The sequence below is a fragment of the Alicyclobacillus sp. SO9 genome (genome assembly GCF_016406125.1).
GTDB lineage: Bacteria > Bacillota > Bacilli > Alicyclobacillales > Alicyclobacillaceae > SO9.
In genome coordinates, this window is sequence record NZ_CP066339.1 from 1,095,757 (window position 1) to 1,211,099 (window position 115,343).

General features: G+C 48.3%; 103 protein-coding genes, 1 pseudogene and 2 riboswitches (2 of these 106 only partly in view). Of the genes and pseudogenes, 68 read left to right on the top strand and 36 right to left on the bottom strand.

Going from position 1 to position 115,343, the window contains the following annotated elements:
• On the top strand, nucleotides 1–304 hold the 3' portion of the coding sequence (locus GI364_RS04885) for an SCO family protein (protein ID WP_198852574.1). The gene continues 899 nt to the left of window position 1, outside the view; only the last 304 of its 1,203 coding nucleotides appear in the window; its start codon lies beyond the left edge, outside the window; the stop codon is at nucleotides 302–304.
• Here the strand turns inward: GI364_RS04885 and GI364_RS04890 are convergent.
• Entirely contained in the window at nucleotides 301–1,143 is an 843-nt protein-coding gene (locus tag GI364_RS04890) for an HAD family hydrolase (protein WP_198852575.1), read from the bottom strand. The genes GI364_RS04885 and GI364_RS04890 overlap by 4 nt on opposite strands.
• A 678-nt stretch (nucleotides 1,144–1,821) precedes the next feature.
• On the opposite strand from GI364_RS04890, the gene GI364_RS04895 reads away from it, so the two are divergent.
• The 4 genes from GI364_RS04895 (at nucleotide 1,822) to GI364_RS04910 (ending at nucleotide 3,733) form a co-directional block, all read left to right on the top strand.
• Nucleotides 1,822–2,688, top strand: coding sequence for a Cof-type HAD-IIB family hydrolase (locus tag GI364_RS04895; RefSeq protein WP_198852576.1), 867 nt, complete (start codon nucleotides 1,822–1,824; stop codon nucleotides 2,686–2,688).
• A 174-nt stretch (nucleotides 2,689–2,862) separates the two neighbouring features.
• A complete protein-coding gene (locus tag GI364_RS04900) occupies nucleotides 2,863–3,030 on the top strand; it encodes a DMT family transporter (RefSeq protein ID WP_198852577.1) in 168 nt (55 codons plus the stop codon).
• Entirely contained in the window at nucleotides 3,005–3,130 is a 126-nt protein-coding gene (locus GI364_RS25325; RefSeq protein ID WP_370541849.1) for a DMT family transporter, read from the top strand. Before GI364_RS04900 ends, GI364_RS25325 begins: the two co-directional genes overlap by 26 nt.
• Before the next feature lie 93 nt (nucleotides 3,131–3,223).
• Nucleotides 3,224–3,733 (top strand): NUDIX hydrolase, encoded by a 510-nt coding sequence (locus tag GI364_RS04910; protein WP_198852579.1) that lies wholly within the window; start codon nucleotides 3,224–3,226, stop codon nucleotides 3,731–3,733.
• A gap of 136 nt (nucleotides 3,734–3,869) precedes the next feature.
• Here GI364_RS04910 and GI364_RS04915 read toward each other — a convergent pair whose 3' ends face one another.
• From GI364_RS04915 to GI364_RS04940, 6 genes are all read right to left on the bottom strand, one after another.
• Entirely contained in the window at nucleotides 3,870–4,556 is a 687-nt protein-coding gene (locus GI364_RS04915; protein ID WP_198852580.1) for a 3'-5' exonuclease, read from the bottom strand.
• 6 nt (nucleotides 4,557–4,562) lie between these two features.
• Nucleotides 4,563–5,657 carry a DUF294 nucleotidyltransferase-like domain-containing protein gene (locus GI364_RS04920; RefSeq protein ID WP_198852581.1) on the bottom strand — a complete coding sequence of 365 codons (1,095 nt, stop codon included), beginning with the start codon at nucleotides 5,655–5,657 and terminating at the stop codon, nucleotides 4,563–4,565.
• 138 nt (nucleotides 5,658–5,795) lie between these two features.
• Nucleotides 5,796–7,067, bottom strand: a complete 1,272-nt coding sequence (locus tag GI364_RS04925) for an ammonium transporter (protein ID WP_198853854.1) — start codon at nucleotides 7,065–7,067, stop codon at nucleotides 5,796–5,798.
• 386 nt (nucleotides 7,068–7,453) lie between these two features.
• Nucleotides 7,454–8,788: a nucleobase:cation symporter-2 family protein gene (locus GI364_RS04930; protein WP_198852582.1), complete on the bottom strand. Its 1,335-nt coding sequence runs from the start codon at nucleotides 8,786–8,788 to the stop codon at nucleotides 7,454–7,456.
• A 6-nt stretch (nucleotides 8,789–8,794) separates the two neighbouring features.
• Nucleotides 8,795–9,403: a xanthine phosphoribosyltransferase gene (locus tag GI364_RS04935; protein WP_198852583.1), complete on the bottom strand. Its 609-nt coding sequence runs from the start codon at nucleotides 9,401–9,403 to the stop codon at nucleotides 8,795–8,797.
• 272 nt (nucleotides 9,404–9,675) lie between these two features.
• Nucleotides 9,676–9,777, bottom strand: a riboswitch (purine riboswitch).
• Between the two features lie 207 nt (nucleotides 9,778–9,984).
• Nucleotides 9,985–10,284, bottom strand: coding sequence for a hypothetical protein (locus GI364_RS04940; RefSeq protein ID WP_198852584.1), 300 nt, complete (start codon nucleotides 10,282–10,284; stop codon nucleotides 9,985–9,987).
• 973 nt (nucleotides 10,285–11,257) lie between these two features.
• Between GI364_RS04940 and GI364_RS04945 the strand changes: the two genes are divergently transcribed.
• The 5 genes from GI364_RS04945 (at nucleotide 11,258) to GI364_RS04965 (ending at nucleotide 14,539) form a co-directional block, all read left to right on the top strand.
• Nucleotides 11,258–11,446: a hypothetical protein gene (locus tag GI364_RS04945; protein WP_198852585.1), complete on the top strand. Its 189-nt coding sequence runs from the start codon at nucleotides 11,258–11,260 to the stop codon at nucleotides 11,444–11,446.
• 95 nt (nucleotides 11,447–11,541) lie between these two features.
• Entirely contained in the window at nucleotides 11,542–12,087 is a 546-nt protein-coding gene (locus GI364_RS04950; protein ID WP_198852586.1) for a GNAT family N-acetyltransferase, read from the top strand.
• A gap of 117 nt (nucleotides 12,088–12,204) precedes the next feature.
• On the top strand, nucleotides 12,205–12,855 hold the full coding sequence (locus GI364_RS04955) for a TetR/AcrR family transcriptional regulator (protein WP_198852587.1): 651 nt from the start codon (nucleotides 12,205–12,207) through the stop codon (nucleotides 12,853–12,855).
• Nucleotides 12,852–13,739, top strand: coding sequence for an ABC transporter ATP-binding protein (locus tag GI364_RS04960; RefSeq protein WP_198852588.1), 888 nt, complete (start codon nucleotides 12,852–12,854; stop codon nucleotides 13,737–13,739). Before GI364_RS04955 ends, GI364_RS04960 begins: the two co-directional genes overlap by 4 nt.
• The gene (locus GI364_RS04965) at nucleotides 13,736–14,539 is read left to right on the top strand and encodes an ABC transporter permease subunit (protein ID WP_198852589.1); all 804 of its coding nucleotides are present in this window, start codon (nucleotides 13,736–13,738) and stop codon (nucleotides 14,537–14,539) included. Before GI364_RS04960 ends, GI364_RS04965 begins: the two co-directional genes overlap by 4 nt.
• Before the next feature lie 70 nt (nucleotides 14,540–14,609).
• Here the strand turns inward: GI364_RS04965 and GI364_RS04970 are convergent, their stop codons facing one another.
• From GI364_RS04970 to GI364_RS04980, 3 genes are all read right to left on the bottom strand, one after another.
• A complete protein-coding gene (locus tag GI364_RS04970) occupies nucleotides 14,610–14,816 on the bottom strand; it encodes a YwbE family protein (RefSeq protein WP_198852590.1) in 207 nt (68 codons plus the stop codon).
• Between the two features lie 41 nt (nucleotides 14,817–14,857).
• Nucleotides 14,858–16,456, bottom strand: a complete 1,599-nt coding sequence (locus tag GI364_RS04975; protein ID WP_198852591.1) for an ABC-F family ATPase — start codon at nucleotides 16,454–16,456, stop codon at nucleotides 14,858–14,860.
• Nucleotides 16,457–16,719: 263 nt separating this feature from the next.
• Nucleotides 16,720–17,355 (bottom strand): peroxiredoxin, encoded by a 636-nt coding sequence (locus tag GI364_RS04980; RefSeq protein WP_198852592.1) that lies wholly within the window; start codon nucleotides 17,353–17,355, stop codon nucleotides 16,720–16,722.
• Between the two features lie 172 nt (nucleotides 17,356–17,527).
• Here GI364_RS04980 and GI364_RS04985 point away from each other — a divergent pair, with 172 nt between their 5' ends.
• Both GI364_RS04985 and GI364_RS04990 read left to right on the top strand, forming a co-directional pair.
• Nucleotides 17,528–17,932, top strand: a complete 405-nt coding sequence (locus tag GI364_RS04985; protein ID WP_198852593.1) for an acyl-CoA thioesterase — start codon at nucleotides 17,528–17,530, stop codon at nucleotides 17,930–17,932.
• A 2-nt stretch (nucleotides 17,933–17,934) separates the two neighbouring features.
• Entirely contained in the window at nucleotides 17,935–18,693 is a 759-nt protein-coding gene (locus tag GI364_RS04990; protein ID WP_198852594.1) for an SDR family NAD(P)-dependent oxidoreductase, read from the top strand.
• A gap of 81 nt (nucleotides 18,694–18,774) precedes the next feature.
• On the opposite strand, the gene aroF is transcribed toward GI364_RS04990, so the two are convergent.
• The 4 genes from aroF to aroA all read right to left on the bottom strand — a co-directional run bounded on the left by aroF (nucleotide 18,775) and on the right by aroA (nucleotide 24,030).
• Nucleotides 18,775–19,806 carry a 3-deoxy-7-phosphoheptulonate synthase gene (gene aroF, locus GI364_RS04995; protein WP_198852595.1) on the bottom strand — a complete coding sequence of 344 codons (1,032 nt, stop codon included), beginning with the start codon at nucleotides 19,804–19,806 and terminating at the stop codon, nucleotides 18,775–18,777.
• Complete coding sequence (locus GI364_RS05000) at nucleotides 19,806–21,035, bottom strand: acyl-CoA dehydrogenase family protein (RefSeq protein WP_233096017.1); 1,230 nt, start codon at nucleotides 21,033–21,035, stop codon at nucleotides 19,806–19,808. Before GI364_RS05000 ends, aroF begins: the two co-directional genes overlap by 1 nt.
• A gap of 81 nt (nucleotides 21,036–21,116) precedes the next feature.
• Nucleotides 21,117–22,715 (bottom strand): AMP-binding protein, encoded by a 1,599-nt coding sequence (locus GI364_RS05005; protein ID WP_233096018.1) that lies wholly within the window; start codon nucleotides 22,713–22,715, stop codon nucleotides 21,117–21,119.
• On the bottom strand, nucleotides 22,702–24,030 hold the full coding sequence (aroA, locus tag GI364_RS05010; RefSeq protein WP_198852596.1) for a 3-phosphoshikimate 1-carboxyvinyltransferase: 1,329 nt from the start codon (nucleotides 24,028–24,030) through the stop codon (nucleotides 22,702–22,704). The genes GI364_RS05005 and aroA overlap by 14 nt, the downstream gene beginning before the upstream one ends.
• Before the next feature lie 290 nt (nucleotides 24,031–24,320).
• On the opposite strand from aroA, the gene GI364_RS05015 reads away from it, so the two are divergent.
• From GI364_RS05015 to GI364_RS05025, 3 genes are all read left to right on the top strand, one after another.
• Nucleotides 24,321–26,345, top strand: coding sequence for an FAD-dependent oxidoreductase (locus GI364_RS05015; protein ID WP_198852597.1), 2,025 nt, complete (start codon nucleotides 24,321–24,323; stop codon nucleotides 26,343–26,345).
• Between the two features lie 62 nt (nucleotides 26,346–26,407).
• Nucleotides 26,408–27,190: an SDR family oxidoreductase gene (locus tag GI364_RS05020; RefSeq protein WP_198852598.1), complete on the top strand. Its 783-nt coding sequence runs from the start codon at nucleotides 26,408–26,410 to the stop codon at nucleotides 27,188–27,190.
• Between the two features lie 34 nt (nucleotides 27,191–27,224).
• Entirely contained in the window at nucleotides 27,225–28,493 is a 1,269-nt protein-coding gene (locus tag GI364_RS05025; RefSeq protein ID WP_198852599.1) for a multidrug effflux MFS transporter, read from the top strand.
• A gap of 21 nt (nucleotides 28,494–28,514) precedes the next feature.
• Here GI364_RS05025 and GI364_RS05030 read toward each other — a convergent pair whose 3' ends face one another.
• Nucleotides 28,515–29,189, bottom strand: coding sequence for a membrane protein YczE (locus GI364_RS05030; RefSeq protein ID WP_198852600.1), 675 nt, complete (start codon nucleotides 29,187–29,189; stop codon nucleotides 28,515–28,517).
• Between the two features lie 123 nt (nucleotides 29,190–29,312).
• Here GI364_RS05030 and GI364_RS05035 point away from each other — a divergent pair, with 123 nt between their 5' ends.
• Complete coding sequence (locus tag GI364_RS05035) at nucleotides 29,313–30,758, top strand: aminotransferase-like domain-containing protein (protein ID WP_198852601.1); 1,446 nt, start codon at nucleotides 29,313–29,315, stop codon at nucleotides 30,756–30,758.
• Here the strand turns inward: GI364_RS05035 and GI364_RS05040 are convergent.
• Complete coding sequence (locus GI364_RS05040) at nucleotides 30,755–31,045, bottom strand: hypothetical protein (RefSeq protein ID WP_198852602.1); 291 nt, start codon at nucleotides 31,043–31,045, stop codon at nucleotides 30,755–30,757. The genes GI364_RS05035 and GI364_RS05040 overlap by 4 nt on opposite strands.
• Before the next feature lie 368 nt (nucleotides 31,046–31,413).
• Here GI364_RS05040 and GI364_RS05045 point away from each other — a divergent pair, with 368 nt between their 5' ends.
• Nucleotides 31,414–31,947 (top strand): RNA polymerase sigma factor, encoded by a 534-nt coding sequence (locus GI364_RS05045; RefSeq protein ID WP_198852603.1) that lies wholly within the window; start codon nucleotides 31,414–31,416, stop codon nucleotides 31,945–31,947.
• A complete protein-coding gene (locus GI364_RS05050; protein WP_198852604.1) occupies nucleotides 31,937–32,737 on the top strand; it encodes a hypothetical protein in 801 nt (266 codons plus the stop codon). The genes GI364_RS05045 and GI364_RS05050 overlap by 11 nt, the downstream gene beginning before the upstream one ends.
• Nucleotides 32,738–33,200: 463 nt before the next feature.
• Here the strand turns inward: GI364_RS05050 and GI364_RS05055 are convergent, their stop codons facing one another.
• From GI364_RS05055 to GI364_RS05065, 3 genes are all read right to left on the bottom strand, one after another.
• Nucleotides 33,201–34,487 carry an IS110 family RNA-guided transposase gene (locus tag GI364_RS05055; protein ID WP_198853857.1) on the bottom strand — a complete coding sequence of 429 codons (1,287 nt, stop codon included), beginning with the start codon at nucleotides 34,485–34,487 and terminating at the stop codon, nucleotides 33,201–33,203.
• Nucleotides 34,488–34,708: 221 nt separating this feature from the next.
• The gene (locus GI364_RS05060) at nucleotides 34,709–35,671 is read right to left on the bottom strand and encodes an LppP/LprE family lipoprotein (RefSeq protein ID WP_198852605.1); all 963 of its coding nucleotides are present in this window, start codon (nucleotides 35,669–35,671) and stop codon (nucleotides 34,709–34,711) included.
• 118 nt (nucleotides 35,672–35,789) lie between these two features.
• On the bottom strand, nucleotides 35,790–36,416 hold the full coding sequence (locus GI364_RS05065) for a sulfocyanin-like copper-binding protein (RefSeq protein ID WP_198852606.1): 627 nt from the start codon (nucleotides 36,414–36,416) through the stop codon (nucleotides 35,790–35,792).
• 200 nt (nucleotides 36,417–36,616) lie between these two features.
• Here GI364_RS05065 and GI364_RS25080 point away from each other — a divergent pair, with 200 nt between their 5' ends.
• Nucleotides 36,617–36,742: a hypothetical protein gene (locus GI364_RS25080; protein ID WP_255524595.1), complete on the top strand. Its 126-nt coding sequence runs from the start codon at nucleotides 36,617–36,619 to the stop codon at nucleotides 36,740–36,742.
• Nucleotides 36,743–36,985: 243 nt separating this feature from the next.
• Nucleotides 36,986–38,530 carry an asparagine synthase B gene (gene asnB / locus GI364_RS05070; protein ID WP_198852607.1) on the top strand — a complete coding sequence of 515 codons (1,545 nt, stop codon included), beginning with the start codon at nucleotides 36,986–36,988 and terminating at the stop codon, nucleotides 38,528–38,530.
• Nucleotides 38,531–38,650: 120 nt separating this feature from the next.
• Here the strand turns inward: asnB and GI364_RS05075 are convergent, their stop codons facing one another.
• Together GI364_RS05075 and GI364_RS05080 are read right to left on the bottom strand one after the other, a co-directional pair.
• The gene (locus GI364_RS05075) at nucleotides 38,651–39,838 is read right to left on the bottom strand and encodes a trans-sulfuration enzyme family protein (RefSeq protein ID WP_198852608.1); all 1,188 of its coding nucleotides are present in this window, start codon (nucleotides 39,836–39,838) and stop codon (nucleotides 38,651–38,653) included.
• Between the two features lie 43 nt (nucleotides 39,839–39,881).
• Nucleotides 39,882–41,525, bottom strand: a complete 1,644-nt coding sequence (locus tag GI364_RS05080) for a methyl-accepting chemotaxis protein (RefSeq protein WP_198852609.1) — start codon at nucleotides 41,523–41,525, stop codon at nucleotides 39,882–39,884.
• 283 nt (nucleotides 41,526–41,808) lie between these two features.
• Here GI364_RS05080 and GI364_RS05085 point away from each other — a divergent pair, with 283 nt between their 5' ends.
• From GI364_RS05085 to GI364_RS05105, 5 genes are all read left to right on the top strand, one after another.
• The gene (locus GI364_RS05085; RefSeq protein ID WP_198852610.1) at nucleotides 41,809–42,222 is read left to right on the top strand and encodes a GntR family transcriptional regulator; all 414 of its coding nucleotides are present in this window, start codon (nucleotides 41,809–41,811) and stop codon (nucleotides 42,220–42,222) included.
• Between the two features lie 13 nt (nucleotides 42,223–42,235).
• A complete protein-coding gene (locus GI364_RS05090) occupies nucleotides 42,236–43,147 on the top strand; it encodes an ABC transporter ATP-binding protein (protein WP_198852611.1) in 912 nt (303 codons plus the stop codon).
• A complete protein-coding gene (locus tag GI364_RS05095; protein WP_198852612.1) occupies nucleotides 43,125–44,288 on the top strand; it encodes a hypothetical protein in 1,164 nt (387 codons plus the stop codon). The genes GI364_RS05090 and GI364_RS05095 overlap by 23 nt, the downstream gene beginning before the upstream one ends.
• A gap of 113 nt (nucleotides 44,289–44,401) precedes the next feature.
• Nucleotides 44,402–45,244, top strand: coding sequence for a hypothetical protein (locus GI364_RS05100; RefSeq protein ID WP_198852613.1), 843 nt, complete (start codon nucleotides 44,402–44,404; stop codon nucleotides 45,242–45,244).
• A 258-nt stretch (nucleotides 45,245–45,502) separates the two neighbouring features.
• Nucleotides 45,503–47,548, top strand: a complete 2,046-nt coding sequence (locus GI364_RS05105; protein ID WP_198852614.1) for a PAS domain-containing protein — start codon at nucleotides 45,503–45,505, stop codon at nucleotides 47,546–47,548.
• Between the two features lie 334 nt (nucleotides 47,549–47,882).
• On the opposite strand, the gene GI364_RS05110 is transcribed toward GI364_RS05105, so the two are convergent.
• Nucleotides 47,883–48,182 carry a hypothetical protein gene (locus GI364_RS05110; RefSeq protein ID WP_198852615.1) on the bottom strand — a complete coding sequence of 100 codons (300 nt, stop codon included), beginning with the start codon at nucleotides 48,180–48,182 and terminating at the stop codon, nucleotides 47,883–47,885.
• A gap of 347 nt (nucleotides 48,183–48,529) precedes the next feature.
• Between GI364_RS05110 and GI364_RS05115 the strand changes: the two genes are divergently transcribed.
• From GI364_RS05115 to GI364_RS05130, 4 genes are all read left to right on the top strand, one after another.
• Nucleotides 48,530–50,764, top strand: coding sequence for a nitric-oxide reductase large subunit (locus GI364_RS05115; RefSeq protein ID WP_198852616.1), 2,235 nt, complete (start codon nucleotides 48,530–48,532; stop codon nucleotides 50,762–50,764).
• A gap of 170 nt (nucleotides 50,765–50,934) precedes the next feature.
• The gene (locus GI364_RS05120; protein ID WP_198852617.1) at nucleotides 50,935–51,585 is read left to right on the top strand and encodes a response regulator; all 651 of its coding nucleotides are present in this window, start codon (nucleotides 50,935–50,937) and stop codon (nucleotides 51,583–51,585) included.
• Nucleotides 51,586–51,747: 162 nt separating this feature from the next.
• Entirely contained in the window at nucleotides 51,748–52,704 is a 957-nt protein-coding gene (locus GI364_RS05125; RefSeq protein ID WP_198852618.1) for a peptidase MA family metallohydrolase, read from the top strand.
• A gap of 281 nt (nucleotides 52,705–52,985) precedes the next feature.
• Nucleotides 52,986–54,155 (top strand): MFS transporter, encoded by a 1,170-nt coding sequence (locus GI364_RS05130; protein WP_198852619.1) that lies wholly within the window; start codon nucleotides 52,986–52,988, stop codon nucleotides 54,153–54,155.
• Nucleotides 54,156–54,231: 76 nt separating this feature from the next.
• Here the strand turns inward: GI364_RS05130 and GI364_RS05135 are convergent, their stop codons facing one another.
• Together GI364_RS05135 and GI364_RS25085 are read right to left on the bottom strand one after the other, a co-directional pair.
• Nucleotides 54,232–54,861 (bottom strand): hypothetical protein, encoded by a 630-nt coding sequence (locus tag GI364_RS05135; RefSeq protein ID WP_198852620.1) that lies wholly within the window; start codon nucleotides 54,859–54,861, stop codon nucleotides 54,232–54,234.
• A gap of 376 nt (nucleotides 54,862–55,237) precedes the next feature.
• Nucleotides 55,238–55,369: a hypothetical protein gene (locus tag GI364_RS25085; RefSeq protein ID WP_255524596.1), complete on the bottom strand. Its 132-nt coding sequence runs from the start codon at nucleotides 55,367–55,369 to the stop codon at nucleotides 55,238–55,240.
• 30 nt (nucleotides 55,370–55,399) lie between these two features.
• Between GI364_RS25085 and GI364_RS05140 the strand changes: the two genes are divergently transcribed.
• The 5 genes from GI364_RS05140 to fni all read left to right on the top strand — a co-directional run bounded on the left by GI364_RS05140 (nucleotide 55,400) and on the right by fni (nucleotide 61,782).
• Nucleotides 55,400–56,842 carry a helix-turn-helix transcriptional regulator gene (locus GI364_RS05140; RefSeq protein WP_198852621.1) on the top strand — a complete coding sequence of 481 codons (1,443 nt, stop codon included), beginning with the start codon at nucleotides 55,400–55,402 and terminating at the stop codon, nucleotides 56,840–56,842.
• 94 nt (nucleotides 56,843–56,936) lie between these two features.
• A complete protein-coding gene (locus GI364_RS05145; RefSeq protein WP_233096019.1) occupies nucleotides 56,937–58,109 on the top strand; it encodes a S53 family peptidase in 1,173 nt (390 codons plus the stop codon).
• 84 nt (nucleotides 58,110–58,193) lie between these two features.
• Nucleotides 58,194–60,446, top strand: coding sequence for a protease pro-enzyme activation domain-containing protein (locus GI364_RS05150; RefSeq protein ID WP_198852622.1), 2,253 nt, complete (start codon nucleotides 58,194–58,196; stop codon nucleotides 60,444–60,446).
• A gap of 98 nt (nucleotides 60,447–60,544) precedes the next feature.
• A complete protein-coding gene (locus GI364_RS25090) occupies nucleotides 60,545–60,667 on the top strand; it encodes a hypothetical protein (RefSeq protein WP_255524597.1) in 123 nt (40 codons plus the stop codon).
• Between the two features lie 86 nt (nucleotides 60,668–60,753).
• Nucleotides 60,754–61,782 (top strand): type 2 isopentenyl-diphosphate Delta-isomerase, encoded by a 1,029-nt coding sequence (fni, locus tag GI364_RS05155; protein ID WP_198852623.1) that lies wholly within the window; start codon nucleotides 60,754–60,756, stop codon nucleotides 61,780–61,782.
• A gap of 17 nt (nucleotides 61,783–61,799) precedes the next feature.
• Here the strand turns inward: fni and GI364_RS05160 are convergent, their stop codons facing one another.
• The gene (locus GI364_RS05160; protein ID WP_198852624.1) at nucleotides 61,800–63,281 is read right to left on the bottom strand and encodes an MFS transporter; all 1,482 of its coding nucleotides are present in this window, start codon (nucleotides 63,279–63,281) and stop codon (nucleotides 61,800–61,802) included.
• A gap of 170 nt (nucleotides 63,282–63,451) precedes the next feature.
• Between GI364_RS05160 and GI364_RS05165 the strand changes: the two genes are divergently transcribed.
• From GI364_RS05165 to GI364_RS05175, 3 genes are all read left to right on the top strand, one after another.
• Nucleotides 63,452–64,267: a LysM peptidoglycan-binding domain-containing protein gene (locus tag GI364_RS05165; protein ID WP_198852625.1), complete on the top strand. Its 816-nt coding sequence runs from the start codon at nucleotides 63,452–63,454 to the stop codon at nucleotides 64,265–64,267.
• Between the two features lie 261 nt (nucleotides 64,268–64,528).
• Nucleotides 64,529–64,822 (top strand): rhodanese-like domain-containing protein, encoded by a 294-nt coding sequence (locus tag GI364_RS05170; RefSeq protein ID WP_198852626.1) that lies wholly within the window; start codon nucleotides 64,529–64,531, stop codon nucleotides 64,820–64,822.
• A gap of 113 nt (nucleotides 64,823–64,935) precedes the next feature.
• Nucleotides 64,936–65,562 carry an FAD-dependent oxidoreductase gene (locus GI364_RS05175; protein WP_255524677.1) on the top strand — a complete coding sequence of 209 codons (627 nt, stop codon included), beginning with the start codon at nucleotides 64,936–64,938 and terminating at the stop codon, nucleotides 65,560–65,562.
• 242 nt (nucleotides 65,563–65,804) lie between these two features.
• Here GI364_RS05175 and GI364_RS05180 read toward each other — a convergent pair whose 3' ends face one another.
• On the bottom strand, nucleotides 65,805–66,941 hold the full coding sequence (locus GI364_RS05180; RefSeq protein WP_198852628.1) for an MBL fold metallo-hydrolase: 1,137 nt from the start codon (nucleotides 66,939–66,941) through the stop codon (nucleotides 65,805–65,807).
• 143 nt (nucleotides 66,942–67,084) lie between these two features.
• Between GI364_RS05180 and GI364_RS05185 the strand changes: the two are divergent.
• A pseudogene (locus GI364_RS05185) lies at nucleotides 67,085–67,279 on the top strand (glutaredoxin family protein); the annotation flags it as partial.
• A 71-nt stretch (nucleotides 67,280–67,350) separates the two neighbouring features.
• Nucleotides 67,351–68,598, top strand: coding sequence for an MFS transporter (locus tag GI364_RS05190; RefSeq protein WP_198852629.1), 1,248 nt, complete (start codon nucleotides 67,351–67,353; stop codon nucleotides 68,596–68,598).
• A 33-nt stretch (nucleotides 68,599–68,631) separates the two neighbouring features.
• Here the strand turns inward: GI364_RS05190 and GI364_RS05195 are convergent, their stop codons facing one another.
• Nucleotides 68,632–69,435 carry a cytochrome c oxidase assembly protein gene (locus tag GI364_RS05195; RefSeq protein ID WP_198852630.1) on the bottom strand — a complete coding sequence of 268 codons (804 nt, stop codon included), beginning with the start codon at nucleotides 69,433–69,435 and terminating at the stop codon, nucleotides 68,632–68,634.
• A gap of 299 nt (nucleotides 69,436–69,734) precedes the next feature.
• On the opposite strand from GI364_RS05195, the gene aspD reads away from it, so the two are divergent.
• The 4 genes from aspD (at nucleotide 69,735) to GI364_RS05215 (ending at nucleotide 73,412) form a co-directional block, all read left to right on the top strand.
• Nucleotides 69,735–71,381: an aspartate 4-decarboxylase gene (aspD, locus tag GI364_RS05200; protein ID WP_198852631.1), complete on the top strand. Its 1,647-nt coding sequence runs from the start codon at nucleotides 69,735–69,737 to the stop codon at nucleotides 71,379–71,381.
• Nucleotides 71,382–71,580: 199 nt separating this feature from the next.
• Nucleotides 71,581–71,666, top strand: a riboswitch (cyclic di-GMP riboswitch).
• A gap of 108 nt (nucleotides 71,667–71,774) precedes the next feature.
• On the top strand, nucleotides 71,775–72,548 hold the full coding sequence (locus GI364_RS05205; protein WP_198852632.1) for a hypothetical protein: 774 nt from the start codon (nucleotides 71,775–71,777) through the stop codon (nucleotides 72,546–72,548).
• Entirely contained in the window at nucleotides 72,545–73,006 is a 462-nt protein-coding gene (locus GI364_RS05210) for a hypothetical protein (RefSeq protein WP_198852633.1), read from the top strand. Before GI364_RS05205 ends, GI364_RS05210 begins: the two co-directional genes overlap by 4 nt.
• Complete coding sequence (locus GI364_RS05215; RefSeq protein ID WP_198852634.1) at nucleotides 72,999–73,412, top strand: hypothetical protein; 414 nt, start codon at nucleotides 72,999–73,001, stop codon at nucleotides 73,410–73,412. The genes GI364_RS05210 and GI364_RS05215 overlap by 8 nt, the downstream gene beginning before the upstream one ends.
• A 57-nt stretch (nucleotides 73,413–73,469) precedes the next feature.
• Here GI364_RS05215 and GI364_RS05220 read toward each other — a convergent pair whose 3' ends face one another.
• Entirely contained in the window at nucleotides 73,470–74,441 is a 972-nt protein-coding gene (locus GI364_RS05220; protein ID WP_198852635.1) for an FAD:protein FMN transferase, read from the bottom strand.
• A 251-nt stretch (nucleotides 74,442–74,692) separates the two neighbouring features.
• Between GI364_RS05220 and GI364_RS05225 the strand changes: the two genes are divergently transcribed.
• Complete coding sequence (locus tag GI364_RS05225) at nucleotides 74,693–75,619, top strand: oxidoreductase (RefSeq protein ID WP_198852636.1); 927 nt, start codon at nucleotides 74,693–74,695, stop codon at nucleotides 75,617–75,619.
• A 146-nt stretch (nucleotides 75,620–75,765) separates the two neighbouring features.
• Here GI364_RS05225 and GI364_RS05230 read toward each other — a convergent pair whose 3' ends face one another.
• The gene (locus GI364_RS05230; RefSeq protein ID WP_198852637.1) at nucleotides 75,766–77,586 is read right to left on the bottom strand and encodes an ABC-F family ATP-binding cassette domain-containing protein; all 1,821 of its coding nucleotides are present in this window, start codon (nucleotides 77,584–77,586) and stop codon (nucleotides 75,766–75,768) included.
• A gap of 469 nt (nucleotides 77,587–78,055) precedes the next feature.
• Nucleotides 78,056–78,346: an antibiotic biosynthesis monooxygenase family protein gene (locus tag GI364_RS05235; RefSeq protein ID WP_198852638.1), complete on the bottom strand. Its 291-nt coding sequence runs from the start codon at nucleotides 78,344–78,346 to the stop codon at nucleotides 78,056–78,058.
• A 235-nt stretch (nucleotides 78,347–78,581) separates the two neighbouring features.
• On the opposite strand from GI364_RS05235, the gene GI364_RS05240 reads away from it, so the two are divergent.
• The 5 genes from GI364_RS05240 (at nucleotide 78,582) to GI364_RS05260 (ending at nucleotide 83,791) form a co-directional block, all read left to right on the top strand.
• Nucleotides 78,582–79,103, top strand: coding sequence for a PadR family transcriptional regulator (locus tag GI364_RS05240; RefSeq protein ID WP_198852639.1), 522 nt, complete (start codon nucleotides 78,582–78,584; stop codon nucleotides 79,101–79,103).
• Nucleotides 79,104–79,265: 162 nt separating this feature from the next.
• Nucleotides 79,266–80,885 (top strand): long-chain fatty acid--CoA ligase, encoded by a 1,620-nt coding sequence (locus GI364_RS05245; RefSeq protein ID WP_198853860.1) that lies wholly within the window; start codon nucleotides 79,266–79,268, stop codon nucleotides 80,883–80,885.
• A gap of 264 nt (nucleotides 80,886–81,149) precedes the next feature.
• The gene (locus tag GI364_RS05250; RefSeq protein WP_198852640.1) at nucleotides 81,150–81,761 is read left to right on the top strand and encodes a YiiX/YebB-like N1pC/P60 family cysteine hydrolase; all 612 of its coding nucleotides are present in this window, start codon (nucleotides 81,150–81,152) and stop codon (nucleotides 81,759–81,761) included.
• Between the two features lie 83 nt (nucleotides 81,762–81,844).
• Entirely contained in the window at nucleotides 81,845–82,258 is a 414-nt protein-coding gene (locus tag GI364_RS05255; protein ID WP_198852641.1) for a hypothetical protein, read from the top strand.
• A gap of 258 nt (nucleotides 82,259–82,516) precedes the next feature.
• Entirely contained in the window at nucleotides 82,517–83,791 is a 1,275-nt protein-coding gene (locus GI364_RS05260; RefSeq protein WP_233096020.1) for a Glu/Leu/Phe/Val family dehydrogenase, read from the top strand.
• Between the two features lie 10 nt (nucleotides 83,792–83,801).
• Here GI364_RS05260 and GI364_RS05265 read toward each other — a convergent pair whose 3' ends face one another.
• Nucleotides 83,802–84,137 carry a hypothetical protein gene (locus GI364_RS05265; protein WP_198852642.1) on the bottom strand — a complete coding sequence of 112 codons (336 nt, stop codon included), beginning with the start codon at nucleotides 84,135–84,137 and terminating at the stop codon, nucleotides 83,802–83,804.
• A gap of 169 nt (nucleotides 84,138–84,306) precedes the next feature.
• Between GI364_RS05265 and GI364_RS05270 the strand changes: the two genes are divergently transcribed.
• The 5 genes from GI364_RS05270 (at nucleotide 84,307) to GI364_RS05290 (ending at nucleotide 90,598) form a co-directional block, all read left to right on the top strand.
• Nucleotides 84,307–85,293 (top strand): rod shape-determining protein, encoded by a 987-nt coding sequence (locus GI364_RS05270; protein ID WP_198852643.1) that lies wholly within the window; start codon nucleotides 84,307–84,309, stop codon nucleotides 85,291–85,293.
• Between the two features lie 466 nt (nucleotides 85,294–85,759).
• Entirely contained in the window at nucleotides 85,760–87,007 is a 1,248-nt protein-coding gene (locus tag GI364_RS05275) for an IS4 family transposase (RefSeq protein ID WP_198852246.1), read from the top strand.
• Between the two features lie 532 nt (nucleotides 87,008–87,539).
• Complete coding sequence (locus tag GI364_RS05280; RefSeq protein WP_198852644.1) at nucleotides 87,540–88,274, top strand: glycerophosphodiester phosphodiesterase; 735 nt, start codon at nucleotides 87,540–87,542, stop codon at nucleotides 88,272–88,274.
• 204 nt (nucleotides 88,275–88,478) lie between these two features.
• Complete coding sequence (mscL, locus tag GI364_RS05285) at nucleotides 88,479–88,934, top strand: large conductance mechanosensitive channel protein MscL (RefSeq protein WP_198852645.1); 456 nt, start codon at nucleotides 88,479–88,481, stop codon at nucleotides 88,932–88,934.
• A gap of 83 nt (nucleotides 88,935–89,017) precedes the next feature.
• Nucleotides 89,018–90,598 (top strand): FMN-binding glutamate synthase family protein, encoded by a 1,581-nt coding sequence (locus GI364_RS05290; RefSeq protein ID WP_198852646.1) that lies wholly within the window; start codon nucleotides 89,018–89,020, stop codon nucleotides 90,596–90,598.
• Nucleotides 90,599–90,638: 40 nt separating this feature from the next.
• Here GI364_RS05290 and GI364_RS05295 read toward each other — a convergent pair whose 3' ends face one another.
• Nucleotides 90,639–91,442, bottom strand: coding sequence for a glycerophosphodiester phosphodiesterase (locus tag GI364_RS05295; RefSeq protein WP_198852647.1), 804 nt, complete (start codon nucleotides 91,440–91,442; stop codon nucleotides 90,639–90,641).
• 615 nt (nucleotides 91,443–92,057) lie between these two features.
• Here GI364_RS05295 and GI364_RS05300 point away from each other — a divergent pair.
• The 3 genes from GI364_RS05300 to GI364_RS05310 all read left to right on the top strand — a co-directional run bounded on the left by GI364_RS05300 (nucleotide 92,058) and on the right by GI364_RS05310 (nucleotide 95,702).
• The gene (locus tag GI364_RS05300) at nucleotides 92,058–92,612 is read left to right on the top strand and encodes a DUF5317 domain-containing protein (RefSeq protein WP_198852648.1); all 555 of its coding nucleotides are present in this window, start codon (nucleotides 92,058–92,060) and stop codon (nucleotides 92,610–92,612) included.
• A 1-nt stretch (nucleotide 92,613) separates the two neighbouring features.
• Complete coding sequence (locus tag GI364_RS05305; protein ID WP_198852649.1) at nucleotides 92,614–94,422, top strand: diguanylate cyclase; 1,809 nt, start codon at nucleotides 92,614–92,616, stop codon at nucleotides 94,420–94,422.
• Nucleotides 94,423–94,715: 293 nt separating this feature from the next.
• Nucleotides 94,716–95,702, top strand: a complete 987-nt coding sequence (locus GI364_RS05310) for an aldo/keto reductase (RefSeq protein ID WP_198852650.1) — start codon at nucleotides 94,716–94,718, stop codon at nucleotides 95,700–95,702.
• Between the two features lie 326 nt (nucleotides 95,703–96,028).
• On the opposite strand, the gene GI364_RS05315 is transcribed toward GI364_RS05310, so the two are convergent.
• Nucleotides 96,029–97,423, bottom strand: coding sequence for an MFS transporter (locus tag GI364_RS05315; protein ID WP_233096021.1), 1,395 nt, complete (start codon nucleotides 97,421–97,423; stop codon nucleotides 96,029–96,031).
• 238 nt (nucleotides 97,424–97,661) lie between these two features.
• On the opposite strand from GI364_RS05315, the gene GI364_RS05320 reads away from it, so the two are divergent.
• Nucleotides 97,662–98,960, top strand: coding sequence for an MFS transporter (locus GI364_RS05320; protein WP_198852651.1), 1,299 nt, complete (start codon nucleotides 97,662–97,664; stop codon nucleotides 98,958–98,960).
• Between the two features lie 68 nt (nucleotides 98,961–99,028).
• Here the strand turns inward: GI364_RS05320 and GI364_RS05325 are convergent, their stop codons facing one another.
• Together GI364_RS05325 and GI364_RS05330 are read right to left on the bottom strand one after the other, a co-directional pair.
• Entirely contained in the window at nucleotides 99,029–99,295 is a 267-nt protein-coding gene (locus tag GI364_RS05325) for an SHOCT domain-containing protein (protein ID WP_198852652.1), read from the bottom strand.
• A gap of 90 nt (nucleotides 99,296–99,385) precedes the next feature.
• Nucleotides 99,386–100,141, bottom strand: a complete 756-nt coding sequence (locus GI364_RS05330) for an alpha/beta hydrolase (protein ID WP_198852653.1) — start codon at nucleotides 100,139–100,141, stop codon at nucleotides 99,386–99,388.
• 326 nt (nucleotides 100,142–100,467) lie between these two features.
• Between GI364_RS05330 and GI364_RS05335 the strand changes: the two genes are divergently transcribed.
• From GI364_RS05335 to GI364_RS05380, 10 genes are all read left to right on the top strand, one after another.
• On the top strand, nucleotides 100,468–103,515 hold the full coding sequence (locus GI364_RS05335; protein WP_198852654.1) for a substrate-binding domain-containing protein: 3,048 nt from the start codon (nucleotides 100,468–100,470) through the stop codon (nucleotides 103,513–103,515).
• 121 nt (nucleotides 103,516–103,636) lie between these two features.
• Entirely contained in the window at nucleotides 103,637–104,905 is a 1,269-nt protein-coding gene (locus tag GI364_RS05340; protein ID WP_198852655.1) for an ABC transporter substrate-binding protein, read from the top strand.
• A gap of 68 nt (nucleotides 104,906–104,973) precedes the next feature.
• Nucleotides 104,974–105,900 (top strand): carbohydrate ABC transporter permease, encoded by a 927-nt coding sequence (locus GI364_RS05345; protein ID WP_198852656.1) that lies wholly within the window; start codon nucleotides 104,974–104,976, stop codon nucleotides 105,898–105,900.
• Nucleotides 105,901–105,906: 6 nt separating this feature from the next.
• Nucleotides 105,907–106,731: a carbohydrate ABC transporter permease gene (locus GI364_RS05350; RefSeq protein ID WP_198852657.1), complete on the top strand. Its 825-nt coding sequence runs from the start codon at nucleotides 105,907–105,909 to the stop codon at nucleotides 106,729–106,731.
• A 115-nt stretch (nucleotides 106,732–106,846) separates the two neighbouring features.
• Complete coding sequence (locus GI364_RS05355) at nucleotides 106,847–108,943, top strand: amylo-alpha-1,6-glucosidase (RefSeq protein WP_198852658.1); 2,097 nt, start codon at nucleotides 106,847–106,849, stop codon at nucleotides 108,941–108,943.
• A gap of 273 nt (nucleotides 108,944–109,216) precedes the next feature.
• On the top strand, nucleotides 109,217–110,305 hold the full coding sequence (locus tag GI364_RS05360) for an XRE family transcriptional regulator (RefSeq protein ID WP_198852659.1): 1,089 nt from the start codon (nucleotides 109,217–109,219) through the stop codon (nucleotides 110,303–110,305).
• A gap of 43 nt (nucleotides 110,306–110,348) precedes the next feature.
• Complete coding sequence (locus tag GI364_RS05365; protein WP_198852660.1) at nucleotides 110,349–111,431, top strand: extracellular solute-binding protein; 1,083 nt, start codon at nucleotides 110,349–110,351, stop codon at nucleotides 111,429–111,431.
• 2 nt (nucleotides 111,432–111,433) lie between these two features.
• A complete protein-coding gene (locus GI364_RS05370; protein ID WP_233096145.1) occupies nucleotides 111,434–112,204 on the top strand; it encodes an ABC transporter permease subunit in 771 nt (256 codons plus the stop codon).
• Complete coding sequence (locus GI364_RS05375; protein WP_198852662.1) at nucleotides 112,197–113,258, top strand: ABC transporter ATP-binding protein; 1,062 nt, start codon at nucleotides 112,197–112,199, stop codon at nucleotides 113,256–113,258. The genes GI364_RS05370 and GI364_RS05375 overlap by 8 nt, the downstream gene beginning before the upstream one ends.
• 227 nt (nucleotides 113,259–113,485) lie before the next feature.
• Complete coding sequence (locus GI364_RS05380) at nucleotides 113,486–114,718, top strand: C40 family peptidase (protein ID WP_198852663.1); 1,233 nt, start codon at nucleotides 113,486–113,488, stop codon at nucleotides 114,716–114,718.
• Nucleotides 114,719–114,738: 20 nt separating this feature from the next.
• On the opposite strand, the gene GI364_RS05385 is transcribed toward GI364_RS05380, so the two are convergent.
• Nucleotides 114,739–115,343: the final stretch of a phospholipase D-like domain-containing protein gene (locus tag GI364_RS05385; RefSeq protein ID WP_198852664.1), read on the bottom strand. Its footprint extends 1,093 nt past the window's final position; the window shows 605 of its 1,698 coding nt (coding positions 1,094–1,698); its start codon lies off the right edge, out of view; it ends in the stop codon at nucleotides 114,739–114,741.

Below are 115,343 nucleotides of genomic sequence, written 5' to 3' on the forward strand. Positions count from 1 at the left end.
AAAACTGACTGAATTGAACAAGTATGCAAGCCTGCCAGGAAGTCCGCAGGTTGTAGCGGTGGATGTAGCAACCCTGGAACCAAGTTTGAAGCCAGTCAAAAAACTTGTTTCGGAGATACCAAATTTGCATATCAAAGTAGCTGTTGATAAAACAGGAAGAGTGGCAGACAGCTACGGTTCACAGGATTTGACCTGGTTTTCTCTGACAAATGCTTCCGGTCAGATTGTTTGGCATCACGATGAGTGGTTGAAGATGAGCAAACTACAACAGGACGTGTCGAAAGTCCTGCACAAGACAAGTTAATGCGCAATCACTGTATGGAGTACTGTTGCGATTTGATTGGGATGGGACAGTTGGACGGTTACTCCAGGGCGATCGACTGCTAGATACCTATCGATACAGATGGTTTTCATGCCGAGCCTAACTGCAGGGGCAATTTCGTTGCGGTAGTGGTCGCCGATACTTACCATGTGCTCATACGGCACTTGGTAGTAATGGTGCAGTTGTTGAAAATTAGAGGTCGCATTGACTTGTTTTTTGGCATTAAAAATCTTTTGTTCGAATGCGAACGACAAACCAAGTTTATTGAGAATAGCCATGCTGTCGGGTTCAGGACTGTTTGTAATCAGCACCAAATGAACACCTTTGCGCAACAAGTGTTTGATTGCGTCAGCTAAACCGGGCATAGGGGTCATGACAAAATCACAAGATTGCATGTGCCGTCTCGTAGCTAAAAAAGCACTTTGAATCGCCCTTTGTGACAATCCAAAATGACGCGCTACAACGCCGTAAATACCCCAAGGGTCGTCAGCAAAATGAATCCCATGAGCCTCGTGGGGCCCATTCGACAGTGCCTCGCCTGTCCACGTAAAGTAGCTTCCGTCTTTTACGATGCTTTTGCTTTCTGCGTGGTAGCCGTCGCCAAAGTAGAGGAAGTGTTTACCAGACAAGACATTCCTGGCAGTTGCGAGAAACTCCGGTCGGGCATGAGCTGGCAGTAAATGTGCGAGTTCACGCTCAAACACAGCAAAGTGTGAGGTCTCTTCATAGACGGTTCCGTCTAAATCAAAAATAAAAACTTTACACCGCTTGAGGGAGTTAAGCGCATCTTTTGAAACGAATGGGTTGTTCAGGGAAGTCACCCCTTTTGGCATAATATACTAGAATTATTACTTATCGCATTCTTTAGAATTGAAAAACCTAGCCTAATGGTAATCAGCCCTAATGGTAATCAGCACACTCGAGGCCGACAAGTTAAGATTTTGTAAATAGTTTTGATCTTTTGTATATATCATCATTTTTAACATACTATGCATCTACATGAAGTTGCTGTGCGCGTCAGTGCTTTCGGTGTTAGTTTGCTGAAGCATCTGCTGAATTTTACAAAATCTTAAGATACTCACAACCGTTTATTTACATCCGAAGCATATCCTGAAGTTAGTTGCAAATACACCATGAGATCCTGCTTCAACTCTATTCTTTGTTTGAGGGAGTGGTCATTCTGGTACGGTGTCCCGCTTGCATGCAGGTGTTAGAGGCTCTGACGTCAGTACACTGCCAACGAACTCACGGCATTCCGAAACCGGAGTTGATTCGAAGGTATGGAAGGCCGGATGTCGTGCACTTTGGAGATTTTGCACAACCTGCGAAAGATAAGGCCGTGAATTTGCACGACTACACAGATAGTCAGCTATTCGACAGGCGCTTTCGGTCCTCGACACGCAAGTTCCGATCCGATCGCTATTCCAGATAAACAGAAGCTCGGTCAATACAGCGACAGAGAAAGCTATTTTGAGGTTTGGGAAAAGGAAGGTGTTACCGTGTCCACTCTTTCTCGTCCGGTTCTGTCTCCTGTGCCTGGCGATGTGTTGTACTGCGATGTTGACGGCACCCTTGTATCTGATGATAACCGCTTGTCCAGTATCACATCCGCAGAAATTCACAGGTTTGTTGAGGCGGGATTTGGATTTTCACTCGCAACAGGGCGATCCTACAAAAGCGTTGAAAGATTCCTTCAAGAGCTCCCCATCACTGCTCCACTTGTCTTGTGCAACGGCGCCTATATATACGATCCCGTTTCACACAGCCACGTTTCCACCCCCATCGAATCTCAGTTTGTCAATGCCATTGTACCTGTCTTGTTAGGAATACCGGGTGTTTGGGTCTATATGGATACCTCAGACAGGCATATGTGGGTTTCTCACAGAGAATCTCTAACTGAACCGTTTGTCACAGATGAAAACCTGCATCCACGTGTTTTCTCCAACATTTATGACTTGTCAAATCGCTCTCAGGTATTAAAAATTGGGGTAAAAATTACTTGCGATTCGGAATCAACGAAAAGACAGCTCCAGCGTGTAATCGGTATTATCACTGCTCACTTTGCACGGGAACTCCACGTGTGTTTTTCAAGTGACAATTACGTGGAACTGATGGCCGCGGGTGTGTCAAAGTGGTTTGGCATACAGGTTAGCCAGAGCATGAAGGTTCGTCGAGACAATCGTATTTTCACAATTGGCGACCACTTCAACGACATTGAAATGATATCCGAGGCAGACGTTGGGATTGCCATGGCCAATGCGGTTGAGGAAATCAAGCAGGCAGCGATGTACTCTATCGGACATGTTAAGAACCATGCCGTTGCAGCATTTTTGAAAGATTGTCAACAGTTGTCTGTGTCCGTCTAGATTTCAGTTGTTTACCTTCCATGTCAGCTGCACCTGCCGCTGAACCCCAAAAAGCATCGCGAGTGATAATTACATGTTGAGGTGAAATCGGGTCGTTAAAGAACGACCTGAACTTTTTTGTATAATGAAAAAACGTGCAAGACTACGATACGGTGCACGAGAGGAGTAGAGACGATGCGCTTTCTTATTTTGCTTCCCCTTCTGGCGGGAATCTTAAACGCATTTCAAGGAGGAATTAACGGTACGCTTGGCAAACGCATTGGGGTTTTCGAAGCTTCATTGATGAACTTTTTATATTATTGCAGGGCAGATGATGATGAGTGCTGTCATCGACAACTTTGAATTGTTTGGAGGACGGGTGATTCCTTTTGATTGGCAGAGGTTGCTGGGCCTAGTATTCATGGGGGCAGCCGTATTTCTATTTTATTACAAAAAATCATAGTCAACCACCGTCCTATTTACACGTTTAAAATTTCTATCAATCGTGCTACGTTTAGCTTATCTTGCAAACAGGCAACGAATGGGGAGTGATAGGATGTCTACAGGATATATCATGGGACTTCGTGAAATGGTTGGAGCGAGACCACTGATTATGCCTGCTGCGGCCGTGGTCATCGAGGATGCTGACGGCAGAATTCTGCTCCAGCATCGCAGTGACAATGACACATGGGGTCTGCCTGGAGGATCCATGGAGATGGGGGAAACGTTTGAAGAAACAGCACGTCGCGAGGTTCTTGAGGAGACTGGATTGGAGGTAAAGGACCTGCAACTGTTTTGTTTGCATTCGGGATCGGAAGCATTTTATGAATATCCGAACGGCCATCAGGTTTATGTAGCAGCCGTGATTTATACGACAACTTCATACGCGGGACACATTAAGCTTGACCTGTCGGAGAGTCTGGACGTCCAGTGGTTTCAGCTTCAGAAAATTCCTTCAGTTTTAAATCCGCTCGATGAACCCGTTATTGAGAAGTATATACAGAGCCGGAAAGAACTAAGAAGGATAGTGTTCACGAGAAACGCTGACAGAGTTGTTCCCGTGTGAAAGTGTATGCGGCAGCACGCTTGTGCTGCCGCATTCTGTTTCCTTGCGAGGCTTTCTGAATTAAGCTGTCCAATCTCACGCGCAGAGTCTGCCGAGAACTTGAATGGATGTCTTGGTGGACTTTTTGTGCAGAGTTCTACGCTCGAGCCCGCGTCCATTCCAGCACCTCACCAACGGTCTGAAGACCTCTCGACTGACAGAGCTTTGCTTCCTTCTGCCAGACTAACGCTGTCATCGTCACATCCGCGTCAGCGCGGTGTCTTGAACCAATGGGGACATCGAGCCAATGGCAAACTTCATCGAGTGTTGGAACAAAAGACTGACCAAGAAGGGCTTGTGCAACCAGGGCTGTGTCAATGATGATCGGTTGAATTCTCATTTTCCAAAAATCCCTCGTGTATCTGTGCAGGAAAGACAACTCGTGTCTGGCGTGATGAGCTATCCAAACCTTTTTGTCCGCCAATTGAAGCACCTCAAACAAAACCGATTTCAAATCCACACCATTCCGTAATAATTCAGGTGATAGGCCTGTTAATCTCCAAATTTTATCCGGCACAATTGATAGATCCTTGTGAGCGATTAGATAATACTGAAGCGTGTCGATAGTAGGGGAGGCATCAATTCTCGATGTTGCAGCGGCAACGGACAGCACGATGCCTTTTTTTACGGAAAAATCACTGGTCTCTATATCAAAGACAAAGTAGTCAGTATCATCTAATGACTGGTCCCATGCCCCTGCGCCAAACTCGGTGTCATTCAGAAGTGTACGGCGGTGTAAGTCAATGGGGTTTTTCATTTGGGACGGTGTCCAGGGCCATTGCACGGACTATCACCTCGGCTTTTTGAAGTTTCTGTGCACCATGCGAACGAGGTTTCTGGTTGTATGCAGATGTGTCATCAATTCTTCCCGATGGACATTGGCAGTACTGGAGAGCATAAACTCGCCAGAGTTTGCGGAGTTGGGAGGGGTCGTCAGTCCACCGTGCAGCCTCGCTTGCCAGCTCCAGCGCAGCGATTGCGCGACTCCTTGCCGTAAAGTCCTGTCCAGGACCTGCTTGGCTGCCAATGCGTCGAGTCTGTCAAGTGTCGACAAAGATGAGATGTTGTGCGTAATGGCTAGTAGTCTCAGAGAGTGGACAATGGGATTAATGAGACTTGTCTTCATACTGATAGATTTTGGTCTCTGACCAAACCGCTTGGAAGACAACCATCCCCCTGTGCGCCCTGCGGCTGCGGGCGGGATCTCAATCCCCAAATGTGCCATTTCCCAGCATAAGTAGCTCGAGTGCGATATCCGGTCAAACACATCCTGCCTCAATTGATTCCAAACGCCAATCTCCGCAGACTCATTGGGACTGGCAGATGGGTCACCGAATTTCTCCAGGTTTATTGGCAGACTGTCGACAAGCATGAACAAATAGCGGGTATTTTCCCAACTTGGGTACTGAAAGTATGCGTCAATCCGTTCTTTCCATGTCTCCGTGGTCCCAATCCAGCGGGGATTCGTAGCCATTACGTTGCCTGGACAGGGGCTTACGCCAAAGGTTGCCATTGCTTGGCTGAATCGATAGAGGTGCGGTTGCAAATTGTCGATGTCACTAGGCGTTTGTGTGGAGAGCAGGAGTGCGTAATCGAGATCGCTGGTGAGCGTATCCTCTCCTCGTGCCGATGCTCCCAACAGGACGAAGGTTGCCTTACTTCGAAGGTCGCAGGGCACAATAAGCCGCCAGTTTTGATGGAGGATGTCCAGCCTCAACCGCCTGTAATCTTCGAACCACTTCTCGATGGAGCCGCCTGCTCGCAGCCACTGGCGAGTTGTCTGCTGAAGCTCAGTCTGCCATGTTGAAACAGCTGCAAAAGTTGTTCTTGTACCAGGAGTAGCAAAACACTCTGTGGCGGGCCGCGGAAGAAAAACCGGCTTCATAGACTGCCTCTTTCTGTCTTTTGACTTCTCGTTCCAATACAGACATTCACACTCACTTTTGAAAAGGCCCCGGGCAAAAGCTGCCCAGGGTTTATTCTACTGGATTTGCAAATGAGTGAATACTGTTCGTGGATGTTCTTATTCAGCCATCTCTGCTCCGAAAATTTTTGCTTTGTCGTCTGCAGACAGTTGTTCTGGATACGCAGATTCTTTGTGCAGTGTGTAGTCCAGTCCCAACAGTTCTTCTTCTCTTGTAACTCGCAGTCCCATAATAAGGTCTACAACTTTTAGTAGCACGTACGAGCCGAGGCCTGAGAACACCCATGTGGCTGCGACACCTACAATCTGCAGCAGTACCTGTTGCGGATGACCCGAGAACAAGCCGTTGGCGCCGCTGGAGTTGACGGCTGTCGTTGCAAACAGTCCCGTTGCGATGGCGCCCCATGTGCCGCCGATGCCGTGGCCGCCAAATGCGTCCAGTGCGTCATCGTAGCCCAGTTTGGCTTTCATAAGCGTTGAAGCATAGTAGCAAATCATGCCGCCGACTGCTCCGAGAATGATGCTCGATCCCGGTGACACAAAGCCAGCCGCCGGCGTAATGGCCACCAGTCCTGCAACTGCACCAGCACTCGCTCCAACCAGTGTGACGTGACCTGTGCGCAGTTTTTCAACCAGCATCCACCCTAGTGCTGACGCAGCGGTTGCTGTGTTCGTTGTTAAGAAAGCGTTGGCAGAGACACCGTTTGCGGCGAGAGCACTGCCTGCGTTAAAGCCAAACCAACCGAACCACAACAGCGCAGTACCCAGAACAACGAAAGGTACGTTGTGGGCTTTGATACTGCTCGAACCGTGTTCTGCCCGTTTACCCAGGTAAATAGCAGCAACCAGGCCGGCAACGCCTGAACTGATATGAACGACGGTACCGCCGGCAAAGTCCAGCACCCCCAGTTTTCCCAGCCAGCCGCCTTGGCCCCAGACCCAGTGTGCTAACGGATCGTAAATGATGGTAGACCATAAGACAATGAACACAAGAAAGGAAGAGAATTTCACCCGTTCAGCCAGGCCGCCGACAATCAGAGCAGGTGTGATAATAGCGAACATCAGTTGGAAGATGCCAAAGACGCTGGCGGGAAGTGTGCTGGAATACGCCCCGACCGCGGCCCCCACACCGTGGAACATGAAGAATTTCAGGCCGCCAATCACGTGATGGACATCTGGACCGAATGCCAAGGTATAGCCAATGACGACCCATTGAATTGAAACCACCAGAATGACTGCGAACACCTGCAACATGGTAGTGATAACATTCTTGGTTCTGACGAGACCACCGTAGAAGAACGCAACACCTGGAGTCATCAGCAGTACCAGTGCTGACGATGCAAGTATCCAGGCAGTGTCACCAGCACTGATCTTCGAGGTGGTTGTGGCAGCAAAGCTGACAACTGGTACGGATAATACCGAGAACAATCCGAATAAAAAGAGAATTAAGCGACTTTTGAAGGGGTTTTTCAAGAATAACTCACTTCCTTTCATTTTCTTTGTACTTACTTTACAGGGTGTCACCCTGCTCCCACAACGACATTTGTTAGGTTTTATTACACAAGGATCGTTGTAACCGAATTCATTTCCCTTGACTACTAAGAACACAATTGAGAACACAATTAAGGATGCAAAAACAGGTGCCTCATCAGGCACCCGTCGCAAATGATTTACATGGATAAGATGAGGATCTACCTGTTACCTGCAACAAAAAAATAACGGAAGCTCAGACAAGCCAAAGTCAGGCAGGGATTTACCTATACCCCTGCCGTAACACTGCTGCTCCTGTTATGGGTCTCTGGATCTGCTGTACCTTCCGATGCAGCTTCAGTTGCCCCCCACCCGTTAAGGAACAGGTTTAATGCAACAGCAGTGACCGATCCCGTTACAATCCCATTTTGCAACAACATTTGCAGCATGTTGGGCAGGTGGGCGAACATCTGGGGCATGGTTGCCGAACCGAGTCCCACGCCAATGCTGCAAGCCACAACAAGCAAGTTGTTGTTGTCGTTGAAATTCACCTGAGACAAGATGTTGGCGCCATAGGCAACCACCATGCCGAACATGGCAATCATGGCACCGCCAAGCACAGCATCAGGTATAACAGTGGTTAATGCAGCAACTTTTGGCAACAATCCGAGGGCAACTAGAATTCCGCCTGCTGCGACAATGACATTTCGAGTTTTGACGCGAGTTAGAGAGACAAGTCCGACATTCTGTGAAAATGTGGTGTAGGGAAAGGTATTAAAAATGCCTCCTAGCACAATGGCAATTCCTTCGGCGCGCAGTCCTTTGACGATGTCTTTCTGACCGATGGGTTTTTCAACGATCTGACTCAGTGCAAAATAGACACCTGTGGATTCCACCATACTTACGATGCCAACAATAATCATTGTGATAATAGCAATGAGATTAAAATGAGGTTGGCCAAAATAAAATGGATGAACAATATTGAACCAAGAAGCTTTCAGGACGGGAGAGAATTTGACAATTCCGAGTAACGCACCTGCCAGAGTTCCAAGGATGAGACCCATGAGAATAGAGATGGCCCGCAAAAATCCACGTAGGTAGCGATTCATCACGAGAATGATTAGCAGTGTACCAAGAGCTAAAATCAGGTTATGGGGTGCGCCAAAGCTAGGTGAACCTTGCCCCCCTGCTGCGTTTCCCATCGCCACGGGAATGAGTGTCAATCCAATGATGGTCACAACCGACCCAGTTACGACCGTAGGAAACAGCTTCAACACCATGCCAAACAACGGTGCCAATAAGAACACTGCAATGCCTGCTATGATTATCGAACCGAATATGGTTCCGATGTTGGTCGTTTTTCCAATAGCAATGATTGGACTGACAGCAGTAAAGGTGGCTCCAAGCACGACAGGAAGTTTAATTCCAATGAATCGGTTGCCAATGACTTGTAAGAGCGTAGCGATACCGCAGGTGAACAAATCGGCGGCAATCAGATAGGTCATTTGCGAAGAACTGAACTTTAATGAGCTCCCGATAAGAATTGGGACTACTACAGCTCCCGCGTACATAGCCAGCACATGCTGTAAGCCGAGTGTAAATACTTGAGACTTGGACAACACCGTTCATCACTCCTTTGTTAAGAATTCCATTTTGGATTCTTCACTGTCTGTGAACACAACACGACCGTTTTCCATCGATTCAATGGAGGCCAATGAAAGGATAGGTATATTTCTAGCCTGGATTTTGGCGCGGCCGTCCTGGAATCTTTTTTCGATGACAACTCCGAGTGCCACTACATTTGCTTCGGCTGATTGTAAAATATCTAACAGGCCCATGACCGCATTTCCGTTGGCTAGAATGTCATCTATTACAAGCACTCTTTCTCCCGGGCGGATAAAGGACTTGGATACGGTGATATCCACTGTCTCGTTTCGCGTGTAGGACATGACAGGGGCCGAAAAGACATCATCACTTTGGGTTACTGCACGTTTTTTCTTGGCATACACGAACGGGACACCAAGAGCAAGAGCGGTCGCATAGGCAATATGGATACCGCTGGCTTCAACTGTTATTACTTTGTCTACTTGACTGTTCGCGAAGGCGTTGGCAAACTCTCGGCCAATCTCTTGAATGAGAGTTGGCTGAACTTGATGGTTAAGGAATGAATCTACTTTCAGCACCTGACTGGACAGAACTCGTCCTTCTTTCAGGATATAGTCGTGCAAGTATTGCATAGCGGCCTCCTGAGTTTTAGATTGACCTTTTCATTCAGTAGCTTGTAGTAATGTGCGAGAACAGAGGGAGTGTACGTCATACTCATGCAACGCGCGACCGTACACACGACCGTAACGCACGACAACGAAAAAACCCAGAAGGAGAAGCTTCACTCGTGTCGCGCAGTGAAACCTCTCCATCTGGGTTTTTATCCCTCTGGTGTATCCAGGTTGATGAGACAACGTGGATTTGTACCGCTTGGACCAGACCTTTGCAGTCAGCAAAGCGGAACCCTAGGCACACTTTCACTCGTAGTCAAACGATTTACGGTCGTTTGGTAGAAACTCGTGAGCCATATTCCCACTATTATACGAGCTAATGAACAAACATAGCCGTGATTGTGAATGCAGACAGAATAGCATACTTCCCGAGAAAGTCAACGTAGGTCGGCAGGATGATGTTTTGCCGCTCGTCATTGCTGCGTGTCATGGAGAAATCCCAAGGAGCATAGAAGCCAGAACACGGCAGAAGGGGAAAGAACAGGCGGCCCCTGATTGAGGAGGCCGCCTGTTTGTTGGTGCAGTGAGCTGCGGTTTTAAAATCACTTTTGTATCGCTGTAGTCAATTGAATCAAGGCGCGAATGACAAGCAATACAGCCGCAACGTAATACCAAATTCGAATAAGAATTCCTGTTCCATCGATGGCTGTCAGCCAGGACAATATCAAAAGAGGAAGAATGGAGAAAACAAGCGGTTCTGTAACAGCTTTCGCAGCACTGCGGATATCTGACTTTTGGCGGAGATTCTGTGCGAGGTAAACGAGCATCTCCACACCTGTCGCGATTAAAACAATCCACATCATGACCAACATACCTGCGTGAGCAGCAATTACGTTGAGCACTGCGTTCACCTCCTGAAATTTGGTTCAGGGTGGCCACCCGATGTGTTACTTTATTCAAGTAAATAAACTAATGTTTGGGACAGCAGATGATTTCCTTCAAAAAACGACGAACGCATGGTGTATTCCGCGCTATACTGTTCTTACTGCTTGTGAATATTACAATAACGACATATGTGTGGACTGTAAATAACGCCAAATTCAAGAGGCTTACTGAGAATCGAATTCATGATTAGTAAAGATGGATTAACATATAAGAGATAAACACAAACCAGCTACGGCTTATTTTAAGGAAGGATTCGTGTAGATGGATCAGTAAGTATCAAGCAAGGAATTTTGTGGCCTGTGTCGCATTTGAGCAAATTACTGCAATACCAATCCAACTTAAATATTCTAATAAATGGTTTAATTGGTTTGATGAGTACATAACGAGGCGAAGGCTCTAAGTTATCATTGTGAAAATGAAGGTGAACACGTGCAAAGTAAGCCAAACTACGCTAATTGTCCTCATTGTAAAGAGAATACGGCTCTGGAGTGTGTTGTGTATGGTGCAGTAAATGTAAAAGCAAGTCATACGGGAGCATTTGGGAACAGACTGCCGTTGAAATTATCTGTCTGCACGAAGTGCGGTGAAGTGGTCCACATGTGGGTAGATAGCCCTGAGAAACTCCTAGATGATTGAGTGAATGTAGACTTACCTACACTGGAAGTTTCAATGCTCGATAATACTTTTCAGTAACACCGTAACTGTGTTGGTCCTGCGTAACGACTTGTCTTGAAGGGAGGTATATTTTGTTTTTTGAATCGGAACACCTCTACGTACACGGTGTAACCAAAACTGAAATATCAGCAGTTGTGCAGATGTATAACTCAACAGGGGCTTTTTGGTGAAATACATGCGCACTGACAGTGTTCTGTCAATAATGTGATGCTATGGCCCCAACCGGAACGGAGCATGAGAGAGGTACGGCGTGTTTTGAAACCTAGTGGACGTCTAGTTATCACCCTCACTCCGATGTGGGCGAAATCTTTTCAAGATATCGAAGACATGTCTCAGGAGATTGTCGATTTGGTAAGCCAAGCTGGATTTTCAAATGTCTCCGTGGACTTGAGAAAAGACCTAAAGCCTGAGGGAGCGCTTACAGTGATGGCTCACAACAAATAGCTTAGCTGGAAGGTCCGCGGAGCCACTGGGCAGCAGAGCAATTCTTGATTTGCGCTGTCGTAGTACAATGGTTAGAAATGACAGGGGGGACGGCTGTGTTCTCAGTACGCGTCAGTGAGCGGACAAGCATTGATTTGCTTCAACAACATAACAAAGAAGAACTATTCGCAGTAATTGACAGTAACCGTGAGTACCTTCGTAAGTGGCTTCTTTGGGTTGATAAAAGGAAATCAGCAGAGGACTTCGAGCCTATCATCCGTCTTTGGATTAGAAACTATGCCGAAAACAACGGATTTGATGCAGGTATTCGGTATGACGGAGAACTGGTCGGAATGATTGGTCTTCATTATATTGACTGGAAAAACAGAATAACGAGCATTGGGTACTTTGTGTCGGAAAAACATCAAGGGAAGGGAATTGTCACGAGTTGTGTGAGATCCCTTATACACCATGTCTTCGATGAGTTACAACTGAACAAGATACTGATTCAATGTGCGACGGAAAACAGCAGAAGCCGAGCGATACCCGTTAGTTTGGGATTCCGAGAAGAGGGAATTGCTCGGGATGGACAGTGGCTTTATGACCATTACGTGAACTTGGTGACGTATAGTTTGTTACGAAGGGAATGGCGAGCTCAGTAAAAACCTTTATGAGGCTTACTCAATTGTGTTTCTAATTCATTTTGGTGGGTAATTGACTCCATCATCAAAAAGGTATACCTTGTATGTGACCACGTGGTCACGAAGGGTGGTGAACAAGTGCCTTCAGAGCAATTTTACAGACTCTCAGCAGCAACTCGGGGAACCATTACGAATGCTTGCCTGAGCGAGTTCGCTTATTACGGTTATGATTTAGCATCGACAAACCGGATGGTTAAAGCTGCGGGGATTTCCAAAGGTGCACTGTTTAAGTATTTCACTGATAAGGAAGGACTGTTTCGTTATATCTATCAACAGGTGGCTTCAGACATGCAGGCAGCGCTGGCCATTAAACCGGAATTAAACGAAGATATTTTTGGCTTCTTATCGCGTCTTACTCTTGAAAAAATAAAGTACTACAAGGGACATCCGGAAGTATATCGCTTTGTGACTCATATGTCCAAGCAACAGACACATCCTGTGTACGCGACAGTCTATCGGTCTGCACTGGCCAGTGCACAACAGATGTTAGAGGAGATTTTAGCTCATATTTCAGCAGATAGACTCAGAGCAGGTGTAACGATTGAACAAGTGGTGTCGACACTCATATGGGTGTCTGACGGGCTGCTGCAGAAATACCTGAATAGCATTCCTGAGACGGCTGACAGCAAAGAGTTTGACAGGTTCTTTGACACATTGCTTCTTGAAATGGAATCATACTTTGCAATTCTGCGGCATGGAGTCTACAAAGAATCGGAGATGAAGTCATGATTCGTGTGAGCAGGCTTACAAAAACATTTTCAAACGGCAAGGGAATTTTTAACCTGGACTTTGAAGTAAATCAAGGTGAAGTGTTTGGGTTTTTGGGCCCAAACGGTGCAGGAAAGTCTACAACCATTCGCCATCTAATGGGATTTTTGAAGGCCGACGAGGGAACGGCAACAATTTCTGAAAGGGATTGTTGGGCAGAGGCTGCTGAAAATCAAACCATGATTGGTTATCTTCCAGGAGAAATGGAATTTCTCGAAGGCATGACAGGGTCCGCATTTCTTCGATTACTGGGAGATATGAGAGGGATGAAACAGACCGGACGAAGGGATGCACTCATGGAGCGGTTTCAATTGGATACGAAGCCTGTCATTCGGAAGATGTCAAAGGGCACAAAGCAGAAACTGGGCATTGTAGCAGCATTTATGCATAATCCTGAGATACTCATTCTGGATGAACCCACCTCCGGATTAGATCCCTTAATGCAACAAGAGTTCTTGAGTCTTGTCTTGGAGGAGAGGAGTAAGGGGAAAACGATTTTGATGTCTTCACACGTATTTCAGGAGGTGGAACGCGTCGCGGACAGAGTGGGGTTTATCAAGGATGGGCGCATGGTCTCTGTCAACTCGATTGAAAAGTGGAGAGAACAGCAGCCAATTAGATATACTATTTGGCTGGCCGAAGACGAGGATGTGTCTCGAATTGTTAACTCAGGCGTAACCGTGTTGCGTCAAGATGGACTGTCGCTGCAGGTGGAAGTGCGCGGGAACCTAAAAGAACTTTTTGCCACGCTGTCCGAATGTAACATACTGCGCTTTGAGAGCCATGCGTTAGGGTTGGAAGATACTTTTATGCACCTCTATGACCAGGAGGTCACGGCCAAATGAACATTTCATTGTATAAGGCAACGTTGCGGATGAATCTCTCGTCCACGTTAAGCTATGGTATTGGTACGATTTTGTATTTGTGGATCTTAATCTGGGCCTATCCATATGTTTCATCTCCTGCGATGAACAAGATTCTTGACTCCATGCCGCAAAGTGTTTTAAAGGCGTTCGGTGCAGAGGGGGGTGTTCAAAATCTTGGCGTCTTTCTCGCGGAGAAGTTCTACGGTCTCATCCTTTTATTGATTCTCGCCATCTTTACGATTTCTGTGGCAACAAAACTCGTATCAGGTTTGGCAGACAGGGGCTCGTTGGCCTATCTTTTGGCTACTCCCGTATCCAGAACCAGATTGGCTATTACGCAAATAGGTGTAACGCTCACGACTTTGTGGAGTGTCTGTTTACTTGCTGTCGTTGGGGGAATCGCTGGTGCTGCTTGGTTTGCACCCCACAATCCCCTTGATAGCGCGCGATTCATACAAATGAATTTAATGGTAGCACTGTTGTTCTCTGTTATAGCGGCATACTCATTTGTCTTTTCCTGCATCTTTGACAACGAAAGACGTGCTCGAGCTGCCAGCACTGTCATAACACTCATTTTTTATGTTCTGGACCTGTTGGCGAAGTTGACCGATAAAGTAGCGTGGCTGAAGCACTTCTCAGTGTTTGCGCTGTATTCGCCGGCCAACATTTTACGTGGAAAGGGTGCCGTTACTTGGAGTGCAATTGGACTGGCAGCAGCAACGGTTCTGGTGTTCATACTGGCAGTGGCGATATTCCGACGCAGGCAGTACTCGTTTTAGCAACTCAGTTGTCTCACGGGTTGCACGTCAGAATATCAGCAAGCTGTCTGGAGTCTGTTCCAGTTGTGATTCATTCGCCAATAATGGCCTGTACACGGCCTACTTGGCCGTCTTGCAGGCGCACTTTGATGCCATGAGGATGAGTCGGGGACTTCGTCAAGATATCTTTGACGACGCCCCGAGTTAATCTTCCGGTCCGCTGGTCTTGTTTCAAAACAATGTCTACTGTAAGGCCGGAATGGATGTCTTTCCGGTTTTGACCGTTCTTTGCACCCATGCAATCAACTCCTATCTGGTGTCGATTCAAATTGCAAACAACTAAATTGCCAACAACGATTCTCTTTTCTCCAGGTACTCATCGTATCGTCCTGAAAAGTCCACAATTCCGCTTGGCGTCAATTCAATGATACGGGTGGCCACGTCTGTCACCATTTGTCGCGCATGTGAAACAAAGATGACGCTGCCGTCGAAGTCTACTAAGGCCTTCGTCAACGCATCAATCGATTCCAAATCGAGATGGTTAGTCGGTTCGTCAAGGACCAGCACATTGCCTTGCAACAGCAGCATTTTTCCCAATGCAAGGCGAGCTGTCTCTCCGCCCGATAACACATCTGTAGACTTGTGTACCTCATCTTTGGAAAACAGCATCCGGCCGAGAATGCTTCGGAGCGTTTGGGTATCTGCTTCTTCGTCGAAACTGCCCAGCCATTCATAAACAGTAGTGTCGTTGGGGATTGTCTCATTGTGATCCTGTGTAAAATACGTAGGCTGAGCAGATTGCCCCCAGGTAACGCTTCCCTCGTCAGGTTGAAGTTCGCCCATAATGACGTTGAGGAGCGTCGTCTTCCCAATACCGTTGGGGCCAATAACCGCTACCTTTTCTCCATTCATAATATCCAGACTGATGTCTTTCAAGACATGCAAATCAGCAAAGGACTTGTGGATACGGTCCACAGATACAACTTGTTTTCCCAGAGGTTGCAGTGACGTAAACTTGATGTACGGGGAGACTCTGGAAGACGGACGAATTTCTTGTATCTCAATTTTCTCGATTTGTTTTTGCCGGCTTGTTGCCTGCTTTGCTTTACTCTTATTGGCTGAAAATCGGGCCACGAAGTCTTTCAGTTCTGCAATCTTTTCAAGGTTTTTTGCGTTCTCAGCTTGCAGTTGTTCTCTAGCCAGTGTACTGGCTGCAACAAAGTAATCGTAGTTTCCCGAAAACATGGAAATTTGGTTGTAGTCGACGTCCACCATGTGTGTGCAGACGGTATTCAAGAAATGCCGATCATGAGAAATGATGACCATTGTGCCCTTATGGTTCAGCAGGAAGTTCTCCAACCAGCGAATGGTGTCTAAATCCAAATGGTTCGTGGGCTCATCGAGCAGCAGTACATCAGGTCGTCCGAACAGGACTTGAGCCAGAAGAACACGGAGTTTGAAACCGCCAGTGAGCGTATCCATTTTATTGGCGTGCTTCTCAACCGGGATGCCCAGCCCTTCCAGCAACTCTGCTGCAAAATACTCCGCTGAATACCCGTCCATCTCAGCATAGGCACTTTCCAGTTCGCCAACTTTCATGCCGTCTTCTTCCGTCATCTCCGCAAGTGCGTAGAGGCGTTCGCGTTCTTTCATAACGGACCACAGTTCCGGATGCCCCATCAGCACCGTATTTAACACGGTTTCTTCATCGTATTTGTAGTGATCCTGCTGAAGTACACCAACACGTATACCCTCTGCAATACTCACATCACCCGTCGTAGGTTCAAAGTCACCCACAAGGATTTTCATGAAGGTTGATTTCCCCGATCCGTTGGCTCCAATGAGGCCATAGCGGTTGCCTTCGTCAAAACTCAGGTTGACATCTTCAAACAAGGTACGGCTTCCGAACGAGACTGACACGTCTTTCACGCGAATCATATATTACAAACTCCTTTTAGGCATAGATTGGTGCAAAACCTTTGTGTAAAATTTCGAGAAATCCTGCAAAACCGACTGTGACGAGGAGGGTTTTTTCTCCGAAACGTACGATTGGCTCAATATAACACGATTTCAGTGTTGTATCCAGTGCAGAACTGGGATGGAGTAGGGTGCGCAAACAAAATGAAGACTGCCGCGACATGAGAGTCTCTCAGGTTCGGGCAGTCTCCAAAGGTTAATCAAATTTCACCTGTCAAGGAGTGTTACAGGTTTTTCATTCGCAGGTACCAGCGCTTATAGTCGTATCCTTTTTGCTTCGCTTCTTCTTGCGTTTCGACCGCGTTAGAGTTCGCCGGGGGCGGCACAACGACAGGCTTCCCTGGCTCCCAGTTTGCAGGTGTCGCGACACCGTTGGCATCTGCGGTCTGCAGAGCATCTACGACGCGCAATATCTCGGCCATATTTCGTCCGACGTTAAGTGGATAGTAAATCATAGCGCGCAACGTGCCTTTATCGTCAATGAAAAAGACGGCGCGCACTGCATTTGTACTGCTTTCCCCAGGCTGAACCATACCGTATGCATTGGATACCTCTCGGTCTAAATCAGCAATGATGGGAAATGTAACTTTATGTCCGAAAATCTGTTCGATATCTTGTGCCCAAGCAATATGCGACTGTACTCCATCCACAGACAAACCAATTAATTGTACGCCGCGTTTTTCAAACTCTGCAGTGCGTTCTGCGAAACCGCCGAATTCTGTTGTACAAACTGGGGTGAAATCGGCCGGGTGGGAAAACAGGACTACCCATTTTCCTTTGTAATCGGAGAGTTTGATTTTTCCATGCGTTGATGCAGCTTCAAATTCTGGTGCGGGTTCATTCAAACGTGCCAGTGACATGTATTGATTCCTCCCCTCCAAGAATATGTTTCCATTATAAATTATGTGGACTGAATTTCAAAATTATACCCGAAGAGTCTATCGAATAGTGAGAGCCTTCTCCTTCTCTACTATCCGGCCGTTTTTCTCGCATCGGGTTTCCTTGGTAGAATAATAGAGAGGAGGCTGATTTATGGAGAACTATCGGTTTCATCATGATGTACGTGTACGTTGGTCAGAAGTTGACGGGCAGCGGATTGTTTTCAATGGAAACTATCTTACGTATATGGATATTGCCTATGCCGAGTATCTGCGCCGAGAGTTGAAGTTGTCAGATGGGATGCCGGACACGGTCATTGCGAAAACAACCCTTGAGTTTAAACAATCAGCTCAATTTGACGATGTTTTGTCCGTGTGGTTGCGAACAAGCCGCATCGGACAAACGAGTATGACGGTAGACTTTGTAATCACTCGATTTGAGCAGGTATTGTTCAACGCTCAGACAGTGTATGTATATGTGAATTCCGAAACAAAACAGCCTGCCGCTGTTCCGGACTCTTGGAGACACACAATCGAAGTTTACGAACGGGGGAATTAGGAATGCGTTTTCACGGAGAGGTCGCTGTCGTGACAGGAGGAGCAGGCGGAATCGGCCGAGCCAGCGCTAAGCTGCTTGCCAATCAAGGGGCTCGGGTAGTGGTGGCAGATATTGATGAAGCTTCCGGACAAGAGTCAGTCAGGCAGATTGAGCAGGACGGCAATGACGCAGTGTTTCATCCCGTGGATGTATCTGATTACCACAGTGTACAGACACTGGCAGACTTCACGGTGCGTACATACGGAGGGTTGGACATCATGTTCAACAATGCAGGCATTTTTGGAGATGGGGCTGAAAATGTCATAAACATGCCAGTCGAAACATATCGACGGATGGTAGCTATAAATCAGGACGGTGTTTTTTATGGAATAAAAGCGGCTGCCAATGTAATGAAGGAACGCGGTGGTGTGATTATCAATACGGCGTCCATCTATGCTTTTATTGCTGACAGGAATCAACTGCCCTATCACGCCACCAAAGCCGCCGTGGTCGGCATGACCAAGGCAGCGGCACTGGAGTTGGCCAAATACAATATTCGCGTGGTTGCAATCGCTCCAGGCATGATTGACACGGCCCTTATAGACCCCTGGCGTGAAGATGAACACGTCTGGAATACAGTGCAAAAGGCGCATATGAGGCGCAAGTTTGGCACCGCTGAGCAAGTAGCAAATGTGGTTGCTTTTTTAGCCAGCGACGAAGCTTCTTTCTTAAATGGACATGAGTATTTTGTCGACGACGGTGCAGCTTCGTTTAAGCGTTGACAACAGAATTAAGCAGCTACAGGCAGTATTCGGCGGGCCGGCGCCAAGCCGTAAACTGGCGAGGCACACGGCCTGCACTCATCATGCGTGAACTAATTTGGCAGAGTGATACTTCTGCGCCAGAGCTTCATAAATCAGCGAAATGTCTTCCGCCATATTCTGAAACTCCGTCAAGTTAATGGTCTGTGCCCCGTCCGACCACGCCTCTGCCGGATTTGAATGAACTTCTACGAGGACACCAGCAGCCCCCGCTGCAATTCCCGCTCTGGCCAATGCTGGGACAAATTCGGATGTTCCCACACCGTGACTGGGATCAACCAACACCGGTAAATGAGTCAGTTTTTGCACTACAGGTACTGCATTCAAGTCCATTGTGTTCCGTGTTGCATTTTCAAAGGTACGGATTCCACGTTCACACAGTATGACATTTGTGTTTCCCTGCCCGAGAATGTATTCAGCCGCGAGCAGCCATTCTTCAATCGTTGCTGACAGCCCTCTCTTTAGCAGCACTGGCTTTTGGCTTTGGCCAACAGCTTTGAGAAGAGGATAGTTTTGCATGCTGCGGGCGCCAACCTGTAAGATGTCCACGTAGGCAGCCACCAACTCAACGGTATCCGGCGACATGACTTCGGAGATGACAGGCAAACCTGTTTCCGCCCGGGCCTCAGCAAGCATCTTGAGGCCTTCTGCGCCGTGTCCCTGGAAGCTGTATGGCGACGATCTCGGTTTAAACGCCCCGCCCCGCAGCACATGCCCCCCAGCTTTTTTCACACCCCGGGCGATGTCAATGATGCTCTCCTGCGTTTCCACACTGCAGGGCCCTGCCATGATGGTCGGCTGGGACGCGCCCACCAGGTGTCCGTTAACACTGACAACCGTGTTTTCAGGATGGTATTCCCGGCTCACTAAAGGATAACGACTGTGTATCGGAATCACGTCGCTAACACCCGGCACCTTTTTTAGCATGGTGCGCAGTTTATCGGAGTCTTCCTTGACAGGTACGACAATCGCCTTGGCATTTGTGAGATAACCTGTAAGACCTTCTTTTTCAAGCACACTCAATATGTGCCTTGTTTGGGTTGCTTGTACCTCTTTGACGAGTTCGATGACCATTACCGTTCGCTCCCTTCTGTCTGTGCTGCTTCTGTCTGTGCTGCTTTTTCCTGCATTGCTGTTGAAACGACGTCTCGTGCAATGACCATTTTTTGGATTTCTGAAGTGCCTTCCTCAAACCTTTGCATCCGTGCATCTCGATAAATACGCTCGATTTCTGACGACGTAAAATAGCCGATGCCCCCGTGTATTTGCAGGGCTTTATCTGTAACCCTCTGCAACATTTCTGTCCCAAACAGCTTGGCCATAGCTGCTTCGGTCGTAATTGACTCTCCATTGTCAAAGCACTCCGCGGCGTGCAGGCAGAGTCGACGTGCCGCCTCAATATCCGTTGCCATTTCAGCCAGCCACATTTGAATTGTCTGTCGCTTAACCAACGGTTTGCCAAATGTAGTCCGGCCAATGGCATGCTGAGTTGCGAGCTGCAAAGACCTGCCTGCCGCCCCTACACAAGTCATACCAATAGCAGTTCGACTTGGGTCGAGAAACCCCCGAAATGCCACTTCCAAACCGTCTCCTTCTGAACCAAGGCGGTGGGACACGGGGACACGGCAGTCCCTCAGACGGAGATGCCCGTGTCCCGTACCTGTTATCCCCATGGCTGCAGGCATCATTTCAATGTCTAAACCAGGGGCATTCCTTGGAACCAACAGGGCCATAGTACCCTCTGTGCCGGATGTACCTTCCAGACGACAAAAGAGCAAAAAGTAGTCCGCTACGTCACTGAAAATAATCATCCATTTCTCACCGTTTAAAACGTAGTCGTCCCCATCACGGCGAGCTGTGGTTTTCATATCGGCTCCAGACCCCGAATTTGGCTCTGTCAGTGTAAATGTAACGCGGTGTTGCCCCTGAATGAAGGGTAAGACAAACTTTTGCCGTTGTGCATCGTCGGCTTTACTATCCAAAGCCCGCCACAAGCTGTTCATGACGTGCACAATCACACGCATCGACCCATGCATATGAGCGAAGCGTTCCAGCAGTTTCAGGTAATCTGTGAAGGTCAGTCCAAAGCCGCCGTACCCTGCGGGGGCAGTGAGGCGGAGAAACCCGCGGTCATTCAAGTCCTGCCACACCTCAGTGGGAACTTGCTTTTTTTGTTCAATAGTACGGGCCCAGCTTTGTGCAGGACCCTCGACATACATTGTAACTTTTTTATTCCATTCGTTTACTGCTGCACTGTTCTCTGTTGCATCGTTTGGTGTTGCATTATTTACTGTTGCAGCCACTGTTTACCCTTCTTTCCCAATCGCAGAGTCGGAGTCACAAATCAGTACTGCAAAATTGTGCCGAGAGTCGGGGCCGAAGAGTTATACGTTCTGTGTACTGTGACTCAACTTCTCAACAATGTCGTTACGCAAAATGTATTTTTGAATCTTTCCGCTGGCTGTGCGGGGCATTTCTGAGATGGTTTCCAGTCTTTCAGGCCAATAAATTTTTGCCATTCCCTGATTTGCTAGAAAACGTCTAACATCGTCCAGAGCAGGGGCTGGAAATTTGTCATTCACAACAATGTATAGGCATGCGCGTTCACCGAGTCGGTTATCAGGCATTGCTACGACCGCTGCATCGGCAATTGCCTCATGTTGATACAGCAGGTCTTCAATTTCGACGACTGGAATTTTTTCACCGCCACGGTTCACGACGTCCTTTTTACGCCCGGTAATCCTGAGGTAGCCGTCTTCGTCAATGACAGCGAGATCGCCAGTATCGAAATAACCGTCATCAGAGAAGCCTTCTTCGTACCATTCGTGGTGATGAAGGTAAGTCAGAAACATAGCAGGTGTTTTGATTTGGAAATTACCCTCGTGTCCAGCCGGCAGGACCATTCCGTTCTCATCTACGATGCGAATTTGCATTCCATCTATCACGCGGCCATCTGTGCCCCAGAGTTTTTCAACGGCATCCGATGGACGGCCGACGGTTACTAGGCAAGCCTCCGTCGATCCCCACGCTCCTACAATCGTGCAGTCTAAAGCCGAACGAGCCTGCTGTGCCAACTGACGAGGAATTGCGGCTCCCGTCGCAATGAAGAGGCGCAACCCCTTGGGCGGACGTGGGTTTTTGGTCAGATCCGCGAGAAACGGCATGGCTGCCTGCACAAAGGTGGCTCCAAATTCCTCGATGGCGATGCGGGCTGTATCCACGTTCCACACGGCTTGGACAATGGCCGTCGCACCGATATAAAAACTAACCATCATCCCGTATAGGAAACCTGTTTGATGGGCTAATGGGGAAGGAATCCAAATTTTGTCCGACGACTGTAGACCAAGGGTTCTTGTATGCGCGAGTAATGCACTAGAGAGGCTCTGATGTGTATGTAGCACGCCCTTTGGTTCTCCGGTAGTCCCTGAGGTATAAAGGAGCTGTGCATAAGTGGTGGACTTGGCGCGAACAGCCTGCAGTGCTGCTGTACTCACAGGCGTCTTGGCCAACAGTCCGCCGATGTTTGAGTACTCTGGATTGCGTTCACTCATGTTGAGGATAAATACATGCTCCAAGTTTGGGACGTCGGGTCGAAGGGTCTCGACCATTGAAGGATAATCAAATTTGCGGAAACTATCCGGAACAATGAAGACTCTGCTTCGAGACGACTTTAAAATGAATGCTGCTTCCCGTTCCCTAAGGGAAGGCAGGAGAGGGCAGGGAACCGCACTAATGCGCCACAAAGCCAATGTCAATACGATAAACTCCCAGCCGCCGGGCAATTGATAAGCTACTGGCTCACCTGCTTCAATCCCAAGCTGCAGTAACCGTGCTGCACATCTGTCGGCTAAGTCGTTCAGTTGCTCATACGTGAGTTGTACGGGCGTTTCCGTACTCAAATCTACGATAGCGACTGCATTCGGTGTATCGACGATAGTCCGGTGAATTTTGTCCAGGACCAGTGGAGCCTTAGCGAGATCCACTAGAATTCAGCTCCTTTACCATGACATCCTCCGTTAATTCAATGTTCATGCCAAGTTGCGACATGTGACGGAGAAACTCTGGATAGGAAATCTCAAATGCGCTGGGGTAATTCAGGATGGTTTCCCCTTTGGCAAGGCTGCCGGCGACAGCAAAGGCCATTTGAACCCGGTGGTCGTCGTGAACGTCAATTTCCGCTCCGCAGAGGCTTTCAACACCATCGATTATCAGGTCGTCGTTGTCCTCGCGAATCTGTGCACCCATTTTGCACAGTTGCTGCATGGCTTCGACTCGATTGGATTCCTTGTAGCGGCCAGGACCAATATTGCGCAGTACCGTGCGGCCCTCCGACACGCTGGCCAGAACAGAAAGAATCGGAATTAAGTCAGGGATGTGAGCCATGTCAATTTCAGTCCCCTTCGGCCTGATGCCTTCGTTGCGTACAGTGATTTGTCGATTTGCCTCGTCAATTGTGAGATGGACACCCATGTTTTGCAAAATATCGATGACTTCACCTTCGGGATGGTGTCCGGCACCATCAATGTCAGTCAATACCACTTCTCCTTCGTGCAGCGCAGCATACACCAAAGGAAACGCTGCTGAAGAGAAGTCTGCTTCCAACTCTATTTCTGCTCCACGGTAGTTTTGCTGTGCCGGCACCGTGAAATTTCGACCGCTGTCGTCCACGAGAACGCGAATTCCGAAGGTGTTGAGCATTGATGTCGTTAGACGAATGTAAGTTTGTTCATTAAATGGATTGAGAATTTTAATATGTGTGTCATTGGCCGCAAACGGCGCTGCCATCATCAGCCCGGAAATCCATTGACTCAGAGTACCTTGGATGGCGATGTTGCCGCCAGCCGGTCCTCCAGGGAAAACCGTGACAGGGAGTCTGTCATTCATGGATTTGTTTTTGACACCGAGTTGGTTGAGCGCGTTTAGGAGAGGGCCAATGGGTCGATTTCGAAGTGCTTGAACGCCGTCAAAGGTAACAGGTTCTGCGGCTCTTGAGCCTAGACCCAGAAGAAATTGTGTGGTAGATCCAGAGCTGCCCAAGCGAACAAGCTGACTCCGCGGATTGTACGGACCGCCTTCTACACGGTATCCGGACCGCACATCTTCAACATTGGCACCGAGGTCATACAAGGCATTCAAGGTATCCTGGATGTGCTTTGCATCGGAGTGCCCGTGAATCGTGGTAGTACCCTCCGCCAGTGATCCGAATATCAAGGCACGGTGCAGATGGTATTTGGAACAGGGCACCGCAATTGTGCCTTGAATCGAATGTAGCGTAGGTTTAATAGCCAAGTAAGACATGACTACGCCTCCTCTGGAATTCAAGACTATGGGTAGTAGTAGAGATATACTTTGAAAATTCAGTGCGTCTCATGTTATAAATACTACCATTGTATCTATATCTTAACGCACTTACTAACTTTATCACTGTGACATAGCATTCTTCAAATTATGGTGCTAAGATCGATGCAATACGAACACGGATACTAGTAAAAACTCATAGCCAGAACATTCTCTATCATATTCATAAATATCATGGACAGAACGTGAAATGTCATCAAATTATCATGAAACGGTAAAGGAGATCTGGAATGGACGCTGCACAAAAGAACGGGGGACACAGTCGACAAGTTCAATATAAGGCGTTAAGTCGACCTGGGAAAATTGGGAGCCTTGAACTTCCTCATCGAATCCTCATGGGTTCCATGCATATGGGACTTGAGGGGCGCGAGGGTACGTTGGACATGCTGACAGAATTCTACCGCGAGCGCGCCGTTGGGCAGGCGGCCCTGATTATCACGGGCGGAGCTGCTGTCGTCAAAGAGGGCGGAGCCGACAATATGTACGTTATGACAGAGGATGCGGATGTAACCGCTTTGGGCCAATTGCCTCCTGCGGTCCATGAAGCAGGAGGCAAGATTGCCCTGCAATTGTTTCACTCCGGACGTTATGCCATATCGGATGAAATTGGAATGCAGCCTGTGGCGCCCAGTCCCATTCCATCCAGGCTCACCCGGGAAACACCCAAAGAAATGACCGTGGAGGACATTGAGACAACGATTCTCAGATATGCGGAGGCAGCGCAAAAGGCACAGAGTGTCGGTTACGACGCGGTTGAAATCATGGGTTCTGAAGGCTACCTTCTCAATCAATTTCTCTCCCCAGTGACAAACCATCGCAATGATAAATACGGCGGTTCCTTACAAAACCGCATGCGCTTCAGTCTGGAAGTGATGGAAGCCATTCGACACCGAGTCGGTGGTGATTATCCAGTGATTTTCCGAATGTCGGGCTTGGATTGCATGCCCGGCAGCACGACCGAAGAGGAGACGTTGGCATTCGCGAAGGCATTGGAAGCCTCCGGTGTTGATGCTTTGAACATTGGCATTGGCTGGCACGAGGCACGTGTCCCGACGGTGCAACAAGTGGTCCCAAGAGCCGGTTTCGCCGTCGTTGCCCGTGCTATTCGCCGCGAGGTGGGCATTCCTGTGATTGGTGCCAACCGATTAAATGTGCCCGAAGTTGCAGATGAATTGGTAGCTTCAGGCTACCTGGATTTTGTCGCTCCGGCACGTCCATGGCTGGCTGATAGTCGGTTGGCAGCCAAAACTCTGGAAGGAGACAGGGAAGCAATCAATGTCTGTATTGCTTGCAACCAGTCCTGTCTAGACCATACTCTGGTACGGCCTCACAAAGCTGTGAGCTGCTTGGTCAATCCGAGGGCGGGTCAGGAAGTGCTGTGGCCCAAAGTGGTTGCGCCGAAGCAAAAGAGCGTCGCTGTTGTTGGAGCCGGTCCTGCGGGCTTACAGGCCGCGTTGACTGCTGCCGAGCGCGGACACGGTGTAGTGTTGTATGAACGCCAGTCTGAAATTGGCGGGCAGTTTCGCATGGCGGGAAAAATTCCAGGGAAGTACGAGTTCTATGAAACCATCCGTTACTACAGCGAGCAGTTGCAGCGCTTGAATGTAACTGTGAAACTGGAAACTTCTCCGTCTGTAGACGAACTGAGTCGATATGATCACGTTATTATGGCACACGGTGTTAAGCCGCGCCTCCCAGAGATTCCCGGAACATCGCTGCCCAATGTGGTTTCCTATCCGCAGCTTCTCACCGGAGAGGTGTCACCTGCAGAGACGGTCGCCATTGTTGGAGCAGGCGGCATCGGCTGCGATGTAGCTACGTACTTGGCTGAAGGAAGTCTTGTACCATCACAGGTTTCTGCTTTCTTCAAAGACCACGCGTTACAGAGTCCACCTGCTGTACCCAGAAAAATCACTGTTCTTGCACGAAGCGGTCATTACGGAAAAGGCATTGGCAGCAGCACAAGGTGGGTAGTAAAACAGGAGATGCAGCGGCTCGGAATCGATGTGATCTTAAACTTCGAATTTAAAGAGATTACGCAACATGGTGTTGTGGGTTATACAGATGCGGGGGAGGTTCTGGTACCTGCGGCACAAGTCGTGCTGTGCACTGGTCAAGAACCGGAAGAGTTCCCTCTACGGCAACTACAAGAGCGCACAAATGTACATCTAGTGGGCGGCGCGAGAGACAGCCAAGGCATTAATGCAGCAAGGGCAATTCGCGAGGCTTTTGAGACGGCTTATCAGCTTTCGTGATGTTGAAAGCAGGTTTATGACGCCGATTCATGCAAGAAAGGAATCCATAAGGAGCTGAAAGTATGCCAGGATTATTGGAAGGAAAGAGAGCATTTATTACTGGAAGCAGCCGAGGAATCGGTCGGGCCGCTGCATTGGCAATGGCGCGGGAAGGTGCGGACATCGTAGTTCATTATCGTCGATCACAGGACGAGGCGGAAAACGTGGTTCGGGAAATTCATGCCCTTGGTCAGCGTACACTGTTGGTGAAAGCGGAACTTGAGAGCCAGGACGAGATTAACGCGGCCTTTGATGTAATTGAACGAGAATGGGGAAAGTTAGATATCTTTATGGCTAATGCGGCTGCGAGTGCATTCAAAGCCGTCCATCAACTGAAAGACTATCATTTGGATAAAACCTATCATACCGTGGTTCACAGTACTGTGTTTGCCGTTCAGCGGTGCATTCCCTTAATGGAGGGAAGAAACGGGCGGATTATAACGATGTCGAGTATGGGCGGGGAGTATACGCTGCCGCGTTACATCACACTGGGAACGGCGAAGGCAGCACTGGAATCGCTCACCCGCTATCTTGCATCTGAACTGGGTCCGAAGGGCATTACAGCCAACGCTTTGAATCCGGGTGTAGTGGACACGGAGTCCGCAAAGTTTTACGGGGGCGACAATTACGACCAATACAACGCAGATGTCATTGCCCATACGCCTTTAGGGCGGTTGGCAGCGCCAGAGGATGTGGCTGATGCAGCCGTGTTTTTAGCCAGTGACCTGTCCCGTTTCATTACTGGACAGGTGATTAAAGTGGATGGAGGACTTACACTCCTGACAGGTGGTTTTGAAAGTTTCTAACCTACAATCAGACTCAGAAGCTGACACGCACTCAATGAAGAATTCAACAACAGTGACGACACGCGAGGGACGCGGGTCAAGGAGCGGCGGCTCTGGTCAGGCACCTCAGACAAAGGGGAAGAGAATCTGGCTCATCTCCCTGCTCGGAGCTTTAACTGCATTGGGTCCACTGTCCATTGATATGTATTTGCCGGCCCTGCCTACACTGACGAGAGACCTTCATACGAGCACTTCCTTGGGGCAGTTAAGCTTGACTTTCTGCTTGTTAGGCTTGGCCTTCGGTCAGTTGCTGGCGGGGCCCATCAGCGATGCCCGCGGTCGGAGAGGCCCATTGATTGTTGGCTTAGGGTTGTATATTGTTGCCGCGCTCTTGTGCGCACTGACTCCGTCCGTCTGGGTTCTCATTTTGTTGCGCTTGATTCAGGGACTGGCCGGTTCGACCGGAATTGTCATTGCGAGAGCCATTCTGCGTGACTACTTTAGCGGACCTGAATTGACAAAGTTTTTCGCCCTTCTCATGCTGGTGAATGGAATCGCTCCTATCCTTGCTCCTATTTTGGGTGGACAGTTGTTGCTGTTAGCGTCGTGGCGCATTGTGTTCCTGGTTCTTGCGGGCCTTGGCATTTTAATGCTGGTGTCTGTGACCTTGGGTTTGCCAGAAAGCCTGCCTAACAGTCGTCGCTCCGTCGGAGGCTTCCGGCAGACGCTGAAGACAATGAAGGATTTGGTGACAGACAGGGTTTTTACAGGATACGCTTTTTCACAAGGGCTGGTTTTTGGGGCTATGTTTGCGTATATATCGGGATCGCCATTTGTGCTTCAGCAGATTTTTGGACTTTCACCACAAATGTTCAGCGTTGTCTTCGCGATGAACGGCACAGGAATCATTATAGCCAGTCAGGTCAGTGCGGGCCTGTCCAGGCGCTACAGTGAGACAGCGGTTTTGCGAGGAAGTCTCGCTGCAGCAGGGGCCGGCAGCTTGCTCCTGGTGGTAACAGCGGCGGGTAGAGGAAATTTGGCGGGAATCCTCGTATCTCTATTCATCGTGGTTTCCAGTGTAGGAGCCGTTGCTACAACAGGCTCTGCGCTTGCGATGGAGCGCAAAGGCAGGCATGCCGGCAGTGCATCTGCAGTGATTGGCATGTCACAGTTAATACTCGGCGCCGCCGCAGCGCCTGTTGTTGGGCTGTTTGGCAACACGACAGCCGCTCCCATGGGAATCGTCATTGCAGTTCTTGATATTGGTGCAGTGCTCTTGTTTCTTGTTCTTGTTCGCGGGTACAGGCCAGCGAGAAACTCATAGTGGTTTGGCACAAGTTTGACTTCACTTTGGAGACGTAGGCGGAATAGCAGAGTTGGTATCTTGGATGGCGTGCACTGTGAAGAGTGGAATGAAAATCTGTGCCAATGGACCTATCGAGACGGCGTAAAGAAGTGTTCCCCAACCAACATTTCCTCCGAGTATCCAGCCTGCGACAAGGACCGTCACTTCAATCGTGGTGCGTACCACCCTAATGGACAGCCCGCGAGCCGAGAGACCGACCATCAGTCCGTCTCTCGGCCCAGGACCGAGTCCTGCTCCAATGTACCAGCCCGTCGCTGCGCCGTTGAGACCCACACCTAAAAGGAGCACGACAATGCGTGCAGGAAGCGCAGTCGGGGGCGGAACGTGGGCCAGGACGAGGTCCATCACGCTCCCGACTATGAGCACGTTCAGTACCGTGCCGAGGCCAGGCCGCTGTCGTAAAGGGATCCACAGGAACAAGACGGCAAGGCCGACGAGAATGGCCCAGGTTCCAATCGGTATGCCCGTATGAAGTGCGAGCCCTTGTTGAAAGACATCCCAGGGGTCTATGCCAAGATGCGCAAGAACCAGGAGTGAATCGCTGGTACCATAGAGTACAAGCCCGACCAGCAGTCGGGTCAGGCGGAGCCAAAGACGATTTCGTCCGCTGGGCGGTACCAACCCTCGAACGATTGGCGTGAAAAATGGCACCATAATCAGCCTCCTGACTTGCATCGTATATGGAAGATGCAGTGCTAGATGCTATTATAGAAACAATTGGACCTCAAATCACCAGCCAATTTGCTGCCTTATTGTCAGCCATTTTAGGAGGAGTGAGTGATTGAGTGGATGAAAGATGATCCGAAAACCGTACGGGAACTGGTGGAATGGCTCGTCACCAGCATTCACGAAGGTGTATGGCTGCCCAAGACGCGCTTGCCTCCCGAGCGCAGCCTCGCAGACCAATTTGGGCTGAACCGCAGCACAGTGGCCACGGCCTATCTTGAACTTCAGGCAAGAGGCCTTGTGGACCGGAGACAAGGCAGCGGTACGTATGTACGCGACGATCTCTGGGGCATCACTCCGGATTGGCCACGCTACCTGGAACAGGCAGCGTTCCGGCCGCTGGCTCCACTCGCTCGTAAGATCGCTGAGACTCGTCAGCGAAGAGATATTCTGGATTTCTCGGACGGCAATATTGGGCCGGAGGTCTGGCCGGTGGAAAGCATGCAGCGGCTGCTTGCCGGAGTCGACCTAAATGAGGTACTTGGCTTCGGCCATCCCCTTGGATTGCCAGCCTTACGCGAGACCGTAAGCAGTGAAATCAAACGCAATTTGAATGTGAAGGTTGACCCTGAATCCCTCTTAATCACCGCCGGTGCTCAACAGGCCCTTTACCTCTTGGCCAGGGGTCTTTTGCATCCGGGCGATTCCATCGCCATTGAGAAGCCATCTTTCTATTATTCGCAGGCCCTTTTCCAATCGTGCGGCGTGCGACTTTTGCCCATCCCCATGGATAAGGATGGCGTGTTGCCCGATGCCCTCAAGGAACTCGTCCGCAAACACCGTCCGGCAATGGTGTGGCTCAATCCCACCTACCACAATCCAACTGGGGTGACGTTAAACCTAGAGCGGCGTCAAGCGGTCGTGGCGATCTGCAACGCATGGAACCTGCCTATCGTCGAGGACGATACCTTCGCACACCTGCAGGTTGCTGGTACGCCGAAGGTGCCGTCGCCCCTTTTTCGACTCGCTGAGCAATCATCGGTTCTTTACGTAGGCAGCCTCTCAAAGGTCGTCGCTCCCGGTCTTCGCATCGGCTGGGTCGCAGGACCGCGAGCCATCATCACCCGACTCGCTGAGATTCGCAGCCAAATTGACTCAGGCACCCCCGGTCTCGTACAGGGGCTCGCGGCAGCATTTCTCAGTAGCCCGGGATGGCAGAGTCACCGCCGAACCGTGTCACAGGCTCTGCGGCAGCGGCGCGATGCCTTTGCTCATTCTCTCAGTACTTTCGCCGCACGGGGCGCGACGTGGACAGTCCCTGCTGGCGGGCTTCACTTTTGGTTAAAACTCGGCGGCGCGATGCCGGATGAACTACGCGTGGAGACGGCTGTGAATTCCGGCGTCACTTATGCACCGGGAAGACTGTACGGTGCCGAGGACGGCTTTGCCCGACTTAACTATGTCCGGCTGTCGCCTACCGAGGCAGCGCTAGGTATCGCCCGGCTGGCAGAAGCCATCACCGGCGGTCCGCCGCATTCTACGAGAAGCCACATCTAATACTGTACGCCAGTTGACTTACCAGATGGGTACATTCTCATGGATATGACCATCTTAATGGCGTTCATTGCTTGGTGGTAATTACTAGCCGCAAACAAAACGTTACCAATCGCCCAGTGCAGTTCAGTGTGGTTCCCACCGTTAGTTTGCATAACGCCTAATGTACCCATGGTTTTAGGTAATAGATGGATGTGTAAGTAGGAAACAATCTTCTGAGATTCGTTTATAACATAGCTCTTGTTACTCCCTGAAACCTGGCACTTCCAATTGCCTTCGTTCCACTCCACAGTTGCCTCATTATTAAAAAGGAACATGTTACCACTTATGCCGTTACCAAGATTGATTGAATTTTGTTGCGCTTTTGGTGACACCGACAAAACAAATTGGTTTAAAGCCTTTAAGGCATTCTTAGGCATCTGAAATTTGGTTGCGCCGAAAGCCCCGACATACTCGGCAAGTCCCGTATTTGGGGGTTGATTGATGGCCGAACTATTTACTTGAAGCTTCGTCGAAGAACGATGCAAAGCTACGCGATATTCATGATTCGTAGATGTCGTTATGGATGTCAAATTAGGATAGTGGGAATTCGTTCAAAGTGCAAACGCGATAAAATTCGAACTCGTACGTCTAATTGGATGGAAGGGGGCAAGATTCATTGGAATCGGAAATTAACGAAGACGCCTCTGCAAGTGATGCTATTGGCAGACTCTACGAGCTTTATTCGCAAGACATTTATCGTTACGCATGGTACAGCCTTGGCAGTAATTCAAAAGCAGAAGATGTAGTGCAAGAAGTATTCTTTCGTGCATTCCGGTCTTGGCACTCATTTCGCCATGATTCAAATCCGAGGACATGGTTAATGAGTATTACGCGGAATTATCTCTATGATATGTATAGGAAACAAAGCATCGAAAAGAGTGTCTTTCAGGATTCTGTGCCAGATGCAATCGTCGATGAATCAATGACTATCCATGAAACGGTCGATCTCGAATCTGCCTTAGCACATATGAAGCAGACCCACCGCCAAGCCATTATCTTACGATACATTCATAACCTTTCCATCCGCGAAACAAGTCAAGTATTGGGCTGGTCTGAAGCAAGGGTTCGTTCGACGAGCCATAGGGCAATCATCAAACTGCGTAAATATCTAGGTTTGAATGACGAGGGGATGAGCCATCGTGACATCTGAACAGAAAATGCGGGACTTGATTACAACTGCAAAAAACCAACGGAAGATGACCTATACTAAGCAGCAAGAAGTATGGAATAAAATTGAACAACGGATCATGGAAAATTCAGAGGAGCTACCGAAGGGCTTACAGCAAGTTTACGTTCGAAAGCCAGACTCGCGTTACCGCAGAACATTTGGATGGGTCCAAGGCACAATGGCTGTTCTTGCGGCAGTTTGTGTCGCTGCTGTCGTCACAATAGGTGTGATGAAGCGTTCCGCACCACAGTACAGCACTGCCACCCCTGCTGAAATAGCCGTGCAGCAGTACATTAATAAACGGATTCAACCCTTTCTAAATAAAAACATGCCTGGAACTGTCGAGAAGGTCACTCATAATATCGCAACAATACCTAGCGGCGAGTTTGTGGCCACCCAGACTACGACACCGAGTGGAAACACCCATTACAGAATACTGTTTGTCTCAAAGAACAACGGCAATTGGAACTTTCAAGGACTTAGCGTCAAATACGACCCTAAATCCAAGTCATTGCCAGCAGGCTGGACGCATATTACAAACGGATTTGATTTCATTGGAGTAGGTGTACCAAAGAAACTCACCATTGCAAAGGTGACTGTTGACGTACGGCTTGAAAACAATCAAAAGGCAACCGTGTTCTCTTTGAAGAAAGTGGGGGCTTTACCAATATGGGTGGATAAACTAGCAGGAGATACATTTTTGCATCTCGATTCCATTACTGCATACGACAAAACCGGAAAAATTGTCTGGTCACGAAACTTGGAATCATAACTTCATTGGAAAACGTACCCGTGATTTCAATTGTGGTTGGATTTTTAGATTAAACCTCCCACTATAAATTAATGTTTTCTCCTATTTACTCTCTTATTCTCACGATTACGTACCTTGACAATTTGAGAGAGATTACCAGAATGCTAGATGTGCCAATTTTCAAACGGGTAGTCCGTAGCAGGAACAGAGATTGGTGCTGTTTTACCAATACATGGAACATAATTATGTTCGCACATTTGGATGTCCACACGTTCCCTTGCGGTTTACCCTCCCATGTCACACTGGGTCTATGCCCTCACATTCCTTCGTACTACCTCTCAAGGGGTGGATGCCGTTTCTTGCTCCTTTACTGGGTCGTTGCCCTTATGGTGTAGATACTACGGCTTATCCGTGCTTCTGTTTGTCTTGGCGATTCATCGTGTACAAGCGAGTAAATCGAACTGACGAGTTTGAATCAAATCGGTTAAGCTGCCACCTGTAGTTGGGACCTCCGAAGTGGCCCCAGTAAATCCTCAGCGTTGTACTGAACTTGCTTTGTCCCCAATGTGTGTAGAACACGAATGAGTTTTCCACACAGCGCAATCAGTGACTGTTTCTTCTTCAAGGGATTGCACGTTCGGGTCGTGTAATAATCGTGCAACGCCTTGAACTCGGCGTTCTTGGCAACCATCGGCAATATGGCTCGAAAGAGTAGTGCCCTGAGCCGGGAGCGACCCCGCTTCGAGATTCCTGTTTTCCCTTTCCTCTTGCCAGAACTGTTCTCTTTCAGATTCAGTCCAGCGAGCCGGATAATCTGCTGTCCATGGTCGTATCCCCGTAGGTCGCCCACTTCAGCCAGGAATCCGGCAAGTGTGGTGACACCCATCCCTGGTACGCTCAGCATCTCTTCAGTGCCTGGAATCTGGTTCAGCAGTTGCTCCACCTGAGCCATGATTTCATCACGCTGCCGAGTGAACATCTCATACTGTTCTAGCAAAGCCATTAGTTCCAACCGAGCTGCCGTAAGCCCCTCTTTCAGACCAATAGACTTTTTAGCGGTACTCACAAGCCGTGTTGCTCGCTTCATACCGACAGCCCGCTTCACACCGCCCCTTTTCCACTGACCCACAATCTCGCTGGCGCCGAGTGAGACGAGGTCCTGTGGAAACGGAGACTTACGCAGTGTGATGAGTGACGTCTTACCTTCCCAGTCCTTAAACACCTGGGTGTATTCCGGAAAGAACCGGTCGAGCCAGTTCTGAATCCGCATTTGCACTTGCCCCAGATTCACCACGACCTTCTCTCTCAGGTTCATGAGGATTCGTAAATCCGCATAGATACCTGTTGGGAGTTTAGGCTCGGTGTACTTGCCGTCCTTGACGAGATTCGCAATAACCTTGGCATCCTTGTAGTCGTTCTTCGTTGGCGAGTTATCTTCCAACTCTTTGCTCTTGTTGACGTGGTGCGGATTCACTAGCACGAATCGAACGCTCAAGCCTTGCATGAAGGCACCTAACGGAAACCAGTAGTGTCCGGTCGGCTCAACACCAAAGACGACATCCGTCTTGCCGTGCAGCCGTTGCAACTCCTTCATCCACGTTACGAGTTTCGTCAGGCCCTCATCGTCATTGTTAAAAACACACTCTTTACCGAGCTCAATTCCACGGAAGTCAATGGCTCTCGCCACATGGGTTTGCTTCGCAATGTCGGCTCCCACAATGATGGTAGCGTCGGTAATTTGTTGAATTCGTTGATTTTGCTTCTGTTGGATCTTATACTTCACGTTGAGCGTCCTCCTCAATTAGGGAATGAATGTGTCTGCATTCGGAACCCAGCATACAGGAGGCGCTCTTTTTGTTACAAACCCGAAATTAATTCATTACAGGAATGGCTCCTTTCCTAAACAGACGTGGGACGATCACATTCGTTAACAATCACAATATCTAAAGCAACGCATTGTCGGATGACAGAAAAAGAAAAGGCCGCTGGCTGTTAGTTGTTTATTGCAAAAATCGTGCATTTACTGCTGGAGTGCTGCTCAAGCCACACTTCTCCGTTTCCAACCATGACACCTTGGTCATTAGCCGACAACTTGTTAACCTGTTGAGCTAGGAGGGCAGATTTCACCTTATGGGTCATAATGAGATTGTAGTTTTGGATGAAACCTTGCGCATTGGTGATAGTTTGTAATTTTCCGTCGATAGTTACCCTAATAGGATAAGAGACGAATGAAGCCACCTTTGTCTTGTCCCCTTGAGCAACATCGGACCGCAGTTGATTGAACCCTTGGACGAATGCAGCGGGATTGGATATACCAGCCACATTTTTCATTCTCGATGCCAGTGTGCTAGACAGGTGGGTGTTTGCTTGGAACTGCTTTGGATAAGGTTTATTAGGAACCAGTTTTGAGTTCTTCCAAGTGTACGTAATTGTCACAGGCGTTCCGGTTGGATTGGCAAAGGAATCATTTTTGTTATACACAGGATAGGTAACTGCAATGCCATGCCCAACAGCTTTTGCACTTGTGATTGAGATACTTGGCTTAGCGGTATCGGTCCCTAAATACTTGCCGTTCAAAAAAAAGAAAACAAGTTGGTTGTAGCCGTCCTGTGACTTGGCAGCAATTGCAATCCATGCCGTCAAAGTGCTGCCAGACGCAGTTTTTACTGACGCATTCGGAGTGGCTTTGTTCGCCTTCACGGAGTAACCCTTCTTTTTCATTAGTGCAATTTCACTCATAAAGCTGGATTGTGAAGTTGTCGTGCCGCTTTGGGAAGCGGATACGCTGTTTGTGGCATTGTCCGTATTGGTTGCAACGTTTACGTCAGATGCATTGGATATTGTGTTTACGGGTGAGTGATTACTAGTCCCATTTCCACTAGGGTTGGTGGCACATCCCGCAGTTGTTAACAACACCAAGGCTGTCATGGGTATGAAAGCAAGATACTTGTTCATGATGAACCTCCTCGTGTGTATGACAGTATATAGACGAGACAGCACGATGAGGTGTTTCACTTTCAACTATTGCATGGAGATAACCGGAATCAAATGTTCAATCACTACACGTCTGCGGTTATTTCACAGTGATAAAAGGCTGACTCAACTTGGCGACATCAAAGTAGTCCCACATGCCGGATGTGGCAGAAACAACGGCGTAGGTACCAGCCTTTGACGCGGTGAACTCAAAGTGCTGAGTCACTCCCGGTTGCGCACCTGTTTTGGAGTGGGGTGTTTCCGATCCCTTGAAGGCAGCTTGAAGTTTCTGGTGATTTTTCACTTGGCTGTAAGGCACAATGATGGCGCTGTTTGGCAAATTTCCTTTGTTGGTAAAAGTGACTTTTACATGCCATCCTGTTGGGACATGAATCGTCATAAATCCATTTTCGTAACCGTTAAAGTTAAACTTGTTATGCATAGCTCCTATAAGAGTCAAATCGACGGTTTTGTCAGTCGAATGAATTTTCATCCACTTTGCGGTCAGCTCTTTTGTTTGTGTCGCTTTCGTCGAAGATGTCCCAGACTGGGATCCCCCGGACGCTGGTGAATGTGATATAGTACCGCATCCAGTGACTGTGAATACTAAGGCAGTCGTAGTTATGAAACCCATAGCTTTGTGCTTCGCAAACCGTAGCTTGATATCATCACATGTCTTGGTGTTTCGTGACTCTGTGTTTGGTGTTTGCTGTGTTCGAGTCGGCAAGAGCTCACCTCCATTTAAATCTACTTTCGAGTCTAGATGCTTTTTCCTCTGTGTATCAAACGATTATACCAAATTCCCCTGTGGTTCACCTCGGCAATTGTAAATACTGAATCTGTGCGAATGGCGAGGGCAGATACCGCTTCTCTCGGGTTGTACACATACATATTGTGCATCATACCGAGCAGAGGGAGGGAGCAGGTATGTACGATGGCGGCGTACTTGGCGGGTATACCCGTTGGGCGATTGTATTCCTCATCATCTTTGTGCTGTTTATGTTGCTGATTCCATATGGAGCAACAACATGCTGCACAACTACAGGTTATTGAGTATCAGCCTGATAACTGCATGAGAGAGAGACTCTCATGCAGTTAGGCCTATTTATGACTTTACATACTCAATTCGTGGTTTGCTGATTCCGAGGGTGTGTGTCAACATTTTAGTTGGTTTAAGATCTATCACTCGTTTTGCTAGATCTATCACTCAATGGAACTGGTGACAGTGTTTAATTTCTAAGAAGTTGAAAGCAACGACTTTGCTGGTCATTGAGAATTCTGGGAGGATTTATTTTTATGTGTGGCATTGTAGCGGCATCGACAGATGTCCCGGCAGAAGAATGTGAGCGGATGCTGGAGCGACTGGCTCATCGAGGTCCTGACAATTCTGGCCGGCGCCATGTGGGTCCATATTGGTTGGGTCACCGTCGTTTGTCTATAGTGGATTTAGAAATGGGTCAACAACCATTGCACAATGAAGATGAGTCATTGTGGCTGGTTGGAAACGGTGAAATATACAATCATCTTGAGCTTCGCAGCAAGTTGTCTACTCACAACTATGCGACATCTTCGGATAATGAGGCCATTCTTCATTTGCTTGAAGAATACGGCGTTGAGGGCATAACACAGCTGCGCGGGATGTTTGCCTTTGTTGCAGCGGGACCGGACGGTTCTTTGATAGCTGCCCGCGATGCTCTGGGTATCAAACCTTTGTATTGGGTCAGAACAGGAGAAACAATTCTCTTTTCCTCCGAAATGAAGGCGTTCGATAAACGGTGGCATCCGTATATTGAGGCATTTCCACCGGGGCATTATTTTACAAAAGAACAAGGGTTGCAGTCATTTACCGAGTTGCCTGTTCCAGAGGTTTCAGCTACGAGTACAAAAGCCTCTCGCTTTCGTGCTGAGCCTAACCCTTCAGCGATGGAACTGCAAAAGTTGCGCGAGACACTAATAGCAGCTGTCAGGCGGAGAATGATGGCGGATGTTCCTGTTGGTGTTTTCTTGTCCGGCGGTCTTGACAGCAGCTTGATTTCAGCGATTGCCAGCAGGATTGCAGCCGAAGAAGGACGCCAAATCAAGTCCTTTTCCGTTGGACTGAAAGGGAGTCCAGATTTGGTTGCGGCTAGGGAAGTGGCTGAGTTTCTTGGAACGGATCACTATGAGTGGGTCTATACTCCGGAAGCTGCGGTAGCGATTGTACCCGAAGTGGTGCGGATGATGGAGTCATTTGATCCGAGCTTAGTTGAGAGCGCCGTAGCGAACTATATGATTGCCGAGTTGACGGCGCGGCATGTCAAAGTGGTGTTAACCGGCGAGGGAGCGGATGAACTGTTTGCCGGATACAAGTATCACAAAGGCATCAGTGACGAGGAAGAACTCCATCGGGAGCTGATTCGTACTGTCAAGGAACTGCATCACTTGAATTTGCAACGGTGTGACAGGATGACGATGGCCCACAGCCTTGAAGCCAGAGTTCCATTCCTTGATGTCGACGTAATTCAATTAGCACTGCGTATGCCGGTAGAATGGAAACTCCATGGTGAAAACCAGGTTGAAAAATGGGTGTTGCGGAAGGCTTTTGAGGGATATTTGCCAGACGCCATCTTATGGAGAAAAAAGTCTCAATTCAACGAAGGCAGCGGAATGGACTCGGTATTGAGAGATGCGTTGGCATCGACTGTGAGCGAGGAGGATTTCCGTAAAAATCGAAACGAGTTAGATCCTCCACTGACAACACAGGAGGAGATGGCTTACTACCGCGTGTTTAGAGAGACGTTCTCGGAAGTAGAAATCGAAAGTGTCTTGGGACGTTCACCGGCTGCCTTTGCAGTGGAATAAGTTCATCATGGAGGCATGTCGGCTGCTGTGATGACGACCGCTTTCTTGTGAAACTGCCTCAGGCTGCACCGAACGGGTGCGGACTGAGGCAGTATTACTGTGACTGCTGTCGCTGTCTAGTCAAACGCGATTTAGCGCCTGATTCAAATCATTCCAAATGTCATCGACATGCTCAATGCCGACGGATAGCCTCACAAGCCCCTCAGTAATACCGGAAGAACGACGTTCTTCGTCTGTTAAGCTGCGGTGCGAAGCCATTACCGGGTACAACAAAAGGGAGTAAACATCACCGACGGTCGTTGCAGGGACAACCACCTGCAGGTTCTGCATGAGGAGAAAAACGCTGTCCTTTCCTCCGTCGATTTCAAAAGACAGTACGGCACCTTGTCCCTTTGGGAACAGTTTCAGTGCCTGCTCATAATCGGGGTGGGTTGTGAGCCCTGGATGATAAACACGCTTTATTCGCGCATGCTGGCTCAAGCGCACAGCGAGAATCTTGGCCGATTGCAACTGCCTTTCGAATCGCACTACAAATGTCTTGAGTCCTCGCAGGGTCAACCACGCCTCCATCGGTCCCAGAACACTGCCGGTCAGTTTCTGTTGAGAGGTCAGTTTTGCCTTGTTAATTTCAGAGGTGACAACAGCTCCACTCATGCTGTCGCCATGTCCGTTGAGGTACTTTGTCAGACTGTGGACGACCATCGTCGCTCCCAAGTTGAGCGGGTTGCACAAATAAGGGGTCGCAAACGTATTGTCGACAATACTCTTGACGCCGTGTTGGTTTGCGGCTTTAAGCAGCGCTGGCATATCGACAACGCGAAGCAGAGGGTTGGATATGCTCTCCAGAACAACCGCCTTCACCCTGGAATTTTTCAGCCATCGGACTGCCTCGTTCGTGTCCGACATGTTCACACTGACAATTTCAATGCCAAAGCTGCCAAAGATGTCTTTCATTAGCGTCACGGTAGCTCCGTACAAGTCTCGGCTGGCGAGCACCACGTGTCCGCTGGACAGGTCGCACGCGAGCAACGCTCCCTGCAGTGCGGCCATTCCAGACGCGTATACCTTTGCCGATTCTCCCTGTTCCATTCCTGCAAGGACGACTTCTAGTTCTGATACTGTTGGATTTCCATGTCGCCCGTAGGTAAATCCTGTCCGCTCGCCGCCCAGAATTTCATCCATTTCAGAGGGACTTTCCAGTGTGTACGTATTGCTGAATTGTACGGGACTTACTGTGGGTGTCTCTTGCAGTCGATTCTTTCTTTGGTTCGTATGGACAACATGTGTGTCCAATGCCTTCTTTTGCATGGAATTCCCTCCAGATTCAATCAATGGTGTTTACCAGAGACAATTACTCCAGGCTAAAACGATTGACAATGGTGCGAAGCTCTTCTGCCATAGTGGCTAACTCTGTAGATGAAGCCGAAATTTGTTCCATAGCGGCCAACTGCTCTTCCGTACCTGCCGACATTTGCTGTGAAGACTTGGAGGCTGCTACAGCAATGGAGTTGATTTCCCCCAAGGACTGTCGGATGCTGTCACTGTCCTGTGCTACCTCTGAAAAGACGCCGGAAATCTGTGCAATCTGCTGGCTGATATCTGACACGGCTTCAACTATCTGCTCGAATGAATGGTTGGAGTTTGATACTAATTCAATCTCTTGCGTCATGTCGCGGGTAGCTTCATTCATTAATTGTACCGTGCTGTCCATTTCCGTCTGTATCTTCTCGACAGACGTCTGAATATCATCAGTTGCGTACCGAGACTGCTCAGCGAGTTTCCGTACTTCTTCTGCTACCACAGCAAATCCCCGCCCGCTTTCTCCAGCATTGACGGCTTCAATGGATGCGTTGAGTGCCAGAAGATTTGTCTGTTTGGAAATGCCTCCGACAGTTGAAACCAGAGCTTGAATCTTTTCCGTTTGCTGGCTGAGGCTGCCCACGACAGATGAAAGATTGGTTAGCGTCGTATTCATTTCATTCATGTGCGTTGTCGCGTCCCGAAGTGTGTCTCTGCCCTTATATGCTAGCTTTTGTGTTTCCTGAGACGCCTTGGCAATACTTTCGGATTCCTCCGAAGCGTATTTGGTTTTGCCGGATATATCTTCCGATCCCGCTAAGCTCCCTCGGGTACTTTGAGCTTGGCTTTCCGCGCCGGCTGCAAGCACCTGGATGCTGTTTACGATACCTTGTGTGGTGGCGGTCGTCTCTTGTACGCTGGCCGATAATTCCTCGGATGCCGCGGCAACTTGTGATGCACTTGTGGAGACCTGATGAATAATGTTTTTCACGCCAAGAGCCATCTTGTTCAGTTCAAAGTTGATTTGTCCCAATTCGTCACGTGTCCGCGCTGACAGTTGACCGTTTAACGACCCCTTGCCGATGTTCCGCATGAATTGAACCCACTTTTTGTATGATTGCTGAAATGAGTTTTCGTACAAGATTATTAGCACAACAGAAAGTGCTAGAAAAATCCATAGAGCGGATAATTGCAGCACTCTTGAAGGCAAAAATGGAGAGAGTGCGGCTAAGAAAGAAAGAAGGATCAAAGGTAATAAAAACTTTGTTTTCCTGGAGGCAGATGGCAAAATCTGACCGGATCGCAAGACGTAGACTTCAGCCTTGGTTTGCGCTCGTTCGCTTGTTTTGCCTACAATGATTGGTGTAGATACATCAATAAGCTGTTCTCCAGTATCACGAGGATAATAGAAAGCGGTCGTTTGCTCTGCTTTAGCGCATTGGACGCCAACGGCATCACTGAAGTACCTGCCTTCTCTCAGGTGATTGGTATGTATCTCACCATAGCTGTCCCTGCGCACGAGTACAAAATACTCCAGTTCACCAAGGTGTTTGTCCATCACACCTCTAATCTGTGCCCTTGCATCAGCGGTCAAACCATCAAACGTGCCAATAATTTCGCCAATTTCTGCGGCTGCTTTTTCAACAATTCGGGACTGTGCCCGTACAAGCCGTGCAGGAAGCCGTCGGTCACTCACAACTATCCCCCCCAATGTAAGTTGTAAATGTAAGTTCTATTAGAAATAAGATAATTATTACTACTCTGATAAATGTACCATACTATCCTGTCACAGAAACACTGAATCCTAGAACGAAGACACCTGAGCAGGACGTCTCCAACAGAAGGTTGGTTCTTGACAAAGAGTAAAACAATAGCATATTGTTTATAGTGTACTACTTGTAATAGTACAAGAGGTGCTGACCTGCGGTCTTATCGCTCTCATCATAGACAAAGTTTATCGGAGGAGTTGGAGGTGTGAAATGTGGCTGCAAATTGATGCCAGGTCGCCTGTTCCCATTTATCAGCAAATTGTAGATGGAGTCAAAGCGGCTGTTGCCAAAGATGTTTTGAAACCTGGGGACAAAATACCCTCCATTCGAGAACTTGCGGTAGACCTCATGCTCAACCACAACACAGTTGCCAAAGCCTATCGGGAACTGGAACGGAGCAAAGTCATTGAGGTGCTGCGCGGACGAGGAACATTTGTGGCAGAAACAAACATCGCCCCTGACCGTGCGGAGCGCATCAGAGACATTCGAAACCAGATGGAGAGGATGTTAATTGAAGCTCATCATCTCCAAGTCACTGATGACCAACTGGTTTTCATGTTGAAAGAAGTTATTACCCAGTGGAACCAAGACAGTGTGAATGTAACTCGTCGGGACGAAGAGTAAAGGGTGTGAGTACATGGACAAAGTCCTGGAGACAACAGATTTGACAAAGGTGCTGCAGGGGAGAGCGGTTGTCAATCGTGTCAATTTATCCATACCAGGGGCTTCTATCTACGGAATTGTCGGAGCTAATGGCGCCGGAAAAAGTACACTACTTAGATTGATTGTCGGATTGATGTGGCCGGACACAGGGGAAATCAGGCTGTTTGGCAAACCGCTTCCAAGGGACGCAGCAGAGTTCAGGCAACGTGTTCATTTAGTTGCCTCTGATGGACAAATCTACTCTTCGTTTCACGTTGAGGACTTGATAAGGTATGCAAGCGGGCTCTATCAAAGGTGGGATCAGAAACGTTGTGATACATTAATCGACGTGCTGGAATTACCGCGAAAGAGGCGAATCAAGAGTCTTTCTTCTGGAATGAGAATGCAACTGAAATTGACGGTCAGCCTATCTGCACATCCAGACTTATTATTACTGGATGAACCCACAAACGGTTTGGACGCGGTGGTGAAACGTCAATTTCTGCAACTTATTTTGGATGAGGCAGCTCGTGATGGAACGACAATTGTGATGGCTACCCACGCTGTAAATGATTTGGAACGTATGGCAGATGCCGTTGCTGTGATGTACCACGGGCGAATCATTGCTGACGGAGTCGTAGATGACTTGAAGACGCGTATTCGCTCCTACCAAGTGGTTCTGCAAAACGGACTACCACAAGCAGTGAGGCATCACAACAGGGTTCTTCATACTCAGCAAAGAGGCAGCGTTTGGACTGTTGTCGCACAGGACCCGGACGGTACGGTGAGGGCCATGCTGTCGGCAGAGAGTACGCATGTGGAACTGGTACCGCTTGATTTGGAAGAGGTGTTCACGTATCTGCTGGCCAAGGAGGGATATTCACGTGACTCAATCCTTCTTGCCTAAGCCGCTTTTATACAAGGAATGGAAGGAACACAAGTGGTGGGTGTTTGCAGGGGTCATTCTATTACTGCACAGTCCGGTTTTGGACTTCCTAAGTGCTTTGCTTCGGCCCCCTTTACAAGGGGTTAAGCAAGGGATGATTTGGCAGGTGATTTTTCCTGTGATCTATCACTTTCAGTTTACGTTGACTTCGTCCTATCCATATTATCCATCGGACTATCTTATTAAAGGTCCCCCGACTTTAGATACAATAGCTGCCGTCGTGGCAATGGGTCTCATGATTTCGTTGGTGAGTGTGGAACGAAGCAGAGGGTCGATGTGGTACACGTTTTCGTTTCCAATCCGACGGATTGATATGTTACGTGTCAAAATTGGGATTGCGCTCTGCGCGGTCCTGGGAAGTCTTATGGTGAATTTTATTGTTCTGGTCATAGCCGATATCCTTGCCAAGCAGGTCATACCGCTGTCATCAGTCATACTATGGCTATTTGAAAATGCTCTTTTGGAAGTGTCACTGATGGCAGTGGGACTTGCGGCAGCGTCGGTTATTACGACGGGATTGCTCGCTGGACTGACGGCACTGTTGGTGTCTGCAACTCCTTGGGCTCTTGGAAGTGCTGTCCTGCCGCAGACTGCTCCAGGTATAGCTCCTGCTCTTACGCAAACAGCTCCGTTTGTTCAGGGAACTTCCATGGCAGGGCACATTTCCATGTTCCTGCGCGGACTCTCTCCATTACACTACTCCCTGGCTGGGATGACTCAAACCAGTGGGCCGCAAAACTCATTTGTCCCCCTCGCCATTCCCCCAGGGCTGCACTTATCGATGAGTTGGTGGGCAGTCACCTGGCTGATTCTATGGACTGTCGCCTGGGGTGCGCTGGGGGTTTACGGCTACCTTCGTGCTAAGCTCGAGCACGTTTCAAATTTGTTGCAGTTTCCAAAATTACTGCCGTTCGTGCTTTGGCTGTTGTACGGATTCGTCAGTTCGGTTGCTGCAAACGCATTGACCATTCATCACAACCAAACTGCGTCGAAGCCCTATGTCTTGTTAATTCACTGGCTTCTTATGTGGATTGTGATTGGAATGGCAGGGACGGTATTTCGATACTTTTTCCGACGGGAGAGGCAGACACCCTCAGCCTGAAGGCTGTCTACATAAAATCTCCATATCTCCGTCACTAGAGCACAATATTTCTTGGGTAGGCTGGGTTTAGGGAATGAGGAAAACATCTCATTACACAAGGAGGAATACTGCAGATGAAGTGGAGAAATACGATTCTTACTTCTGCCGTCGCAGTTGGCCTCATTGGCTCAGCTACTACGGTTTTTGCAGCAACACAATCCAGCCAATCGGGAACAAACAATGTAAAATCATCAGCACCTTCCCAGACCGGGCAGGGATGGCATCGGCACGGTGGGCCTAGCTCTGGACGAATGCTAGAGGTTGCAAAGATTCTGGGTGTCACGCAGACGACCCTTCAGACGGATTTACAGTCAGGAAAATCCATTGCTGAGGTTGCGAAAAGTAAAGGAATCAGTGAAGCAACGCTGATTGCGAAGTTAAAAGCTGACTTGAAAACAAACCTGGACCAAGCGGTCAAAAATGGGAAGCTGACTTCGTCCCGAGAAACAACGATGCTCTCCAATTTTAATTCTCACGCGAAACAGTTTGTCGAGCGTACGGGCGGTTTCGCTGGTCCTGGAGGCGCGTGGCACGGACGCAGAATGGGCTTTGGAGGAAGGATGGCTGATGTTACGACTGTTCTTGGCATCAGTGCAACCACATTGCGGTCCGATTTGCAATCAGGAGAATCCATTGCACAGATAGCGCAGAGTAAGGGAATGAGTGAAGCAACGCTGATTGCGAAGCTAAAGGCTGACTTTAAGTCCAACTTAGATCAAGCGGTTAAAAACGGGAAACTGACGTCATCTCGGGAAACAACGATGCTTTCCAATTTTAATTCTCACGTCAAACAGTTTGTCGAGCAAAAGGGTTGCAAAGGTCCGCGGCAAGCCCCAGTAAGTCCACCGCAGCCTGGGGCACAGACCAATTCACAGGGCAACGTGAAGGCTGGTTTGCAGGCCAATTCGCAGGCATAGCACAGCTTGAGGTCAGGTCACAAGCCGCAGCTAAATGTTTGCATGTTTGTGGCCGAGCGCGACGCCTTTAGGTTCAGTCTCCGCTCACTTCACTTTTCAAGTTAAATAGAATAAATTGTAAATCCCTCACTCTAAAAATAAGTGAGGGATTTACAATTTTCAGGGAAAAGTCACAAAATTATATTTCTCACAAGTTATACTTGAAATCGAATTACTAATCACATGTCGTACCTTGATGGTGAACTAGGGGGATGGGATTTGAAGCGTTCGTTGCTGCGTCAGCGTATCATTCTGTCAATTCGCACGCTTGTCTTGGTCGCTGTTCTTGAACTCATGAATGAACTCGGCGATGAAACGGTACTGGCTCATTGGAACATACCTGTTGGTACATTAAAGCTGCATATCGTGAAGTTGAGTGTCGCTGTAGCTTTTGCAATTCCCGTCGTTCTGCTGTGGATCTCACAGGAGTACAGGAACTTGAAACGCGCTGACATGGAGCTTGAACAGAGCCAGCAGGATTATCGGTCACTGTTTGATCATAACACTGACGGAGTGTATTTGCTGAATGAGCGAGGAGAGTTCTGCAATGCCAACCCTAGCTTTTTGGAGATGACGGGATATAGCTTGGACGAATTGAAGAACAAGCCAAGGCTCGACTTCTCTGATGAAAGCAACCGATTGGAGATGTTAGAGCATTTGCGCCGCGCTCAAGCGGGGGAATCCAGCCGTTACCAGGCTCGATTTGTGCGGAAAGATAAGCGTTCGAGCGTCGATTTGAATATTACCTATTTCCCCATGTATCGAAACGGGAGATTGGCAGGCTCGTACAGCATTGTGCAGGACGTGACTGAGAAGAACCGAGCCGAAGAGGAACTGCGAGAAACGAAGAATATGCTGACTTCTCTTATTGACAACACAACCGATATCATTGCGATTTACGACGCAAAAGGTACCATTTTGAGTGTGAATCGCGGGTTTGTCCAAACTTTCCAATACGACGAGCTTGAAATTGTCGGCGGAAGCGTCTACGACTTGGTGCCACAGTCTTGGATGGACGACATGAAGACGACAGTAGCAAACGTCCTCAACAATAAGATGGTAGTCTCGAGAGATGCACTGCGTGTCACAAAAACAGGCAATTTCGTGGAAATTGATTTGACAATATCTCCAATTACCAATGCCAAAGGTGATGTCGTTGCCATCGCTAGCATTGGGAGAGATGTGACTGTGGACAAGAGACTGAAGCGTGAATTGGACGAAATGCACAGCAGACTTGAGTCTTTGGTCCAAAATACGGCCGACGCCATCAGTTTTCTGGATGTTCAAGGCAGGGTGATTCTGGTCAATCCCGCATGGGAGCAGCTGTATGGGTGGCAGTTTGCGGAGGTAAAAGGCCAGATTCCCGCTACCATGACAGAAATGTTTCGAAGTGTCTTAACCCGTGAAGAGAGTTTTACGAAAGAGCTAGTTGTGCAAAGAAAGGACAAGTCTCAAGTGACCGTGAGTGCTACGGGATCGCCGATTTACTCCAGTGATGGCACCGTCACAGGCGTATCCTTTATTTCGAAAGACTTGACTCAGCAGAAACAAGCAGAAGAGGTCTTTCTCAACGCCGAGAAGATGCAACTTGTTGCATCTTTGGCAGCCGGTATCGCTCATGAAATTAGGAACCCGCTTACTTCGGTTTCTGGATTCTTGGAACTCATGAAATCAAACTGTGAAATCAAGTATTTGGACCTGCTGCAGAGTGAGGTGAGTCGTATCAACGAAATTACCAATGAATTTTTGTTGTTGGCAAAGCCGCAAGCACAGGCTCAGAGTTATGAAGACTTAACACAGGTCCTTCATGAGGTGTTAACCCTTATGGGAAGTCAGACACATATGCACAGTATCTCTGTTCATATCAATCGGGCAGAGAGTCTTCCACGGGTGGCGTGCGTCAAAGCGCACATGAAGCAGGTCTTTATTAATATTATTAAAAATGCCGTAGAAGCCATGGAAGACGGAGGCACTCTTTATATTGACTTCTCGCACAACGGTGCTGGAGTCAGTGTTGACATCGTTGATGACGGAGCCGGAATTTCCGAGGAAACCCTGCAGAAGATTGGGCAGCCATTTTATACGACGAAGGAACGTGGCACGGGACTGGGCTTGATGGTTACATATCGGATTGTGGAGAACCATGGGGGCACCATTCATATTAGCAGTACCCTGGGGCAAGGGACAAAGGTCCGACTGTATTTGCCTGAGAGCGGGTGTATGCAAAACCTTGAATCTTCGGCTATTGCCGCTGGGGTAGTGTAGGTGAGTTGCACTTATCACAAAGGCCGTAAGGAATGGGGCCGAAGGCGGTTAGTTTATAGGCCGTTTTCATGACGGAGGTTTTTACTCCGATTTTGGCTATTCTGCTGCAGGAAATGCACCACAGGCGATTGTCATTGGGTATGCCGTTCATCTCTTAACTCCTTTCACTAGGACAGAGATTATGATATTCCGTACGGAGGACAAAATTTGTCGAAAGATGTCATCTGAGTTTGTGAAAATTTTGTGACTTAACGGTTTACATCACTGAAGTTTTTCTATGTAGGTCAGCACGTATGAGCAACTGCCCTGATGTCCGTCAGGGCAGTTGCAATTGTTACCACCAGTATCTCCCTGCCAACGCCCCTGCAGTAAAACCTGCCAACGCCCCAAAGGCGAAGAATGCGCCTGGCGCGTAGATTAACTCAGGTTCGGCACGGTTGGACGCGTCAGAGACATCCAATTGGGTGTCGTGTTCCTCGAAACTTGCCAAATATGCAGGTCGACAATTTAGGAGATAAACACCGTCATAAGTGACAGAGTGCAGGATACCCTGAGACACTCTGCCATCCAGGTGGTGAACGTATACGGGTCTGCCCGTTAGTCTCACTGCATGATGATAAAGCGGATGAGCCACGTCTACCCCTCCTTTTCCCCCTATACCTCTACACTATGGCCTCTCGGGACAGGTTGCCCGGGCTGTTTGCTCACGTTTCCCCAAAAGAGGCATCTAAAAAGGGCGCAGCGACGCTGGACTGTAGAGAAAGTGAGATACGTGCTCCAGACTTGGAGGTCTGCTTGTATCAGTCTTTGACACTGCCCGTCACGAAACAGACATATTTGAGTTGACGTCAATCAAGGTGTGACTCTTCCCGCTCAGACTATATTGATGAAGTCAAAACAACCGAGAGGAGGGGAACAGGCCCGACTCTGCAGCCGCGGTGTTGAAGACTTACTGAACTGGGCAGAGGAGGGTCAATACTCATGAAAGATCCAATAACGAAAATACTCAAGAGAATTTTTCTTCTCGTGCTAGTTGGATGTGCTTCCATCTTTATCTGGGGGACTGTGAAAACTTATCAGGGAGCGCCTCCAATTCCGAAGAGAGTTGTATCGCAAAGCGGGGAAGTGCTGCTGACAAGCTCAAACATTGTAAGGGGAAAAGCTGCTTTTCAGGAAGCTGACCTGATGGACTACGGCAGCGTTTACGGAAACGGTGCATATTTCGGAGAAGATTTCACAGCCTCTCTGCTGCACGAATGGGCTTTACAGATGAACCAAATGTATGCCAAACAGCAGTATCAAACTACCTACGACAAGCTTTCAAAGGCGCAGAAGGTGACGGTGAATGCCGAGGTTCAAACACAGCTTCAACATCCCAAAGTGAAGAATAATGTACTGACGCTGTCCAATACGGCTTCAGCGGCACTAAAAGATGTTGTAGTTAAGACCCAGCATCAGCTCATGCATACGAATAAACGGACGGGATATGTCCAAGAGCGGTCACTAACTGCGACGAAAGCTCTAGATACAGCAGACTTTTTTTGGTACACATCATGGACTTCCGTCGCTCATCGCCCTGGGGTTAATTACTCGTACACCAACAATTGGCCCTACGATCCCTTGGTAGGGAATACTCCCACATCAGCAACATTCATTTGGACTTGGGTTTCCATTGGGTTTCTGCTGGCAGGTATTGGCGGCGTTATTTACTTCTACTTTGCACATATCTCAGCACCTGTAGAAGACGTTGGCGAAGTTATTATTAAAGGTTTTCCCAAACTCACTCCAAGTCAACGAAAAACAGGCAAGTACTTTATCAGTGTTGCCCTGTTGTTTTTAATACAGATTCTGGCTGGCGTGCTCATGGCACACTATTATTCAGAACGGGGTGGATTTTTCGGACTCAACATCATTAGTCTGCTGCCCTTTAATGTGCTTAAGGCGATTCATATTCAAACGGCGATATTTTGGATTGCTATCTCCTGGATTGGTGCGGGAATCTTTCTAATGCCATTTATCAGCGGCAAGGAACCGAAACATCAGGGTTTGTTGGTAGATATTCTGTTTGTCGCCATCTGGGCGGTAGGAATTGGAACGCTGGCAGGTCTGTACGCGGGAATCAAAGGCTGGCTGCCTGGCAACAGTTGGTTCTGGTTCGGAAACCAGGGACTCACTTATCTGCAGTTGGGACGGTTCGACCAACTTGCCCTGTTCATTGGCCTCTTCCTTTGGGTATTTATCATTGCACGGGCATTGTGGCCGGCACTGCGTGGAAAGAAAGGCTTCGGTACACTGGAGCATTTGTTGTTTTACTCGGGGTTCTCAATTGCTGCGATGTACGCCTTTGGTATGTTCCCCATCACTTGGATTATGAAGTCGTTCACGCTGACAGATTTTTGGCGCTGGTGGGTTGTACACCTCTGGGTTGAAGGAACGTTTGAGTTTTTTGCTATTGTCGCTACAGCTTATATCCTGGTAGTGCTCGGCTTCATTTCGAGAAAGACTGCAGAAAGATCTACCTGGTTTGAATTAATTCTTGTCTTCCTCGGCGGTATTGTCGGTACAGGACACCACATGTACTGGATTGGTGAACCCTGGATTTGGCTGAGCATTGGGAGTATGTTTGCCTTTGTTGAAGTTCTTCCTTTGCTGCTCATGATTGTCGAAGCAATTGAGTACAGAAAGCACATGAAAAACGAGAAGGGATTTGCACATAAGGTTGCATTGACGTACTTGATGGGCTCTGGCTTCTGGAACTTTTTCGGCGCCGGAGTCATGGGCGGGTTGATTAATGCCCCCTTAATCAACTACTACGAACACGGTACCTTCTTGACCCTGGCGCACGCACATACGTCGATGTTCGGTGCTTTTGGACTCCTGGGGATTGGACTCATGTACTTCGGATTGCGGTATCTTGTGGGAGACAACGGATGGAGCAACAAGCCAGCAATATGGGCATTCTGGTTCTACAATATAGGAATGCTGTTGTGGTGCCTGCTCAACTTCTGGCCCATTGGTTTTGAACAGCTCAATGCAGTGTTTATGCACAGTTATGTTTATGCCAGAAGTGTCGCATTCTACAACAAGACACTGGTTTGGCAGTGGCTGCGGATGCCGGGAGACGTCTTCTTTGCTGCCGGTGCACTGCTAATGTCTTGGGACATCTACCGCAAGGTGCGCATTGGCATGAAAAACTATAGGCAACGGAATGCCTAGCAAACCGAAGAAGGAAAATGTCTAGACCAGGTTCATCAGGGATTGCTTCAATCGTCAACGGCGATTGAAGCAGTTCTTTTTTTTTAAGCTAACCGTTCTGAACTAACAGTTGTCTGCTTATCTGCAGTATGATAAAAGTACTTATTTAACAAGCTAGGGTGGTGCCCTAAATGGAAACCTATCATGTGGTGATTGCAGATGACAGCGAAAAATCTCGTAAGGCTGTCCGGCTGCTTTTAAATGCGGACAAACAATTCCAAGTCGTAGCGGAAGCCGCCACTGGGAATCAGGCCATAGAGAAGACGCGTGAGCACATGCCGGATTTAGTGCTGATGGATATTAATATGCCGGACTGCAATGGATTTGAAGCAACGCGTCTTATTAAAAAAGAATTTCCATACGTGCGAGTCGTCATTCTCAGCGTATCGGATGACGCAACCGATTTGTTTGACGGGATTCGAAACGGTGCTCAGGGGTATTTGGTCAAGAGCATGCAGCCGTCTGATTGGATTCATTACTTGCATGGAATTATGGATGGGGACACGCCTGTATCCCGAGAGATTGCAAAACGACTGCTGGCGGAGTTTAAATACGAGGGTGTAGGACAGTTTGGGACTGAGGGGGTTGAAAAATTGACCCATCGAGAACAGGAAATCTTGAAGTGGGTCAGTACTGGGGCATCAAACAAGGAGATTGCATCGAACCTGTTTATTTCTGAGAACACAGTAAAAAATCATTTGAAAAACATTATGGCTAAATTACATATTCAAAACCGGGTACAACTGGCCATATACGCGCAAGGAAAACATAGGGAGAGGTAAAGGAGGAGGATGACCAAGGAGGAGATAAGAACGGGATAAAATAAAAACAGCAATTTGCCTAAAAAATAGCCCTTTCGAGTCAAGGAATTTTGTGCCACTGCAGCGTACTGTTATGTAGGGAACTTGAATACTTCTCATGACATTCAAACGAGGTGACGGTATGTGTCGAGGCAAAGCCGCAGCCCGTGGCTTGTTGTAATCCTTGTTTTGTTTGTTTTGCTGCTGCTTCCCTTTGCATACGGGGTTGTTGGGGACTCCGAGTCGCTTGGCCGTTTCAAACTGACTGTTTCTTTGTTTCGAGAAACACCAAACACCTCTGTTTCCAATGACTTTCAACACCCCGCACAGTTCAGTATTGTACAAGTGATAGCCGGGGACCGGGATGTTCCTAAGGCGCAAGTCAAGAATGTCGCTCGCTTAATCAAGACCAATGCGTCCATTTTGCAAACCACCCTAGGGCAACTCCCCAGTTCGAAGACCAAGGTGTATCTGTATTCAACCCAAAAACAGTATAAAAGAGTGGCAAAGAGCGCGTTTCCTGCGTCCCAGGTAGCATGGGTGCTCAGTGAAACAGGCGGTTTTACGGTAGCATCCACTGTGTACATTCCTCTGTACAAATACTCCAACAATGCATTTATAGCTGACACACTGATGCATGAACTGACTCATGTCACACTGAATTCGCACAGTTTGACCCCAAAAATGCCGGAGTGGATGAACGAAGGACTAGCCTGGTACAACGGCACACAAGCACAGGAGCGTATTGATGAGGAAGCTTCACAGCAGACGCGTGTACGCCTGTTTCAAGAGTTACATAAAGCACAAAGTACGGGAGAATTACAGTCTATTGCGTCAGAGAGTGTTGCGGTTGCGCAGGACAATCTGCCATACAACGTTGAATTTCAAGACTCTTTGGGTGTGTCATATTTGATTCGAAGATACGGCATAAACCGGCTTGGCTTACTGTTGCGGGAGTTAAAGCACCGGTCTTTTAGCGAGTGTTTTCAAATGATATACGGAAAATCTGCGCAACAATTTCAAAACACCTTTACTGGACTGAGGCCAGTTGGAAATGCTGAGTTTCAGTGGTCTTATCCTCCTTCTGCAATACTACATTAGTACAATTGTCTCCTTGTGTCTCATCGTTGCCCTCTTACACAGAAGCCGCAAAGGGTTCCTGGGTCTGTTCCGCAACCAGCTTACTGGCTTACTCACTGACTCACCGACTTATTCACTGACTGTCACAATTAGATGCCAGTTGCTTTTCAGCTCAAGGCATGGTATCTTTCGTAAACAGGAATCATTCCTACTTGACGAGCCTGTTATACTTTAGAATGCATACGATAGTGTTTCGTGTGACTTATATTTTATCTATTGAAGTTATGTGGAGGGTTGTTGGAATGACGACAGCAGACAATGTTCAAGAAATAGATAGAAGGATGAACGGAAGGTTGTTCGGCCTCAGTTGGTCACATTTCTTAAACGACGGAGCGGCAAATTATCTGCCGGGTATTCTCCCGGCAGTTCTCATTTCCCTCCATGAACCGGTCAAAATGGCCGGAGTACTCATGGCAGCCCTTATGATTGGGCAGGCACTACAACCTCTGATGGGGTGGATTGCCGACAGAGTCGGCGGCAGAAGTCTTATCATTATTGGCTTGCTCAGCAGTTCTCTCGGCGGAGCTCTGTTAGGCGTCGCGCATTACGCTTGGGTTTTTATCGGTCTCTTATTGTTAATTGGAGTTGGGAGTTCACTGTTTCACCCTCAAGCTTTGGCAGTTGTCAGAAGTATGGCTCAAACGAGGCAAGGGTTGACCACTTCAGTATTTCTGGTCGGTGGCGAACTGGGAAGAGGCATATGGCCCACCGTTGCAAGTTTTGTCGTTGTTCACCATGGCATCTCATCACTCTGGATCTTTGCAGTACCTGCATTAATCACAATACCGTTCTTGATGCGTTTTGCACCGAAGCTGCCGGCTAAACGCACTCACGGAAACCCGATTCACATCAACGAGCATCTTGCTCCTATGTCTTTGCTCATCGGGTATACGGGACTTCGTGCACTCATGACCTTTGGTTTGGTCACCTTTGTCCCGATACTTTGGAAAGTGTATGGCGGAACCTTGGTTGGAGGCGCCTCTATTATTACGACAATGCTTGTAATTGGCGTGATTGGCAACCTTGGAGGAGGACACTTGGCTGACAGGTTCGGACGACGTCCAGTTTTGGTCATATCTGCTTTTCTCTCTGCCGTTTTGATACCTGTCCTCGCCCACGTTTCCGGAGCATGGATTTGGGTTATAGCAGCGATTGTTGGTATTTTCCTGTTTCTTAGTGCATCCACAACAGTTCTTATTGGTCAGGACATATTTCCAGAGAATCGCTCTATGGGCTCCGGAATCGCACTTGGCTTCTCCAATGGCATTGGAGCTGTGTTAGTGCTTGTGATTGGGCTGTGGGTAACAGACCAGAATGTTTTGACCGTTTTCTGGATTTTAGCAGGTGCGGGTCTCATCTCCGCGCTGCTGGGCCTTTTAATACCGCGCTCTGTGGTCGGACGAAACGCTTAAAAACTAGTTTTGAATCGCAGTCTGTAGAGCCCTGTGCCAATTCGGTACAGGGCTCTCGTGTTCTCCAAAATCACGCTTATTTAACAGTCCAAGTTCCGTTCATATAACCTGGGTTCTTGGAGAGGTCCATGACGCCGCCCATTCCGCTGGAACCGGACCCGCAAGCAGCGTCACATTGCCACTTTAATTGCGTGGGTTTTGAAGGAGTATGAAAAGTAAATACAATGCTGTTGCTCCTTTCACTGCTAGTACGCGCTTCTATTGGTATGTTTAGGCCCTTAAAACTACTTGTTTGCGCGATAGTGATGGTATGCGCCACCTTTTTGACGGGAACCGATGATACGGCTTTTCCGTCTACTGTCATGGTACCGCTAACAGTTCCTTGGACTTTGTTTCCGCCTGAAGGGATGGCGGCTCCACCGTCATCAAAATTCTGGACAGTAATGGTAACATCTTTGTTTTCAGGAAGAGTCAGATTCGCTGGAACGAATGCAGGAACCATTTTTGGCTTTCCATTTTTCTTGTCAACAATTACTTGAATTTTAAAGTGTGTCTTAATGGTGCTGGCAGATGTTTGTTGGGACGTACTCCTATTTGATGTGTTGGTCGGCGCTGTACTGGAACTAGCAGAGTTGTTCGATGTGCCGCAGCCTGCGAGGACAAAAATTGGACTGATAACGGCAATAGCAAATAACTTGGATTTCATTTGAAAGTTCCCCCTGTCATGGATATGATTGCGTTCGCAAATACCATAACTCTCCATGCAAATACAGAGGGTGGCTCTTTCGGGCTATCTTTGTTACAGGATTTTATCATATATTCATTAATCACCTTATTACATCTTATTAGCTGGATTCAGCAAGTATCAAAGTGAAGAATAGTGATGACACGATGACAATATCTTTTTGGAGGACTGATCGAAGAAAGAGGAGTTTGCTATTTCTTCAACGAAAGTAGAGTTGCAAATGAAGAATATGGCTTGGAGTAAAATAGAATGAAGACCATCGCAAGTGAAGAACGCGTGCGACGGATGCCGCACGCGTCTCAACTCTAACAGACACTCAGTTTCGCATGATTGAAGTTTAGCCGAGCACGTGCATGACGGCACTGACAATGGCAGGAGTTGGCGGAATACTTTCTGCTGGCGATACTGCCAATGCAGCCAAAGCCAGAGCACCAACACCAATTGCCAAGAGGGTTAAAGTTTTCTTCATAACTATACATCTCCAATCGAGGTGGTTTTAGTGGACATTCAGCAACGCGACGAACTACTTGCCTTCATGGCCGGTCACCGCATCATGACCCTGAGAAAACAGCACGGCATGTCTCAAGCTTACTTGGCTCGGGGAATCGTCAGTCAACCGACATTAAGTCTGCTAGAGACTGGGAAGCACTCCCCTCAACCTGAATTGCTGCGGCTGCTGGGTGAAAAGCTAGATGATTCTGTTCTCCTGACTTATGCCGAATTGACAGAGCAAAAAAATGACTACATCGACATCCCCCCTGATGAAATTCTTGAGGCATTACTGCAGTATACTGCCAGTTGGACTGCATTTCATACAAACCTCGCAGTACAACTGTCTGAGTATTATTTTAATCTTGGAAATCGCGAACATGCAGAAAAATTAGTCGATTTGGCTATTAATAATAAGCTCGACTCCATTCATTACTACAAGGCATGCAATTTAAAAGGGAAATTTCTCTTGTATTCTTTTGACTATATGGAAGCGGAGCAATACTTGCTGAGAGCCAATCATGCAGGGAATCTCTTGGATTCAAAGCTTCGGGCAACCGTTTTGTACAATCTGGGATATACCTACTTCTTTATGGACAAGTATGACCTTGCGTCGACCTATTGCGCTGAGGCCGTGGTCATTTGTCAGCAGGAGAGCAAGCTGTTTTGGCTGTACGCCAAAGCCCTCGGACTCAGGGGTGCCATTTACCATAAGGTCGGAAGATTGGACGAAGCCATGTCTAGTCTAGATGATGCCTTTGTCATGTTGGAAAAATTCAACGGTAATCTGGAAGACAAGTTTCGTGTCAGCATGTCTGCCGTGGACGTGTTGGAGTCCCAGGCCAGGTACGATGAGGCTGAGAAGTATCTGGAACGGCTTCGGGACCTTGCACCGGACTTTGAGGGCATTGGCGACACGTCATTGTCCGTATATTATCGTATTCTGGCTCGAATACAGTTCAGGAAAGGGCTATATTCTCAAGCCGAGCTGTCAGTGTCTGAAGCCATCGGACACGCATTTAATGTCAATGATGACTGGTCTATCACCTGGTCTCTCATAACAGTGCTTGGAATCTATCGAGATGCGAGAAAGCGTCGTGATGCTGCGGAGCAAATTCTCACGATTGCTGAAGAGAAGCAGTTACCGATGCAGGGAGCGATTGCAGCAGAAGCTTTGCTCGAACTTTCGGGTGATTCTTTCCCCATTGAAGCGTACAAAGCGATTACTATGTATCGTACTGCATTGTTTCGAACAATTTATCTTGAACCTGTAGCAGGTTTGCTGCCAAAACTTGAGCTCAAAACAGACGATAAAACTAGCGATGACGCAAATGGAATAGAGTCGGAGCCCGGAGGGGCGGAGTCAGCGGCAGCCAACGACCTTGGCAACGCCAAGTCGGAATCAGGGTCAAGAAACGAAGAAAATCAAAGAAAGGAGACGGGAGAAGTCTAGAACTGCTCTTTTTATTATTAATAGCGAACCTTGCAGGCTTCCCAAATTTTATGTGGTAATTCGATATTATCCGAAAATTTTGGAGGTGTATCGATTGAAGAACAAGGTTCGCAAGCTTTCTGCAGGTGTATTTGGTATTGCTGCACTAACGTTTTTGGTTGGCTATGCTCCCGCGTCTCGCGCAGGAGGCCACCCGTCGAAATGGACGGCACAGCTCCCGATTCACATCAAACGAGATGCTACGACCACGTATCAGAGCGGTTATACCCCCAGTCAGATTCGTACGGCATATGGCATCAATCAGCTTTCCGTAACAGGTGCCAATCAAACGATTGCTATTGTGGACGCCTATGGCAGTCCTACCATCCAACAAGACCTAGCGTCGTTTGACAGCCAGTTCGGATTGTCCTCAGCAAACCTACAGATAGCCTATCCAAATGGCAAACCGCATCAAACAAACAGTGGCTGGGCGCTTGAAACTTCCTTGGATGTGGAATGGGCACATGCAATAGCCCCAGGAGCCAAAATCATGTTGGTCGTTGCAAAGTCAGCTTCGACATCCAATCTTCTGTCAGCCATCAACTACGCAACTTCACACGGCGCACAGGTAGTATCCAATAGTTGGGGCGGGTCCGAGTTCTCCGGGGAATCCAGCTACAACTCCTATTTTCAGCATACCGGAGTCGTCTATCTGGCTTCTTCCGGCGATAGCGGCGCTGGCACGGAATGGCCGGCAGCTTCTCCTGATGTCCTTGGGACAGGCGGTACGACACTGAATCTTGGGTCGGGCGGCAGCTATGGCAGTGAAACAGCTTGGTCTGGGTCTGGCGGCGGTCAGAGCACCTATGAGTCTCGTCCGAGTTACCAGAACAATTGGTTGAGTGTGACGGGATCGCAAAGGGGTATTCCTGACGTCGCATGGGATGCCAACCCGAGTACAGGTGTGGCAGTATACGACAGCACAAGCGATCAAGGACAGTCTGGCTGGTTTGTTGTCGGCGGGACAAGCGTGTCAAGTCCGAGTTGGTCCGGCCTGATTGCCTTGGCAGACCAAGGTCGAACATCACCTCTGACCAGCCGTGATGCTATCTCCCAGATTTACAACTTGGCTGGTACGACAGGAAGCACTGGCTACAACAAGTACTTCCATGACATCACACAAGGAAATAACGGCGGCTATTCCGCACAGCCAGGGTACGATCTCGTTACCGGTATCGGCAGTCCTCAGGCCAATAATCTGATTCCAGCACTCACAGCCGCTCCTTGAGCCGGCATCACTAGTGAGGCTGGACACGTTTAAGGAAGGCGCGATTCGATACAACATTCCAAATTAGAATGCGGGGTCCTATTGATGAAAAGAAATGGTATAGAAAAAATAAAATTAAGTTTAGGTACAAGCATTTTGGCCGGTTTTCTGCTGACGGCGGGAATGCCAACGGCTCTTGCGCAAAACCACTCCGGCAAGATGCGGCTGCCAGGAGCTGCGCCTGTCGCGGCGAAGCACGGCAAGTTCCTCAAACATGCCAATGCGTCGAGAAAGATCTCTGTTACGATTAGTCTCAAGCTTCGAAATGAGGCACAGCTCAAACAGCTCATCCAAAATCAGTACAACCCCCAATCCGCAGATTACAAGAAGTTTCTTACACCGGCAAAGTTTGCACAGGAATTTGGCCCGACAAAAACCACAGTTGCAGCGGTCAAGGCATACGCCAAATCCCATGGATTAACAGTCACCCACGTGTCTAAGGAGCGCACCCTTGTGCAAGTGCAAGGGACGGTGGGCCAAATGGAGAAAGCTTTTAGCGTCAAAATCAACAATTACAAGGATAGCTCAGGGAAGAAATTCTATGCGAATGCTACTTCACCGACTCTGCCGACTTCTCTGGCTGCCCAAGTGATTGGAATTTCAGGGCTAAACGACAAGGCCAGTTGGCATCACGCCAGTGCAACACCACTGCAGAGCAAAAAAGGGCTTCCGGGAATTCATCACACCATACTAGCTTCAATGCTGAATCACAGTACTACTCCTCACCTTGGCAACGGTCCTGCGGGAGGTTACACGCCAACTGAACTCCGATCGGCCTACAATGTGAGCCCCTTGACTTCCGCTGGTATCAACGGATCGGGTCAAACCGTGGCGCTGTTCGAACTGGATGGTTACAATCAGTCCAATATTTCAACATATGACAGCTACTACAATTTGGGCAGCGCATCCCCGTCAACTGTACTCGTCGACGGATACAGCGGTGCTGCAGGCCAGGGAGAACCCGAAGTGGAACTCGACATCGAAGTGATTAACGCAATTGCACCAAAGGCCAACGTTGTTGTTTATGAGGGGCCGAACAGTACACAGGGTGTCATTGACACCTATCAAAAGATTGCTACCGCAGACACTGCAAAGCAAGTCAGCAGCAGTTGGGGGCAATCTGAGTTATCAAGTAATACGTCTACTATGAACAGTTTGAATTCGATTTTTCAACAGATGGCCAGTCAAGGTCAGAGCATGTTCGCGGCTGCAGGAGACAATGGGGCTTATGACGGCGGCGGCTCCCAGTTAGCTGTGGACAGCCCCTCCAATGACCCTTACGTCACAGGGGTCGGCGGAACGCATTTGACCCTGTCCAACGGCAGCTATGGCAGTGAATCTGTCTGGTCCAATTCTTCCAACAATTCGGGTGGCGGCGGAGGATTATCTACGGTGTACAGTCAACCGAGTTGGCAAACCGGACCGGGCGTACAAAACAGTTACAGCAACGGGATGCGCGAGGTGCCGGATGTGTCGGCCGACGCAGATCCAAGCACAGGCTACTCCATCTACAGTCAGGGTTCGTGGACGGTGTACGGAGGGACATCTTGTGCAGCACCGCTGTGGGCTGGACTGGCTGCTCTGAATAACCAGTACGCTGCCAAGAACGGTAAGTCAGCCTTAGGATTTGCAAATCCAACCCTCTACAAAATGTTTAACACCACACAGACTTACCCGGCATATCACGATGTCACACAGGGGAACAACCTGTACTATCCCGCAACATCTGGCTACGATATGGCTTCCGGAATTGGAACCCCGAACGCCTACAATCTCATTCGTGACATCAATGGAACGTCCACGGGAGGTACCGGCGGCGGATCCGGCGGAGGTACAACCCAGACTCAACTGATTCAAAACGGCGGCTTTGAGAGCGGTACGAGTCCTTGGGTTGAATCAAGCTCGGGAGGCTATCAGCTGATTGACACAACGAACCCCCATACAGGCAGCTATTCAGCTTACTTGGCAGGGTACAATAATGCTAACGATTCAATTTACCAAACCATTTCCATTCCGAGCTCTGCCACGAAGGTCACGTTGTCCTATTGGACGGATGTCCAAACCACGGAGACCACTCACAGCTACGACTTCCTGAAAGTAGAACTGAGAGACGCTAACGGCAATGTTCTGAAGACAATTCAAACCCAGAGCGATGCTACAGCTACTGGCTGGAAGAGCCAGTCGTTCGACATTAGCGGGTATGCAGGAAAGACGGTTGAAGTGTATTTTGACGGGACAAATGATTCCAGTAATCCGACTGACTTCTTTGTGGATGACGTCAGTGTGACAGCTAATTGAATGAAGTAAAATTGTAACAAAGTGTACATCACGGGCCCCCGGTATTCGGATATGCTGGGGGCTTTGTTATGTTGTCTGCGTGCGGGAGGGACCCATCGGTGTCCATTCAAGGCTATAATGAGGGTATTCGGAAGATAGTCTTAATGGCGTCTTATCACAACACAGGACAGCACTTTGTTTCGGAGGCACTTGTTCGGCACGTCGGCCGCACTTATGGATAATGTTGCTTTGGAAAAAATAAAGGCAGCAAGTACAAAGTTTGAGGACTTGCGTACGCCAGAGTAGACCCGGGGTTAGGAGATGAATAATGGATTTTTCCACTTCAAAGAGAAAAGAAGAACATATTGATATCGTACTTAATAAGGAAGTAACAGGGCGCGGCATCAAAACAGGTTTCGACGACTACCGTTTTGAGCATCAGTCCCTCCCTGAGATTCGTTTTGACGAGATTAGCCTGGCATCGCAGTTTCTTTCGAAAAAGATGCAAACACCTTTTCTGATAAGTTCAATGGTTGGCGGGACTGACAGGGCCAAGAACATAAATAAAACACTGGCCTCTGTTGCTGAGCGGAGAGGTTGGGCTATGGCCCTCGGTTCGGTCCGTTCCGCTATTGAGCGCCCTGATACAAGTGACACATACGAGGTTCGAAGATATGCTCCGAGTATCCCCATTTTAGCAAACATTGGCGCTGTTCAATTGAATTACGGCTATGGCGTAGAGGAATGCAAGAGAGCCGTAGAATTAACCCAAGCAGACGGATTGATACTGCATATGAATAGTCTCCAAGAAGTTTTTCAACCTGAAGGAAATACGGACTTCAAAGGACTTTTATCGCAAATCGAAACGCTTTGTACCGAACTCTCTGTACCGGTCGGTGTGAAGGATGTGGGGTTTGGTGTAACTGGATTACTGGCCGAAGAACTGTTTCAACGAGGCGTGAGCTTTGTTGACGTTGCAGGAGCAGGCGGCACATCGTGGATACAGGTCGAGAAATACCGCAATCCCGATGAGGTGAAAAAGGCTGCTGCAGAAGTCTTTCAAGGCTGGGGGAATCCTACAGCAAACTGCATTGTGGACGTTGTGTCGCGTCCGTCTGCGGGTACCGTTATCGCCAGCGGCGGTTTAAGTAACGGTTTGGACGCAGCTAAAGCCCTAGCGCTTGGTGCAAACTTGGCAGGATTTGGACGTTCCATCCTGGCAGCAGCGGTGGAATCGGAAGAACGGTTAAATCAATTGTTTGAAGGCATTGAACTTCAGTGCAGAATTGCCATGTTTGGTATTGGCGTCCCTACAATTGACGCACTTCGGCATACCACCAGGCTGCATCGTATGTAGCGTGACCTTTCTTCACCTCAAATATCCCACTGCCGACCTTTGGTGCGCAGCAGGGCTGCTACAATGCCTGCCACAGATGCTGCCAGTAACGCCGTCAGTGCCCAGTGAAAACCCGTTGTTAACAACTGAATATCAGTGTGGGATACATGAGCCATGCGCCCAGCATAGACGGCGTTTTTCAACCGGGTTGGCAGTCCAGACGTCACGAGCGCCAGAGACAAGGCTGTTCCGATGACTTGTCCCATATTTTGCAGCATGGACCTCAGTCCGTTGGCAATACCCCGCCTCTCCGTTGGCACGCTGGTCATGATAAATGTCGTGTTGGGGGTCATGAACAATCCAGCCCCCGCACCAACGAGAAACATGGCGACAAGGGAAAGCAACAGAGCGTGTCCGCCACCCAGAAATCCCGCCAGCAAAGCCAATCCAATGATGGTCACAGCTAAGCCAACAGCGGACAGCAGACGGTATGTAAAACGAGCTGCTAAACTGCCGGCAATCGGGGACATGAGCATCATACCGATGGTGACGGGAAGGACGCGTAGACCTGCGGCAAATGGATTCAGACCAGATGTACTTTCAAAAAACAGAGCAATTAACAATACCACTGAGGTTCGCACCATGTTGTTGAACAGTGCAGCAATATAGCTTAGAGAAATATTTCTGCTGCGAAGCAGTTGCAGGTCGACAACAGGAGCAGGACTGTGTTGTTGTTGAACAACGAATATCGGGAGGCCGATGACAAATACTGCTGCTCCTAACATGACAATGGGGCTGAGCCACCCTAATACTCCTCCTTCGGACAGAGCAAGGATGAGTCCAGCCAGCACAATGAATATGAGACCACTGCCAACCCAGTCGATGGTTTCACGCTTTTCGGGTTTTGTACCTTCATGAAGCGTGAATGCCGCCCAGACTACGCCTATAACGCCAAGCGGGACATTAAACCAAAAAACCCATCTCCACCCCAATTGAAATGCAATCCAGCCGCCGAGAACCGGTCCCACCAATTGGGCTACAGAGCTCACCAGAACGTTAATACCTAGTCCACGGCTCAACAAAGGTTCGGGAAAGCTGTCTGTCAACAGTGCTGTGGTATTCGTAATAATCATGGCGCCGCCTGCTGCCTGAAACATACGCAGAATAATCAATACGGCTACATTTGGAGAAATCCCAATGAGCAGACTGACTCCTGTAAATAAAATAAAGCCTGCTAAATACATCTTTTTTCGGCCAAATATATCTGCCATCCGCCCAAATACGAGAATGAGAATAGTATTCGCTAACATATATGATAGAAGTATCCAGCTGGCAGAAGTTGATCCAGCATGAAAGTGATTGGCAATGTCCGGAAGCGCTACGTTCAGTGTTCCGACGTTCAGCAATGTCAGCATGACACCAATGGATGTTACAGACAGGACTAGCCATGGATACCTCTTTGAAGCCCTGCGGTTGTTTCGAACAGAATTTAGGTTGTTGTGCCGGTTTAGATGACTCATGCTGAAACACATCTCCGTTATGACAGTAAATTAGTACTTGCTTTTCATGCTTTAATGTTTTGGCTTGTACAAACCGAAATTTAAATACCTATTTTACCAGACTTTTGGCAATGAACCTCATTCCTAACCATGATATAGTGTCAACCATAACCAAAGAGAGGAATGAGAACATGCGCTTCAAGAAAACAGGAATGAGCATAGCTGCGGCTGCATCAGTGATTACCATTGGCGCGGCGACAGTACCAAATGCATTTGCTGCGACAACAAATACGGTGCGTGTGCAATCAGGCGACTCTCTGTGGAAGATTGCACATGCTCACCATATTAGCGTGCAGTCTCTTGAACAAGCAAATCCTTCCGTGAGTCCAAACAATTTAGCGATTGGTACGATTTTGCGTTTGCCGAGTTTGTATACTGTACAGTCTGGTGATACGCTTTGGAAAATTTCGCGACAGTATGGGGTAACGCCGACAAGTCTTCAAGCGGCAAACAAGGGAATCAACCCCGTCAACTTGAGAATTGGGAAGGTGTTGATTATACCGAGTCAACATTCATCGGGTACAACGACACAGTCTCCTCTTGTATCGACAACCTCCCAATCTTCATCATCCTATAGCTCCACAGACCTGTATTGGATGACGCATCTCATCCATGCCGAAGCGGGATCGCAACCTATGAAAGCAAAAATTGCCGTGGGTGATGTGATAATGAATCGTGTTCACAGCCCGAATTATCCCAATAGCGTCAAAGGCGTGATTTTTCAAGTCGCGAACGGACATTATCAGTTCACACCCGTCCTTAATGGATACATCTACTCCAGCCCAGGCAGCACGGACAGGCAGGCCGCTTTAGATGTATTGAAATATCACGACAATATTGTACCTAGTGCGTTTGTGTTTTACACACCGAGCGGGACGCCGGCCGCTAGTTGGGTCCGAAAGCAGCCCTATGTTGCGCAATATGGGCAGTTAGTCTTTGCAAAGTAGGATTCAAGCAGGTTTATGAATAACGATACTTGGAATGAGAGGGTCCCCCCTGAAGCCGAAACAGCCTCAGGGGGGACCCTGTATGTACGTGAGCAGGCAACCGATGCTGTGGAGCATTCTTCACTTTAAAATTGCTTCATGGACTGTCCTGCAGTTTAATGTAGTTCTTCAAATAAAATTCCAGTCTTTCTTGGTTGACTTTGAAATACGTATGGGGGTATATGTATAAGAGACAAATTGTTTAAAGGAGGAACAGATTCAATGTGTCAAGAAATCACCGCACCAGAATTTCAGTCAAAACTATTTCGTGGAGATGACATCTTCATGTTAGATGTCCGGGAAATTGAAGAGTATCGCTCCGGGCACGTAGAGGGCTCTGTGCTGATTCCCGTTGGTGTGCTGCCACACCTGATTCCAGATGTTGACAAGCAAAGAGAAGTGATTATCATGTGTCGAAGTGGCAATAGAAGCCAGGAAGCATGTCAAATTCTCCAGCAACGTGGTTTCACGAATGTAAAATCTCTGCAAGGCGGATTGACCGCTTTAAGTGCCTAGTGGAGCCCGGTAAGCTCTTTCCAGTAAAAATATGGTGTTGTCAAGAGGAGGGGACACACGTCCCTTCCTCTTGTTGGCTGGAGCAGTTGCGAAGGTTATTAAACTAGATTCTGATTACAGCACGAGGAGCAGCGAGAGGAGAACTCATGAGGAAAACTGATGTCTTGGTCGTTGGCGGAGGTGTCGCAGGCTTAAGTTGCGCCTTGTATACCAGTAGGGCTGGCCTGTCGACTACAGTACTGGATACGGGTATGTCGCAACTCAAGAAAGTCAGTGAGTTGCATAATATTCCAGGATTGCCGAAGGGAATTTCGGGGGAAGATTGGGTTGCTACTGCCCGAAGTCAGGCAGAAAATGCAGGTGCTGAGATTAGACAACTAGAGGCCACTGCGTTTGATTTAAAGCAAAGGCCCTACCAGGTCTTTACGAACTCTTTGGAAACAGGAGAGAAACTCTCCTTTGCGTCAGATTACGTTGTTATTGCAGTGAATCTCGGATATCCATTGCTTGAAGACATGGATTTGGGACTGGAAGTGAACGAGTTTGTACCCAGCAAGAAAATTCGAAAGGTTAAAAACATAACTTTTGAGGGGCGAACGACGAAGCCTGGGGTGTACATTGCGGGATTACTGGCTGACATCCCCAGCCAGACAGCCGTTTCATCCGGTCAGGGAACCTACGTAGGAGTTCAAATAGCCAGCGAAGCTTTGGGCAGGGCGTATATGTGGCACGATCGTTAGAGACTCGGATAAGAGGGGAGTATTCCCCTCTTATCGCTGAACGACTCAAAAAGGCCGTCCCGTGTCAACTTGTGATTAGGACGGCCTTTTTGATAATGATACTGAACAAACTGCTATGCAGTTATTAGTTTTACTAATCAAACTTAGGTTGTTTTCTTATATATCGGGCAAATAAATACCCCTTCAGGTATAGTGTAAGTGATATCCTGTAGGAAGACCCGCAACCTGCACAAGATAGCTCTTTAGCCCGCGAGATGTTTCACAGCGCATCGGTTGGGGCCAACTTCCAATTCTGAGCGCTCTGTTTCGGTTGGTGCATATTCACCCCGGTTAATTTGGACAATGGTTGTGTAGTTTGGCGGCGTCTGACCTGCCCTTTGAACCATTTTGTCTGTAAAATCTGCTTCAGACATGTCTTGGAAAAACTCGTTGGATGAACGAATGTCAGAGAAAACGCTGCCTACGTAGCCTTCACTGGTAAATTCACTTAGGTCAGCAAAGTGAGCGGGCAAGATAACAACGTCATCCGGAAGCGTGCTCAACTTATCACGAACGGTTTTGTAAAGCAGTTCTGACCATTCTTCGGCTTTACCACCCAGGTCAGGTCGGCCAATACCACTGACAAATACGGTGTCACCGGAGAGGAGATACTTGTTGTTTACCAAGAACGATACACTGCCAGGCGTGTGTCCGGGCGTAGGAATGGAAAGAACTTGCAGAGTTGCCTTGCCAAACTTGAATGTCTGCCCGTCTGTAAGGCCGTTAAATTCCATGTCTGATCCCTGCATCTCAGAAGCAGAAATCCAGTACTCTGCATTCTCTTGGTTCGCAAGGACCGGTCCACCGGATATATGGTCCGCATGACAATGCGTGTCAAGCACGTGGCGCACCTTTGCACCCTTATCTGCTGCAAGTTTTGAATAATAGTCGTCGTGACGTCCTGCGTCAACAACAATCGCTTCGTCACCGGAAACCAGCATATAGGACAGGCAACCTTTGGCTGGACGAATGACCTGCAGAAGTTCCAAATCATCTTGATTAGACTTCGTCACAGGCACATTGTAGTAAAATTCGCTCCATGCCTGCATGCCGCCTTCGACATTCAGGACCTTATATCCACGTTCATCAAGAATCTGTGATGCTTCTTTACTGGCATTGCCTTTGGCACAAATGACCGCTACTTCTTTATCGGTAGGGATTTGCGGATAAGCTTCAGGTCCATTTTCCTTCAGCTTTGAGGTCTGAATGTTGAGCATCTCTGCATTTTGATGCTTAACATGCCACTCATCAAAGGCTGCCACTCCACGAACATCCAAAATGACGGTAGGGTTTTTCTCCAATCGTTCATGAAGTTCCTGTGGGGTGATAGAAACTACCATTGATTGACCACTCCTTTGATTAAGGTACACACATTTTATACCCCATGGGGTATAATTGCAAGGGGTGAACAAAATTGTTTGGAGGAGATTCCATGAAAAAACCTGTTATTATGTACGTTATACCGCTCTGACCCCAGTGCAAACGCGCTAGGCGGTTCCTTTCGGAGAAAGGAATTTTATTTGAAGAGAGAAACATCTTGTTTAATAAGGCACACCGCAAAGAATTTGAACAGTTGACAAGTGTCATGGCAATACCTGTAACCGTATTTGGAGACAGGGTGGTGGTCGGTTACAACTTTGCCGAGTTTCAAGCGGCCGCGGACTATATTGGGTACTAAATTGTTTTCGAAACAAGTTTACGCGACAGGGCACACTTTGCTCGAGTTATAGACAAGTCGAGGGGAGAACATTGCAGAATCGAATGTCCGAGTTATTACACTCGTTTCGCTATCGAAACTATTTGTGGTTATGGCTTGTCGTAGCGCTGACCAACACGGGGAAATGGGTCTTTACGCTGGCGGTTACATGGCAGGTGTATAATCTTACACACTCCTCCTTTTGGTCTGGGGCGCTCATGTTTGCATCCATGTTTCCGAATATCATTGGAGCCCCGGTGGTCGGTGTACTCGCAGACAAGATTGAGCGGCGACGTCTCATCTTTATTGCTGTTGGGATTGCACTTACGGTACTGTTGTTGCTAGCCGGATTCACGGCTGCACACCTCATGAACTCTGGCGGCATGATTGTTATGGCCCTTCTGTTTGGATTGGCGACAAGCACAATGGGTGTGTCCATTAACGCTATAGTGCCAACGCTTGTCCCCAAGGATGTCTTGTATAATGCCTATTCGTTGCAGGCCGTTGGGCAGCGCGGGACAGAATTCGTGGGCCCATTTTTGGCAGCCCCTCTTCTAGCGGCCTTTGGCCCGGAATCGGTATATCTTTTCGGAGCAGCGACTTATGTTGTCGCCATTGTCTTTGCTCTTTTCCTGTCAGTTCCAAATACGGTGGAGCGGAAAGTCTCAGAGGGGTTTTTCGCCTCCCTGGGGAACGGCTTTCGTTATATTCACAGGAACCGATATATCTTTGGGATAATTGTGCTGGTCGGGCTGCACTGCTCTTTGACAATGGCATTCTTGGGAATGTTGCCGAAGTACGTTCAACAAGGATTGGGAGCGAAATCGAGTTTCTATGGTGTTTTAATGAGCATGGTAGGTCTAGGGTCTATTTTTGGTACTTTATTTTTAGCTGGAGTTAAGAGCCACGCACTGCGCATGAAACTGTTTTGGACAAGCGCAGTTCTGAGTGGCTTGTCGTTGTCTTTCCTTGGTGAAAGCAGCAGCAACACTGTGGCTGTCGTTGCAATTATACTCGTCGGTGCCTCTCAAGCACTGTTCATGACACTGACGGTAGCTTTCGTGCAAGAGGCAACCGCTGAACACGTTCGAGGTCGTGTTACAAGTGTGTATCTCGTACTCGCAGCCGGCCTCATGTCATTGGCAAACTGGGGGTACGGGTGGTTGGCAAATGTGGTAGCACCGAAGTACATCATGCTCACCGCAGGACTTCTTTTTACAGTTGTCGTAGGGATATATTGGCTTGCCACTCGCAACAAGCCGTTAGGTAAACCGGTCTCGAATGAAATGCTTGAGTTATGATCAAACAAGTTTCGGCCAAGCACGGATCCTGGATTACGCGTACCACACCAGTTCATCTTGGGCAAAATACTCTTTCAGAGCAAAAATACCGTAGGCGCCCGCCATGAAAAAGGCCATAATCAGTGCTCCCAACTGCATATCGCCAAGCGGTGACAGCCAAGCAATCATTCTCGGGGCATGAACGTAAAAAGGATACCAGGGGTGTTTGGCAATAAACAAGAGTACGACAAGCGGCATCATGAGGTTGTAGTTGTAGAGCAAGTACAGCAATCTCTGTCCCGGTTTCAATCTCGGAAGATGGGGGCTTTCAATTAACAAAGGTGCCCACATGAAGGCTGCAATAATGAAGAAGACGCTGTGTTCAAAGAAATGAAATGGGTCACTGACGAGTGCCAGTCCATACAATGGTGGTGTGTGAAACAGCGATAGTACAACATTAAAGACGCCTCCTGCTACGAGGGGATGGGCCCACTTCCGAATGAGCCAGCGCGTTTTTCGCGAATTCCACAGGAAATGGTAGGCGCGCAAAGGCAGGCCCTTCAGGATCAGCGGCGCCATGACGACAATCTCCAGCATATGCTGGAGCATATGTGCGCTGAACAAGTAATTATCTGATAAATAATCGAGTGGACCGCCAAAAGAAAAATACATCAGCCAACAGCCAGCCAAAAATGAGGCTGTTTGCTTGGACGAAGTTAAATGTCGCTCTCCAAACAAGCGGGTTGCGACGCTTCCGTGTACAAGAATCAAATATATAATTTGAATGAGAATCGCCACACTGAAAACAGTGGGCTGCCATAAGTCCCGCGGATTTGCATGGATCAGTGCGCTAAGCACGCCGCTTCCCCCTTGTTTAATTAAGACTGTAAATTTAGATTTGTTGAAGGTTCTATGTCTTTATTTAGTATAACGACATTTCTGCTTATCTGCATCCTCCGTAGTGTTTATCAGAGACGATCAACCGATTCATTCACACCATATCGTTTTGGCGAGGCCGAAGTGGTACGACCGGGACTTCGACTTACTCCAGATTTGTGCATAGCGGGGATTTGTATCGCACATACTCCAATTTAATGAGAAAAGACACACACCATTCATTGAGGTCCTGTTTTGCTGCAGGCAAGAGGAGAAGTGCCATGACGACAGATGTGAAATCGAGTTTGGAAGACCGTAGAAGGGCAGAAAAACCATATGAGAAAATCAGTCCGTTTGAGTTCAAAAATAAACTAATATCACTAGCCAAAGAGCACGAAAAACAGAGTGCGAAAGCGATGTTGAATGCTGGACGCGGAAATCCAAACTGGATTGCAGCAACGCCAAGAGAAGCTTTCTTCGCATTGGGAAGGTTTGCTGTTGAGGAGAGCCGGAGAACCTGGAATCAACAAGACTTGGCAGGAAAGCCAAGTGGCGACGGCATTGCTCAGCGTTTTAAAGAGTTTATAGACCGCCATCAACACGAGGAGGGTGTGGCACTCCTTCAGGACATTGTGGACTATGGCATTGACCGCAATGGATTTTCGCCCGACGAATGGATTCATGAACTCGTCGATGGTATTATCGGCGACAACTACCCCATGCCCGATAGGATGCTTGTACACTCTGAGAGCATTGTTCACGATTTTTTACTTCAGGAATTATGCGGGAATGACACTTCTTTGGGGAAGTTTGACTTGTTTGCCGTCGAGGGAGCAACAGCAGCAATGTGCTATCTATTTGATTCTCTCCAAGAGAATCGTCTGCTTGCAAAAGGCGCTAAAGTAGCTGTCATGGTTCCTATATTTCCGCCTTATGTTGAGATTCCTAAACTGTGGCGATACAATTTTGACGTCGTAGAGATCCGTGCTTTTGGCACGGATGGAGAGGGTCGTCATACATGGCAGTATCCAGAGTCTGAACTCAATAAATTGCGGGACACGTCAATTCACGCGTTGTTTCTGGTCAATCCCAGTAATCCTCCTTCAGTGGCTATGAACAAGCAGAGCGTGGCTACCCTCAAAGCAATTATCAAGGAATCGAATCCCAGTCTCATGATTATTTCGGACGATGTATACAGTACGTTTGTAGAAGGATACCGGTCCTTGATAGCAGAATTGCCCTACAATACGCTGTGTGTGTATTCTCTCTCGAAATACTTTGGTGTTACTGGGTGGCGTCTTGGTGTGATTGCTTTACACAAAGAGAATGTGTTTGACGATTTATTGAAAGGGCTCCCGGAAGAGACAGTCCAGATGTTAAATCAACGATATTCATCTATTACGGAAGAACCTGCCTCGATTCGATTTATTGACAGGGTCGTCGCAGACAGCCGTCAAGTTGCCTTGAACCACACAGCCGGATTGTCAACACCACAGCAAATTCAAATGACCTTGTTTGCAGCATTTGCACTTCTTGACACGAAAAACACTTATAAGCGCCTCACTATGGATATCTGTCAACGACGCATGCGTCTGCTTTATGAAGGTTTGGAACTGCCCATGCCGAAAATCCCTAACGATGCAGACTACTACACAGAGTTTGATCTGCAGCACTGGGCGGGCCATCACTATGGGAAGGACTTTGCACAGCATCTGGAAGAGAATTATGAACCCCTGGACATTCTCTTTCGCTTAGCGGAACAATCGTCAATTGTGCTGCTAAATGGCGGAGGATTTCATGGGCCAAAGTGGTCCATCCGTGTCTCCTTGGCAAATTTGGAGGACCAGGCTTATCGAGAAATTGGCGGAGAACTTCACCGCGTTCTTGAGGACTATGTCAAGGAGTGGCGAGTTTCCCGTCAAAAGTAACAATTACACAGTTCTTTCACACGTTACTTTTACACACTGCTTCGCGATGTCGTCTTGCTCAAGAATTTATGAATCTTAATACTCAGAGCAGGCAGGATTTCGACAGCATCTGCAGAATAAGAGCGTATATGCACAGGAGACGTTGCAGAAGGGGCATCTTTGGCCCTAAATAGACATGGGTTGCTTTTCAACATCAAGCATAATTTGTTGGCAAACCCCAGGAAACTGAGGGACGCAAAGCTATGGGCCTAAAGCACTTTGTGCAAGGGTTGCCAGGTTGCACTATTGTGATAAATCTGGCCTCAGGCCGGATTTTATTTTGTATTTGCAGTGTTTTCCATGATTTGTTTATGAAGTAAATTTTGTAAAAATCCACTGAAAAGGAGGGTCGATATGGCACGTCCACCAAACAAACCAAAACGCAAGTCAAAGAAGGATACTGAGGCCTCGCCGCTGGCTACTAATATTATTGTTATTGCAATTGCCATTCCTCTGATTTCTATGATAAGTCTTTACAGCCTTCAAAGTGACAAATGGGTTCACGGGGAGACCTTCTGGCTGATAAGCCGCGCTGCTGCCGTGGCGGCTTTCGTGGTTCTTACCTTAATCGTTGTGCTTGGGTTGCTCTTGAGCCATCCAAGAAACAAAGACACGTGGCGCTGGACTGTGCACCTTTTGTCATGGCACCAGTCGTTGATGGCAGCTTTGTTCATCCTCATTGGTTTGCACTTATTCTTCACTCTGTCTGACCCGAAGTCAGGTGTTACATTGCAGCAGGTATGGTTTCCGATTCACGCCCGCTATTATCCTTTGGCCATGGTAGCAGGGGCGGTTGCAGTCTACGGTCTCCTTATCATCATGATAAGTCTGGGATTGAGGAGAGTCACAAAAATGTGGTTACCATTGCACAGAATGTCTTGGCTTGTATGGGGACTGGTTTTTGCACATGGGGTTTTTGGCGGAACAGATACTGTGCGCTTACAGATGATGTATTGGATATCTGCAGGGGTTGTGGTTGTCACCTTTTACTGGCGCCATTGGGTCAACAATCAAAGGCGTCGAGCCAATCAAACGCCGCAGCCGGTTCCAGAGAGCACAGGCACTCCGAGCCATGCTCCTGATTTAGCCAGTTCTACAATTTCTAATCCGAAAGGAGGGTCTATATGAAACCAGCATGGAAACGCGCACTATTAGCCGCAGCCACTCTTGGCTTTGCAGTGACTGGATACGCTGAGGCACAGCCGCTTCACAGATTAATTCCTAAATCTCCGGGTGCTGCGACTCTGACAAATCAGGATTATGTGTCGCTAAACGCAGCAGTGAAGCAACAAACAGCCGATCTCCAAAAACAGATAAAACAGCTCACGAGTGAGGTCAAGCAGGCTCAGCAGAGTGATAAAGACGCTAGTGTCTCACTTGAGAAATTGCAAAAACAGGCAGTGTCTCTGCAACAGCAGTTGACGGCCAAGCAGGTCGCAGCCAAGCAGGCACAGCAACTCGCCTTGGCACGTTCTGCAGCGCAGGCGCGTCAGTTAGCCCAGCGAGTTAGCCCGCCGAAAGTCCAGAGTGTAACTCGGGCTTCAGGGAAATCTGACGATGATGGTGGTGGCGGACACGATGATTAAACCTTGGCAAAAAGCGGCACTTAGCGTACTTGCAAGTCTCGGTATATATGGGATTTTGCTGCACTCCATTGAAGCAAATACACGGAAGTCGAACCATGACGCGGCTCTGATTCGTGCTGAAAAGGAACAGTACCAATTACTTGAGACGGAGTTGAAGAAACAACAAGTTGCCTTGGTCCAGTTACATTTGGCACTGACGAAAGAGCACGCTAAAAAACTCCAAATCGAAGCCAAGATGGCTGATGCGAGAAGTCAAATTGACAAACTCAAGAGTGGAATCCAGGTAGCTGCTGTTCATGTGTCGAATGCACAACACGCGGCTGCCAAGGTATCCGTTCCGACGCCTTCAGTAACCGTTTCCAATCCTCCGCCAGTACAGGCCACGACAAAAGCGTCAGGCGCGTAGCAGAACGGGTCTCGCGGAACTTCAGACGTGAATGGTCTTCAAAATGACGCTTTGGCGTCAGTCTGTCGCAAGCCAAACAATGAAAGGCTCCATGTCTGCATTCATGTGGATATTGCCCGTTTTTGTAATCCACAAACAGCGAGGCGTGTAATCCCGCCACAAGGGGGCATCTCTAAATCCGCGAAGCAGAATATATTTAGTCACGACTTCGGCTGTGGCTGCTGAATCTGCCAGGGCCGTAACTGAGTAGAGCTGGGTTTCTACAGGACTGCCTGTAGCAGGATCGATTAGGTGATGGACTTTCTTACCTTCGTGGACCCATGCATTGCGCCAGAGGGAACTGGTGCACAGCGCCGTCTTTTGGCCATAGTTTCCAACAGGTGAAGCGACCGCTGAAAGGGTAGACGGATTAAGTGGATTTTCAATACCGATGTTCCATGGGTCGCCGGAGTGCTGACAGCCGGACACAACGAGATCGCCGCCTGCATCAATGATATATCCTGCCAGGTTGAACGGGCTGACGGCGGATTCAATCATCTCGGCCAAACAGTCTGCGGTGTAGCCTTTGCCAATGCCGCCAAGGTCTATCGGGGTAACTAGCTTAATTTCGCCGTGCTCATTTCTGTGGAATACCTTGGCGGGGTCACAGGATGAGGGTTCTGATTGATGGAAGCTGTTGTTAAAGGCAGCGCCGGCGTAGCCAATTTCTTCTAAGCGAGGCAAAATACGCGGGTCAAAAGCGCATGCTGTCAAATCCATGGCTGCTTCTGCTATCTTTAGCACCTCCTCCATATGAGGAGAGGGCGTTGTCCACTGGTCCATGCTATTTATCAGGGTCATCAATTCGCTGTCTTGGCGAAAGCGTGATAGAGATTGCTCCAGTTGTTCTGTTTTTTCTTCTAATTGTGTGAGTAGCGCTTCTGTCTCGCCACTGTTGATAGGGGTGGAAGAATCAGAATTCGGCCACAAGTCCAGGCGCACTGAAAACCGGGATCCCATGGCGTCATAGCTCCGTTGAAATGTTGTCATTCACGCTGTTCCTTTCTAACCATCCTACATTTGAATCTATTATAAAACAGTTTTGCACGACATAGGATGCAGGTTTTCAGTCAGGCAGTCAACCGGCAGGTATTGCCGCAGCGCCAGTTGATTCTTACACGAGGGCCCCCAAGGGAGGTCCCTATGAAAAAGATTAAAGGCCACCAGTCAAGCTTGGTTCTTTACCGGGCTTGGCTTTCTGCTATGCTTAAGTCAGTACATAGAGCTGAGAGGGTGTTTCCATGGAGAAGTGGGACGTTTCCAACATGCCGCAAATGTCCGGCAAGGTCGTTGTGGTTACAGGTGCGAACAGCGGGATTGGGTTTGAGTCCGCAAAAGCATTGGCGGGGAACGGCGCAACCGTTGTGTTAGCTGTACGGAATTTGAAAAAGGGAATGGAAGCTGCTGATAAAATTCAGCAGATGCACCAAACGGCGAGGGTGAAGGCGCTGACTCTCGATTTAGCCGATCTCGCCAGTATCCGGGCGTTTCCTGAACAACTGAATCAGGCAGGGTTTGTAAAGTTGGATGTACTGGTCAATAATGCGGGCGTCATGGCGCCGCCGCTCAAAAAGACGACGGATGGATTTGAACTTCAGTTTGGAACGAACCACCTTGGTCATTTTGTGCTAACACATCAGCTCTTGCCCTTCTTGAAACAGGAAGGTGGACGCGTGGTATCAGTAAGCAGCATGGCACATGTACAGGGACAAATCGACTTTGAGAATTTGGATGCAGCAAAGGGGTATAGTCGCTGGCGCTTCTATGGTCAGAGCAAACTTGCAAACCTTCTGTTCGCCTACGAGTTGCAAAGGCGCCTGACTGCGGCCGGGTGGCCTGTCATCAGTGTGGCTTGTCACCCAGGCTTTGCTGCGACCAATCTAACCGCTGCAGGGGTTGGTATGAACATGGGGGTGTTCGGGCGCGGTTTGGCGGCTTTTGCCAATCTATTTGCACAAAGTGCCTATATGGGGGCTTTGCCTACTGTGTACGCAGCGGTCAATGAAAACCTCCGCGGCGGCGAATACATTGGACCTGTTGGAAAAAGTGGCATGAAGGGCTATCCGGGCATCGTAAAGTCAAATGACCGCTCCTATGATACTGAGTTGGCGCAGAAACTATGGAGAGTATCAGAGGACTTAACAGGTGTGCACTACAGCTTTGAGTGAAATGGACCAATGAGCAGAGACCATTGGTGGAATGATGATTTCCTCACAAGAGGCAGTAAAAACGGAGGAGGGGAGCGCTGCCAACAGAAACTGTTGAACAGCGCTTCTTTCGCAACCATTTCAAGCTGGATGCTGACAGTCGTCCGTTAGTCGACTTGATACTGGCCTAATTCCTGAATTTCATCTCTCATTTTGTTTTCAGCTTCAGTGCTCATGCCATCAGCAACGCTGGTTGTGAGTATACCGTGATTTAAAGTCCAAACACTGCCTTGAAAGTGCTGAATGAACCATCTGTCGTGTGAAACGGCAACCACAGGTCCGGGAAACTGATTTAATGCCCGCTCGAACTCCTCGAGAATATCAAAACTGACGTGGTTTGTGGGTTCGTCAATCAAGAGTAGATTCGCCTCCTTTGCCATTAGCTTTGCAATCATTAGTTTGCGGAGCTGCCCTGGACTCAGAGATGTGACAGGCAAATGAAAGTCCTTGTACTGGAACAGCTGATACGATAGAAGTTTGGAGACATGGTCGTCTCGTTGCCCGGGCAATAATTGGCGAAATATGTCTAACAAAGAGAAATCCGACTGATTGCCCTCGTTTCCGGATGCAGGTCTGTCACTGACCGGGTTGGCTTCGGAACTGTGTTTGATCTGGGGTTGAAACTCTTGTTGGATGTATGCGGCGTGAATGTGCCGGGGGACGAAGACTTCACCCGTTATCTGCAAGCCGCCCGTCTCATACATGAACCCTCCTGCTGCAGCGTTTGCAATGATATTCAAAAGGGTTGTCTTACCAGCACCGTTGGGGCCTGTCAGAAGGACATGCTGATGTTTTCCCAGAGTAAGGCTTACATCTTTTAGGATTGCAGCACCGTCGCTCTTAGTAACATTGACGTGGGCAATCGTGACGACCGTAGGGCGGTGCACTTGCTCTGCCTGCAGCGACGCAGCAAATTTCATGGGGTCAGGCGGCCTGGGAGTTGGATTTTCCAAAATCTTTTCCAGTTCCACTTCGGCTGCTCGAACGCGACTGGAGACTGCGCGCTGAACCTTTTGACCGTGTCCAAAATACGCCATTTTGTTTCCGTCTTTCGGAGGCCGGTTGTGCCCGACTTGTCTGGCTGATTCGTATATGCGCAGGCGCAGTTCCTGTATTTTTAACCGCTCGCGTGCATAGCGTTGTTCCCATTGCCGGCGTGCGTCATGTTTTTCCTGAATGTACAAGGTGTAGTTTCCGCTGTATTCGCGTACCTGGTGGTCAAATTCGTTAACCTCCAGAATTTTAGTAACTGTTTTATCAAGAAAGGTCCTGTCGTGAGAGACTACCACTAGGGCCCCTTTAAATGTATTGAGATAGTCTTCCAACCAATTTATCGCTGCGGAGTCTAAGTGGTTCGTTGGCTCGTCGAGGAGCAGTACGTCGGGATTCTGAATCAAAGTAGCAGCGAGCCCCAGACGAGTCTTTTCTCCTCCAGACAATGCACTAACTCGTTGATTTTTAGTGAGGTACGACAGTCCCAGTCCATGAAGCACTGCTTGAATTCTGTAATCCAACTCATATCCTCCGCAAGCTTCAAACCGTTCGGCCAATTCACCGTATTCTTCCATAATGCGGTTTAGGGATTGCTGTTCCTTACAGAGACCCATTTGTTTCGTCAATTGTTCCAGGTGAAGTTGAATGGCTCGCAACTGATGCTGGGCTTCTTCAAGCCAACTACCGACCGTATGTCTGTCCGAGAATTGTATCGTTTGCGGCAGATAAGCAAAAGTCACGTTGGAGGCACGCCTCACATAACCGTCACTTGGTCCATCGAGGCCCGACATAATTTTCATAAGAGTTGATTTCCCAGACCCGTTTGCACCGATGAGTCCGGTACGACTTCCGTGCTGAATGGTAAATGTTGCTTTTGCAATGACTTCTTTATCACCAAAAGATTTGGTTACACCGTTTACGGACAGTACCTGCATATATTTGACCTCCTTGTATTCAGTTCACGGCTTAAATAGATGTGGTGTACGACGCGTGACCTGCAACAAAAAGGCCGTGGTGCAGAATGCCCACGGCAGATGAGAAACATTGAGGTTTTCTAGCGAAAGAATCCGGACCTATACAGCAGCAATAGCGACAGCCGTATCAATCAAGTTCCATCCTGAAAAGTACCCAGCTTGTTTCTCCATGAATCATTCAAGCACAAGAGAGCCTTGTCAAACGGAAAGGCAAGTGTACATCCAAACGTACACGGTCTTCCTGCAAGAACTCACCGATGCTTGCTGCTGCGTGCAGCGTCTGCATCCAAACCTTATAAGAGCAGGTCTTAGAGTACAAACGAATAATCCATGACGATAACTGGATACCACCTTTCTCGATTCATTGACTGTCTGTCATTTTACATCATCAAGTATACCATAGTTTGACAGCAGATTTGAGATAGAGGGGCTACGAAATTACTTTTCCTGTATAGTAAGTCACCTTTGCACGAGGCTGCATTTTCTGTCCGCTTTCACCACCGTGATGTTGTTTAAACATGTCACTGTGAATGTAGCCTTCGAAAGCCTCTTTGGATTCCCAACGCGATACTGCAAGGAGTGCTCCGTCTTCTTCCGTCCAGAGTTCGAAACCAAGAAAGCCGTCAAATTCCTTCAAATTAGGTGCATTATGTGCGAAACCTTGCTGCATCTTTTGTTGTTCTTCTTCTGAGACTTCAATCCGGTTTGCGGCAATAAACATGGTTCGATCAACCTCCTGGTATTTGTGGTTATGTTACAATTGAATTGACAATCCTATAATGTTGAAACATCCTTGACAGTTTTCAGTATAATGTACTCGATGATGAGTAGTCAAATTCGACTAATTGCTGAGACGGACCATAATTGACATGGATAACTGAGGTCGACCTGCTGAGATTCCGAAACGGACTCGACTCGTTCCGATAGCATGTTGACTTTAATTTGGGGGAAGAATCATGGATGAACGGAGCCTGCTGTTGTTGGGTATGCTGAGAACGCAAAGCCAGCACGGCTATCAAATTAATGAATTTATTGAGCAAAATCTGTCTCGCGTTATTGACATTAAACGTTCTACTGCGTATTCCATTTTGGATAGGCTTAGTGCCGCCGGCTATGTAGATGTGACTGTGGAGCAGGAGGGAAATAGACCACCGCGCAAAGTCTACGCCATCACGCCTCAGGGGGAGGCACAATTTTATGAGTTGCTTAGGGAGAATTTGACGGAAGCTGAAGGTTTGTCTTCTCCTTACGATATTGGCCTGATGTTTTTGGATGCTTTGTCTCAGGAAGAGGCTCTCGCCGCGGTGAAGACTCGCATCGAAAAACTGCAGTATTGGACAGAGATGTATGAAAATGCACCAAGACATGGATTTGGCGTTGGCGTCGACTTAGCAGTAGAGCACCGTCTGATGCTGGTGAAAGCTGAATTGGACTGGCTCAAATCCGTGAGAAATCGAATTGGGTCCGCACAACGCTAAAAAGGGCATGGGTCCTGTATCGTTTCGGGAGGATACGTTATGTCTTTTTGCAGATCAGTCTCACATCAAATTTTGGACAGGAGTACCCACATTTAACTGAATATTAGTATAATAATGTTAGAACACAATACTAAAGGAGGGCTTGATGTGTTTGAGTCCACAATGATGGAGTTTCCCTTGACCTTAAATCATATCTTAGAACGAGCAGGAGACTTGTTCGCAAAATCTGAGATTGTATCACAGACACCCGAAAAGGCCTTGCATAGATATTCATATCGAGAGTTTTACAGCCGTTCTATTCAGTTGGCGGAAGCCTTGCAACAGGCTGGTTTGCAGCGAGGAGACAGAGTAGCAACTTTGATGTGGAACCACTATGCTCACCTCGAAGCCTATTTCGGTATTCCGGCAGCAGGCGGAGTGTACCATACGTTAAATATTAGGCTTCATCCGGATGAAATCGCATACATTGCAAATCACGCCTCCGATCGCTTCTTGATTGTAGATGACGTACTTGTCCCCCTCCTAGAGAAATTCATCGACAAAGTCTCTTTTGAACGCATTTTTGTGGTGCCCTTATCACAGCACCCTATCCCCACTCGCTATGAAGACTATGAAATGTTTTTGGCTACGGCAGCGGGAGAGTTTCAGTTCCCTGAACTCAATGAAAATGAACCTGCAGGAATGTGTTATACATCTGGTACAACGGGTCGTCCGAAGGGTGTGGTCTATTCACATCGTTCCTTAGTCCTTCATTCGCTTGCGGCAGCGCTGGTGGATACACTTGCCATCGGAGAAAGAGACGCTGTGTGTCCAGTGGTCCCGATGTTTCACGCAAATGCTTGGGGAGTACCTTTTGCATCCGTTCTGGTGGGTGCCAAACAGGTGTTTCCGGGGCCTCATCTCGATGCACAAAGTTTGCTCAATCTATTTGCGGCTGAGAACGTGACTTTTGCTGCCGGAGTTCCTACCATTTGGCTGGGAATAGCCCAGGCGCTGGAGCAAAATCGAGAAGGCTGGCTTTTAAAAAATATAAGGATGGCAGTCGGGGGGTCAGCAGCGCCGGAAGGTTTAATTCGTACCTTTGACAAGTTTGGTCTGAAGGTCATTCACGCTTGGGGCATGACAGAAACCACACCGCTTGCGACGGTGAGCCAGCCCCTTGCTTTGATGGATGAATGGGACGCAAACGATGTTTATCGGATTCGCGCGAAGCAAGGCTCGCGTGTACCTTTTATTGATATGCGGATTGTCAATGAAGACGGAATTGTTCCACGGGATGGACAGACAATGGGAGAACTGCAAGTCCGAGGACCGTGGGTTGCCAGGGACTACTACAATCGACCGGATACGGCCGCAAGCTTTACGGAAGACGGTTGGTTCCGTACAGGCGACGTTGCTACTATTGATGAGTACGGGTACATGAAGATAACGGATCGGACGAAGGACCTCATCAAGTCTGGGGGGGAGTGGATTAGTTCTTTGGATCTGGAAAACACCTTGATGGGGCATCCAGGTGTGGCCGAGGCTGCCGTATTTGCAATTCCCCACCCAAAGTGGCAGGAGCGACCTGTTGCAGCGGTCGTCGTAAAACAAGGGCAAACAGTATCCGAAGAAGAATTGAAGGAGTATTTAACTAGGACAGTACCAAAGTGGTGGGTCCCAGAGGCGTTCGTATTTATTGATGAGATACCGAGAACATCTGCTGGGAAATTTTTAAAATCCAAACTGCGAGCGGATTACCACGACTGGAATTGGAACTGGGACCCGGCAGGGAAGGCGTAGATGAAGCTTTGCCCGCGAAAACAGGCTGAGGAACCGGGCTGAGGATAGATGTCGCAGATTCACTGGGTGCGGCTTCGCCGTAGTCGGAGTGCCGGAATTCACTGGATACGTACAGCTTCTTTCGACACGACCTGTTGGTCCACCTCATTTACTTCTTCATGTTATTTGTTTCATCAAATGGATGAAACAGATCGCAACGGGAATTCTGAGAAGACCACAACGTTTGACGATTGTGAGATCAGCCGCTGAAGGAGATTGTTTTTTATGCTGCGCTCATTCCCTGAAGTGTGGCTGTTGGGACTGGTTGTGCTGGCTGTCGTAACAGTAGGCGTGTGCCCTGGTGAATGGGTCTCTGCATCTTCAGAACTCACGCTTGTCCGTAACCTTGCAGAGGAAATCCCGCGCGGGCATTTGAGCGGTGAGTTCCCCGGACACTCATTCCGAATTTCAGAGACAGGGTTGGAACCGGGAGACATTATTGCGTGCCACAATCCCAAGGGCGGGTACGGATATTGGACACATGCGGTCCTATATGTTGGAAAAGGAGAAGCGGTGGATTCCAACGACTTTGTTCGAGGCACTATCCGGCGCCCGGTCTCAGCCTACAGCACCTATCAAGCTGTGGTGGTCTTACGGGTAAAAGCACCCAAGGCACTTCGCGAGAAGGCAGTTCAAACCGCATTGGCAGACGTAGGAAAACCGTACGACCCCTTTTCTCCAGTCTGCGACTCACGTGGTCAGTACTGCAGTAAGTTGGTGTGGCAGGCATTTCAACGGCAGGGTGTGAGGCTGTGCCCCCGTCATCGTTGGATCGTTCCGGACGATCTCGTTCACAGTCCCAAACTCACCACCATAAAACGGTGGTCTCAGGTATGAGGTCACCCAGAATCACTAATAGTCCGACGCAAAAACATCGTCTTCCTCATCCATTTCGCGTATTCTCCGGGAGTTATTTCCTGATGGTACTGTGGTCTGTTTTTGAACTCGTTCCCCGTTGGCTGCACATGAGCATTGTTTTGTTGTGGTTGTTTGCTCTGCTCTTCTATGCAGATGCATGGGGAAAGCGGACCGGAAAGCATCTCTCGCTGATATTGAACATCATCCTGGCTCAACTTCCCGGACTCAGCCTATCAGCACTAAGTTTCTGGACAATAGAACATGGACAGTTAAACGAATGGATGAACGGCGGACTCGAAATGTGGACTTCACCTCTTCTCCGTCTGTGGGAATGGCTTCCTCGCGCTTCGTATCAAGGCTTGTCTGCAGCATACCTTGCCGCCTGTCTTACACCTTATCTGCTTGTCAGCTTGCAAATCCTCTGGTACTTTACAGCACAAAGATTCATGGGAAAATATCAATGGGTGTTGCATTAGCATTCCTGCACACGGAAACCGTGAGAGGGCAGATAGAAGGAACGTACTGATCTGGGAAATAATTCGAAGGAATATTATGCGCGATTGTAAAGTTATTGTATAGCATAATAACGGATATCGGTGAATTAATGTGCGCTAATTAACGAAATGTGTGTTATATTTCTGTTCAAGCCCTAGTTCCCCTGCTAAAATGTGTGTTAATGTTTAACTTCAAAAAAATTAGATTCTGCAGATTTATCAAAAAGGAGTGTCTGCCCTTTGGCTGAGTCGAGTTCAACAGTGTTACAGGAGCGCGAAACGCTGAATCCTTATCTCATTGCCCAGCGTCAAATTCAGCTGGCAGCAGGAGTCTTGGGGCTGAACCAAGATGTAGTAGAGATTTTAAAGCGGCCCCAGCGTGTGCTGTCTGTGTCCTTTCCGGTACGAATGGATGATGGTTCGGTCCAAGTGTTTGAGGGATACCGGTCACAGCACAATGATGCGGGAGGGCCTGGCAAAGGCGGAATTCGATTTCATCCGGAAGTCCATGTGGATGAAGTCAAAGCGTTGTCCATGTGGATGACGATTAAGTGTCAGGTTGTAGGGTTGCCCTTTGGCGGGGCAAAAGGTGGAGTTATCTGTGACCCGCGCACGCTCAGCACAGGCGAACTGGAACGAGTCAGTCGGGGATTTATTGAGGCCATTTCCCAGATTATTGGCCCTGACAAGGATATCCCGGCTCCTGATGTCTACACCAATCCTAAAGTTATGGGCTGGATGATGGACACGCTCAGTCGAATGCAACAGACCTACTCTCCTGCAGCCATTACGGGAAAGCCTTTGTCCATCGGCGGTTCACAGGGCCGAAGCGAGGCGACCGCCAGAGGCTGTGTCATGACTGTAGTAGAAGCTATGAAAGAAAAGGGAAAAGACATGAAGGGTGCTACAGCTGTCGTACAAGGCTTTGGGAACGCCGGTCGAACTGCTGCCAAGCTGCTGTCTGACCTTGGCTTTCACATTCTTGCAGTCAGTGACTCAAGGGGTGCTGTGTATTCGCCCGCCGGTCTCGATGTGGAGTATCTGAGTGTGTTGAAAGAGACGGGATCGGTCGTGGATGATGAAGCACTGTTACGTATTACTCAAGATGAATTGTTGGAACTGGAAGCAGATGTGTTGATACCGGCTGCTTTGGGCAATGTGATTACGGCCGAGAATGCAGACAAAATCCACGCATCCATCATTGCGGAGGCAGCGAATGGCCCGATTACACCAGACGCAGACCAGGTTTTGGCCGAAAAAGGAATTGTGGTCATTCCGGATGTGCTGGCCAATGCTGGCGGTGTAACAGTCTCCTACTTTGAGTGGGTTCAGAATGTTACGCGATTTTATTGGAAAAACGACCGGGTTCTTGACGAACTCCGGACCGTAATGGTAGACAGCTATCACGCCGTTAGCAACCTAGCGAAAAAATATGAAACTACGCTTCGTGTAGCGGCGTATATGATTGCGTTGCAGCGCGTCACCAATGCGATGACAGAAAGAGGGTGGGTGTAACCTAATTAGGTTACACCAATCCCATAATCATACCGGCAATCATTAAGACACCTGCCCAGACGTACGCTTGCACTTGTGTGCGTTTGGTCCGGGTGTCTTTTGTGTAGATGTGGAGAATAACCACAGCTGTGAGCATCAACAAAGGGTGAAATAGAAACCATCCGCCGGGGTGGTGAATGATATAGGTAATAAGCCCCAACAGTACCTGCAAGTCCAGCAGGCCGATAAACGCCATACGATTGCGCTTAGAATCCATTCCGGCTGTACCGCCTCGTAAGTGTTGGAAGACGATCCAGAGCATGAACACAATCAGAATTAACCCAATAATACTGTGGAGCGCAATCATTTCATCAACCTGCCTTCCTGTAATGCTGTTTCTCTAATGATAAAGGAAACAAGCCCAATATCAAAATCTATGATTTAACCCTCACAATTCAGGTACTAGACTACGAAGACTTTATATAAAATCAGTTCCCCTCTTCCTCAGACAAGTCAGCGAAAGGATGTCCGACAATATGAATATATTTATCGATCTTGGCACCTCCCACTTTCGTGCAGGTACGAAAGAGAAGGGAGTGCTTGTGAATGAGCCTTCCGTCGTGGCGTATCGCGGCAGTCAAGTCATCGTTGGCACTGAGGCAAACCGTATGATTGGCCGTATTCCCAGAGGTATTCGTCTTGCTTATCCTGTTGAAGATGGAATTGTTAAGGACTTGGACGCTGCAGTGGACACCGTCAAATACATTATTGGGAAGTGCTCTCCCAGCAAATACTTAAACCGTTACAATATTGTCTTCTCATCACCTTGGAAACTGACTGATGTTGAAAAAGGGGCTTTAAAGGAAGCCGCTTCCGCAGGAACGTCAAGGCGGGTTGAGTTTGTTGACGCTTCTGTTGCTGCAGCCTTGGGCGCGGAGCTACCGATTGAGGATCCAACCGGGTGTATGATAGTTAACTTGGGTGGAGGAACGACAGAAGTATCCATCTTGTCCATGGGCGGTGTCGTACACAGTCGGCGCCAGAGTGTCGGCGGCAAAACCATTGACGATGAAATTGTCGAATTGCTGAGAAAGGAATACCGATTTACAATCGGACAACCCTCTGCAGAACGTCTTAAACATTTGGCCAGCGCCGCACCAGGGGAACAAGCCTTCGAGGTATCCGGAAGAAACCTGATGACAAGACTCCCTGGAAAGCGCAAGGTGGATGAGAAGCTTCTGCAAAAGTCTCTGGAAAGCTACGTGGATACAATTCAGCAGTTGATTGTTGAAGCCCTTGAATCGTGCCCTCCAGAATTGATTGGAGACATTGTGGACAGAGGCATTATGTTGGTCGGCGGCGGTGCCCATTCTCAGTACATCCTGGAACGTATGCGTCAGCGCATTGAAATACCGGTCGTTTCGGCGGAATCCCCCGATTTATGTATCATCCGTGGACTCATGCGGTACGAGACCGGTGAAACGAAGGGACGCTTTGGACGCCTGAAACAGAACGTGAGCTAAATGGACAGCCAGTTCCCGCGAGGTGCATGAGGTGCATGAGGTGCATGAGGTGCATGAGGTGCAGTCGAGGGAACTGGTGTAGTGTACCAGCATTCGGTTGACTCGCATTGAGGGCATAAGCCTCTCAGAAGAGCTTATGTGCTAGAGTCAGCGTGGAGGGGTACACTTAAGCACTTGAGAGGAGCTTATGGCGCTTGTCATGGCCGAAAATCGGCGGAAACAACCGTTTAAGCATCCCTGAAGAGCTTATATCAGTCAATATGGCCAACTCTATGCGTATAAGCTCCTGACGGATACTAGCATTGCATTAAATTTTTTGTGACTTGTCAACGGGTACTGTTGACAAGTTTCATTGTTTCAATCATTGGAATCTTCACGAAACTGTAACCCCTGAAATATAAAAGTTTCCTTAGAATAGAAAGTACAGGTAGTCCTGTCCAAATCTAAACTAAGGAAACCAAAGAGTATGGACAAGGATACTACAAAATCCACATTTATGAAATACCTTTCTCCCTTGGATACGGAGAAAATGTTGGACGAAATTCGAACTTTGGGTTTGGACAAGTACACGAAGAAGCTAGATGCTATCACGTTTACTCAACTGCTTGTATTTGGACAAATTCAACAAGTTACATCATTGACCAATCTCAGCGGCCTTTTAAATGAGGATCCAAAGCTGCAGGCGCAACTTGGTCTCGCATCCATCAGCACCTCACAACTGTCGCGCAAGTTACGGATGGAGACGAGATTTCTTGAGTCTGTCTTTCGGCGGTGTGTTGACCAAAACATTCAGGCTCTGGGATGGAAGAAGGCTACAAACCGGTTAGGACGAATGAATCTCGTAGACTCCTCCACGATTACTATGTGCCTGTCTCAGTATCCATGGGCGAGTTTCCAGCGAGACAAAGCCGGCGTCAAATTACACCTTCGTCTCGTCTTTATGAATGAACGAGTATACCCGGATAAAGCAACGCTTACACCAGCCAGGCCGGCAGACACAACACAAATGGATGAGCTCATTTCCTGTGATGAAAATGCCCTGTTTGTCTTTGACCGTGGCTACGTCGACTATCGAAAGTTTGACGTCTATTGCCAAAGTGGGACCAAATTCGTCACACGACTCCGACACAATGCCGGCACCATGGCAGTGTTAGAAGAAAGACCCGTTGCAGAGAATTCACCTGTGTTACGTGATGCGGTCATCCGGCTTGGTTCCGAATTCCGGAGCATGGCGCATCCGACCCGTCGGATCGAGGCCTTAGACAAAGAGGGGCAACGTGTTATCTTCTTAACCAATGACCTGACTTTACCGGCTGAGGAGATTTGTGACCTGTACCGCAATCGCTGGCAGATTGAACTGTTCTTCAAGTGGATTAAGCAACATCTCACAGTGAAGCAGCTTTATGGCAAGAGTGAGAATGCTGTCTATAACCAGTTGCGTATTGCGCTCATCACCTTCTGCTTACTTGTACTCCTGCAAGCACGGGTGAAACACAGCGGGCGTCTGATCGCCGTCTATAAATCCCTGCAACGTCATTGGGCCGAGAAATTTGACACATTCGTCTTTTACGTGACTCGACCACCGACACGGCGTTCATGTGGGCGTAGGAGGATGAACCATGAGCAGACTTTTACTCAAACTTTACAACAATATGTAAATGGAGACGTCGGGCACTTAGAAACCAGCGAGTACGACCCCATCTTCATAAGGTAAAATGTGGAACGGACTACCTGTCTATATCCCCTTTGACATTTTAGCTCATTCACCTCAATGCTCATTCACGAAATATTCTGACCCTATCTGAGAAACGGTGCTCGCGTAACACTTGACATTTTCGACTGAAGTTAATGCAACGCTAGTACCTGACGGATCTCTATTTTCGGGCTCGGTCATAATCGCTAATGGTGTTAAATACCTCCGATTGCCCCCCTTGAACTCGCCCGTTCCGGGTTCTCCTCATGATCCATTGGTGTAATCTCATTTTCGCGATTCGCGATGGCGATAGTCGCACTCAAACTCCACAGCAAATCTTTACGCGTCGTTTATATTTTTTTCATTCATCCTTTACATGGATTTGCTATATTTGCTTATGATAAGCGGTCTTTGCCCATGTTGGCAAAATGAAAGCAGACAATGTCAGCACGGCATGATGACTCATGTACTCATCACGTTCGATGTGGAACGTCGATGTGTAGTGCAAACACGGCGGTTGACATTGGAATCGAGGATGAATGGAGAGATGAGATTGAGTCGTATTCAATCCTTGCTACGAACACAGGAGGTCTGGGTCGGTCATCGTGGCGCTAATGCACAGATGCCGGAAAACACCATGCCGGCCTTTGAAAAAGCAGTCGAACTAGGCGCTCATATGATTGAATTGGATGTGCAAATGACTTCAGATGGAGAAGTCATCGTTCTTCATGACGCATTTCTCGACCGCACAACCAACGGCAGCGGCATGGTTGCAAATGCGACCTGGGCAGAAGTGTCAAGACTCGATGCAGGAATTCACTTCTACGATGGGGCAGCCTCAGGTATTCACGTTCCACGCTTGGCAGAAGTGTTAGATTGGTTGCCGGAGCACATCGCGCTAAACATCGAAGTGAAAGGTACGCCTGCAAACTTTACGGACTTAGGCAACGCTGTGATGAAAAGGGTTGAGCAAGCTGGGAAGAAACACCAGGTGCTCATTTCTTCCTTCAATCATCAAGCGCTGGCGCAAATTAGGGAACTTGACAATGATATTGCACTGGGTGCTTTGTATGCCGGAAAGCTGTGGCCGCCTTTCTACACAGCCCGTACCCTTGCATTAAGCAGCTTGCACGAGACAATAGAATCGATTGACAGTCAATGGGTCCATCGCGTTCACGAAGAAGGGTTAGAACTTGTTGTCTGGACTTTGCGGACAGCCGCAGAGATTGACTACTGCCGATCTATGGGTGTGAGAGTCTTTATTGTAGATGACCTGACACTGCTTTAGACACAAAGCAGTGTGTGTTGCGAATAGCGTGCTGGTCTGCACCCCCGAAAAATAACCCTGCGTTCATGAAAAAAGTCCCCCTAACATATAGCTGTCAGTAAGACAGGCTTGACAAGCAGCAGGATGGGACAAGGTATCTCAGATGTCTGCTTGTCGACATTGGATGAGAGCGGCTGCCATCAGACCGCTCTGGGGGGAAGAAAATTGTGGGAGGAGTTTAAGGAATTTGCCCTTAAGGGCAGCGTTGTGGACATGGCGATTGGAATCATCATTGGAGCAGCGTTCTCTAAAATCGTCAATTCCCTTGTCGATGACATCATCATGCCGCCGGTTGGACTCATTGTTGCCAAAATTAACTTTAACAACTTGTTTATTAGCCTGACCGGTCACCACTATAGGTCTTTGGCTGCTGCTAAGGCAGCCGGGGCTCCGACACTGAATTACGGTGAGTTCTTGACAAATGTTCTCAACTTTCTCATCGTTGCTGCTATTCTGTTTTTTGTGGTGCGTGAATTGAACGTTTTGCGGCGAAACAGTCAAAAGACAAAGGTAGTAACAGCCTCGAAGTGTCCGTACTGCAAGGAGGTCATCCAAGTACAAGCGACTAGGTGCCCTCACTGTACGGCTGACCTGACTGCGCCCAAAATCAAACTAAAATAAGATGTTCCCGAGCTAAAATAAGACGTCCTCTGATTGGAAAAAGTAAGTCTTAAGACCCATTTTCCAAGTCAGGAGCGCTGCCTATGAACCTCGCGGATTATCTTGTCATTGTCGGCTTTATTGGCGGACTTGTCATTCTCATTGGAATGCTGGTTCTAGTTCGCCTTATTTATGATCACGATAAACATCAGAAACAGCATCCCGTTCTACGAAATTATCCATTGTTGGGGAAGATGCGGTATTTTCTCGAAAAGCTCGGCCCAGAGTTGCGGCAATACCTTTATAACAGTGACACAGAAGGAAAGCCGTTTTCACGCTTTGACTATGAAATGGTGGTTAAGAGTGCAAAGTACCAACGTGATGTTTTAAGTTTTGGTTCACTCCGTGACTTCGATGAGGCTGGATTTTATATTCGAAACGCTCTGTTTCCCAAGCAGACTCAGGAACTGAAATTCGATAGGGAAGCGACCGTAGAGACACGGAAGTACTTGTTGCTAAAGGATCCCCTGTTTACAAGCCGGAAAGAGAAGTTTGAGAATAGCAATCCACTCGCTTATCTGCTGAACACTGAAGATGCTGTGGTTATTGGGAGAGATTGCCGCTACCCGTTTGTTGTTAGAGGGCAAGTGGGTATGTCGGCCATGAGTTTTGGGGCACTGGGCCATCATGCTATCTCAGCACTTTCCTTGGGCCTTGCCATGGCGAAGGGAACCTGGATGAACACGGGTGAGGGCGGACTTTCTCCCTATCACTTGAAGGGTGACATTGACATTATCATGCAGATTGGACCCGGACTGTTCGGCGTACGGGATAAGGACGGGAATTTCGACTGGAACAGGCTGAAGGAGAAGAGTGAAATTTCTCAGGTGAGGGCATTTGAGTTGAAGTTAGCGCAAGGTGCCAAGGCACGCGGCGGACATGTGGACGGAGAAAAAGTTACGCAGGAGATTGCGGACATTCGTATGGTTGAGCCGTACCAATCGATTGACAGCCCCAACAGGTTTAACGAGTTCCATAGCCTTCCTGAAATGTTCCAATTTATCAATCGAATGAAAGAACACACAGGAAAGCCTGTTGGAATAAAAATCGTTGTTGGGAGCAAGGAGGAAGCAGATGAATTGGCTTCGTTTATGGCAAAGACTCACACGGGCCCGGATTTTATCACCATTGACGGAGGGGAAGGCGGCACAGGAGCCACCTATCAAGAGCTGGCAGACAGTGTCGGGCTGCCTATCAAATCATCACTCCCTCTGATGCACCAATCCCTGGTGCGGTACGGAGTTCGCGACAGAGTGATACTCATTGCTTCCGGAAAAATGTTTTCACCCGACAGGATTGCCATAGCCCTTTCTATGGGAGCTGACTTAGTCAATGTCGCTCGTGGTCTTATGATTGCCATAGGTTGTATACAGTCGTTAAAATGCCATGCAAATATATGTCCGGTGGGTGTAGCTACGACCGATGAGCATCTGCAGCAGGGCCTGGTTGTAGACGAAAAGAAATACCGTGTCGCTAATTACGTCATTACCTTGCGAAAAGGTCTCTTTCGGCTGGCGGCTGCAGCCGGATTGGATTCGCCAGTTCAGTTCAGCACTCAGAATGTGGTCTACAAAGATGCACAGGGACGGGTTCAGACGCTGGCGGAGATATATGAAAAAATGTGAGAAGGCAGGGTATGGCTTTTAAGGCGCGAAGGACAACAAGTCAAGGTCGCGCTTGGATTCCAAGCAGTACATCAGGATGGTTTGTGATAAGGGCGTCTACGCCCCAGGCTATCAGCCGTCTTGCAGTGCGAACATCGTCCACTCCAAACGCATGGACCCTAATGCCATGTTGGTGGCACGCCTTGACGACTTCGTGATTGAAGGCGTTTTTAAAAGGGTGAACAGCGGGTGCTCCCAGCCGCTCAGCATACAACCACGAGTCGACCAGTCCTTCCCAGTACAAAGGAGCCACTGATGCATCGGGGCAAGTCTGCTTAAATTGCTGCAATGCAAGGTGGTTAAACGATGAAAGTACGGTTTGGTGCTCCATGTGATACTCTTTTACCAATTGCCATGCGTCTGATTCCAGGTCAGGGTACGTAATCCTCCCTGATTTGCTTTCAATGTTTAACGTGACTGGACTGTTCCAATGTGATACAAGGCTGAGAACTTCCGCTAATGTAGGTATTTCGTAACCAATGAAATGTCGACCCTTCCACTGGCCCGCATCGAGGGATTTTAATTCATCCAGAGTGAGTTCGAAAATGTATCCAGATGCGTTCGTGGTCCTCCTCACCTGGTAATCGTGCATCACAACAATATGCCCGTCCTTTGATCTGTGGATATCCAGCTCCAGTCCATCCACCCCAATCTCTAGAGCTGCTTCAAAGGCAGGAAGCGTATTCTCAGGAAAGCGCGACGAAAATCCACGATGTGCCCAAATCTCTGTTTGAGTTGGCTGATTAAACTGTGATGGAAATCTACGTCTGGAAAAGGACGTTGAATTCTGACTGGATTTCATCATTGAGTCCCCCAAGGAAGTGTAAAATGGCGGTGGTGTTTTGTTGTGACAAGCCTTGTTCGAGTGCGCCCAGTTATGTCTTGAGTTCCATGATTTTATACCTAGATGACCTTATAGTCTAAGGTACAATTCACTACAGGGTATGTGCAGGTATGGTTCATTGTGAAGTGTACAATGCCAACCTGCAAATTCAAAAGCTTATGTCGAATTTTGTGAGTGAATTCGACATAAAAAGAAGGTTTTTGTCACTTGTGTCGAATCAGTAGACAAGACTGTTTAGAAAAACTCTGGTATAATTTAGAAAGCAACTTAAAATTATCTCGAAACATAGTTGATGCACTTAAATTTTTCTTTAAATAGACACGATAGTTTACGATACTAGTTTGGAATATCTTTCATGAAAATGTGTTATCTGATAACATCGAGAGTGACCTTGGTCAATCCTTATTCTTCCACGGAGGTGAATCGATTGAAATCAGCGAAGGTAGCAGGCGTATTGGTGGTATTGTCTACATTAATGTTGGCGGTAAGTGCGGGGTATAAGATTCTACCGTAGTTGATCGTTATCCTTGGGGGAGATTACTCCCCCTCCATGTATTTTTTAGGACGGTGAGTTCCGTGGTCTTTAATACCGCCATTTTAATCTTAGTTGCCGTATTGGTGGCGTGGATTAGAGGAGGCAAGTTGGAAAACCTTGTTGACGTGAAATTTCGTTTTTATTGGATAATTATTCTCGCCTTTGCAGTACAGTTTATGACTATTTTTATTGATACGCACTATGTTCGAATGATAGACCTCATAACGTATACAGCAGTACTAGTAGTAGCATTTCTAAATAGGAAATCTCTTGGAATTCTTTTAGTTCTCATTGGTATAGTTATGAATTACGCGGTGATGCTGTTTAATAGGGGACGCATGCCAGTCTATATACCCGATGCCGAGAAAATTTCTTCCAGTAGCCAGATTCACAGCCTCATCGCTGGATCCTACGGTAAGCAGATTGCAATGTCCATACACACCCATCTGAATTATTTGGGTGACATATTTTTTGTTGGACATCCTTACCCGATACCAACCTTATTGAGCGCGGGAGATTTGGTGGTCGCTGCTGGCGTTTTTATATTTATACAGTCCTCGATGCTCAAATCCAAAGGGCCACAAGGAGAAGTATAGTTTGAAATCCAGATCCCGAAGTACATGGTTGACTGACGCATATTCCTCAATACTACTAATCTTCTTCTTGTGGCTGTGGCATAGTCAGTACAGCCCCCTTACTCTGGGCATTTGGCGTTCGACGTTCGTCCTAGGGGGACTTGCACTCATATTTGATGCTTTTGACATTGTTCTGCCTTCTGGCGAGGGCCTGACTCTTACATCAGCTTTGTTGGTGGCTGAAGGCACAACTTTGGGAATGAATTCCGTATTCGTGACCGTAACGTTGATTGGGGTATTTAACATTCTAAGAACCCCTCGTCACTGGAAGATTCATATCTTCAATGCTGTACAGTTTGGATTGTCTTCCTATGTGGGCTTTGAAGCTTTCACGGCAATCGGGGGTAAGCTTAGCAAGCCGTTTAATTTCTCTCACCCGTATACTTTGGTGTTTATCGCTTCTTATTTCGTCGCAAACATCCTTTTGGTATCAATGTACCGTATGTTGCGTGAACGCGTATCTTTCTCACAGAGTATTCAGGGTTTCGTTGAACTTGAAGTGTTGTTAAGTTATTTCATGATGATGGGTTTTGGAGTCGTAACGATAGTACTTCTTCAGCACACAGGGCTTGCCGGCGTACTTTTCCTCAGCCTCGTTCTGGGTAGCTTAGCTTCAGTATTCCGCCATTATTTTAGCATTTACTCCCACTTCAAGACGCTGTCCATCAAGGACGAAGTAACCAATACATATAATCACAGAGAGTTTCAAACGCAGATGTCTGGTTTAGTGGAACAGGGCCAGCCGTTTTCGCTTCTACTGTTGGACGTTGATTTTTTCAAAACATACAATGACACGCTGGGGCATCCTCAAGGTGACAGGCTGTTAAAGACACTGTCCGACAAAATGGTTACATTTATTGGCGACAAGGGAACGGTATTTCGTTACGGAGGAGAAGAGTTTGCCGTTATCTTGCCAAATGCCATTCTCAGCGGGGCTGTAAAGCTGGCTCAAGAACTGTGCGATTCCATAGCTGATACAGCATTTATCGGGACTGAATGTATGCCGGGAAAACACATCACAGTGTCCACTGGAGTCTCATCATTTCCGTATATGACGAAAAACCGCAATCACGTCATCGCTTACGCTGACGAGGCTTTGTACAAGGCGAAAAACCTTGGCAGAAATCGCGTCGAATTATACAAATCGGACTTGCTTTCCTTGGTTCCGGAACTGGCTGAAATTGAAGGTGTCAACGTCGAAGAAATGCAGGAACTGGTTGCAAACCTTCGTGACGTCGATCACTATACATACCGTCACAGTGAGCGTGTCCTGCAATACGCCATTGCTTTAGCCAGTCAGGTCGGCATCCCTGAAGAAGACTGGGTCTACTTCAAATGTGCTGCATTGCTTCATGACATTGGAAAGTGCCAGATTCCCAGATACATTCTCACCAAGCCTGGCCGCGTCAACGATGAAGAGTGGGAGCAGATTAAGGTTCATCCTGTTACAGGAGAGGAAATGGTTGCTCAGGTTTTGGACAACGAGATTATCCATCAAATGATTCGACACCACCATGAGCGTTATGACGGCAGAGGATATCCTGACGGGATTGACGGGACCGATATTCCCTATTATGCGCGCCTCCTAACTGTGGTGGACAGCTTCGATGCTATGACTTCCAGCCGTCCTTATCAGGCAAAGAGGAGTGTACAGGAAGCAATAAAGGAATTGCGAGACTGTGCAGGGACGCAGTTCGATCCGGATTTGGCAGAAAAATTTGCTGAGATTGTTCTCGACTTGAAAGTTCATTCACTCCATGTGGGCGCTTAAACGCACAGGCGCCTTAGCGATCCCGTTTAGACAGTGGCCCCAATACTCCACAACCAATCCCTAATAACCTGTGGGTTCCCCACGTGTGGCCTCTCCAGCACCGAGCCTCTGATACTTACCGCTGTTGTCTTTGCAGCGTCGTCCAACGGAAGAACGTGTCTGCTCGCATCACCAGATGACTTATAGTAACGCACTTTTGATAAGCGCGTCCTTCGCGTTATACTAGAAATTGTGGTTGCAGGAAACAATCACACAGTGCGAAACAGACTACATACGAGGAGGGCGATTCTCTCATGGAGCAACGCAAATTAGGCAGTCAAGGACTGACGATATCTACACTTGGCTTAGGTTGTATGGGGATGTCAGATTTCTATAGCAACCGAGATGACAACGAATCCATTGAAACCATTCGCCGAGCCATTGACTTGGGTGTTACATTCTTTGATACAGCCGACATGTATGGTGTTGGACGGAATGAGGAATTGGTCGGTAAAGCGCTGCGGGATAGAAGAGACGAAGTTGTCCTCGCCACGAAATTTGGTAATGTCCGCTCAGAGGACGGAAAATTCCTTGGTATTAACGGGCGGCCGGACTACGTGAAAGCAGCATGTGATGCCAGTCTAAAGCGCTTGGGTGTCGATTATATTGATTTATACTACCAACATCGGGTCGATCCCGATGTCCCCATCGAAGAAACAGTTGGAGCGATGGCTGATTTGGTGAAGGAAGGCAAGGTCCGCTACCTCGGCCTGTCTGAAGCAGCGCCGGCCACCATTAGAAAAGCGCATGAAACCCACCCGATTTCGGCTTTGCAAACCGAGTACTCCTTGTGGAGTCGGGATGTCGAAGATGAAATACTGCCCGCAGTTCGTGAACTCGGCATTGGCTTTGTACCGTACAGTCCGTTGGGACGAGGCTTTTTGACAGGGCAACTGAAGAAGTTTGAGGACTTGCCGGAAGATGATTACCGTCGCTTTTCACCTCGCTTTCAAGGAGAAAATTTTGATAAGAATCTGCTTCTTGTAGAAAAGATTGAAGAGTTGTCTAAGGCAAAGGGTTGCTCCCCAGCTCAATTGGCTTTGGCTTGGCTGGTTGCGCAAGGAAAGGACATTGTTCCCATTCCAGGGACAAAACGCCGCAAATACCTCGAGGAGAACGTGGAATCACTTCGGGTGAAGTTGACGGAAGGTGAACTCGCCCAGATTGATGCCATCGCTCCGAAAGGGGTTGCTGCCGGTTTGCGATACCCGGAACAAGCCATGAAAGCCGTTAATCGCTGACGATCTTGCACTTGAGACAGCAACTAAATTGCAGTGTGATTAGCAATAAGTGGCGTGCCAAATGAGTAGGCACGCCACTTATTTTTACATGACTTTATCTGGGACGCCGCCTTTAATGACAGAAGAAAATATGGTTGCGGTTAAACTCGACTTGCTTTATTACGCTATGTTCAAGGCAGAATAGTTCGACTCGGCGACGTCTCAAGAATGACTTAGGGACACCAATCCTCTGTACTATTGTGCCACCTATGACGGAAGTGGATGACCTGAAACATCGATTTGCTCCCTATCTTAGAGCAGTCCCAAAAAAGTATGGGCAACCCTGACTACGCCTTTCTCGGAAGGCGCCAACTCATTCCGATTACTAAGATACCAAATATGGCTAGAATGAGACCCAGGTGACGCAACTCCAATGTGGAGAGGCGGTTGCCAAACATGAGCCCCAGGAGGACCGTAGACAGGATGGTTCCAAGATATCTGGACATTTGAAACAATCCCGACGCAGTACTGATGACTTCCTGGGGGGTTACCCGGAACAACGCAGTTTGAAGGCCCACATTGTTAAATCCGTTGCTGAGGCCCAGTGTGGACAGGATGATAACCAGCCACCATACGGGTGACTGGGAGTGAACCGTCACAAACAGGATGGAGCCGACGGTTAAACACAGCCCCGCCAACAGCAGAGGAGGGCGGCTTCCAGACCGCTCAACCCACCGTCCTGTGAGAGGCGATACAATGACACTGAACCCGGCCACTGCAAGCATGATGAATCCAGTATCCTGAGGATTGAAGTGTCGTACATCCTGCAAGTACGTCGGAATTCCGAAAAATATGGAGTAGAAGATGATGTTCACTGTAACAAACTGAATGAGCACCCATGTCAAACTCATGTTTTTGGTGAGCATTCGAAGGTCAATAAACGGGAGTTTGCTGCGAGTTTCCCACCAAATAAACACTCCTATTAAAGCCACTGCGAGGACACCGGTCAAAGGGTGCATGCTGTTGGCCAACGTGAGCAGGAATACTAGGCTGGCTACGATACCGCCTGCAAACACGCCAATGCCAAACAAGTCCAGACGCAAAATGACTGTTTTCAGTAAACTGCTCTTCTTCTCTTCTGCGCCCGTCACAGACTTCGCATCCCGAGGCAGAAAAAACAGTGCCATTGATACGCTGGCAATAATAAATGGGATGTTGACCCAGAAAATGGCCGGCCAGTCGCCCCAGTGCATGACAATACCGCCCAAGGACGGTCCAAATGCCGCCGCACCGGAGGCAAAGACAGATAAAAGAGCTAAAGCCTGGGCCTGACGCTCCGTAATTTGATGGCGTACAATCCCCATTCCGGCTGGATACAATGCACCGCTGCCGAGGGATTGAATCAGTCTTAATGTAATCAGCCAGCCAAATGTGGGTGAATAGGGAGCGGTTACAGAAGACAGTGCAACGAGCAACAATCCAGTGATAAAGACCCGCTTCCGGCCAAATACGTCTGCAATTTTCCCCATTACGGGCTGACTGATGGCGCTGGTCAGGTAATACGACGAGATAAGCCAGGATGATGTCGTGAAGGTGAGATGGAAATCCTGTTGAATTCGAGCCAAAGCGACGGATATCATCGATGAGTTCAGTGGATTGAGCAGAATGCCGAGAGAGATTGTGATAATAAGGATATTTCGGGTTGGAGCACGCTTCAATCTCTTATTATGTATTTCAGACAATCACGGATTCCTCCTGTGTGATGACTTTAGGGTTTAGTTCGGATATACTTGCATTATTTCGGGGCACGAATTTCTTTCCTATACAAACTTACCATATTTCCATTTGAACCAACACATGCAGCTGTCAGTTCAAGCGTTATTTTTAGTACGTTTGGTGGCAGTCGCTACTTATACACATTCATGGGACAGCATTGTCGTGTTGTGCTAGGTGAAACATCAGCAACTGGGAGAGAGGCAGATGTCGTCAGATACACCATTAATCCATACGGTTGCCAAAAGGCTCATTGTCATTCGCGGTTTGCGCAGTATGGGCCAGGGAGCCATGGTGGTCGATCTCGTTCTCTATTTGAAGGACCTGCACTGGAACGGGACTGCGATTGGCGGGGTTACCACTGGCGCTGGACTGTTCGGTGCCGCATTAATACTTGGCGTAGGTATACTTAGTGATAAATTTGGACGAAAGCGATTTCTCGTGACTTATGAGATTTTAACGATACTGGCGGCTCTTACGGCCACTTTGACCAACGCTGCTCTGCCGTTGGTGATTGCGATAGTCGTTGCCGGATTTGGGCGAGGACAAAATGGTGGAGCAGGACCTTTCGCACCGGCCGAACAGGCTTGGCTTGCTCATTACATCACCCGGTCTGACCGGGGACGTGTGTTCAGTTACAATGCGGCTGTTGGATTTTTTGGAATGGCAGCGGGATCGATTATTGGAGGCTGGCCCAGCCTTTCTCCTGCCACAACAGTCATTGGGGCGTTTCGACCAGTCTTCATCTTTGTCGGCGCAATTTCCCTTGTGTGTTTCATTGTAATTTGGGGCACGGAGGAAAAACGCGGGCAATCTGCAGGGGCAAACCTTCAGAAAGCCTCACAGTATCCCGCTGCTCCTGAAGGACAAGTGGACTCTGATGAGGAAGCCGACATACGAAAAAAGGAGAACCGTGCGATGTTGAAATATGCATCGCTGAACGTATTGAACGGTATTGCAGTGGGGATGACAGGGCCCATGATGGTCTACTGGTTTAGTCTGAAATTTGGGGCACACACAGGCGGTATTGGAATAATGCTGTCGGTGGGCTTTCTTGTGACATCCCTGTTTTCTGTTCTGAATGCCAGGCTGGCTCGGCGCGTGGGGGTCGTGAGGACTGTAACTGTCATGAGACTGACGGGATCGTCGCTGATGGCACTGCTGCCCTGGTTGCCGAATTTTGGATTCGCATCGTTTGTATATATTGTCAGAAGCGGTCTCAATCGCGGCACAATGGGGAATAGAAACGCATTAAGTACGAGTCTTACGAGGGATACCAGACGGGGCTTGGCAGTGAGCCTGAATGCGTTGTCCATGCGGCTTCCGTCATCTATTGGACCAACCATCAGCGGTTATCTGTTCGACATTGGCTGGCTCAACATTCCGCTCTACATAACAGCGGTGCTGCAAATCGTGAATGCCGCATTGTACCAAAAACTGTTTGGAAGTTTCGACAGGCAAGCCCCGCCGTCGGAAAAAGCGCAGGAGTCAGAAAGTCGCCAGTGACTTGTTGGACGTTGATTGAACTGGTTAATCACGTTCTAAGGGGTGAACGCCTCGCCCGTTTTCGGCGCTTATTTTCGCAACTCCTCTTTCATTTCACGATACTCTTCCGCAGAAATTTCGCCGCGGGCATAGCGTTCATCGAGAATCCGTTTAGCACTGTCATCATGGGCGATGGGCCCTTTGCCATAGCGCATTCGGTTATCTCCTTTAGATAGAGATCGGACAGCGTAAACCACCAGAAAAACCACAGCACCAACGACCAGCAGGCGGAAAAACCACCACACTACGATGAGCGCACCAATGGCCCCAAACCCGTGAATGATGCCGAATGGCATTTTTCACTCCTCCTTTTCGACTCCTGCAACCAGTGTAGCAAACATATATGAAAATGGTGTGGTGGAAGTGTGCCCGTATTTTCGTCTGGTTTATCCGTGTTGCTGTATCCAGTCAATGACGGATTGTATTTGCATGTCCCAGTACGCCCAATCGTGATTCCCGGGGCTCTCTTGATAGTGGTAGTCCAGTCGTGAGTTTTCGCATGCCGTTCGGAATTTCTGATTGTCGTCATAGAGAAAGTCTTCGGTGCCGCAGCATTGAAAAATTCGAGGCGTTGGGCCTGCGCCGCTGGTCATCCGGTGAAGCAGGGAGAACAGGTCGTGCTTTGTGTTCTGGACAGACTCATTGCCGAACACATTCGAAAAATCATCCGACATAGAGTGCTCATGTTCCATCATAGCCGCAACATCCACTGCGCCAGACAGACTGGCTGCTGCACATATCTCTCCCGGTTTTGACAATGCCCATTTCAGCGCACCATAGCCGCCCATAGATAGACCGGCAACAAAAGTGTCTTCGCGACGATTGGACAGTGGAAAGAAAGCTCGCGAGGCTTTGGGAAGTTCCTCTGTCAGGAAGGTCCAGTACTTGTTGCCATGAACCATATCCGTGTAAAAGCTACGATGAACCTGAGGCATTATCACTGCTAGATTGAGATGTTCCACGTAGCGTTCGATAGACGTTTTGCGCATCCAGATGGTATCGTCGTCTGACAACCCGTGCAATAAGTAGAGCGTAGGATAGTTCGTCTTGGAGCCTGACGTTGACACCTCTGGTAGAATCACCGTCATTGACGTGTTTAGTTGCAAAATATCAGACTTGAAGTAACAGCGAATAAGTGCCATCTGTACGACCTTCCCCTCACGGTAATTTAAATTTCTGCATCGAGCCGCTTCATCAAACGGAGCTTCATCGAACGGTGCTTCTGCGAATGATTTCTTGCTTTTTGATTCATACTTGGCATAGTTTTACCCGCTCTGAGACGGGATTTATACATTGTGACGAGCTGTGAAAAACAAAATATTCCGTTGACACACTATCTCAAGCAGTGTAATTTAATCTTTAACTTAAACGTTTAACTTAGATTTTTCAAATCGCAAAGTTGAAACGAGTCGGAAATCCCCAAGATGAATGCCAGAAAGACTTGAGTGATTGTGGAGGCATGAGTGCTATGGAGCAGCGAGATAAGAGAACCCGAATTCAAGACGTTGCCAAGGAGGCAGGTGTGTCTGTCGCAACTGTTTCCTACGTGCTAAACGAAAAGGGAAACATTCGAGAAGACACCCGACAGCGTGTTCTTAAAGCTGCTGAAAAACTCAACTATCGACGCAATGCGGCTGGACGTGCACTTGTGACCAAACAAGCTCAAGCTATTGGACTGATTGCTCCGAAAGGCAGGGGTGTTACAGACCCATTCTTCTCACTTGTTGCGGCGGGGATCACTGAAGAAGCGCGGAGAATGGATTACCCTACCATCCTGATGCCTGGCGAAGTAACAGGAGAAGAGGTTGTTAACGAAATTCAAAATCATTTAATTGACGGTGTGTTTCTGATGGAGATTGAAGAAGATGACCGTCGTATTCATGAGCTCAAATCGGAAGAGGTTCCAGTGGTCTTATTCGGACAGACAAGGCTGCCTGTTGGATGGGTGGACATCGACAATTACCGTGGTGCATGGATGGCTACTTCTCATCTTTTGGAACTGGGGCACAGGAAAATTGTTCATGTGTCTGGTCCGAAAAATGACAGGGTTAGCCGCTTGCGTCGTCAGGGGTACGTTGATTGCCTGTTATCTTGGGACAGCAGTTTGGTTCCTGTGGTCGAAGAAGGCGCTATGACACGTGAAAGCGGTTATCAACTTGGCAAGAGAATTCTGCAGTTGGATTCCAGACCCTCTGCTGTCTTTGTCGCCAGTGATGTGATGGCCATAGGACTCATGCAAGCGGTTTTAGAACAAGGTTTGAAGATTCCGAGAGACCTCTCAGTCATTGGATTCGACGATATTCCGCTGGCAAGCGAGCAAGTGGTCCCCTTAACGACCATTTCCCAGAATGCCACTGATGTGGGAAGACAGATGGCAAGACAAATGGTCGCTCAGTTGGAGGGGAAGGTGCCAGAGCAACATATCCTGATGCCGGAATTGGTCGTGCGACAAAGCACAGGTGCCGCTCCTGAATCGAAACCTGCAGCTTATGCAGCAGAAAGAATTACTTTGAAGCAGGGGCCCGCGTTTTGTCTTTGGTCGGAAAAAGGAACGATAGACCTGGAAAGAGGAAATCAAGGGGTGTTCTACGCAGACACGCACTGGTTAAATACGTATCAAATCAAGATTGACGGGGTTGTTCATCAACCGGTATGGACTGACGTACAACAAAATGGTTTTTCTATGCGTTATGTTCTGGAACTCGGCGACGGAACACTCGACGTTCGACGAAAACTCGTCTTATATCACAGGTCGCTTGTGGATGAATGGTCTTGGACGAGGTGGGGCGGCAATCGAGATTGCGATTTTGAACTTCATGTCTCACCTGATTTCCGGGATGTTTTTGAACTGCGTGGATTTCAATCTCCGTCAAAAGGAACACGGCGTTCTGAGTTGGGGGAAAGCGGCGGCGAATCCCACCTATACATCGGTAAGGACGGGGTTACGCGCGAACTCAACATAGTTGTAACTCCCTCTCCTGTTGATAATGAGTTGGGATTCAAACGCTGGAAGATGGACGGTACTGCACCTTCGGGGACATTTCGCTTTGAAATCTCCTGGATGGTACCTGGCGGATTAGTCATGCACGATGAACACCGTATGGATGATGTACCCGTGTTTGATATTGAGAATGCTATTTGGCAAAGAGTCTTGAAACGTTCATCCGAAGACATTGAAATGCTTCGTCAAGACTTTGGTTTTGGGGCGCTTCCTGTCGCTGGTTTACCTTGGTTTGGAACTCTGTTTGGCCGAGACGCTATCATTACCGCATTTCAGTTCCTGGTTACACAACCGTTATATGCCGAACGTACTTTAGCCACACTTGCCCATATGCAGGGGCGAGTTCGCAGTGCGGCTACAGGAGAAGCGCCGGGGAAGATTCTGCATGAGACAAGGGTTGGAGAACTGTCCAATACTGGGGTCGTTCCGTTTCGAAAATACTACGGTTCAGTTGATGTAACTCCTTTGTACATTACGCTTCTCGAAGCGACGTGGAGACGTACAGGCAAGGATGATTTGCTGCACCAATACCTGGAAAACGCCGAGGCTGCTCTGGCGTGGATTCAAAACGAACTAGGCCGGAGCAGCCTTGGTTTTCTCACATTCGAAGCCAGTGAGTCTGAAGGCCTTGTTGTGCAGTCATGGAAGGACTCTTCCACTTCCATGGTACACAGCGACGGAACGACTGCCCGGCCTCCGCTTGCAGTTGCGGAAGTCCAGGGTTACGTCTATCAAGCTTTCAAAGCCATGTCGAGAATCTATCATGCGCTTAACAGATGCGACGACGCTGCAGTGCTCGACGAACAAGCCGTGCAACTTCAGGACAGATTTCAAAAGAGTTTTTGGATGGAGTCAATTCACTACTACGCTATGGCGGTAGACCGAGACGGGACACCATTACAAGTATTAAGTTCTGATGTTGGACAGTGTCTTTGGACAGATATTATTCCCCAATCTCATCGTAAAGCAGTTGTCCATCGATTGATGGGAGAGGAACTGTTTAGCGGCTGGGGGATCCGTACGTTGGGTTCCAGTGAGAATGCATACAATCCGTACAGCTATCACTGCGGCAGTGTGTGGCCTCACGATACAAGCCTGGTTGTGGCGGGGATGTCTGGGACCCACTTTTTGGACGAAGCCTTAGTGTTGTCAGAGTCCATGATTGAGGCAGCCAACTTGTTTCCGGACGCACGCCTCCCGGAACTGTTTGCGGGTCACCCGCGAACAGATGAGCAGCCTTTTCCACTTCCGTATCCGCTAGCCTGTGCACCCCAGGCTTGGGCTGCAGGAACGCCTTGGCTCCTTCTTGTCAGCGTTTTGGGTCTTTCCATTGATGCGGTCAACAAGACAATTACAGCGCGTCCTTCGCCTATGAAGATAGGCTCGGTGACAATAGAAGATGTGCCATTAGACAGCCAAACCGTAAAGTTCGTATTCACGCCTGAAAAGGTTCAGATACCCTCACTTCCCAAAGAATGGATTGTAAAGGTTGCTTCGAAAGAGACCTGTGAGTGATGTAAAGGAGGCGATGCACTTTTCGAATGCATTAGAAAAGCTTGTGTCGGTAAGGATAGACGGCATAGAAAAATTCTGTGAGCTAACGAAGATAGAATTTAGTTAGAAGGGGAGACTTCAAATGAGTAAGCTAAAGGCGACGTTAGGTTTTGCATCTCTTGGAGTTTTGACATTAGGAATCGTAACGGGATGCGGATCCAATTCCAATTCTTCTTCAACATCCAACGGGGCGGGCGCATCCTCTAGTAAACCTGTCAGTTTGACCCTGGGAATGTGGTCTTCAAGTCCTGCGGAAAAGGCTATGGTGCAAAAACAGGTAAAAGGATTTGAGAAGAAATTTCCAAATATTCACGTAAATATCCAAGTGATTAATGGTAACTATGAACAACAAATTCAAACCATGCTGGCTGCGCATACCGCACCGGACGTGTTCTATGTAAATTCCTCCAATGCACAACTGTATGAGTCTAAGGGGGTACTGATGCCGCTGGAGAAATACATGCAGAAGGATGGTATTAAGAAGAGTGACTTTAGTTCATCGCTTTTGAAAGCGTTTGAATGGAAGGGAACACTTTATGGCATACCCAAGGACTTTGGCACTTTGGGACTTTATTATAACAAAGCACTCTTGTCCAAAGCCGGCATATCCTCAGCCCCGACCACGTGGACCCAGTTCCAAAGCGATGCCGCGAAACTAAAAGCGAAGGGCATCAATCCTTTGGCGATGGACCCATCTGTCGGTCGCTATTACCCGTGGATCTTGGATGAAGGCGGAAGTTATTACGATGCCAAAGCCAATAAGGTGACACTCACGAATCCGAAGAATGCTGCTGGGCTGAACTTCTATTTAAAAAATGCTAAGAAAAAATATATCGTTCAGCCAAAAAACTTGGGGCAGAGCAATGCAACCGCCGTTTTTGCGAACAAGAAGGCCGCAATGATGGTGACGGGGGCTTGGGCGGTGCCATCGCTCAAGAAACTGGCTCCGAACATGAAGTACGGCATTGCGAAGTTCCCAAGTCTGAACGGGAATGATTACAACTTAGCCTTTACCGTGAGCTATTCCATGTCGAAGCATACCAAACATCCTGCGGCCTCTGCCAAACTGTTGTTCTATATGACGGGAGACTCTGCGGAAAAGCTGGAGGCCGTGGACGGTTTTGCGATTCCGTCACGAAAATCTCAACAAGCAATCTTTAGTCAACAGCATCCACAGGAGAAAGCTTTTGTCGACGGTGTATCTAATTCAGTATCCTTTGCCTTTGGTCTGCATGGTTCGAATGTAATTAGTGCAGTAGACAATCAGTTGCCGGGAGCTCTTGATAATAAAGAAACTGCTTCGCAGATGCTGAAAAAGGCTCAATCGATTGTTCAGAGTCAGCAGGGATAAAACAAATCAATTGAGGAAAAACGGGCTCAATCGAGCCCGTTTGCACCTTCCGGAGGCGGTGAAATTAAATGGAAGCTAAAATGAAGAGAAAGGACAGCGTCGGACTCGCCTCACTTTTTGGGAAGGGCAACGCTACCGAACAAGCTATGGCAGGATACCTGTTTATCTTGCCAGCGATTGCCGCACTGTCTGTTTTTCTAATTGGACCGATTTTTTACGCATTGTATATTAGTTTCTTCAAGTTCTCGTTTCTTGACCCGCAGAATGCCCACTTTATTGGCTTTGCGAATTACGTGAGATTGTTTCATGATCCCCTCTTTTTAAGGGCTTTGCTGAACACATCAATTTATTCCTTTGGTGTGGTTCCCATTCAAACGGCTATCTCACTTTTTCTCGCTCTAATTGTCAACAAAATTAAGGGGAAAACGTTTTTTCGATTGGCTTATTACCTCCCCACAGTTACGTCAACGGTGGCAGTCAGCGTAATGTTTCTCTTCATTTTTGAGCCGCAGGGCTTACTGAATCGGTTTTTGGGTCTGTTCGGCATTCATGGCCCCAATTACTTCAACAATCCTGATTTCGCACTGCCTTCTATTATGGCCATGGCAATTTGGGCAACTGTGGGTCAGTTTATGATTATTTACTTGGCGGGACTCCAGGACATCCCTGACGACGTGTACGAAGCGGCAGAACTGGACGGAGCGCATGGGTGGAGAATGCTCACGAGTATCACCGTACCGCTGTTGCGCCGCACCACCTTTCTAGTTGTGGTCATGTCGCTGATTGGATCGTTCCAGGTATTTGATCAAATGTACGTCATTTCTGGAGGAAACGGCGGTCCTTTAAATTCAACACTCTCAGTCGTGCTCGATTTATTTAATCAAGCTTTCAAAAATCAGAACATGGGATATGCGTCAGCCATGGCCTTTGTCTTGTTTGTAATTATTCTGATACTGACTTTGGTTCAAAACTTTGCACTTGGACGAGAGGAGTGATGTGATATGGAATGGGTCTCCAAACTGATGCACCATAAACTGTGGATGTGGATTGTGGCAATAGGTTTTGCCGCAGTCACATTAATACCTTTTATTTGGTCCATCTACACGTCTTTCAAACCGACGAGTCAGGTATACGAAAACTGGGTCCCTCTAAGCCATCTGAGTGCTGGAAGTTACGCTTACATCTTAAAACAGTTTCCATTTGCCCGGTGGTTTCTAAACAGTGTTGTGGTGGCGGGGTTCGTTACCATAGGAACGCTGATTGTGAATACTTTAGCCGGCTATGCGTTAGCACGTCTTAAATTTCCGGGACGGGGTTTGATTTTCTATATATTTTTAGGAATCATGATGATTCCCGGACAAATCGTGTTGGTTCCAATGTACATGCTTTTGAGCCATTTGGGGTGGGTGGACAGCTACCAAGGGCTCATCATCCCGTTTTTAATGAATCCATTCTTGATTTTCCTTGCACGACAGTTCTTCTTGGGCATTCCAAAGGAATTGGAAGAGGCGGGTCGTATCGATGGATTGAGCTATTGGGGAATGTTCTGGCGGATCTTTCTGCCGCTCAGCCGTCCGCTGTTGGCAGCGGAAACCATCTTCGCGTTCCAAGGGAATTGGAACTCCTTTTTGTGGCCGGTTATTCTTGAACAGCGTCAGCACATGTACACTTTGCCAGTGGGGTTGAGTTCCTTTTACAACCAGTACAATCAGTATTGGAACAATGTCCTGGCTGGTGTAGTTTTGCTGACGATTCCCATGATTATTGTGTTTTTAATTTTTCAGAAGCAATTTATTCAAGGGATTTCAACCACGGGTATTCGGTAGACGGGTTGAAATCCAGTGACAAGCGGGTCTGTTTAGTCCAATTGCGCAGCAGTCAAGAGAAATAAAAATAGAAGAACAAAAGATGACTCTAAAAGCACACAGGGAGCGGAGAGCAATGAATTATTTTGTAATTAAGGACCAGGACATGTTCTTGCTGACAGACCAAGAAGGCAACATTTTGCCCGGAACAGAGAAAGGGCTGTATGTTCAAGACACGCGGTTTTTAGACCAGTATGAACTCAAATTTAACCAGGGGCCCCTCGTTGGCTTGCATGGTTCCTGCGAGGAAAATTATATATCCCGCGTTTATTTAACCAACGCTGAAGAAATACGGAATGGAAAGGTGCAACTGCGGCCGGAACAAGTTGAGGTGAAGCGCGAGCAGGTTGTGTACAAAAAAGTTTTTTACGAGCGGATCACGTTGACCAATTTTTCCCGAGAATCACTGAATGTTACGTTGTCCTTAGCTGTCTCCAGTCGCTTTTCCGATCTCTTTGAAGTACGCGGTGCGGTTCGAGAAAAACGCGGGATTGAACTTCCTGCAAAGGTTGCCTCGAAATCCGTTTCATTCGGCTACCGGGGGCTTGATGATATAGAAAGATGGACTCATGTCCAGTGTGATGAAGCTACAGATACGTTCAAAAATGGATTTGAAATTACCGAATTGCTTATCCCGAATAAGCCGTTTGTGATAAATATTACTGTGGTTACGGACATAGCGAATCAAAGGGCTGAAGTCAAAGGCTTCTCCGAAGCTCTCTACAACCTTGAAAGTGACTATAAGAAATGGGAAGAACAGTCCTTGCAGGTCACAACTGACAGTGAAGTCTTTAACAAGATGATAGGGCGGGGACTCAGGGACCTCCGTACCCTGTTAACGGATTTGGGAGACGGCCCTTTTCCTGTGGCCGGCATTCCGTGGTTTGCTGTACCGTTTGGCCGCGACAGTCTGATAGCTGCGTTGCAGATGCTGCAGTTCAAGCCATCAGTCGCTCGCGGGACCCTGCGTACCTTGGCCAGATTGCAAGGACAGGAACTCAACGAGTGGCGGGTTGAGCAACCTGGGAAGATTGTCCACGAAGTTCGCCGAGGAGAAATGGCCAATCTGGACGAGATTCCGTTTAAGAAGTACTACGGGTCAGTTGACAGCACGCCGCTGTTCCTGATTCTTGCTGCGAAGTATTACAAATTAACCGGTGACAGAGAACTCATAAATGAGCTCATGCCGCATTTTAAACAGGCACTTTTGTGGCTGGATGATTTTGGGGATTTGGATGGTGACGGTTTCGTGGAATACCATTCAAATCAGGACAAGGGCCTCTCGGTCCAATCCTGGAAAGACTCCTACGACTCCATGATCCATACGGACGGTGAAATCGCACAAAGCCCGATGGCTGTTTCGGAAGTACAAGGGTACGTGTATGCGGCCAAACAACTCTGGGGAGAACTGCTGCGCGAGTTTGGGCAGGACGCCCGAGCAGAGGAACTGACCCGTGCTGCAAACTCTCTAAAGGAGCAGTTTAATAAAGAATTTTGGATGGAAGACCGCCAGTATTTCGCCATTGCATTAGATGGTAACAAAAATCAAGTTCAAACCATTACGTCAGACCCAGGGCAATGCCTCTGGACAGGTATTGTTGATCATCGCTACGTTTCGGCCGTAGTGAATCAGCTGATGAAACCAGGACTGTTTTCAGGGTGGGGCGTCAGAACGATGAGCGCTGAAGAATTGGTTTACAATCCAATCAGCTATCACAACGGCTCTGTCTGGGCACACGATAATTCGCTAATACTGCTTGGTCTGGCAGTTTCAGGGAAGGCAAAGGCCGTGAATCAATTGTTTGCTGCATTACTCAGCGCCAGCGAAGAGTTTGAGTATCAGAGGTTGCCGGAGTTATTTTGCGGCCATGGTTCGGATGTGGGAACCATTGTCCAATATCCCGTTGCTTGTATGCCGCAAGCCTGGGCAGCTGGAACGCCCTTGGCCATGGTCGAAGCAATCATGGGCTTAAAGGTTGACGCGAACGCTCGCCAACTGCTTCTTCGCCCCACATGGCCGCAGGGAATTACAACGATTCGGTGCATGAATATGCAAGTGGGAACAGATATTGTGTCCTTCGAATTAAATTATGAAACCGGATTGAAGGTTCTTAAAGCTTCGGGTTATGAGTTTGTCGTCGAAAATGCTGCATTTGCTGAAAGCACGCGCTGAAGTGTCTTTTATCGAACTCCGTCCATAACGAAACTCCATCCACAAAGAAGATCCAAGCATGGCTAAACGCCATTCACAGAAAGTGTGCTAAGGGAGCCGAAATGCGGCTCCCTAACCTGCGTCCAGTAAGGTTCTTATGGCTATTATTTTATGTTTTGGATGACAAATATACTTTCCCATGTGTAAAATGTAATTGTCAACTGACTTAGTCTTACCGCATCGTGCGGCGCTCTTGAAAAAATGTGTGGAGTCGAGATATGGAGGGACAATACGATGCTGACGAATCGCGTGCGCCAGGTCCGGCAACGCTTACAAATGTCACAGGCTGATGTGGCAAAACGTATTGGTATTTCCCGCCAAGCGTTGCGTTACATTGAGACAGGGGAGACGGTTCCCAACACTTTTACTGCTTTGCGTCTGGCACAGGTCTTCTCTGTTCGGGTGGAAGACTTGTTTCAGACTCTGGACGAGGAGGCGGTGAGAGTGGCGGCGGCGGCAGATGAGGATGTATCAGAGGGCGATCGCGTTTTTCTCTCTGACACAGGCAACAGGCTTGCTGCACACCGGGTGCACCCAATTGCGACCAGCACTCGTCATGGACATGCAGATGCTGTGGTTCACGAAGTGCTCGGGAATCAGCAGGTGCGCATCCAAGCCTCCCCCTACCGAACTTTGGAACCTGGAGTCGTCATTGCCGGCTGTGACCCAGGTTTGCAACTTCTCTCGGATACTGCAGCAAACACCACGAAACAGCAGGTGATGTGGCGTAATGCAGATAACAGGCGGGCAAAACACCTTTTAACAGAGGGACTTGTGCACGCTGCGGCCGTACACATCCCAGTGACTCTGAGCGCTGCTGCCGATGCCGACAGCAGCTTTGAAAGACATGATGGGATTCGTAAGTTTCACTTTGCCTCGTGGCAATTGGGCTGGGTCGTCAAACAGGGTAACCCGAAAGGGTTTCAAGAGGCTTCCAATTTCTTGACAGGGCGGTTTCGACTTGCCAATCGGCACTCAGGGGCGGGGACCCGAAAACTGCTCGAACAGTTGCTTGCGGATGCAGGAGTAGATCCAGCACAAGTGCCTGGGTATGACTTTGAACTAGGCAGTCATTTGGAAGTCGCGTTAGCCGTGGAGAACGGAGCAGCAGATGTTGGAATTGCACTGTCCTCCGTCGCGGGACCGCTGCGACTTCAGTTCATGCCGATTCATACAGAACGGTGTGAACTGTGGGTTCCGTCTCAGCATTTGCGCCAAGATTCGGTTCAAGCCATGGTGGATGCGCTCGTGTCCGATCCCTTTCGCTGGGAACTGGCAGCTGTCGGCGACTACGACGTTGCGAACACAGGACTGGAACTTTGACGAGGATTACATACCATGCATATGCAACGGGAGGTTATAATCTATGAATAAATGGAAGGTTGGGTTCAGAGGCACCGCTGTAGCGGCCGTGAGTTTGTCTGCTCTGACTTTGGCGGGGTGTGGTAACAGCGGAACAGGCACTAACAGCGGCAACGGGAGCAGTGCAACGGGATCGAACACCGTAAACAGTTCTTCAAATACTGCTGGAAACGGCGCAAAGACGTCAGGCGAAAGCAAGGGAATCGCGCACATTGCGTATGCGGGATCGCTGCAACTGGCCAACAACAAATACGTTGGGCCCGCTTTTCAAAAACAGTCGGGATATACCTTTCAGGGTCGCGGGGGCGGGTCCTTTGCTGTCGCGAACTTGATTAAGTCCGGCGAAATTCAGGCTGACGCCTTTGAAAGTGTCGGCACGGCGCCAATCCAGGCCCTGGGCAGCAAATATGCAGATTGGGCCGTAGGGTTTGCCAGTTCCCCGCTGGTGATTGCGTACTCGGAAAAGAGTCCGTTTGCAAAGCAACTGGATGCAATTCGCAAGGGTCAGAAGCCCATTAGCGATTTGTTCACGCTCATGGAAAAACCTAGTTTTCACTTGGGGCGTACGAATCCGCAAACGGATCCGCAAGGGCAGGCATTTGTGTTCATGATGCGCCTGGCTCAGTCCCAGTTAAAACTTCCGGCGGGGACTGCCGCGAAAGTGCTTGGCGGCGTCAACAATAGTAAGCAAATCTTCTCGGAGACCGGGATTTTATCACGTTTGCAGGCAGGCCAGTTAGATGCAACCAGCGCATATCAATCGGAAGCCATCCAAAGGAACTTGCCCTACATTAAACTGCCAGACTCGATTAATCTCGGCAATCCGAAGAAAGCCAAGCTGTATGCCACTGCCAAACTTAAACTAAAGAACGGGAAAACGGTCAGCGGCAAACCGCTTGAGATTTATGTGGCGGCTCTGAAGACTGCGCCTGACGGTCAAGCGGCGGACAGTTTTATCCACTTTGTGCTGTCCCAAAAGGGGCTCAACCTGTATAAACAAAATGGCTATCAGTTGACGCCGGCAAAAGTCTGGGGTAACAAAGCGAACATACCGGGCAGCATTCAGTCCGAGCTGAAACAGCCGTGACCATGCGCTGGCGTGCAACAGGCGGCGTGCTGGCATTGGTTGCTTTGCTTTGTGTCAGCTTTCTCTTGCTGCCACTAGCGGCCCTGCTGCTGCACATTCCATGGAGCAGCTTGTGGCAGGTTTGGTCTTCGGAAGGCGCGAGTGCACTGCGGCTCTCTCTGATGACTGCCGTTATCAGCATGGCGGTCATCGTTGTCTTTGGCACGCCCCTCGGCTGGCTCTTAGCGCGGGGCCGCAGCCGGCTGTGGCAATGGGTCGAATACCTCATGCTGATTCCGTTACTGATGCCGCCTCTGGTTCTCGGCCTGCTCTTAATCTACTTTTACGGTCCTTACGGCACAGTAGGCAAGTTCTTGGGTATATGGCACCTGTCTGCAACGAATACAGCGTTAGCAGTCGTCATCGCCCAAATCTACGAGTCTATTCCTTACTACGTATTTTCAGCCCAGGGTGCGTTTCATCAGGTCGATGCCATTCATGAGCAAATCTCCTGGTCTCTCGGCGTGGGTCCCTGGAAGACCTTTCGGCAAATCACCTTGCCGTTGGCACTGCCTGGAATGACGGTGGGATTTATGATGGCTTTCGCGCGGGCAGTCGGAGCCTTCGGTGCAGTTGTCGTTGTAGCCTATTATCCACATACACTGCCCATCAGCGTGTGGATCGCGTTACAAGAAAAAGGGCTGCCAACAGCCCTTCCGCTTGCCTTGCTGTTATTGCTCATTTCCATGCCGCTGCCTCTGGCAGCGGTACTTTGGAGGAGGCTGCATGCTTAAACTACATCTCAAGCTCCCGCGACGCTATTTTCATATGAATGTGGACTTTGCGGTTCCAAAAGGATCTATTTATTGCTTGTATGGACCGTCGGCAGCAGGAAAATCCAGCATTCTGTCAGTCTTATCCGGGTTCGAAACAGGCTATGACGAAGTGAAAATAGAATGGGACGGGTCGGTGTTGCTGGAATCCGGTCCTGGCAGTGACAAGGCACGGTTTACGCCGGCCTGGAAACGAGGCATTGGCTATTTAACACAATCCGTACCATTGTTTCCGCATTTAAGTGTACGTGACAACATTCGCTTTGGGATGAATCCGAGCCGCTTCTCCAAGGAGCAAGCTGCAGAAATGGAGGAATGGTACGAAGAGATTGTCGACCGCCTGGAACTCGAGCCCTACCTGTCAATGCGTCCAAAACAGTTGTCCGGAGGATTGACACAACGTGCTGCACTGGCTCGTGCACTTGTTCCTCGTCCTCACCTCATGCTTTTGGACGAACCCTTCTCCGCTTTGGACTGGCAATCGCGCAACCACATGCAGGAAGTTGTTCTGGACTTTCAACGGCGCTTGCAAATGACAATTATCCTTGTGACCCATCAACTGGAAGAGGCCCAGAAGATGGCTGGTATCATCGGTGTTATCCATGACGGACAGATACTGCAAGAAGATTCACCTGATGCCTTGATGACAAGACCCCAAAATTGGAACGTAGCCAAACTTTTAGGTTATCAACACCTTTGGAAAGATGGGGGGAAGTACTATGCACTGCATCCCGACAGAGGTGTGGTTGTTCACGATGAACAGGATTCAAAATATGCAGATTTTAATTCATTTGAGTCAATTGTAAAAATCCAGGGAACAGTCCAAGACCTGCTGTTGAAAGACGGGAGGAGGATTGTGAGATTGACCCCGCGCACTTCGGGCTTGGACTCGTCTTTTGCCATTTCAGCACCAGTGCATGTCGCATTGTCACCGCTCCAGTCCGTGTGCAAAGGGGAGATTGTGACTGCTGTTTTTGTCGAACCGCCGGAGATAAAAGACTATCCAACTCGTTGACATCAACGAATTGTGACAAACCTTTACATCATTCGGTCGTGACACCGTATCATCTTGCACGAGAACACACAATGTCTGCATACATCAAGACTACCGGGAATACAGGTACATGTACGATTTCTACTAAAACGTTGCAACATGCCATTGAAAAAATATGTAATCACTTTTTTTCGGTCGTTTTGGCAGGAATTTGTCAGGTATATGGAGAAGTATCGGGAGACGTAGTAGTGGGTCTGACAATCCTGAAACAAAACAGACATGGATGTGACAAATGTATGCCTAATGGGCGCAGTTCTCGGTGGAAAATGGCGTTGTCTGTCGGTTCGCTTTTAACTCTGTCAGGGTTTTTTATACCTCACGCCAATGCAAGTTCACTTAGTCAAAAGAAACAGCAGTTGCAGAATTTAAAGAATCAAGCTTCTCAGAACTCGGCCCAACTTTCCAAGGATCAGCATCAAAAATCACAGTTCAAGCAACAGATTCAAGCCTATAGCGATTCTATTCAAAACTTAAAAGCCTCCATCTCAACAAATCAAAATCAAATGTCTTCTCTAAAGCAACAAATACAGCAAATGAACGATAAGATAAACAAGACGCAAAGTCAGTTGCAGACAGATCAGAACAATGTGGCTCAAATGATCCGTGCGTCTTACGAAGATGGAAACGTTTCCTTTTTACAGGTGCTGTTTAAATCCACATCATGGTCAGACTTTCTAAATCGACTGAATGATTTGGCTGAAGTGACAAAAGCTCAGAAAGCACTTGTCAATCAAGTGACAACGCTGAAGAAGCAGTTGGAGCAGGAGCAACAGCAAAAGCAGAGCAGCTATCAGCATCTCTCGTCACGGAATGCACAACTGGCGGTTTTGGTGCAGGTTGACGCGCAATTGGTCAAGAAAAAGAATCAAGCGATGAAACAGGTAACCCATGACGCACAAGTCAGGACGCAGCAAGCTGGTGTTCTCGAAAGTCAGATTCATCTGACAAAAAGCGAGGTTGCGGCGCTTCAAGCTCAGACCATAAGAGACGAAGCTAAGATGAAAAGCAAGTCATATTTGACTCAGGCTAAGCAATCCCTCGGCAACGCAAATACGAGCGCATTAATTTCCTTCGCAGAGAGGTTTGAAGGCAGGCCGTATGTGTGGGGCGGCACATCACCTTATCCTGGCTTCGACTGTTCTGGTTTTACCCAATATGTGTATGGACACTTTGGTATCAATTTGCCTCGTACTTCAGGTGCGCAGTTCGGTGTAGGACTTCCGGTCAGCCGGAATAACTTGAAGCCTGGAGACTTAGTGTTCTTCTCTACCTATGCGCCAGGCGCCTCACATGTGGGGATTTACATCGGCGGTGACCAGATGATTGACTCCGAAGACAGCGGGCTCATGGTTACGAACTTGTTCAGCAATCCGTATTGGAGTGCGAGGTACATAGGTGCCCGAGACGTGATCCGACATTAATGTAGGCCTGTGTGTTTCAGCTACAACAAGGGTGCGAGAAGGCGTGCACCCTTGTTTCTGACTTTTGCCCACATGGGCTCACTTTCCATTTCTTGTGGTGTGAGCTCGATGGAATCTGCAATGTCCGCTGCAAACTGCTTCTGTAACAACTTCGCGAATTGGGTACTGTAGACAACCTCACAGGATTCGTAATTGTTCCGGAAACTGAGCAGGTCGTAGTTTGCGGCGCCTATGACACACGCTTCACTGTCTACAATGATGGATTTTGCGTGGAGAATGCCTTTTTTGTAGAGGTACACATTGATGCCCGCGAGCAACAAATCGGTATAAAAAGTTCGGCAAGCCCACCCAATCAGCTTGTGATCGGGTTTCATTGGAACGACAAGCCGCACCGTCACCCCCCTCGCGGCAGCAGTCTTCAGTGCCGTCACCACATCCGTATCTGGTGCAAAGTAGGGTGTGATGATATCAAGTGTGTGCCTGGCCTCTGTTGCACACAGGAAAAACAGGTCCCTAACATGTTCCGCGTCACTGTCAGGACCGCTGTCCACGGTCTGTACCCAGGTATGCTGCGAAGGAGAAATTTCCTGTGTATCTGAAGACGCCTGCGCGACCAGTGATTCAT

Coding starts and splice junctions, on each gene's coding strand:
- GI364_RS04900 (WP_198852577.1), top strand. CDS start 2,863: ATGCGCTTTCTTATTTTGCTTCCCCTTCTGGCGGGAATCTTAAACGCA.
- GI364_RS25325 (WP_370541849.1), top strand. CDS start 3,005: ATGAGTGCTGTCATCGACAACTTTGAATTGTTTGGAGGACGGGTGATT.
- GI364_RS04910 (WP_198852579.1), top strand. CDS start 3,224: ATGTCTACAGGATATATCATGGGACTTCGTGAAATGGTTGGAGCGAGA.
- GI364_RS04920 (WP_198852581.1), bottom strand. CDS start 5,657: ATGAAGCCGGTTTTTCTTCCGCGGCCCGCCACAGAGTGTTTTGCTACT.
- GI364_RS04935 (WP_198852583.1), bottom strand. CDS start 9,403: ATGCAATACTTGCACGACTATATCCTGAAAGAAGGACGAGTTCTGTCC.
- GI364_RS04960 (WP_198852588.1), top strand. CDS start 12,852: ATGATTCGTGTGAGCAGGCTTACAAAAACATTTTCAAACGGCAAGGGA.
- GI364_RS04965 (WP_198852589.1), top strand. CDS start 13,736: ATGAACATTTCATTGTATAAGGCAACGTTGCGGATGAATCTCTCGTCC.
- GI364_RS04970 (WP_198852590.1), bottom strand. CDS start 14,816: ATGGGTGCAAAGAACGGTCAAAACCGGAAAGACATCCATTCCGGCCTT.
- GI364_RS04975 (WP_198852591.1), bottom strand. CDS start 16,456: ATGATTCGCGTGAAAGACGTGTCAGTCTCGTTCGGAAGCCGTACCTTG.
- GI364_RS04980 (WP_198852592.1), bottom strand. CDS start 17,355: ATGTCACTGGCACGTTTGAATGAACCCGCACCAGAATTTGAAGCTGCA.
- GI364_RS04985 (WP_198852593.1), top strand. CDS start 17,528: ATGGAGAACTATCGGTTTCATCATGATGTACGTGTACGTTGGTCAGAA.
- GI364_RS04990 (WP_198852594.1), top strand. CDS start 17,935: ATGCGTTTTCACGGAGAGGTCGCTGTCGTGACAGGAGGAGCAGGCGGA.
- aroF (WP_198852595.1), bottom strand. CDS start 19,806: ATGGTCATCGAACTCGTCAAAGAGGTACAAGCAACCCAAACAAGGCAC.
- aroA (WP_198852596.1), bottom strand. CDS start 24,030: ATGTCTTACTTGGCTATTAAACCTACGCTACATTCGATTCAAGGCACA.
- GI364_RS05015 (WP_198852597.1), top strand. CDS start 24,321: ATGGACGCTGCACAAAAGAACGGGGGACACAGTCGACAAGTTCAATAT.
- GI364_RS05020 (WP_198852598.1), top strand. CDS start 26,408: ATGCCAGGATTATTGGAAGGAAAGAGAGCATTTATTACTGGAAGCAGC.
- GI364_RS05025 (WP_198852599.1), top strand. CDS start 27,225: ATGAAGAATTCAACAACAGTGACGACACGCGAGGGACGCGGGTCAAGG.
- GI364_RS05030 (WP_198852600.1), bottom strand. CDS start 29,189: ATGGTGCCATTTTTCACGCCAATCGTTCGAGGGTTGGTACCGCCCAGC.
- GI364_RS05060 (WP_198852605.1), bottom strand. CDS start 35,671: ATGAACAAGTATCTTGCTTTCATACCCATGACAGCCTTGGTGTTGTTA.
- GI364_RS25080 (WP_255524595.1), top strand. CDS start 36,617: ATGTACGATGGCGGCGTACTTGGCGGGTATACCCGTTGGGCGATTGTA.
- asnB (WP_198852607.1), top strand. CDS start 36,986: ATGTGTGGCATTGTAGCGGCATCGACAGATGTCCCGGCAGAAGAATGT.
- GI364_RS05075 (WP_198852608.1), bottom strand. CDS start 39,838: ATGCAAAAGAAGGCATTGGACACACATGTTGTCCATACGAACCAAAGA.
- GI364_RS05085 (WP_198852610.1), top strand. CDS start 41,809: ATGTGGCTGCAAATTGATGCCAGGTCGCCTGTTCCCATTTATCAGCAA.
- GI364_RS05090 (WP_198852611.1), top strand. CDS start 42,236: ATGGACAAAGTCCTGGAGACAACAGATTTGACAAAGGTGCTGCAGGGG.
- GI364_RS05100 (WP_198852613.1), top strand. CDS start 44,402: ATGAAGTGGAGAAATACGATTCTTACTTCTGCCGTCGCAGTTGGCCTC.
- GI364_RS05115 (WP_198852616.1), top strand. CDS start 48,530: ATGAAAGATCCAATAACGAAAATACTCAAGAGAATTTTTCTTCTCGTG.
- GI364_RS05120 (WP_198852617.1), top strand. CDS start 50,935: ATGGAAACCTATCATGTGGTGATTGCAGATGACAGCGAAAAATCTCGT.
- GI364_RS05130 (WP_198852619.1), top strand. CDS start 52,986: ATGACGACAGCAGACAATGTTCAAGAAATAGATAGAAGGATGAACGGA.
- GI364_RS05135 (WP_198852620.1), bottom strand. CDS start 54,861: ATGAAATCCAAGTTATTTGCTATTGCCGTTATCAGTCCAATTTTTGTC.
- GI364_RS25085 (WP_255524596.1), bottom strand. CDS start 55,369: ATGAAGAAAACTTTAACCCTCTTGGCAATTGGTGTTGGTGCTCTGGCT.
- GI364_RS05150 (WP_198852622.1), top strand. CDS start 58,194: ATGAAAAGAAATGGTATAGAAAAAATAAAATTAAGTTTAGGTACAAGC.
- fni (WP_198852623.1), top strand. CDS start 60,754: ATGGATTTTTCCACTTCAAAGAGAAAAGAAGAACATATTGATATCGTA.
- GI364_RS05160 (WP_198852624.1), bottom strand. CDS start 63,281: ATGAGTCATCTAAACCGGCACAACAACCTAAATTCTGTTCGAAACAAC.
- GI364_RS05165 (WP_198852625.1), top strand. CDS start 63,452: ATGCGCTTCAAGAAAACAGGAATGAGCATAGCTGCGGCTGCATCAGTG.
- GI364_RS05170 (WP_198852626.1), top strand. CDS start 64,529: ATGTGTCAAGAAATCACCGCACCAGAATTTCAGTCAAAACTATTTCGT.
- GI364_RS05180 (WP_198852628.1), bottom strand. CDS start 66,941: ATGGTAGTTTCTATCACCCCACAGGAACTTCATGAACGATTGGAGAAA.
- aspD (WP_198852631.1), top strand. CDS start 69,735: ATGACGACAGATGTGAAATCGAGTTTGGAAGACCGTAGAAGGGCAGAA.
- GI364_RS05205 (WP_198852632.1), top strand. CDS start 71,775: ATGGCACGTCCACCAAACAAACCAAAACGCAAGTCAAAGAAGGATACT.
- GI364_RS05210 (WP_198852633.1), top strand. CDS start 72,545: ATGAAACCAGCATGGAAACGCGCACTATTAGCCGCAGCCACTCTTGGC.
- GI364_RS05215 (WP_198852634.1), top strand. CDS start 72,999: ATGATTAAACCTTGGCAAAAAGCGGCACTTAGCGTACTTGCAAGTCTC.
- GI364_RS05220 (WP_198852635.1), bottom strand. CDS start 74,441: ATGACAACATTTCAACGGAGCTATGACGCCATGGGATCCCGGTTTTCA.
- GI364_RS05225 (WP_198852636.1), top strand. CDS start 74,693: ATGGAGAAGTGGGACGTTTCCAACATGCCGCAAATGTCCGGCAAGGTC.
- GI364_RS05230 (WP_198852637.1), bottom strand. CDS start 77,586: ATGCAGGTACTGTCCGTAAACGGTGTAACCAAATCTTTTGGTGATAAA.
- GI364_RS05235 (WP_198852638.1), bottom strand. CDS start 78,346: ATGTTTATTGCCGCAAACCGGATTGAAGTCTCAGAAGAAGAACAACAA.
- GI364_RS05240 (WP_198852639.1), top strand. CDS start 78,582: ATGGATGAACGGAGCCTGCTGTTGTTGGGTATGCTGAGAACGCAAAGC.
- GI364_RS05245 (WP_198853860.1), top strand. CDS start 79,266: ATGATGGAGTTTCCCTTGACCTTAAATCATATCTTAGAACGAGCAGGA.
- GI364_RS05250 (WP_198852640.1), top strand. CDS start 81,150: ATGCTGCGCTCATTCCCTGAAGTGTGGCTGTTGGGACTGGTTGTGCTG.
- GI364_RS05255 (WP_198852641.1), top strand. CDS start 81,845: ATGGTACTGTGGTCTGTTTTTGAACTCGTTCCCCGTTGGCTGCACATG.
- GI364_RS05265 (WP_198852642.1), bottom strand. CDS start 84,137: ATGATTGCGCTCCACAGTATTATTGGGTTAATTCTGATTGTGTTCATG.
- GI364_RS05270 (WP_198852643.1), top strand. CDS start 84,307: ATGAATATATTTATCGATCTTGGCACCTCCCACTTTCGTGCAGGTACG.
- GI364_RS05275 (WP_198852246.1), top strand. CDS start 85,760: ATGGACAAGGATACTACAAAATCCACATTTATGAAATACCTTTCTCCC.
- GI364_RS05290 (WP_198852646.1), top strand. CDS start 89,018: ATGAACCTCGCGGATTATCTTGTCATTGTCGGCTTTATTGGCGGACTT.
- GI364_RS05295 (WP_198852647.1), bottom strand. CDS start 91,442: ATGATGAAATCCAGTCAGAATTCAACGTCCTTTTCCAGACGTAGATTT.
- GI364_RS05310 (WP_198852650.1), top strand. CDS start 94,716: ATGGAGCAACGCAAATTAGGCAGTCAAGGACTGACGATATCTACACTT.
- GI364_RS05320 (WP_198852651.1), top strand. CDS start 97,662: ATGTCGTCAGATACACCATTAATCCATACGGTTGCCAAAAGGCTCATT.
- GI364_RS05325 (WP_198852652.1), bottom strand. CDS start 99,295: ATGCCATTCGGCATCATTCACGGGTTTGGGGCCATTGGTGCGCTCATC.
- GI364_RS05330 (WP_198852653.1), bottom strand. CDS start 100,141: ATGGCACTTATTCGCTGTTACTTCAAGTCTGATATTTTGCAACTAAAC.
- GI364_RS05335 (WP_198852654.1), top strand. CDS start 100,468: ATGGAGCAGCGAGATAAGAGAACCCGAATTCAAGACGTTGCCAAGGAG.
- GI364_RS05340 (WP_198852655.1), top strand. CDS start 103,637: ATGAGTAAGCTAAAGGCGACGTTAGGTTTTGCATCTCTTGGAGTTTTG.
- GI364_RS05345 (WP_198852656.1), top strand. CDS start 104,974: ATGGAAGCTAAAATGAAGAGAAAGGACAGCGTCGGACTCGCCTCACTT.
- GI364_RS05350 (WP_198852657.1), top strand. CDS start 105,907: ATGGAATGGGTCTCCAAACTGATGCACCATAAACTGTGGATGTGGATT.
- GI364_RS05355 (WP_198852658.1), top strand. CDS start 106,847: ATGAATTATTTTGTAATTAAGGACCAGGACATGTTCTTGCTGACAGAC.
- GI364_RS05360 (WP_198852659.1), top strand. CDS start 109,217: ATGCTGACGAATCGCGTGCGCCAGGTCCGGCAACGCTTACAAATGTCA.
- GI364_RS05365 (WP_198852660.1), top strand. CDS start 110,349: ATGAATAAATGGAAGGTTGGGTTCAGAGGCACCGCTGTAGCGGCCGTG.
- GI364_RS05370 (WP_233096145.1), top strand. CDS start 111,434: ATGCGCTGGCGTGCAACAGGCGGCGTGCTGGCATTGGTTGCTTTGCTT.
- GI364_RS05375 (WP_198852662.1), top strand. CDS start 112,197: ATGCTTAAACTACATCTCAAGCTCCCGCGACGCTATTTTCATATGAAT.